The sequence below is a fragment of the Enterobacter cloacae complex sp. SHL001 genome, from assembly GCF_049236825.1.
Lineage (GTDB): Bacteria > Pseudomonadota > Gammaproteobacteria > Enterobacterales > Enterobacteriaceae > Enterobacter > Enterobacter hormaechei_C.
The window spans coordinates 224,359-337,799 of sequence record NZ_JBMKIP010000001.1; the positions used below are offsets into that span (position 1 = coordinate 224,359).

A 113,441-nucleotide genomic window follows, 5' to 3' on the forward strand; every position below is an offset into this window, starting at 1 on the left:
GCGACAGCGGCAATAAATACCTCTCGAAGATGTTCAACGACGACTGGATGCGCCAGCAGGGGCTGATTTCGCGTCCGCAGGCAGGCGATCTCTCGGACTATATTGCCCTGCGCCACGATGAAGGCGCGACGGTGACTGCCGCCCCGGACGACACGCTTTCCACCGTGCTGGCCCGCATGCGCCTGTACGACATCTCCCAGCTGCCGGTGCTCGATAACGACAAGGTCGTCGGCATCATTGACGAGTGGGACCTGCTGCGACACATCGGGGGAGATGCCGATCGCTTCTCACTCCCCGTGACGGCAGCCATGACGCGTCAGGTCGAATATCTGGATAAGCAGGCCCCGGAGAGCGCCCTGTACGCCATCTTTGACCGTGGCCTGGTGGCGATTATTTATGACGAAGATCGCTTTCTGGGTCTGATCACACGCAGTGACGTACTCACCGCCTGGCGTAACCGCCTGACAAAATAAAAGGAGCAAAAGATGAAAAACCTGGCCACCCTCAGCGTTCACAGCGGTGAGTATCACGACCCGCACGGCGCCGTGATGCCGCCAATTTACGCCACGTCGACGTTTGCGCAACCGGCACCGGGTGAACATACCGGCTACGAATACTCCCGGAGCGGCAATCCAACCCGCCACGCGCTGGAGACCGCCATCGCCGAACTGGAAGGCGGCACGCGAGGGTACGCTTTCGCGTCAGGGCTGGCGGCCATTTCCACCGTGCTCGAACTGCTGGATAAAGACAGCCATATCGTCGCCATTGACGACGTGTATGGCGGTACGTATCGCCTGATCGAAAACGTGCGCAAACGCAGCACCGGGTTACAGGTGAGCTGGGTTAAGCCGGACGATGTAGCCGGACTTGAGGCCGCCATTCGCCCGGACACCCGCATGATCTGGGTGGAAACGCCGACGAACCCGCTGCTGAAACTGGCCGACCTGGAGGCCATCGCGGACATTGCCCGGCGCCATAATGCGATCAGCGTGGCGGATAATACCTTCGCCTCCCCGGTCATTCACCGGCCGCTGGAGGCGGGGTTCGACATAGTGGTCCACTCCGCCACTAAATATCTCAATGGTCATTCAGACGTGGTTGCCGGGCTGGCTGTTGTCGGGGCAAATAAGGATCTCGCGGAGCGTCTGGGCTATCTGCAAAACGCGGTTGGCGGCGTTCTGGATCCGTTCAGCAGTTTCCTGACGCTGCGGGGGATTCGCACCCTCTCACTGCGCGTTGAGAAGCACAGCGCCAACGCACTGGCAATTGCGCAATGGCTGGAGCAGCATCCGCAGGTAGACCGCGTGTTCTATCCCGGGCTGGCGTCACATCCCCAGTATGCGCTGGCACGCAGACAAATGGCGCTGCCGGGCGGCATGATCTCCGTTGTGATTAAAGGCGATGCGCAACGCGCGACAGAGGTGATCCGTCATCTTACGCTCTTTACCCTGGCGGAAAGTCTGGGCGGTGTGGAGAGTCTGGTGAGCCAGCCCTACAGCATGACCCACGCCTCCATACCACTGGCGCAGCGTCTTGCAAACGGTATTGTGCCGCAGCTTATCCGCCTGTCGGTGGGGATTGAGGATGCGAAGGATCTGATCGCCGACCTTCAGCAGGCGCTGGAAAAGTGAGCAAAAAACGGCGGGCGTTGCGCCTGCCGTCATAAGATGACATTAGACCTTAACGCCTTGATAACAAACTTATGTGAATCTGCACAGATTGTTTTGAAACGCTGTTTCCATTTTCCTTTTTACTGTAAATCAGCGTATAATGCGCGCCAAATCCCTGGTGAATGGTTTCAGCGCTTGGAATACAAAAAACAACGTACAACTTCTCCTCTACTTCGTTGGGCTGGCACTCAGGCACACTTTCTTCTGCACGCTCATTTGATGTCACCTATTCTTAGTGCGTGTCATATACTCTTTCGCAACACAGGTTTGACTCCGCGGCGGTGCGCCCCCGGAGCGAGATTTCCATATCCTTCCCAACTTAAAGACTAAGACTGTCATGAAAAAGACGAAAATTGTTTGTACTATCGGCCCGAAAACCGAATCCGAAGAGATGCTGAGCAAAATGCTGGATGCCGGCATGAACGTGATGCGTCTGAACTTCTCCCACGGCGACTATGCTGAACACGGTCAGCGTATCCAGAACTTGCGCAACGTGATGAGCAAGACCGGGAAAAAAGCGGCAATCCTGCTCGACACCAAAGGTCCTGAAATCCGCACCATCAAACTGGAAGGCGGTAACGACGTTTCCCTGAAAGCGGGCCAGACCTTCACCTTCACCACCGACAAATCCGTTGTAGGTAATAACGAAATCGTTGCCGTGACCTACGAAGGCTTCACCAGCGATCTGTCCGTTGGCAACACCGTGCTGGTGGATGACGGCCTGATCGGCATGGAAGTGACCGCGATCGAAGGTAACAAGGTTATCTGTAAAGTGCTGAACAACGGCGATCTGGGCGAAAACAAAGGCGTTAACCTGCCGGGTGTGTCCATTGCTCTGCCAGCGCTGGCTGAAAAAGACAAACAAGACCTGATCTTCGGCTGCGAACAAGGCGTGGACTTCGTTGCTGCCTCCTTTATCCGTAAACGTTCTGACGTGGTTGAGATCCGTGAGCACCTGAAAGCGCACGGCGGCGAGAACATTCAGATCATCTCCAAGATCGAAAACCAGGAAGGCCTGAACAACTTCGACGAAATCCTCGAAGCGTCTGACGGTATCATGGTAGCGCGTGGCGACCTGGGCGTTGAAATCCCGGTTGAAGAAGTGATCTTCGCGCAGAAGATGATGATCGAGAAATGTGTTCGCGCGCGTAAAGTGGTTATCACCGCAACGCAGATGCTGGACTCCATGATCAAAAACCCACGCCCTACCCGCGCTGAAGCAGGCGACGTAGCAAACGCCATCCTTGACGGTACCGATGCCGTTATGCTGTCTGGCGAATCTGCAAAAGGGAAATACCCTCTGGAAGCGGTCGGCATCATGGCGACCATCTGTGAGCGTACCGACCGCGTGATGAAAAGCCGTCTGGATTACAACAATGACAGCCGTAAACTGCGCATCACCGAAGCCGTGTGCCGTGGTGCGGTAGAAACCGCTGAGAAACTGGAAGCCCCACTGATTGTCGTGGCGACCCAGGGTGGTAAATCTGCGCGTGCCGTGCGTAAATATTTCCCGGATGCGACCATTCTGGCGCTGACCACCAACGAAACTACCGCGCGTCAGCTGGTGCTGAGCAAAGGTGTGATCCCACACCTGGTGAAAGAGATTGCCTCTACCGATGATTTCTATCGTCTGGGTAAAGAAGTGGCTCTGGAACTGGTTGATTGTGGCCTGGCCCAGAAAGGCGACGTGGTGGTTATGGTTTCTGGCGCGCTGGTTCCAAGCGGCACCACCAACACTGCATCTGTCCACGTGCTGTAATATTTCACGAACAAATTATTGTTTTGTTAAAAAGCGTCCTTCGGGGCGCTTTTTTTATTCCCGCCTTTAACCAGAACTATTCAAAAAGCAAATCGGGTTTTTCTATTTAATCGCGATTTATCTAAGATGAATCCGATGAAAAATGCCTTTTTTAACATAGCTTTTTCGTCAAAATTGCCGATTTCGTTGCTTCTTTGAGCGAACGATCAAAAATAGGCGTAATCCCATCAAAAAAATATTCTCAACCCAAAAAACTTTGTGTAATACTTGTAACGCTACATGGAGATTAACTCAATCTAGAGGGTATTAATAATGAATCGTACTAAACTGGTACTGGGCGCGGTAATCCTGGGTTCTACTCTGCTGGCAGGTTGCTCCAGCAACGCTAAAATCGATCAGCTGTCTTCTGACGTTCAGACTCTGAACGCTAAAGTTGACCAGCTGAGCAACGACGTGAACGCAATGCGTTCCGACGTTCAGGCTGCTAAAGACGACGCAGCTCGCGCTAACCAGCGTCTGGACAACCAGGCTACTAAATACCGTAAGTAATAGTACCTGTTAATAAAATGGCGCACATTGTGCGCCATTTTTTTTGCCTTCGTCAAACCTCTACTGAAGCGCTTTCTCTCCCTCGCCTTCCGCCACCGCCGCTGAGACACGACTGTTCTGTACCGACAGGACAGAATTGCTGGCTGAAGAACCACTGCCTGCTGACACGGCAACCGGGATCCCCGCTCTGCGCGCCAGGGCCTTGTCGATTTGCGTTTTATCGCTACCTGACTCCGCTGCAAAGGCGGTGAACGCCGCCGAGTGCGTGAACGGCACCGTCTGTGGGTTTTCGCCCTCAGCCTGCGCCAGCGGCCTGTGCACCTCGATATAACGTTTGCCGTCCGGCTCGACGGAGAACTTCACCGGCTCATTGATGATCTGCACCCGCGTGCCGACGCGCACTTGCTCAAACAACGCTTTGATATCCGGCGCATTCATTCGCATACAACCCGAGCTGACCCGCAACCCTACGCTGTCCGGCGCGCTGGTGCCGTGAATAAGATATTCCCCATTCCCGATACCCAGACGAAGCGCAAAGCGCCCCAGCGGGTTATTTGGCCCTGCGGGTACCACAGGCGGCAGTTTAATGCCCTGGGCCAGTGAGCGCGCTCTGATGCCCGCAGTGGGGGTCCAGGTAGGGTTAGGGATTTTCTGACTCACACGGGTGGTGCTGACCGGTGTTTCCAGCCCAAGCTGACCAATGCCCAGCGGATAGACCTGCACGATATTTTCGCCAGGCGGATAGAAGTAAAGACGCAGCTCCGCCAGATTCACCACAATGCCCTCACGCTCGGTGTCCGGCAGTAGCATCTGGGAAGGGATGGTAATGACCGTTCCTGGCGCAGGGTTCACCGGAGCAATGGTATTATTGGTTTCAAGGATCAGCTGTGCGGCGGTATTAAAGCGACGAGCGATAGACTGAAGTTTATTGTCACCTTCCTGAATGGTGTATGTCTGGTTTTGCCCAATCAGGCGGCTGCCTGCGGGCGGTAAAGGATAATCAACCGCCCAGGCTGAATTAACAGCACTGAGCGAACCAAGGAGTAATAGAGTTATTAGAGATGCGCGCTTCATGCTGAGATTCCTTATTCACTGACCAAACGTCAGAAAGCTGAAAAACCAGCGAGGTGGAAACCACCTCGCGAAACAGAATGAATGCTGTTCTGTCAGTTTAGCTAAGGATTGCGGCTTTGGCGCGTATGGCGCGGATCATCGCTTCCAGCCCCTGGGATCGGGACGGGGTGAGGTGTTGGGTTAAGGCCATTTTTTCAAACCACGGGCGAACGTCAAAGGCGACAATATCCTGCGCCGACATCTGGTGATAAAGAATAAATACGACGGCAATAAGCCCCTTCACAATGGCGGCATCGCTGTCACCCTGTAATTCAATTACGCCTTCATCCGTCTGTTGCATCAGGATCCAGACCTGGCTCTGGCAGCCCTGAATGATGTTGTCCGGGTTATGCGCCTCTTCGCTGAGCGGCGGCAGGCGCTGGCCCAGCTCGATAATATAAAGGTATTTCTCTTCCCAGTTCGCGCAACGCCCAAAGTTGCGCAGCAATTTATCTCTGTCCGGCAAATCTGCCATCTCTCGCCTCTCCGTTAGCCAAGCAGCTGGTGAATACGTTTTAGTCCCGCCACCAGTCTGTCGACCTCTTCCGTTGTGTTGTACATCACCAGCGATGCGCGGCACATAGCCGGTACCTGATAATACGCCATCAGCGGCATCGCGCAGTGATGCCCGGTACGTACGGCGACGCCGTAATTATCAAGGAAACTGCCTACATCATAGGCGTGATGCTTGCCGAGGTTGAAGGCTATCACACCCAGACGGTCAGCAGGGCCATATAAGGTCAGTTCCGGGACGCTGGCCAGCTCCTGCAAGGCATAATGCATCAGCTGCTGTTCGTACTCCTGAATCGCCGCCAGCCCCGTTTCAGAGACGTAGCTAATGGCCGCGCCCAGCCCGATGATCCCGCCCGTGTTGGGCGTACCCGCCTCGAAGCGCCAGGGCGCACGGGCGTAGGTTGTGCCGTCCGTCAGGCTGACGGTGGCGATCATTGACCCGCCCCCTTCCCACGGCGGCATGGCCTGGAGAATGTCCTCTTTCACATACAACACGCCAATGCCCGTCGGGCCATACAGCTTGTGCCCGGAGAAGACGTAGAAATCGCAGTCCAGAGCCTGAACGTCAACCGCATGGTGCATCACCGCCTGGGCGCCATCAATCAACACTTTCGCACCAACCTGATGAGCTTTATCGACGATCAGCGACACCGGATTTTCCGTCCCCAGCACGTTTGAAACGTGGGTCACCGCCACCAGCCGCGTTCTGTCGTCCAGCAGGGCGTCCAGCTTTTCCAGCTGGAGCGTGCCGTCTTCATTCAGGGGGATCACCCGCAGTTGCGCCCTCACACGCTCACAGAGCATCTGCCAGGGCACGATGTTGGCGTGGTGCTCCATCTGGGTGATGATGATGTTATCCCCCGCGTGCACCTGCGCATTGCCCCAGCTGTTAGCCACCAGGTTGATCCCTTCGGTGGTGCCGCGCACGAATACCAGCTCTTCCGGCGAACGCGCGTTGAGGAAGGCCGCAACCTGCGTGCGCACGTTTTCCATGCGCTGGGTCGCCTCGGCGCTCAGGGTGTGGATCCCGCGATGTACCGCCGCATAAGCGTGGCGGTAAAACTCGGCTTCCGCATCCACCACCTGATTTGGTTTTTGCGCGCTGGCCGCACTGTCGAGATAGGCCAGCGGCAGACCGTTCACTTCACGGGTCAGTACCGGAAAATCTGCCCGGACTTTCTCTACGGGAAATGTCATGCTTCGCCTCCAGGCAGCCGCTGACCGATACGGGCCAGCACCTGCTGTTTAAGTCCGCCATCGGGCAGCGCTTCCGTCAGCTCAGCCGCAAAGGCGTAAATAATCATCTTTTGCGCGGCCTGCTGGTCTATCCCGCGCGAGCGCAGGTAGAACATCTGCTCATCGTCAATACGCCCGACCGTCGCGCCATGGCTGCATTTCACGTCGTCCGCATAAATTTCCAGCTGTGGTTTGGTGTCCACCTCTGCCAGACGCCCCAGCAAGAGGTTGTTGTTGGTCATCTGCCCGTCAGTTTTGATGGCGTGCTGTGCCACGTTGATCAGGCCGTTAAACACCGCACGTCCTTTATCGCTGACGATGGTTTTGTGCAGCTGACGGCTGTTGCAGTAGCCTTTGTTATGCTCAAGCCAGGTGCGCGTGTCGCACACTTCTGACTTCACCGGCATCGCCAGGCTGTTAATACGCAGTGTAGTGTTCTCACCGTTCAGCTGGGTGCTGGTATTATGGCGCAGCACCGCGCCGCCAAGCAGGAAGCTGTGGCTGTACGCCGCGGCATCCTGGCCCAGCAGAATATCGTTGTGGGCGAAGTGGTGACTGAGCGGATTCTCAAACGCCAGCTTGATGTGGTGCAGCTGGGCATTGGCCGCCACGTTCATCGTCAGACGCGAACCGGTAAAATGACGGGTGTCGTTAAGGCTGACGTAATGCTCGATCACCGTCGCCTCCGCCCCTTCTGCCAGCTCAAGATGGTGGCGATAGTGGGCGGTGTTAATCTCATCACCCTCAACGCCCTGGGTGATATGCATCAGCAGCAGCGGTTTCGCCGGGCGCTGGTTACGCTTAACGCGAATATGGGTGACAGATTGCGACAGGCTCTCTGTCAGGTGCAGGAAGACTTCAGGCTGAACGGGCGCGTTCAGCGACTGACGTTCATCGTTAATGACGATATCGAACCCGCTCTCCTGCACGCTGTCGCTCAGCTCCGCACGGAACAGACCGTCGACAAACACCAGACGCACGGCATCCACGCTCAGCGCCAGCATGTCGCGCTGATCGGGGCTGACCTGCGCCAGACGGGTGACAAACTCGCCGTTCAGCAGGCCATCCAGCGGGGTATATTTCCAGTTCTCATGTTTACGCGTCGGTAAACCGAGACGCAGCATCTGCTGGAGATGGTGCTGAGCCTGTTCAGAGCGCGCTCCACCCTGCGCTTCAAACAGCCGGTGCCACTGCTGAAGTGCATTACTGCTGTTCGGTAAGCCAGCCATAACCCTGCTCCTCCAGTTGTTTAACCAGCGTAAAGTCACCGGATTTCACAATGCGTCCCTGGTAAAGCACGTGGACATAGTCCGGTTTGATGTAATCCAGAATTCGCTGATAGTGAGTCACGATGATAAATGAGCGGTTGCCGTCACGCAGGGAGTTCACCCCGTCGGCAACGATCTTCAGGGCATCGATATCCAGCCCTGAATCGGTCTCATCGAGAATGCACAGCGCCGGTTCCAGAACCGCCATTTGCAGAATATCGTTACGTTTCTTCTCACCGCCGGAGAAACCCACGTTTACCGAGCGGGTCAACAGATCTTCCGGCATTTTCAGCAGCTTAATCTTTTCTTCCATCAGATCCTGGAAGTCAAAGCGATCCAGCGCCTCAAGGCCGCGATACTTGCGCACCGCGTTCAGCGCGGTTTGCAGGAAGAACTGGTTGCTGACGCCCGGAATTTCCACCGGATACTGGAAGGCCATAAAGATGCCCTCGCCGGCACGCTCTTCCGGCGACATCTCCAGCAGATCTTTGCCGTTAAACTCAACGGAGCCGCTGGTAACTTCATAATCTTCGCGTCCTGCCAGCGTCGCTGAAAGCGTACTTTTCCCGGAGCCGTTTGGCCCCATGATGGCGTGAACTTCACCCGGTTTGACGTCAAAATTGAGGCCACGCAGGATCTCTTTCTCTTCCACGCTAACCTGTAAATCTTTAATGCTTAACATGTGCTTTCCTTAACCGACGCTGTGTTCAAGACTAATGGCGAGGAGTTTCTGGGCTTCAACGGCAAATTCCAGCGGCAGTTCAGAGAACACGTCCTTACAGAAGCCGTTAACGATCATTGAAATCGCATCTTCTTCACTGATCCCGCGTTGCAGGCAGTAGAAAAGCTGATCTTCACCAATACGTGACGTAGTTGCCTCATGCTCAAGCTGGGCGCTGTTATTGCGGCATTCGACATACGGGAAGGTATGCGCCCCGCAGTCCGCGCCAATCAGCATGGAGTCACACTGGGTGAAGTTACGCGCGTTGGTTGCCGTCGGCATGATTTTCACCAGCCCGCGATAGCTGTTCTGGCTGTGACCGGCAGAGATCCCTTTGGAGATGATGGTCGATTTGGTGTTTTTACCGATGTGGATCATCTTGGTGCCGGTATCGGCCTGCTGATGACCGCTGGTCAGCGCCACGGAGTAAAACTCACCGATGGAGTTGTCGCCGCGCAGAATACAGCTCGGGTATTTCCAGGTAATGGCGGAGCCGGTTTCTGACTGCGTCCAGGACATTTTGCTGTTTTCGCCTTCGCACAGCGCGCGTTTGGTGACGAAGTTCAGAATACCACCGGTGTTGCCGTCGCCCGGGAACCAGTTCTGTACCGTAGAGTACTTCACTTCCGCATCTTTATGGATGATCACCTCCACCACCGCCGCGTGCAGCTGGTAGCTGTCACGCACAGGAGCGGAGCACCCTTCGATATAGCTGACGTAGCTGCCTTCATCGGCCACCAGGATGGTGCGTTCAAACTGGCCGGTTTTTTCCGCGTTGATGCGGAAATAGGTCGAGAGCTCCATCGGGCAGCGCACGCCTTTCGGCACGTAGATAAAAGTACCGTCTGACGCCACCGCCGCATTCAGTGCCGCGAAGAAGTTATCGTTACTCGGCACCACGGTACCAATATACTTTTTCACCAGCTCGGGGTGATCGTGAATGGCTTCACCAAAGGAACAGAAAATGATCCCCTGCTCCGCCAGTTTTTCACGGTAGGTGGTTGCCACCGAGACGGAGTCAAAAATGGCGTCTACCGCCACCTCTTTGCCTTCGCGCACGGGCACGCCGAGCTGATTAAACGCTTCTTCAACTTCTTTGCTCAGGAAACTGTTCTCCGCGCCGGTTTGCTGAACCGCGCCGGGTTGCGAGGCGCAGGTGTCATCACAGCTGCCGCAGGAGGGCGCAGAGTAGTAGCTATAATCCTGATAGTTCAGCTTATCGTAATGCGCTTTCAGCCAGTGGGGTTCTTCCATCTCCAGCCACGCGCGGAATGCGCTCAGACGAAACTCCAGCATCCACTCCGGCTCGTTACGTTTCGCCGAAATGGCGCGCACGACCTCTTCGTTGATGCCTTTCGCCAGCTCATCGGTTTGCAGCTGCGTAAAGAAACCCTCTTTATAGTTGAGGTGTCCGCCGCTCCAGGTGTTTACATCACTCGTTGCTTCAGTATTACGAGACATAGTACCGCCTATACCCCAAAGCTTTCGCCGCAGCCGCATTCGTTCTGGGCTTTCGGGTTATGAAATTTGAATAACTGGTTTAAACCTTCCCGAACGTAGTCGACTTCGGTTCCATCGATAAACGGCATCGCCTGTAGCGCGACGTATAACTTTGCACCGTCGGTTTCAAAGACCAGATCGTCCTTTTGAGGTTCGGTTACGGTGTCCAGCACGTAGCCAAATCCCGCGCAGCCAGTCTGCTTAACGCCTAAGCGTACGCCGAGGATGTCGGGATTTTTTGCCACCAGCTCATGAATATGCGCCGCCGCCGCGGGCGTCAGCGTTAAACCACGCCAGGCAAAATCGGCCGGATTGAAGGTTTCTGAATGCAGTTCCATAGGTCCACCTCATCTGATAAGCCACCAGGGCATAACACCATGTTAGTGATAACGATTATCACTTCAACCCCCTGCGAGCAGGGGCTTTGGGCTAAACCGCCCTTTTTGGCTACTTTCATTAAGCATAGACCCTGTGACGGGATGCGGATGGGATGGTTAGATTTGTTCAATGCATTGATAAATAATGCATTTCATAAGAAAGGCGGTAAGGTGACGGGCAATGATAAAAATTGTATTGGAAATACCTATTTTTAAGATAGCTAAAGTACGCGCAGGCACCATATACATTTTTTACGTATGCCTCCCCCTTAAGACAGGTTCTTTTTAATCCTTTTTTGCCTTACCTGGGCGCGCATAAAGACGTTTGATGGAAAAGTTAACCATTATTTATCAGTCTGATAGTGGTTAAATTCCGATCATGATTAATTACATAAACTCATCCCTTTTCGGCGTAATGTTTCCCTTGTTAACCATTTATTCAATAAGGGATTAAATTATGTGGAATGCCCATAAAGCCGCAGTTCATGCTCGCCAGCATGCAGGTCAGTATAGCCAGAAAAGATGTGCAGAATTTGTTTCGAAATCCATTCGCGCCGGCGGTGCTAATCTACAGAACACACATTATGCTAAGGATATGAAAAGCAATTTAATTCTGGCGGGTTTCCACCAGGTTTACGGTGAGCCTGTTGAGGGCGATGTGGCGGTGATCCAGCCCACTGCGCACCACCCATATGGCCACGCTTGCATCTATGGTGGGAACGGCGTCTGGTACTCTGATTTTGTTCAGCGAACTATGTATCCGGGAAAGGAATACCGGGAATTAAAGCCAGCATATGCAATTTACAGGCATGACTGACATGAAAAAAATAATTCTGGCGATCCTGCTTCTGCCCACTCTCGCATCCGCTGCACAGAAGTTCCCCCCTGAGGTATCCGCTGCCCTTCAGTTTAATAAGTGGTACATCTCGCAAATTATTATCGGGAAAGAGCCCCTGAAAAACTATGAAGCGCTGAGGCCATATGTAACCCGCGAAACTATCAGCAAACTCAAAGCCATGGATAAGCTGGATCCAGATGAATATGACGTGCCTGACGTCGATATGTTCATCAAGGCTCAGGGATATGAAGATGACTGGGGCATCGTCAGTGCGCGGGCGCTGGATTACGATGCCGCCTGTATGCAGGTTTATATCTCATTCGGCAAAAAGCGGGATCACACCGTGATTGACTGCATGGTCAAGGAAGATGGCGTGTGGAAAGTTGAATCCGTGGCCAGTATGAATATTTCAGACAACCTGATGATGGAATAAACCGACGATATGACAGGGGTACTGATGCTATGCATCTTCGCGGATATCCCTGTCGTATCGCCAGAAGGCAAAATCCCGCACTGGCGGTTTACCGTTGGCCCCCTTAACATCAGTGATGGAACGAAACGGCGAAACCCTGTTCACGCCAGTGGTCGAGCTGCTCCTGTTGACGAGGCGTAGGCGCTTTACCGGTCCAGACGAAGATTTTTTGCCCGGGGAAGAGTTCAGGACGTGGAGAGTCAATCGGCTCAGCCAGCACGTCGATATGCCAGCCTTTGTAGGCAAGACGGGCCGCTTCCAGCCACAAATGCGTACGGTCGTCGCACTCCCACCCAATCAGCAGCGCATCCTTACCTGCTTTTTTTCGCGACTCACCCAGGCTTGCAACAGCAAACTCAATCAGGACACCGTCCAGCAGGCTCGCCATGTGGCGCACCGTATTCTGGTCCTGGTTCATTCGCTGCCGCACAGGGGTGATGATGTTATCTATCAGAACATCCATCGCATGGTCCCGGCGGAATTCGCCGATTTTGGCACGCAGTTTTGCCGGGCTGGCATAGCGCAGAACGGTTAACATCTCTTCCTGAAACGATGCCCAGTTACCCTGAGTCATCACTTCTGTATTTTCAAGAAGCGCTTTTACTTTACCGACCGAAACACCCGTTTTCATCAGGCGCTTGATCTCTTCGATACGCAGGATATCTTCATCGTCAAACTGACGATGACCCCCTTCGCTTCGCTGCGGCTTCAACAATCCATAACGGCGCTGCCAGGCACGCAGCGTAACGGGGTTGATACCGCATCGTTCGGCCACTTCGCCGATACTGTAATAGGCCATTAACTCCCTCACGCACATTACTTCCATACCTAACCAAACCAACCTTATCAGATTGTACAAATCATTTGTATAACTAACTCCTCGTTCTGAGACAAGTGAATGGCTCAATGAACCACTCACTCGTTAATGTATTGTTGTATAAATTTCGCCGTACGTACAGGTTACTCTTAACAGTTACGTACAGGTTTTTATAAATCGTACTTTTTATCAGGCCAGGCAATCGCCGGAACGCCCCCCAGACGCGGGCTGGCGAAAAGGTGTCCCTGGAACTGAGAAACCCCGGCAGATTCCAGCCACATCCACTCTTCAGCCAGCTCTACGCCTACCGCACAGAACAGAATTTCCAGAGACGCACAGCATTTAATGATCGCCTGAATAATAGCCTGACGCGGGCCGCTCTTGTGTACGTTGGCAATCAAATCACGGCTGATCTTGATTCTGTCCGGCTGGAACTGGGCCAGCAGTTGCAGACCGGCGAATCCCGCGCCAAAGTGATCGATGGCCACGCTGATCCCGGCGCTTTTAAGCTGTCTGACCGCGCTGGTGAACTCTTCAAAGCGCGAGATCGCCTCGCTCTCGGTGAACTCGACCACAATTTGCTCCGGCACAAAACCGTTCGCCTCAATTGCCGTCAGTAAAAAATCGACGGCGCCAGGAACATTGACCAGCGTCATCGGCAGCAGATTGATGGACAACGTTTGAGTCTGTAGGCCCAGCGCGCTGGCCATCGACAAAGCCACCTGCTTACTCTTCAGATCCGATTCGTACAGTGCCTCACGCGACAGGTTGGCAAAATAGCTTTCCGGCGACTCTCCGGACGGCGTGCGGATCAGGGCTTCCCAGGAAACCACCTGCTGCATAAACGGATCGACAATAGGTTGAAACGCAAAACTACAGTCCGCGCCCTTTGCCACTACCGTCGGCTGGGTGGATAACGGCGTGTTTTCGGTGACAAATTCCCAGGCGTCAGCCGGAGGCAGCTCAAAGTAGTTGGCTTTTTCAGTAGACTCAACGAAGGTGCGGAAAAATTGCAGGGCGCGATCGTTATAGGTCAGCTGATAGCGGGTTGTGCCTTTATCAAGAACCTGTTGCAGCACTTCGTCGGTATCGTACTGACGAAGGTCAAAGAGCTCCATACCCACGTTGCCAAAACGTCTTGAAGGCCCGTGATCGCTTAATAATTCGACCACGTTGTGATGCCGTGGGTCACGGCAGATGAGCTCATAGATCTCCTTAACGTTATCAGCGGGCCCTTCAAGTAACTGAAAAAAGTGTGTGCCGTTAAACAGCAAAATCCCCGTAACATCGAACTGGCGATTTCTACAATTTGCAGCAGCGACCATGTCTTCCAGCGCTTTAACTGGAACGTCCTCGCAGATATGACTGCGGTAAATGATGGTTGTGAGCATGCTAATCCTGAAGATTGAGGGGGTGACCACGAAAACACGTGGGGAGAACTCTGTTATAGCACATTAATTGCCCAACAAATAATTTACATCTCAACGATTTACACGGCTTTTTTGCGTCATTTACGGGCTTGTACAACTCTGCAACGCCGCTTCGGATTGTACAATATATCTTGTGAATCCCGCAGTAAATCGTATAAGAATAAGCACTTGATAAATAATGATTTTATAAAATATATAATAAAATCTTTAAAAAATTGTACATTTTAAATGTACAGATTTGAAAATTATGTATACCTTAAATGTAACGTTACTGATTACGAAAATTTACAGGAGCGAAACATGCAGCAGAACGGACACCTCGCAGACTCGGCAACAGCGATTGCGCAGTATTTCGAAAAAGCCGCGCTTCCAACCCAACAGGAAACATTGGGTCAGGTTGTTGTTGAAATTCTTAGCGACGGGCGAAATCTGAATCGCAAATCGCTCTGCACAAAACTGTTGAGTCGCCTTGAAAAGGCCAATGGCCCGGAAGAGGAACATCATTATCACATGCTTCTTGGCCTGCTCTTCGAACGTTAATGTCATGAACAGCAGTGATGCGGACAGACTGATCGACCAGCTTATTGGAGAAGCCGCTCTTTCACTTTTGAAGGAGCGCGGTCCCGTGACGACCGAGGGATTGGTTCAGCGTCTGCGTAACATGCAAGCATATGAAACGGATCCCCAGCGGCGGGAGACATTAGCGCGAGTGATAGCTGAAATCAGCTCTGGTACGCTCGCTTTTAAAGGTCGCAGAACCGCACAAGGACGAATACAGAGAGAGGGATCTCTCAAAAATAACCGAGACAATGTAGTGCCGTTATTTGGAAATGGAAAACCGTCCGATCCTAAAAAGATACATTGACTACAACTTTACAGCTACGGTGAGAACAAATGAGACAAAATATTCAGCTTCAACCCGAATACCACTCGGCCTTTTTAGATAGCGCGTTGTCGGAGTATTTCCGTCACGCAGGCGATCGCTTTGCTGAAGAGTCTGCCATTTTTTCGACTGCGGTCCGTTGTGTTCTCGCTTCCGAAGGTCATTTGACCAACAAAGCGATCATTCTCTGGCTAATCCAGGCGCTGGAATCCACCGACGATGTCGTTAAGGCGGATGTGATCCGCAAGACGCTGGAAATTGTCGTCGGTTACACCATGGACGATCTTTAACGCCTCCCCCATCCCTACGGATAGCGTGTCATCGTCAATTCTGACGAACAGACTGACGATGACACACCCTCTCTCCTCTAACGCCCTGTTAATCAAGAACGCTGAATGTGGCATGGATCCTGCTTAGTCCGCTAAGGGACTGGGCTTTCCAGTAAACATTGCTTCATTTCTTAACAGGTCTGTTATTGATGAAAAAAATCGCCAGCGTCTGCCCCTACTGCGGTGCAGGCTGCAAACTAAACCTCGTCGTTAAAAATAACCGGATTATCCGTGCCGAAGCCGCTGATGGCGTAACCAATCAGGGCACGCTTTGCCTGAAAGGGTTCTACGGCTGGGACTTTCTTAACGACACACGGCTGCTTACCCCCCGTCTGACGCAGCCCATGATCCGCTACAGCAAAGGCGAGGCCTTTACCCCTGTTACCTGGGAAGAGGCCATTCGCTATACCGCTCACAGGCTTAAAAGCACCAAAGAACAGTATGGCCCTCGGTCCATTATGACTACGGGTTCCTCACGGGGAACGGGCAATGAGACCAACTATGTGATGCAAAAATTTGCCCGAGCGGTGCTGAATACTAACAACGTCGACTGCTGCGCCCGCGTCTGTCACGGTCCGTCCGTTGCCGGTTTACAGGAGACCCTCGGCAACGGCGCCATGAGCAATTCCATTAACGATATTGAAAACTCAAAATGCCTGCTGGTATTCGGCTATAACTGCGCCGACTCTCACCCCATCGTCGCCCGACGTGTGCTTAAAGCACGTGAAAATGGCGCTAAAATCATCGTCTGCGATCCGCGTCATATTGAAACGGCACGCATTGCCGATCTTCATCTTCAGCTAATAAATGGCAGTAACATGGCGCTGGTCAATGCCTTTGGCTATGTCCTGCTGGAAGAGGAACTGTACGACAAAAACTACGTTGCCCGCTTTACAGAAGGGCTTGAGGCGTACCGGCTGACGGTAAAAGATTACGCACCCGAGCAGGTTGAACATCTGACGGGGATCCGCGCGCGGGATGTTCGTCAGGCAATGCGCATGTTCGCAGCGGCGCCTTCAGCAACGGTGATGTGGGGGATGGGCGTCACGCAGTTTGGTCAGGCGGTCGATGTGGTGAAAGGTCTCTCCAGCCTGGCGCTGCTGACCGGCAACCTGGGCCGCCCTGCCGTCGGCGTGGGTCCGGTTCGCGGGCAAAATAACGTTCAGGGTGCCTGCGATATGGGCGTTCTGCCCAATATGTTCCCCGGCTACCAGGACGTCACTGACCCGGCGGTCAGACTGAAATTTGCCGATGCGTGGAAAATCAATGTCAACCGGATGGACGATCGCGTCGGGACGCGTATCACCGAAGTGCCGCATCTCGCGCTGGAAGGAAAGATCAAAGCGTATTACATCATGGGGGAAGATCCGCTTCAGACAGAAGCCGATCTGGGGCTGGTCCGCCGCGGCTTTGAGGCGCTCGATTTTGTGGTGGTTCAGGACATCTTTATGACCAAAACGGCAGAGGTGGCTGACGTGCTGCTCCCTGCCACCTCATGGGGAGAACACGCCGGCGTGTTCACCTGTGCCGATCGCGGCTTCCAGCGTTTCGGCAAAGCCATTGAGGCCAGCGGCAACGTGAAGCGCGACTGGGAGATCATCAGCCTGCTGGCCACGGAGATGGGCTATCCCATGCATTACGAGGATAACCAGCAGATCTGGGACGAAATGCGCGAGCTGTGCCCCCTCTTCTACGGCGTGACCTACGAAAAAATGGGCGAGATGGGCCATGTGCAGTGGCCTTGCCCATCCCTCGATCATCCCGGCACCCCCTACCTGTACAAGGATAATCAGTTCGACACCCCTACTGGCAAAGGACAGCTATTTGCCGCCCCCTGGCGCGCCCCGGCGGAGACACCGGATGCGGATTACCCGCTGGTACTGTGCACGGTGCGCGAAGTGGGTCACTACTCCTGTCGCTCAATGACCGGGAACTGCGCGGCGCTGCAAAGCCTGGCCGACGAGCCGGGCCGGGTGCAAATGAACCCGGCCGATGCGGATGAACGGGGGATTGCCGAGGGCCAGCTGGTCTGGGTACGTTCACGCCGGGGTAAAGTGATCACCCGCGCCAGCATCAGCGAGCGCATCAATGCGGGAGCAATCTATATGACCTACCAGTGGTGGATTGGCGCCTGTAATGAGCTGACGCAGGATAATCTCGACCCGATCTCCAGAACGCCGGAAACGAAATATTGCGCCGTGCAGCTGGAGGCGATCGAGGACCAGCGCTGGGCGGAGGATTTTGCGGCTTCCGCGTACCAGACCATGAAGACGCGTTTGATCGCTGCGGTTAACGTTTAAATGCATTGCCGGGTGGCGGCTATCGCTGCCCGGCCCGCTATCCGCTGCTGTTTTACGTTATCTGTTGTGCATAATTATTTTCCAGGTAATCGCGAAGCAGGTTCGGACGGCTCTTTTTCTCCATCAGCCTTCTCAACAGTACGATCAGCTCGTAATCGCTTCGCAGATTAAATTTCTGCATCATCATATATTTATGGGTAAAGACCGTTTTTTCGCTCATCTTCAACGCGTTCGCGGTCTGCACCACCGACAGCCCCCGGTAAAAATTGACCATAATACGAATCTGTTGCCGGGATAACCCTTTATGCTGGCAGTCGAAACAGGTCTTTTTATTCAACGTGTAACCTGGTAATTGCGTCCTGAACCACGCGATAAACAGAACGCCGCTAATACGATCAAGCGACGCCCGGCGCGGAAGAAAAATAATGTCCTGAAAGCAGGAAGGCAGCGCCGAAAAACGCAGCTCATCGTCGACGAGACCTATCACAATTCCTTTTTGCCGGGCCAGTAACTCCGGAAAACAGGTCAGCGTTTCCCCCTGACATAATGAAAGAACAATAATATCGGCCTGGCTGACGTTTTCATTGGTCAGCGCCAGGTGAAATGTGATGGAGCGATGAAAGTTATGCTTAAAAAAATCGTCGAAAAAGCTCTGTAGCCCAGCCTGAAAAAACAGATCCGTTTCCTGAATCAGAATATTTAACATAGTTCACACCAACGTCTTTAAAAAAGGCTTATCACCGGCATTTAGTTGTACTGCATCGTCATTACCACAACCGCGCTGATGCTTCCCGGCGTGGCGCCTCCCGGCATGGATTTTACCGAGGCCAGCATAGCCAATGTCGCGGTTCTGTCCGCGGCAATGGTCTGGGTCATACTGGTGCCTGTTCCTTTAAGCGCGCCGGTTTGGGCATCGCGCATGGCTATCGCCACGTGCGTGGCCGAACCGCTGTTCATGAAATAGTCCGCTCCCGCCTCGGGATCGGGGCTGCCGGTGAAAGCGACGGTCACACTCTGCGTTCCCGTTGGGCACTGGGTAAACAGCAGACTGAAAGGCACCGGATCCGATGTTGAGCCCGGCGTCGCCATATTGGTTGCCTGAATATTGCCCAGGTTGACATCGAGGCTGTTACTGCCGCCATTAAATATGCACGGCGACGCAACGATATTTCCCGTCACACCGATGTTGACGCTATCAGCGGAGCATACCTTCCCGCTGAGTAAGGCAAGTAAAAGCAGTGTCCTGCATCTTATTTTCATCTTCTTACCTGCTACTGGTAGGTCACATTAAGGGTGGCGGAGGCATTCGCTGAACCTGACTCCACGCGGGTTAACGTCTGGTAATACCGGGCCGTTAATGGCAACGTCTCTTGCCCCCCGGCAGACTGCCGCAAGAATAGTCGGCTGTTCATCACCAGCGGTGCACCGTTATAGATAAGCTGCACCCCCACCCCTTTCGCAGTGCCGGCATTTCCCTGCCCGGTTAAGGCCATCACGCTGGTATTGGCGCTGTCCGGATTCTGTATTCCACTGAGCGAGACCGTAATATTGGTTCCGGCGGCGCAGGTTAAGCCCAGGTTTTGCGTGTTCTGTGCCCCCATCGGCGTGGTGCCCACCGTGGAGCCGAACGCCGAGGCGGGAATATCCCCTATCGGAAACGTCAGCTGGGCCGTATTCACCGTGCACGCCAGCGCATTGATGGTGCCGGAGGTGAGCTGCGTGGTCAGACCGTCACGGTAGAGGCCATCGCTTCCCTGAAGCGCCACGACGCCGATCGTCCCGGGGGTTAATACCCCCGATGAGACCGGGCCCGTCACCACCAGCTCAATCCTCCCGCCGTACCAGTCCACATAGGAGGTCTGCGCATTGTAGGAAAATGTATTGCTCGGGTTTTCAAAAAAGCCGTTGGAAGAAAAGCGTATCCCTATCCCGCTGACGTTCGTGTTGTAAACATGGTTGCCGTAGCTGCTCAACGTGGCGCCGTTGTAGCGCAGGCTGAATCCCAGCATCAGCGGATTCGTACACCCGGTAAGATAGGAGCCTGTGGCTGACGCCGCGCCGGAAAATACCACCGTGCCGACAGGCGCATCGCGCTGCACGTTGATCGTCCCCACGGACAGGGTTGAAAGCTGTGGGGTGATGGTGGTGCAGGTACCGGCCCGAGCCATATTTGCCGCCGCGAGCAAACAGAGCAGCAACATCGCGTTAAGACATTTCATGTTAGCGTTCCTGACGGCAGGTGGCGCGCATATCAGCGATCCCACCGTACGTTGAGTGATTCGGCAGCGTGAAATCAGCGCGGCATTGCTGACTGGATTGACTTCCCCATGTAGCGACTAACGTTCCCTGCTCGCGCATCCCGGTTAAATAGACCTGACCGCGATCGCCGACAATAAAACTGCCGCTGTCATCACCCACAAGGGTGACCACCGCCCCAAACGGAACGGCGCGGTCGTTGTCGGTCAAGGTCATCAGCACCCGGCGACCTGACTTCGGCAGATAATCGGCTCTCACCACCGCTCCCCGCGTCGGCGTCACCGTGCGGGTGTTGATCTCCAGCTCGACATCGTCCGGCATCGTTTCCGGGTCGAGGGTGAGATCGTTTTTCCGGTAGACAGAAAGGTTGCTCACGACCGTATATCCGCGAAAATCTGTCCGTACACCGGGCTGATTGCGGATATCCACATCGTGGGCGCCAGGGGCTTTGATTAAGCCGCTGGTCTCCCCCAGCGGCTGGGAAAGCGTGATGCCATCAGCATGGGCGAGAATGCCGCCTTGCAGCCCGTAATTCATGCGTTCACTGTTTTTGTCATAACCATAACCTGCCGTGACTTCGCCATAGGCGCCTTTGTAGTCCGCGTTAACATTGCCGGTATAGCCCACGCCCTCTGTGCCGTATCCCTGCTGTACGTTCCAGCTCAGGGCACGGTTCTCGAGCGCTACCCCGTTCAGGCCGACGTTATGCGTCGTCCCGTTATTCCCGCTGGCGTTCATGCCATAGTTAGCCCATGTCTGCGGCAAAAATTTATCCAGCGGAATGCTGATGTTGAACGCCAGAAGCTGGTCGTGGTCAGCGTTTTTTTGGCTGTCGCGGGTTTCTGACGCTGAGCGGACATTTTTGCTGTAGGTCCATGTCAGGCCATAGCTGATGTTGTGCCAGTAGTTGCTATAGCCGACGCTCCACGAAGCCATCGACTTACCGTCATTCCAGTAATCTTCCCGCGCCGCACTGAGGGTAAGCGCGCCCAGGTTGTCCCCCAGCGTCTGGCTCATCGTCAGCTCGGCACGGTTACGTCGCCTGTCCTGAAGCGCGCTGCTGTCGCCGTACGAATCGAGGACGTCCTGCATCCCGTAATAGCCGCGGGTCGAGTAGCGATACCCGGCAATCGAAAAGTTCGTCCCGGTATTAATAAAATTCTTGCTGTATCGGGCCCGCCACGACTGACCGTTTGTTTTCACGGCATGCTCCGGCGTTGACCAGCCCTGAGTGACGTCTGCGGATACAGCCCCGAGATCGCCCATGTTCTTGCCCACCCCCAGAGCCGCCGACTGGTACTTATCTGCCCCCTGGACGCCGCCATATAGCGTAATACCGTGAGGGAGGCCGTAAATTCCGGTCAATTGCCCGAAGGGGGTTTTCTCCACGCTACGGTTATACGAGCGATACTGCCCGGCGGTAAGGGCATATTTCAGGCGCCCCTCCCGTTGCAGGACCGGCAGCGAAGCGTATGGCAGGGTGAAATGTTGCTCACTGCCATCAGCTTCGACGATCGTCACATCAAGATCGCCCGAGCCGCCGGTGGGATACATGTCCGCGATCTCAAACGCGCCCGGTGCCACATAGCTTTGGTAGATTTGATAGCCATTCTGACGCACCACGACCTGCGCGTTAGTCCGCGCAATACCGCGCACCACCGGCGCATAGCCTTTCAGGGAATCCGGCAGCATATCGTCGTCGGACGCCAGCTGGACGCCGCGAAACGGCATGCTGTCAAAGACATCGGCAGACGCGGAACTGTCTCCGAGCGTAAGCTGGGCTTGCAGGGGAATAATCGCGCGCTGCATCCAGGTATAGACGTTGTCCCACTTATCCTGGCCGGACGCATCGCGGGACCAGGTGGTGTAGTTGCGTAACCGCCAGGGACCGACGTTGATCCCCGGCCGCAGGTTTGCATACTGGCTGTCGCTGCGGGTGCCTGCCCCGCTTCTTGCCCGGCTGTTTGCCCCGCTCAGGCTGTAGTTGAGCATGACCGCGGTAATGCCTTCATCCCACATATCCGGCGGAACGTAACCTCTTGCTGGCAGGTCTATAGCCGCCTGTGGAATGCTAATCGCCAGACGCTGGGCGCCAAACTGAAAATCTGCGCTGGCCTGTGGAATCGCCCTGAGATCGGCGCATTCACTTTCCCCGGCGGCGAGCTGCGGGAAAAGCGCCGTTTTCACGCCCCACGCTTTTAACTGCCCGATACTCAGGCACGGCTGCAACGTTTCACTGCCGTTAGCATCCTTCACTGCCATAAAACGAATATCCCGCGTTTCCAGCAGCCGATCGTCAAGAATAATATCAACGTGGTATGTCCCGGGCGCCTGCGAGCCGGATTCAAAGGCAGATAAATCCGCTTTCCCCATTCCGGGATTATCCAGCTCTACCAGTTCCGTATTAAACGTCTCACTGGCATACAGTGTGGGAGAGACACCAGCAAGCGCGAGGGCAATAAATATTGCCAGGCGCGCAGGCTGCATTGTATTCAATGCCGTTGTCATGACGAACACCTGATTAACGCGTAAGGATCACAAACTGGCCCGGTGTAATTCGCCAGGGCTGCCATAATCGTTAATGACTTTAAACGTCAGCGTATTGCCACTGGTTCCGTTCGGTAACGGAAAACGGGCTGTGCCTGAAGGCATCACGTACGTGACATTGTCAAGTTTCTTATTACCCAACGTAATTTCATTGAAATTGATAACGTACGGCGTAGGGTTATTAACCTGAAGGGAATTCCCCGCACGATTCCAGGTTAATTTATTGGCTTGCTCCTCGGGGGTAGACGCACGAAGAGTCTCTGGTCGATAAATTAATTTGATGCGCGTTTTGACGGCAATTTGTAGCGAGTTCATCTGCTTTGAGGCTGACGGAATAGCTTTAATGTTCAGCCAGAATAAACTCTCCTGCCTCTGTGGCAGCGAGCCGGTCATGACAATACGCTCAAGGTTTTTTTGCCCGCCGTCCAGCCGATACAGTGGTGGCGTAATAATAAAAGGCGCTTTACCCGATTGTTCATCCTGAACATCTATCCACGACTGGATTAAATAAGGAACGTTATCAGGATTAGTAATACCTATTGACGCCTCTTTTTTAGCCCCATCGAAAATAATACGGGTGCCGCCAATAATTACTCCTGCACTGACGGATGTTAACGTCAGCGGTAACAGCGCCATAGCCAGGCCCATTGTCGTGATAAAACGCATTTTAATACCTCATAAAACAAGGGGCCGGGCGGGCCCCTGCTGATTACTGCAATGACTTAGTTGTATACCACAGAGAAGTTTGCGACCGAGTTAGCCGGGCCCGCGGTCACGGATGCCGCGGTGGCGATATACTGCGCGTAGAAGTTCAGCGTATTATCAGCCGTACTGCTGAGTGCATAGGTATAGCTGTTGCTGCCGTGCAGCGGCAGATCGGCTTTATCTGCCGTCATCAGGTTAATCGCCACCCCGGTGGCCGCCCCCGCCACGGACGTATCAATCGCCAGCAGGCTGGCGTTGGTTAGATCCGGCGTACCGTCAAAACGGACTTTTGCATTGGTGACCGTTACCGGACAGTTTTTCAAAATAATATTAAACTGCGTCGCAGCCGTTCTCGCCCCGGTTGTCGGGAATTCCGTTTTATAATAATCGCCTAATACCACCACCTGATTCTGGGATGCCACATCAACGTCGCAGGCAGAATCCAGAATATTCCCGTTAAAATTAACGGTACCGGCCGCTGCGAATGCATTGGTCATGGTGAGTACAGAACCTGCCGCTAACATTGCCATCATCAATTTTGTATTCATAATTTTATATCCCGTATTACTTTATTTATTACCGACATTCAGTTGCAGAAACAAAAGACCTTCCGACGAGTCAAAATTTATACAACTCTTTTTCCGCATACAATCAATTTTGAGGTCTAGCTGTAGACCCTCTTTTAACAATTACAAAACATATTCACTCGGAAACACCTTAAGAATAATGGCCAAAGTCTACTTTTAGACCTGAATAAAAAAGGTTTCAATTTCAATTAATTAAGACTCAAAAAAAAGCGAGTCTATAATTAGACTCGCCGCAAACATTCCCTGATCTGCTGGTTTTTAAGATAATTCTTTATGCCGATCAAAAAATGATCGCATCAGTCAGTGAGGTTTCACATGAATACCCGTTTCGCGCCTGAGTCAGATATTGATAAGTCAACAGTGCTCGGCGCTAAGCCTTTTAAGCACATTGAAAAAATAATCGATAATGTTTTGCCGCATGCGGAGAGAAGCATTATTGCCAGAGGAGAAATTATCCATTATTGCTCCGGCGATACCCGTCAATGCTTTTTACTGTTGCATGGCAGCGTGGCGTTACACCGTCGCGGGGACGGTATCGTCTTAAATTCTGAATCCGCGCCATTTATACTCGGCGTGAGCAGCCAGTTATCGTCTGAACACCTGTACGTCAGAGCGCTGGAAACTTCAGAGGTGGCCAGCGTTTCGCTGGCGTGTTTCAATCATGTTGTCGCACAACAGAATTTATGGGAGCACTTCTCAAACCTGCTGATCTATACCGCATCGCGCGTCTACGAACATTGTGCCCAGATATCGCAAATGTCGGCTTATGACATTATCCGCTTTCAACTGGTTGAGTTAATGCAGGAGCCGGAAGCCATAAGACAAAACATTACTGCCGCAGCCTATATCAAAAGCCGCACCTATCTTTCACGCAGCGGCATTATGCGGATCCTCGCGGAGTTGCGGACGGGGAAATACATCACCATGGAGCGTGGCGTACTAGTTGAGATCCATCACTTACCCCGTAAGTACTGAGGCTGTATTTATCTCTGGAGAAGGTGGAAAAGAAGAGCGACACTATAGAGAGTACAGTCTCTTTCCAGGTTAACGCTATGTCTTCTGACAAACCATCGCATCGCGGCTCTCCCTATGCTCAGGAACTGATTTCTCATTTACAGCCGCACTGCGCCACGCATAAAACCGATCCCGGCGAGCAACTAGATCTCCAGGTTGACGGGCAGAGCATGTGTTATTTAATTCTTGATGGCACGGTCGCCATATACAGAAGAAGCGACGACATGATGCTTTCAACGGCGCGCAGTCCCGCCCTGTTTGGCCTCGCTAACCTGACGGACATTTATTTTAATGACTACCTCCGAACGGTAACGCCTTGCCTGATTGGTGTGCTCACGACCGATCGGGTGGCTGAAATTATCAAAGAGAAGGCGCTGTGGGGGCTGCTTTCTAATCATCTGATGTTTGTCTATAACCGCCTCTATCACAACGTCATGCCGAAAGGCGCGCCAACCGCGTACGAGATGATTCGCCAGCAGCTCGTGCTGCTGATGCAGGAAGATGACAGCTACCGACGCAGCGTGACGGCGGAAAGGTATATCAGGGATAAAACCCATCTTTCCCGCAGTGGCGTAATGCGGATCCTGGCTGATCTGAAAACGGGTGGGTTCATCGAAATGGAAGAAGGCCGGCTGATTAAAATTAACAAACTGCCTGCCAGATACTGAATGTCAGACACAAAAAAGGCCGCGCTTGCGGCCTTTTCTTCACTGCTTAATGGACGTGAACGCCCAACCGCCAGGCAAAGTAGATCTCTTCTTTCAGTTCGTTTGAAGAGAGCGCCAGCAAATCCGTAAATTCCAGCTCAAGCTGTTTCAGCTTTTTCAGGTACTGGGCGGGAGACAGATTGCTTTTATCGCGACGTAAATATTCAATTGCCAGCTGTGTTGGGGTTATTTCAGTATCCATGATGTCCTCGTTTATGTTCAAAACGTGACCAGTATATCACAATCAGGCGGCTAATTTTTGACCAAAAACAAGACATCCGGAAACTTTACACAACGGCCGTCGTCAGCCTGGATGAACAACACAGGCGATCCTGCTCGTCCAGAATATCAATCTGCCACACCTGATGACGGCTTCCGGCATGCAGCGCCCGGCAGACGCCGCGCACGCGCCCGCTGCGAACGGAGCGGATGTGGTTGGCATTGACCTCCAGACCCACCACCTTCTGCTCTCCTTCCGTACACAGGTAGCCCGCCACCGACCCCAGCGTTTCGGCCAGCACGACGGACGCGCCGCCGTGCAACAGGCCAAACGGTTGATGAGTACGGCTGTCTACCGGCATCGTCGCTTCCAGTTCGTTGTCGCCAATGCGCGTGAACTGGATATCCAGCAAACCGACCATGTTCTCCGCGCCCATGGCATTTAAGGCCTCCAGCGTGACCGCACGTTTCCAGATCATCCGATAATCTCCAGTAAAGCCTGCAATGGATGGCGGACGCCGTTACCTTCCACCCGTTTCACCTGGCTGCGGCAGGAGTAGCCCGTCGCCAGACAGCGGTTGCGTGGCAGGCGCTGCATCGCCTGATGCCACGACAGCTCGTAAATGCCGAGCGAATTAGCGTGGTTTTTGACTTCATGGCCGTAGGTTCCGGCCATACCGCAGCAGCCCACGTTAACGCTTTCCAGCTTCGCGCCAAACCGGGCAAAGATAGAAGCCCACTGGGCAGGCGCCGTCGGCAGCGCCGTCACTTCGGTGCAGTGCCCAAACAGATACCAAGCTTCTCCACTCACCTCCTGAGTGGGCGTTTGCGTCAGCACCGCAGGCAGCCACTCGTGCACCAGTAAGACCTGAAAATCACCGCGCTTATCGCCGAGCGTCTGCTTATATTCATCCCGGTAACAGAGCACCAGCGCAGGATCGACGCCCACCATCGGCATGCCGAGCTGCGCCACGCGATTCAGGAAATCTGAAGTTTTCTGCGCGGTTTTCGCAAAGCGGGTGAGGAAACCTTTTATGTGCTGCGCCTTGCCGTTCGGGGAGAACGGCAGCACCACCGGCTGGTAGCCGATTTTCTCGGCCAGTCGGACAAAATCGGCCACCACCTGCGCATCGTAATAGCTGGTAAACGGATCCTGCACTACCAGCACCACCTTCGCTTTCTGCTCAGGGCTTAATGCTTCCAGTTGTTCCAGGGTCATGTTCGCCGAGCGGTGCCCCACCAGCCGACGCTGGAGCGATGGCACCGACAGCAGCGGCAGATCCACCATGCCGATATGTTTTTCTGACAGTTTGCGCACCAGCGGCTGGTTGATAAAGAAGTTAAAGGTTTTTGGCGCACGGGCCATCAGCGGCGCGTAACTCTCCACCGTCGCAACCAGATGATCGCGCATCGGGCGCAGATAACGCGTGTGGTACAGCTGGAGGAAGCGGGAACGGAATTCCGGTACGTCAATTTTAATCGGGCACTGGGTTGAACACGCCTTGCACGCCAGGCAGCCGGACATCGCCTCTTTCACCTCATGCGAGAAATCGTATTCACCTTTGTTCGCATGCCAGCTGTTGCGGGTGCGTTCGATAAGCCCGCGCAGGCTGGCGCGTTTTTCCGGCAGCTCCTGTTCCAGCTTGAGCGGGTCAACGCCGCGGTCGGCCAGCAGGCGCAGCCATTCGCGCACCAGCGTGGCACGCCCTTTCGGGGAATGAATGCGGTTGCTGGTGATTTTCATCGACGGACACATCGGGCTTTTCACATCGAAGTTGAAGCACAGCCCGTTGCCGTTGCACTCCATCGCGCCGCGCCAGGAAGCGCGTACCGCAATCGGAATTTGTCGGTCATAGGTGCCGCGCTTGACGGCGTCCACCTGCAACATCGGCGCATCAACGCCCTCCGGCGGGCAGATTTTTCCCGGGTTGAGGCGGTTATCGGGATCAAAAGCGGCTTTCACCTTACGCAGCTCGGCGTAAAGTTGTTCGCCAAAAAACGCCGGGCTGTACTCGGCGCGGAATCCTTTGCCGTGCTCGCCCCATAACAAGCCGCCGTATTTGGCCGTGAGGGCCACGACCTCGTCGGAGATCTCCTTCATCAGGATCTCCTGCTGCGGGTCGCACATGTCCAGCGCCGGGCGCACGTGCAGCACACCCGCGTCCACGTGCCCGAACATGCCATAGCTCAGACCATGGCTGTCGAGCAGCGCGCGAAACTCCACAATATAATCAGCAAGGTGTTCCGGCGGCACGCAGGTATCTTCCGCAAACGGAATCGGCTTCGCCGCCCCTTTCGCGTTGCCGAGCAGCCCCACCGCTTTTTTACGCATCGCGTAGATTCGCTCGATGCCGGAGAGATCGTTACACAGCTGCCAGCCAATGACGCCGCCTTCCCCCTGGGCAATCAGCTCGTCCAGACGCTGGCAGAGCGTGCTCACCTGGCTCTCAATCAGCTCTGCGTCATCCCCGGCGAACTCGACGATGTTCAGGCCGAGCATCTCTTTATCCGGCACGTCAGTAATCAGTTCGCTCACCGAATGCCAGACGATATCTTCCCGGGCCAGGTTCAGAACTTTTGAATCGACGGTTTCCACCGACAGCGCCCGCGCCTCCACCATAAACGGTGCATTACGCAGCGCGGAGTCAAAGGAGTTGTATTTGACGTTCACCAGACGGCGCACCTTTGGCAACCGGGTGATATCCAGACGCGCCTCGGTGATGAAGGCCAGCGTCCCTTCTGACCCGGTCAGTACGCGGGTAAGATCGAACTGGCTCAGATCGTCATTAAAGACATGGCGCAGATCGTAGCCCGTCAGGAAGCGGTTGAGCTTCGGGAATTTGTTGAGGATCAGTTCGCGATTTTCGCGGCAGCGCTCCAGCACGGTACGATAAATCCGTCCGCTGGTGGTGCTCTCTTTTGCCAGAGTTTCGGCCAGCTCGATCGGCATCGGTTGGGTATCGAGGATATCGCCCCCCAGCAGCACCGCCCGCACACCCATAACGTGATCGGAGGTTTTGCCGTAGACCAGCGAGCCCTGCCCCGAGGCATCGGTGTTGATCATCCCGCCAATGGTCGCGCGGTTACTGGTGGAAAGCTCTGGCGCAAAAAAATAGCCGTAAGGTTTCAAAAACTGATTCAGCTGATCTTTGATCACCCCCGCTTCCACTCGCACCCACCCCTCTTCCGGGTTGATCTCAATGATGCGGTTCATATAGCGGGACATATCAATGATGATGCCCTGGTTCAGCGCCTGCCCGTTGGTACCCGTCCCGCCGCCGCGTGGGGTAAAGACAAGGGTGCTGAAACGCTCCTGCGACGCCAGACGGGCGATGAGCGCCACATCGGCGGTAGAGCGCGGGAAAACGACGGCATCGGGAAGAAGCTGGTAAATACTGTTATCGGTCGCCATCGTCAGCCTGTCGGCATAATCGGTGGCGGTGTCACCTGTAAAACCCTGTTGCTCCAGTGCCTGCAAAAAATTAAGCACCAGCTGAACGACGCCCGGTGCCTGAGAAATCTGTGGGATCATTGCTGTCGACCCTAATGAGAATAGTGTGAAATCGTTTGCGTTGTGTCTGGAAAGTTTTATCACATTTTTTTCTTATGTGCTTCGTAGAATTACGGGCAAAATCCGCCTGTCAAAAATCGCTGAAATCACTAATGATTAGAGAGATGCGGTTTATATTCCCATCAGCCTTGCTGGTGTTCATTTAAGGAAAGTTTCGTTTATGGTCAATCTTCGTCAGCCCAGGGATGTCGCGCAGATACTGCTGTCGGTGCTGTTCTTAGCCATTATGATTATTGCGTGTCTGTGGATTGTTCGTCCTTTCGTGCTCGGATTTGCCTGGGCCGCGACCGTCGTCGTCGCGACCTGGCCTTTACTCTTACGCTTGCAGAAACTGCTGTTTGGTCGCCGCGGCCTGGCCGTGCTGGTGATGACGCTGCTGTTGTTCCTGCTGTTTATTATTCCCATTGCACTGCTGGTTAACAGCCTGGTTGACAGTAGCGGCCCGGTTATTCGCGCGGTCACCAGCGGTGATATGACGCTGCCGGATCTCGCGTGGCTGAACAGCATTCCTGTTGTGGGCTCAAAACTGTACAGCGGCTGGCACAGCCTGCTGGAGATGGGCGGTAGCGCGCTGATGGCCAAAGTACGTCCGTACATCGGCACAACCACCACCTGGTTTGTGGGGCAGGCTGCGCACATTGGTCGCTTCATGATGCACTGTACGTTGATGCTGGTCTTCAGCGCCCTGCTGTACTGGCGCGGCGAGCAGGTTGCGCTGGGGGTACGTCATTTCGCCACCCGACTGGCAGGTAAACGCGGCGATGCGGCCGTGCTGCTGGCAGCCCAGGCCGTCCGCGCGGTAGCGCTCGGCGTGGTGGTCACAGCGCTGGTGCAGGCTGTACTTGGCGGAATCGGGCTGGCAATTTCCGGCGTACCTTATGCCACCATTTTCACCGTCGTCATGCTGATGACCTGTCTGGCTCAGCTCGGTCCGCTGCTGGTGCTGGTTCCCTGCATTATCTGGCTTTACTGGACGGGGGACACGACCTGGGGCACGGTGCTACTGGTCTGGAGTTGCGTGGTGGGCACCATGGATAACGTGATCCGTCCCCTCCTCATCCGCATGGGCGCTGACCTGCCGCTGATTCTGATCCTGTCCGGGGTGATCGGGGGGTTAATTGCCTTCGGCATGATTGGCCTGTTCATCGGTCCGGTGCTGCTTGCGGTAACCTGGCGTCTCTTCTCCGCCTGGGTGCATGAAGTGCCGCCGCCGGGAACCGACCCTGACGTCATCTTAAGCGAACTTGAAGAACTGGAAGATAAGAACGCGCAGTAAGAACGTAGGCCGGGTGGCGCTAACGCTTACCCGGCTACACTCTCCACAGCAATACTTAAACGTTGCTAAACTATTTATTCTCTGCACACTGGTCAGACCCGCCTTTTTCTGCCTAAAACCGTCATTCTCTTCAAGAAATCTTTACCTGCCTTTAACTATTGAGACGAATCCGATCGACTCAAAATCCTGGCATGCCTACTATTAAGACACGGTTATAAATCAACACCTTGATTTATAAGCATGGAAATCCCCTGAGTGAAACAACGAATTGCTGTGTGTAGTCTTTGCCCATCTCCCACGATGGGCTTTTTTTTATCCTTTTTACGCCCGTGTAATGTCACAGCGGCTGAGCATGCGCCATTCCCCCGCCAGCTCCCGCGTCTCCCCGGTTACCAGCACGTTCACCACCTCGCGTATATCCGCCGAGGACGCGCCAACCTGTAGCTCAAATTCCCCTGGCTCGACAATCCGCTTTCCGTCCCGGCGGGTGAAATTAAACATCTCCACCGGCAGGGTAAAGGTCAGCGTGGCGGTTTCTCCCGGTGAAAGCGTAACGCGCTGGAACGCTTTCAGCTCCTGAAGCGGACGCACCTGCGTGGCGACCTTATCGCGTACGTACACCTGTACCACTTCGCTGCCGCTGCGCTCGCCGGTGTTGGTGATATCGACGCTTAACGCCACCTCTCCGTCGATCGGGACGCGGCTTTCCGTCAGGCGGGCCGCGCCCCAGCGAAACTGCGTCCAGCCGAGACCGTAACCGAACGGGTAAAGTGCGCCGAAATGGAACGCAAACGGCGTGCCGCCGCTTTTCAGCTTGTGGTTATAGTAGTACGGCATCGCCCCGGCGTTTTTCGGCACGCTCACTACCAGCCTGCCCTGCGGCTCCTCGCGGCCGGTTAAGACATCGGCAATCGCCCAGCCCCCTTCCTGCCCCGGCGCCCAGGCCATCATCAGCGCGGCCACCTTCTCTTCCAGCCCCTGAAGGTTATAAGGACGCCCACCCGTCATGACGACAATCACTGGCTTACCGGTTGCCACCAGCGCCTCCAGCAGTTGTTGCTGCACGCCCGGCAGATCCAGCGAATCGGTATCCGAACCTTCCCCCACGGTGCCGCTCTGGAATAGCCCGGCGAGGTCGCCCACGCAGGCCACCACCACGTCACTCTCTTTTGCCGCGCTCACGGCGTCGGGGATCAAATCCGTGCGTTGTGAAACCGGCGATTGCTGCATCGGCTTACCGCCGCTGTCGCCCGGGAACACCGGTGCGCCCGCCATCCGTTTTTCGATAATGTGACACCCTTTGGCGTAACGTATCTGTGATGCGCCAAGGTACTGTTCCAGCGCCGCGCGCGGGGTGGTCACCTGCGAAGTCTCTTCAACCATATCGCTGATAATCAGGTGAACCGGGAAGCTGTAGCCGCTCAGTAACGCCAGTGGATCGTCCGCCGTCGGCCCCACTACCGCTACACGGGGTTTTCCGCCGAGGGGCAAAATGCCGTTATTTTCCAGCAGCGTGATCGATTTTGTTGCCACCTCGCGCGCCACCTGCCGGGTCGCCTCATTCTGCAAATCGATACCGTCTTCGTCGGCGTACGGTTTTTCAAACAGCCCGAGACGGAATTTTTCACTTAGCACGCGCGCCACAATCTCATCCACTTTCGCCATTGAGATGAGCCCACGCTCTACTGCTTCAGCCAGATGACGCGCGCAGTCATCCTTCGGCAGTTCCACGTCCAGCCCGGCGTTAAACGCCAGCGCCGCCGATTGTGCTGGATCGTGAGAAATCCCGTGGTGCTGGTGCAGCAGGCTGACGCCGCCGTAATCCGCCACGATAATGCCGTCGAAGCCCCACTGTTCACGCAGCACGGTGGTGAGCAGAAAATGGTCGCTGTGCCCTGGCTGATTATCAATGTCGTGATAGGCTGGCATCACCGAACCGGCGTTGGCCAGCTTTACCGCCATCTCAAACGGCAGCAGGAAGGTATCGTTAAGCTCGCTGAAACCGAGATGGACCGGCGCATGATTGCGCGCCCCTTCGCTGAAGGAGTGGCCGACGTAATGTTTCAGGGTCGCCAGCAGATCGCGCTTATCGCCCTGCAACCCCTTCACGTACGCCGTCGCCATCACCCCTACCAGCCACGGATCTTCCCCAAAGGTCTCTTCCGTCCGTCCCCAGCGCACATCGCGCGAGACATCCAGCACCGGGGCCAGCCCGTGCTGGCACCCGACAGACCGGGCCTCTTTGCCAATCTGCTCCGCCGCGCGCTGCACCAGCGCCGGGTCCCAGGTAGAACCGTAGTTCAGCGACGACGGGAACAGCGTTGCATCTTTGCACAGCAGCCCCACCAGACACTCCTCATGAAACAGCGCCGGAATGCCGAGCCGGGTCTCCTCCATCATCATGCGTTGCAGGCGGTTGGCGGCACGCACGCCGGTTTTTGCATCAACAATGTGCGTGCCGAGCGGGCGGGTGATCTGCCCGACGCCCAGCTTCAGCCTTTCGCTGAGGGACGCCTGTTCACTCACGCCGGCGAATTCATCGCTCAGATCGCTGCGCTCGCGGTGGTTGCCGTGTTCATCGAGGATCAGCCAGTACGCGTGCATCTGGGCAAATTTCTCTTGCGGCGTCATACGCGCCAGTAAATCAGCGACACGCTCGTGTACGGAACGTCCCGCGTCCTTGTAGATCGCAGTCATGGTTTACTCCTGTAGTGCGGATTGGGTTGCCGGGCTGAGCTGCCCCGTATCGTTTCGACTATCGCGTTTGCTGGCCAGCTCGCGGGCGATGCTGTCCACCAGCCGGCTGTTAAGTTTGTAGATAGCAAGGAGCGCCACCATGCAGAGGAACAGCGCGCAGGGGATCAGGGTGAACAGGGCATTGATGGTTGCGAGAACGTGAGGCGCCTGGTTTGCCTGACCCGGCGCGTAATCCACCATGCCAAGCACCCAACCGACCACCGCCCCGCCCAGCGCCAGCCCAAACTTGATGGCAAACAGGGCGGTAGAAAAAACCAGCCCGTCAAGGCGGCGGCCGCTACGGTGTTCTTCGTAGTCCACCACATCGGAGAACATGGTCCATTGCAGCGGCGTGGTCAGGTTCTGAATAAAACTAAACACAATATTCAGACCGAATATCAGCCACACCTGCGAAGGCGGAATGAAGAAAATCAGCGCGCCAAAAATAACGAAAGAAATAATGGTCCACTGATAGGCACGCACCCGGTCAAATTTCCCCAGCAGACGTTCAGATAATAATGCGCCACTTAAGGAGGCCACCATGCCGGAAACAATAAAGGCAAAAACCAGTTCCGGACGTAACAGAACATAGTTAACGTAATACATGGTCGCAGAGCCACGCGTCACGACGGCGGTTAACAGTAAAATATTAAACAGAAAAACAATTCGCCACTGGCTATTGGCGGCCAGCAGTTTTAAATCCGTCAGCATCGAGCCGGAGGTGTCATTGCGCGGCGAGTAACGCTCCCGGGTCATAAAGAAGCAGCAGAAGAATAAAACAATACCCAGCAGCCCCATCAGGCTCATGGCATAGAAATAGCCTTTTTGCACATTCCCCTGTCCTAATAATGAGACCAGCGGCAGCGCGATGACGGTTACAATCAACCCGCCGATAAACGACAGGCCAAAGCGCCAGGATTGCAGCGAGTGGCGTTCGCGCGGGTCGAGCGTCAGCGCGCCAGGCATGGCACAGTAAGGGACGTTAATCGCGGAATAGATCAGACTCAGGATGGCATAGGTTACGCAGGCATAGACAATTTTTGCCGTCGCCCCGGCATCGGGTACGTAGAAGGTAATCAGGCAGCTCACGCCAAACGGAATGGCAAACCAGAGCAGCCAGGGACGAAAACGACCGTGGCGGGTCTGAGTGCGGTCCACCAGCGCGCCAATGCACGGGTCGACAAACGCATCGACCACGCGCACCACTAAAAACATGGTGCCCATAATGGCCGCAGGCAAACCGAATACGTCCGTATAGAAATAAGCGAGAAATAACGTTGCCGTTTGCCAGACCAGCGCGCTGGCCATATCGCCGAGGCCATAACCTATTTTATCTTTGGTACGTAATACAGAGGAGATTGTCATTGTTATTTGCCTTTTTATCAGGTTAAAACGTATTTCAACCAGTCGCGCATCATCCCGACGGATGTACGCGGTAAGGCTCAAGTATTAGCAACGCCCTGCCCGCTAACAATTGTCTAAATTAACAGATAAATTATGATATTTGGTTTTTTGCTTTATTTGTGATGGTGAGCATATTCGCAGGAAAATAAAAAAGGCGAGGACAGATATCCTCGCCTTTTTCAGGTTGTGCAGGTTTTACTTGTTCAGCTCTGCCAGGCTCAGCCAGGTCTGCACCACGGTGTCCGGGTTAAGGGAGAGGCTATCAATCCCCTCATCCATCAGCCAGGCCGCAAAGTCTTCATGGTCAGAAGGACCCTGGCCGCAAATCCCGACATATTTACCCTGTTTCTTCGCCGCGCGGATGGCCATGGAGAGCAGCGCTTTCACCGCCTCGTTACGCTCATCGAACAGCTCAGAGACGACGCCGGAGTCGCGGTCCAGGCCGAGCGCCAGCTGCGTCATGTCATTCGAGCCAATGGAGAAGCCGTCGAAGTGCTCCAGGAACTGCTCGGCCAGCAGGGCGTTGGACGGGATTTCGCACATCATGATGATCTTCAGCCCGTTCTCGCCGCGCTTCAGCCCCTGACGCGCCAGCTCATCCACCACCGCTTTCGCCTGATCCACGGTACGGACGAACGGGATCATGATTTCCACGTTGGTCAGCCCCATGTCATTGCGCACGCGTTTTACCGCCTCGCACTCCAGCGCGAAGCAGTCGCGGAAGCTTTCCGACACGTAGCGTCCGGCGCCGCGGAAGCCCAGCATCGGGTTCTCTTCTTCCGGCTCGTAGCGTTCGCCGCCCACCAGGTTGGCGTATTCGTTGGACTTAAAGTCCGACAGACGCACGATCACGCGTTTCGGGTAGAAGGCCGCGCCAAGCGTGGCGATCCCTTCTGTCAGACGCCCCACATAGAACTCTCTCGGCGAGTCGTAACCCTTCATCATCTCGCGGATTTCGTTTTGCAGTTTTGCATCCTGGTCGTCGAACTCCAGCAGCGCACGCGGGTGCACCCCGATCATACGGTTAATAATAAATTCCAGACGCGCCAGGCCCACGCCTTCGTTCGGCAGACAGGCGAAGTCAAACGCGCGGTCCGGGTTGCCGACGTTCATCATGATCTTCAGCGGCAGGTCCGGCATGGTATCCACGCTGGAGCTTTTCACGCTGAAGTCGAGGATATCGGCATACACGTAACCGGTATCGCCTTCAGCGCAGGAGACCGTCACCTTCTGGTCGTCCTTCATGCGTTCGGTCGCGTCACCGCAGCCGACTACCGCCGGGATCCCCAGCTCACGGGCGATAATAGCCGCGTGACAGGTACGGCCGCCGCGGTTGGTGACGATGGCAGCCGCTTTTTTCATGATCGGTTCCCAGTCCGGGTCGGTCATATCGGTTACCAGCACGTCGCCAGGCTGAATGCGGTTCATCTCGCTGATGTCGTGGATCACTTTCACCGGACCGGCACCGATGCGGTGACCAATTGCGCGGCCTTCCGCGACAATTTTGCCCTGCGCGTGCAGGGTGTAGCGCTCCATGACCTGACCGCGTGAACGTACGGTTTCCGGACGCGCCTGCACGATAAACAGCTTGCCGGTGTGTCCGTCTTTCGCCCACTCGATGTCCATTGGACGGCCATAGTGTTTTTCAATCTGCACCGCCTGCTTCGCCAGCTCTTCCACTTCGGCGTCGGTCAGTGAGAAGCGATCCCGCTGCTCCTGCGGCACATCTTCAATGGTGACCTGCTTGCCATGCTCTTGCGTCGGAGCATAGATCATGCGAATTTTTTTCGAACCCATGGTGCGACGTACCACTGCCGGACGGTTAGCCGCCAGCGTAGGCTTGTGCACGTAGAATTCGTCAGGGTTCACCGCCCCCTGCACCACCATCTCGCCCAGACCCCACGCGGAGGTGATAAACACCACCTGGTCGAAGCCGGATTCAGTGTCGATAGAGAACATCACGCCGGAAGAGCCTACGTCCGAGCGCACCATGCGCTGCACGCCTGCGGAGAGCGCGACGCCGCGGTGGTCATAGCCCTGATGGACGCGATAGGAGATGGCGCGGTCGTTGAAGAGGGAGGCGAAGACGTGCTTCACCGCCACCAGCACCGCGTCATAGCCCTGAACGTTCAGGAAGGTTTCCTGCTGCCCGGCGAAAGAGGCATCCGGCATATCTTCCGCGGTGGCGGAAGAGCGCACGGCAAAGGAGGCCTGCGCATCGTCAGCGGAGAGCTGGTTGTACGCGTCATGGATGGCTTTTTCCAGTTCCGGCTGGAAAGGTGTGTCGATAATCCACTGGCGGATTTGCGCGCCGGCTTTGGCAAGCTCGGTGACATCATCAATATCCGTTTTATCCAGCAGGTCGTAAATGCGCTGGTTTACACCGCTCTGGTCTAAAAACAGGTTAAACGCATCGGCGGTTGTGGCAAACCCGTTAGGTACGGAGACACCCATACCGGACAGATTTGTAATCATTTCACCCAGGGAGGCATTTTTGCCCCCAACTCTGTCTACATCATTCATGCCGAGTTGGTTATACCAAAGCACCAGCGGTGACGAGCCATTGTTGGACATCGAAACAATCCTTTTGTGATATTTGATCGGAGTAAGAAACACCTGACTACGTATTTATACTGGCATATTTATTTCCGCTAAAAAAACGGTGAATCGTGTAAGCAATTTAAATTTTCAACTTTTCGGACAGTTTCCCGGCACTCGCTAACCCGATGATTCCTATAGATTCCGGCAAAAACCATAGTAATAAAGCCGCTATTCGAAAAATGAAATCCACTTTTCAGGAAAATCAAAAACACCATTTCATTTTAAATTCAGATAAGTTCTTTGCTGTGAAATTAACTTTTTTAATTTATGCTTTCAGGCAATTACGTACGCTATTCAGGGTGGATAAAATGGATAATGCTGTCGATCGCCACGTTTTTTATATTTCTGATGGGACGGCGATTACCGCCGAGGTGCTGGGACACGCGGTGATGTCGCAGTTTCCGGTATCGATAAACAGCATCACGTTGCCGTTCGTGGAAAATGAGAGCCGGGCCAAAGCGGTCAAGGACCAGATCGACGCCATTTACCAGCAGACCGGCGTTCGTCCGCTGGTGTTCTATTCCATTGTGATCCCTGAGATCCGCAACATCATTTTGCAAAGCGAGGGCTTCTGTCAGGACATCGTGCAGGCGCTGGTTGCTCCCTTGCAAAGCGAGCTGAAGCTCGACCCAACGCCGATCGCCCACCGTACCCACGGTCTGAACCCCGGCAACCTGACCAAATACGATGCGCGTATTGCCGCCATTGACTACACCCTGGCGCACGACGACGGGATCTCCCTGCGCAATCTCGACCAGGCGCAGGTGATTTTGCTCGGCGTGTCGCGCTGCGGTAAAACCCCCACCAGCCTTTACCTGGCCATGCAGTTTGGCATTCGCGCCGCCAACTACCCCTTTATTGCCGATGATATGGATAACCTGGTGCTGCCCGCCGCGCTCAAGCCGCTCCAGCATAAGCTGTTTGGGCTGACCATCAACCCGGAACGACTGGCAGCGATCCGCGAAGAACGTCGCGAGAACAGCCGCTACGCCTCGATGCGCCAGTGCCGAATGGAAGTCTCCGAAGTCGAAGCGCTGTACCGGAAAAATCAAATTCCCTGGCTGAACAGTACCAACTATTCAGTAGAAGAAATTGCCACCAAAATCCTCGATATCATGGGGCTGAATCGCCGCATGTACTAATATGCTAGTACATTATTCCGGTTTCAGTTATTATTACGCCATCCTCGGGGCGACTTGCCCCGAACTTGAAATCAGCAGGGATTGGTTTAAGGTGATGCCCATCACTTCCCGGTAGTCTGCCGATGAAGCAAAAAATTTCTGAGACATTCCATGAATAAAACCGACGAACTGCGCACCGCGCGCATTGATAGCCTGGTCACACCGGCTGAACTGGCCCGGCTGCATCCCGTTTCCGCCGAGGTGGCGGACCATGTGACGGCCTCCCGTCGCCGCATCGAAAAAATTCTCAATGGTGAAGACAAACGTCTTCTGGTGGTGATTGGCCCCTGCTCCATTCACGATCTGGACGCGGCAATGGATTATGCACAACGCCTTCAGACGCTGCGCAGCACGTATCAGGATCGCCTGGAGATCGTGATGCGTACCTACTTTGAAAAGCCCCGTACCGTCGTGGGCTGGAAAGGATTGATTTCCGATCCCGATCTGAACGGTAGCTACCGGGTGAATCACGGTATTACGCTGGCGCGCAAGCTGCTGTTACAGGTTAACGAACTGGGCGTGCCAACTGCCACCGAATTTCTGGATATGGTGACCGGACAGTTTATTGCCGACCTCATTAGCTGGGGCGCGATTGGCGCACGTACCACCGAAAGCCAGATCCACCGTGAAATGGCGTCGGCGCTCTCCTGTCCGGTGGGCTTCAAAAACGGAACGGACGGCAATACCCGAATTGCCGTAGATGCCATCCGCGCGTCACGCGCCAGCCATATGTTCCTCTCCCCGGATAAAAACGGCCAGATGACCATCTACCAGACCAGCGGCAACCCGTTCGGACATATCATTATGCGTGGCGGTAAAAAACCGAATTACCATGCAGAAGATATTGCCGCCGCCTGCGAAACGCTGGCGGAATTTGACCTGCCGGAGCATCTGGTGGTGGATTTCAGCCACGGCAACTGTCAGAAACAGCACCGCCGCCAGCTGGATGTCTGCGAGGAAGTTTGCCAGCAGATCCGCAGCGGCTCGACCGCCATTGCAGGAATTATGGCGGAGAGTTTTATCAAAGAAGGCACGCAGAAAATCGTCGCCGGACAGCAAATGGTCTACGGCCAGTCAATCACCGACCCGTGCCTGAGCTGGGAAGACAGCGAGCTGCTGCTGGAGATGCTGGCTTCAGCCGTGGACACACGCTTTTAAAATCCTGCCGGGTGACGCTACGCTTACCCGGCCTACGGTACGTGCCCTTCTCCCTCTCCCCGTGGGAGAGGGTCGGGGTGAGGGCATCAGACCGCACCTCTCCCCCAAATTTGATCCCGTCACACAATTTTCACAAAAACGCTTGCCGTGAATTTGCAGTTTATTGATAATGATTATCATTGTTACATTGATTGTTATTTATAAACATTATGTCACCGACCGATAACAGCGCGGCAACGCCAACAAAAACACACACAGCGCCGTCCCCTGCTCCCACCGATCGCCGAATCGACAGCAAAAGCCTGTTGGGTGAGGAGGGACGGGTCATTATCGAGCATGACGGCCAGCACTACCTGCTGCGCCAGACCAATGCCGGAAAACTGATCCTGACTAAATAAACCAGACAACACATTCGCCAGCCACCCAGGTGATCCCCAGGCAGCCAGCGCTTTTCAATTCTTATGGAGAGTTGCTATGCCACACCTGCAATCCGCGTCTTTACGCCCGTCTCTTCTGGCGCTGGCGATTGTCAGCACCCTGCCGGGCGTTACGTTTGCCGCCGCAGACGAGATCACCGTCACCGCCACCGGCAATGCCCGCAGCGCCTTTGAAGCCCCCATGATGGTGAGCGTGATTGACGCCACCGCGCCGGAAAACCAGACCGCCAGCTCCGCCGCCGACCTGCTGCGCAAGGTGCCCGGTCTGACGCTGGACGGCACCGGGCGCACCAACGGTCAGGACGTTAACCTCCGGGGCTATGACCGCCGTGGCGTGCTGATACTGGTGGATGGCGTGCGCCAGGGCACTGATACCGGACACCTGAACAGCACGTTCCTCGATCCGGCGCTGATCAAACGTATTGAAGTAGTACGTGGTCCTTCCGCCTTGCTGTACGGCAGCGGCGCGCTGGGCGGCGTAATTTCGTATGACACCGTCGACGCCAGCGATCTGCTGGATGCAGGTAAAAACAGCGGCTATCGCGTATTTGCTACCGGTGCAACGGGCGATCACAGCATCGGGATGGGTGCCAGCGCCTATGGCCGCACCGATACCCTGGACGGTCTGGTCTCCTGGTCCAGCCGCGATCGCGGCGACATTCGCCAGAGTGACGGCGCGAGGGCGCCAAACGACGAATCCATCAACAATATGCTGGCGAAAGGCAGCTGGAAAATCGATCCGGCGCAGACGCTGAGTGGCTCCCTGCGCTACTACAACAACGACGCGCAGGAGCCGAAAAATCCGCAGACCACGGATGCCAGCAGCAGTAACCCGATGACCGATCGTTCCACCATTCAGCGCGATGCCCAGCTTGGCTACCGCATTGCGCCAGCCGGAAACGACTGGCTGAACGCCGATGCGAAAATTTACTGGTCCGAAGCGCGGATCAACGCCCAGAACATCGACGCCAGCGGCGAGTTCCGTAAGCAGACTACCAAAGGCGGCAAAGTGGAAAACCGCACCCGCCTGTTCAGCGACTCCTTCGCCTCGCACCTGCTGACCTACGGCGGGGAATACTATCGTCAGGAGCAACACCCTGGCGGCGCGACCACCGGCTTCCCGGACGCGAAAATCGACTTCAGCTCCGGCTGGTTGCAGGATGAGATCACCCTGCGCGACCTGCCGGTAACGCTTCTCGGCGGGACGCGTTACGACAACTACCGCGGCAGCAGCGACGGTTACGACGACGTGGATGCGGATAAGTGGTCATCACGCGCCGGGTTAACCGTGAGTCCAGCCGACTGGCTGATGCTGTTCGGCTCTTACGCCCAGGCCTTCCGCGCGCCAACGATGGGCGAGATGTATAACGACTCGAAGCACTTCTCTATCGGCAGCTTCTACACCAACTACTGGGTGCCGAACCCGAACCTGCGTCCGGAAACTAACGAAACCCAGGAGTTCGGTTTTGGGCTACGTTTTGACGATCTGCTGCTCGCCAACGACGCGCTGGAGTTCAAAGCCAGCTACTTCGACACCAAAGCGAAAGATTACATCTCCACTACCGTCGATTTTGCGGCGGCCACCACCATGTCCTATAACGTACCAAATGCCAAAATCTGGGGCTGGGACATGATGGCGACCTACGCGACCAGTCTGTTCAACCTGGACGTGGCCTACAACCGCACACGCGGGAAAGATACCGACACGGGCGAATACATCTCCAGCATCAACCCGGACACCGTCACCAGCAAGCTGGATATCCCCGTGGCGCAAAGCGGCTTCTCCGTGGGCTGGATCGGCACCTTCGTCGAACGTTCAACGCACATCAGCAGCAGCTACAGCGAGCAGCCTGGCTACGCAGTGAATGATTTCTACGTCAGCTATAAAGGTCAGCAGCAGTTCAAAGGCATCACCACCACCCTCGTGCTGGGGAACGCCTTCGACAAAGCCTACTGGTCACCACAAGGCATCCCGCAGGATGGCCGCAACGGCAAGATCTTCGTCAGTTATCAATGGTAATTCCCTTCGGGGCAACGATTCAGAAGGATAAGATTATGGGTCACTACACACGCTGGCTTGAGCTTAAAGAAGAACATCCGGGTAAGTACGCCCGTGATATCGCCGGATTAATGCACATCAGCGAAGCAGAGCTGGCATTTGCGCGCGTTGGACACGACGCCTGGCGGCTGCGCGGTGAAATCCGTGAGATTCTGGCAGCGCTGGAGTCGGTGGGGGAAACCAAATGCATCTGCCGTAACGAATACGCCGTTCACGAGCAGGTCGGGGCGTTTACTAACCAGCACCTCGGCGGCCACGCCGGGCTGGTGCTGAATCCGCGCGCGCTGGATCTGCGTTTGTTCCTCAACCAGTGGGCGAGCGCGTTTCACATAAGTGAAACGACCTCCCGCGGCGAACGTCAGAGCATTCAGTTCTTCGATCATCAGGGCGACGCTTTACTGAAGGTCTACACCACGGATCACACCGACGTTGCCGCCTGGGGCGACGTGCTGACCCGTTTTATCATTGCCGATAACCCCACTCTGGCACTGAAGGCTGTCGATGCCCCTGCGCATTCCGACGGTGCTGATGCAGGCTCGGTGGAGAAAGAGTGGCGCGCCATGACCGATGTGCATCAGTTCTTTAGCTTACTGAAGCGCCATAACCTGAGCCGCCAGCAGGCGTTTCGTCTGGTGAGTGACGATCTGGCCTGTAAAGTGGATAACAGCGCGCTGGCACAGCTGCTGGAGACGGCGCGACAGGACGGAAACGAAATCATGATCTTCGTCGGCAACCGCGGCTGCGTGCAGATCTTCACCGGTGTGGTGGAAAAACTGACGCCCATGAAGGGCTGGCTGAACATCTTCAACCCAACCTTTACCCTGCATCTGCTGGAGGAGACTATCGCCGAGACGTGGGTAACGCGCAAGCCTACGGCGGACGGACACGTTACCAGCCTGGAGCTGTTTGCTGCGGACGGCACTCAGATCGCCCAGCTCTACGGGCAGCGTACCGAAGGCGAGCCTGAGCAGAGCCAGTGGCGCCGCCAGATTGACGCCCTGACGCCAGAAGGGCTGGCCGCATGAAAAACTGGTTCGCCCTGCTCTGCGCCCTGCCGCTGGTCGCCGTCGCCGCGCCGGAGAGAATTGTCGCCCTCGGCGGCGACGTGACGGAGATCGTCTACGCCCTCGGCGCGGAGTCTTCTCTGGTTGCGCGCGACAGTACCAGCCAGTGGCCGCAGGCGACAAACGCGCTGCCTGACGTGGGGTATCTTCGCCAGCTGAATGCGGAGGGGATTTTGTCCGTACGCCCGACGCTGGTGCTGGCAAGCGACCAGGCGCAGCCCTCTCTGGCGCTGAAACAGGTTGAACAGAGCCACGTCCGGGTGGTTACCGTTCCCGGCACGCCTGACCTGCGCGCGATTGACGAAAAAGTACGGGTGATAGCTCAGGCGACGCATCATGAGGCGCAAGGGGAAACCCTGCGCAACTCGCTGCGTCAGACGCTGGCGGCACTGCCCTCAACACCGCTCAACAAGCGGGTGCTGTTTATCCTCAGCCACGGCGGAATGACCGCAATGGCGGCCGGGCAACAGACCGGCGCGGATGCGGCAATACGCGCCGCCGGGTTGCAGAACGCCATGCAGGGCTTTACCCGCTATCAGCCGCTTTCCCAGGAGGGGGTGATGGCCAGCCAGCCGGATCTGGTGGTGATTTCGCAGGACGGTCTTAACGCGCTGGGCGGCGAAGAAAATCTGTGGAAACTGCCCGGCCTGGCGCAAACGCCAGCGGGACGAAGCAAGCAGATGCTGGCTATTGATGATATGGCCCTGCTGGGCTTCAGCGTCCGCACGCCGAAAGCCATACAACAGCTGCGTGCCAGAGCGGAGCAACTGCCCTGATGTCCCGGCGCATCACGTTATCGTTATGGCTTCTGGCGGGGTTGCTTACCGTCATGACGTTCATGGCCACCGGTTTTGGGGCGTTACGCCTGCCGGTGAACGTGCTGTGGAGCGGCAGCGATGAGACGCTACGCCAGATCTGGCTTACCATCCGTCTGCCCCGCGTACTGCTGGCGCTGGTGATTGGCGGATCGCTGGCGCTCGCCGGCTGCGTCATGCAGGGGCTGTTCCGCAATCCACTGGCCGACCCGGGCCTGCTCGGGATCAGCAGCGGTGCGGCGCTGGCCGTCGCCCTGTGGGTGGTGCTCCCGCTCTCGCTGCCCGCGCTGGTGATGCTTTACGCCCCTATGCTGGCGGCATTTCTTGGGGCGCTGGCAGCCACTGGCGTGATCTTCCTGCTCAGCAAGCAGCGTGACCCCTCTCTGTCACGACTGTTGCTGGTGGGTATCGCCATCAATGCCCTGTGCGGTGCGGCAGTGGGTGTGCTTTCGTGGGTCAGCAATGACGCCCAGCTGCGTCAGCTTTCACTCTGGGGAATGGGAAGTCTTGGTCAGGCACAGTGGTCAACGCTGCTCGCCGTGACCTCGCTGATGGTGCCTGCCGTTCTGACGATCTGGCGTTGTGCCAGCGCATTAAATTTACTGCAACTGGGTGAAGAGGAAGCGCATTACCTTGGCGTGGACGTTGCCCTTGTACAGCGAATATTACTGTTATGCAGCGCCCTGCTGGTCGCTGCGGCTGTCGCCGTCAGCGGCGTGATTGGCTTTGTCGGACTCGTGGTGCCGCACCTGATGCGCATGTGGCTGGGCGCCGATCACCGGGCAACCCTCCCCGGCACAGTACTCGCGGGCGCATTACTGCTGCTGGTGGCGGATACGGTCGCGCGCACCCTGGTCGCTCCGGCAGAAATGCCGGTCGGCCTGCTCACCAGTATCCTTGGTGCACCCTGGTTCTTATGGCTCATTTTTCGTCGTGGAGAACAGCATGGCTGAACGTTATACGGCTGAAAATCTTACTTTTATCCGATCTGGCCGCACGCTGACAGATAACGTTTCGCTGTCACTGTCGCAGGGAGAGCTGGTTACATTGATCGGCCCCAACGGCGCGGGGAAATCCACGCTGCTGCGGCTGCTGACCGGCTACCTGAAACCCGACAGCGGCGGCTGTTCGCTGGCGGGAAAAGCGCTGGATGAATGGCATCCGCAGACGCTGTCCCGCTATCGGGCAGTGATGCGCCAGCAGTCTCAGCCTGGATTTGACTTGCAGGTGGAGGAGATCGTTGGCATGGGGCGTGCGCCCTGGACGCGTCACCCGGAACCGTCGATTGTGCGTGAGGTGTTGCAGCTGACCGGTTGCCTGCCGCTGGCCGGCAGGCGTTATCATGCCCTCTCCGGCGGCGAGCAGCAGCGCGTCCAGCTCGCCCGCGCGCTGGCGCAGCTGTGGCGTGACGGAACGCCGCGCGGCTGGCTGTTTCTCGACGAACCCACTTCAGCGCTGGATCTCTACCACCAGCAGCATCTGCTGCGCCTGTTGAAATCGCTGACCCGTCAGGGCCATCTTCACGCCTGCGTGGTGCTGCACGATCTCAATCTTGCCGCATTATGGTCGGACCGGATCCTGCTGTTACACAACGGCAGGATTGTTTCTCAGGGCATACCGGAGACGGTTTTGCAGGCCGACGCGCTGGCACACTGGTACGGTGCGCAGGTGCACGTCGGCAGACATCCGGCGCACGCCGCACCGCAGGTTTTTCTCGCTCCTTAGCTTGAGCAGCTCACTTCCAGCCGCTTGCCCCAGTCCGGCGGGCGGCTGACATAGTCATCCTCCCGGTCGGCAAACGGCGTGCGCAGGGCGATATGCAGCCGATGCAGCTCGGTATAATCCCCCTGCTCTGCCTGCTCAATGGCCCGCTGCGCCAGCCAGTTGCGCAACACCATCGCCGGGTTAACCGCCTTCATCCGCGTCTGGCGGGTATCGTCATCAATCTGTTCCTGCTGTAAACGCGTCCGGTAAACGGCAAACCAGTCATCAAACGCCTGACGATCGATGAACTCGTCGCGCAGCGGTGACGCGGCGCTCTGCTGCGCGGTCTGGCTCAGCATACGGAAGGTTCGGGTATAGTCGCTGCCTTCACGCGCCATGATGGCAAACAGCCCATTCAACAGCGCGTTATCGCCTTTTTCCTGCGTCATCAGCCCCAGCTTGTTGCGCATTAACACACCATATTCCCGCAGCAGGATCTCCTGATAGCTGTCCAGCGCATCGTTCAGGGCATCGACGTCGATAAACGGCGACAGGCTTTGCGCAAGCCGCTGAAGGTTCCACAGCCCCACCGCAGGCTGGTTGTCGAAACGGTAACGCCCCTGATAGTCCGAATGGTTACAGATGTAACCCGGCTGATAGTCATCAAGGAAGCCGTACGGACCGTAGTCAAACGTCAGCCCTAACAGGGACATGTTGTCGGTATTCATCACCCCGTGGGCAAAGCCGACGGCCTGCCAGCGGGCAATCATTGCGGCAGTGCGCGCGACAATATCCCGGAACCAGAGAACATAGCGGTCCGGCTCGTTTTGCAGGTGCGGCCAGTGACGGCGAAGGGCGTAATCGGCAAGCTGGCGGACCTTATCCGGCTCGCGGCGATAGTAGAAGTGTTCAAAATGACCGAAACGCAGATGGCTTTCCGCAACGCGGACCAGCATCGCTCCCTGCTCCATCGTTTCACGGGCCACCGGCGTGTCGCTGGTGACAATGGACAGCGCGCGTGAGGTAGGGATCCCCAGGGCATGCATCGCCTCGGAAGCCAGACCTTCACGGATGGTTGAACGCAGCACCGCGCGGCCATCCCCCATGCGTGAGTACGGGGTTAGCCCTGCCCCTTTCAGGTGCCAGTCGAGCGTTTCGCCATTCGGCAGAAGTTGTTCACCCAGCAGGATGCCGCGGCCATCGCCGAGCTGTCCGGCCCAGACGCCAAACTGATGTCCGCTGTAGACCTGAGCCAGCGGCTTCATGCCCGGGAGCAGCGTTTCGCCGCCCCAGACGCCGGCGCCTTTTTCTGGCTGAAAAAGCGTCGAAGGGATGCCAAGCGAATCCGCTAATGCATCGTTATGCCAGATAAGACGCGCGTTCTGTAATGGCGTTGGCTTAAGCGCGGTGTAAAAGCCGGGTAATTCATCGTGCCAGTGAGCAGTAAAAGACAGGGTCATAAGTCCTCCTGCTTTAAGTGTAGAGGGTTTCCCTGGACGTAAACACGGGCGAAGAAAGGGGTTATTGCTGAACGAGAGTCGTGACCTGCTCTGCCGGGACGGCAGGCCATAGGCTTCCCTGCATTGCACCGAAATTGAAGGGCAGCACGCGTTCTAAGATGCCGTGATCGTCAATTCCCGAGACCATGACCGACTGACAATGCGGCGCGATCTGCCAGAGAATGGCGCGCATAAAAGGCTCAAACGAGAGTGCCGACGCGCGCTGCTGGATAAAGTTTTTATCCAGAATCACCCGTTTGAACAGACCATCATAAACCGGTTTAAGGGAAGATGCCCCTGCACCAAAGTTAGCCAGTACTAAGGGGAAATGGATCGCCATTCTTGCCAGACAGGGATCGTCTTTCCCGTTATTTAAACCTGGATAGTTCTCATTAACAGTAAACTCAAGAAACGGATAACGCTCGAGGATTGAAACAGCGTTCTCATTAGTTAATAAAAACTCAACAATTGCAGGTGTAATATTGATCCATGCAATTAACTGATGCTGAATAAAAAATAGCTTACAGGTATCAAGTAATTGCAGTTTCTCCTGAAACAGCGCTAATTCATCTTCCTGAGAAAGATGTGGGATAACCAGTTCAGTCGGGATCCGTACGTCCGCACCCACGCCAGTAAAGTTAACCAAAATCTCTAAACCTTTAAGCAAACCTGCACTATCACGCGCCGGAAGGAGTAAAAGTTCAGACTGGTAAGCATTATCTAGCGTAATAATCATCGCGCTTGTCCTGCATTAAAGATGAGAGAGAACATCCTGGAGCAATTGCAGGCACAATTCCACTGTCTTGATTTTAATAAGATTAATTTCATTCTTTCCGTATTAATTTTCAGATTTTTCCCTGAATCTAAATTAATTTTATCCTGGTTATTGAATAATAGCCAGTTTTAGATAAAACAGGCACATGCGGACATAAATAATTGGGCAAAAATTTAACTTTAATCAACCCGCAAGAAAAGCCTGACGTCTATTTTCACCGCCAGGCCCTCCGCACTGCATTTTTATGCAGCGGTTAAATACGTCTGGCCTGCCAGAAATTTTTACGCCAGTAAACATTATCCAGAGAGGAGCGCATCACGCCACGGCTGGTCGAGGCATGAATGAACTGATTATCGGTATCATAGATGCCGACATGAAGGCCGCTTTCACCGGAGCCCGTTTTAAAAAAGACCAGATCGCCGGGCAGGAGCTCGTCTTTATCAATTTCAGTACCAATTTTCGCCTGCATACGCGTTTCACGCGGAAGCTGGAGGTCAAATTTATCGCGGAAGGTCATCAGCACGAATCCCGAGCAATCCACCCCGCCCCGGCTCATGCCGCCGTAGCGATAAGGTGTGCCGCGCCAGTTGCTGAGCTGATCGTTCAGGCTGGCAATGACCGTAATGGAATCGGAAAGCCGTGGGTTGGGCGGAGGTGCACGATGGCTGCTGCATCCTGCAAGAAAGAGCGCCGCAACAAGGAGAAACCAGAATCGCATTTCAGACGAATCCTCTGCTTTTTTTGTTCTTTCGGTAATTTAGCGTGCATCTATGCAGCTGTGCAAGAAAGGTTATTCCTGCGCCGTGGAAATGAGCATCTTGTGGCCTTCAATATCCAGCCTCCGGAACGACATGTGGTAAGCGCTCGCAAGATTGGCGGCCGTCAGCACGCTGTCGCGCGTTCCGCTGGCAATCAGCTTGCCACGCGCCAGCAACCACACCCGATGCGCGTGGCGCAACGTATGGTTCAAATCATGGCTGCTCATCACAATGGCGATCCCCTTGCGACACAGCGCGCTGAGCAGGGTATCCAGCGCTGCCTGCTGGGCAACGTCCAGCCCGCTCATCGGCTCGTCCAGCAGCAACAACCGCCCGTGAGGATTTCCCGCCGGATGGATCTGAAGGATGACGGCGGCCAGACGCACGCGCTGCCACTCGCCGCCGGAAAGCTGATTTGCCTGCCGGGTAAGCTTGTCGTCTAACCCGAGTGCCGCAGCAACCTCGTTGAGCAATCCCACCTGATTTTTGTCAGGCAGATGCAGCGTCAGGTAGTGCCAGACGGGCATCGCAAAGGGCGGAACCTGCTGCTGAACCAGATAGCTTCGACGGGAGGCAAGTGTAGCGGGTAGCCAGTCGACGAGCGATTGCCCGAGGAAGGTAATCTCCCCTTCCCCGCTGGTCAGCCCCGCCATACGCGCCAGCAGCGTGCTTTTTCCGGCGCCGTTTGGCCCAACCAGGTGAAGGATTTCACCTGCGTTGACTGCGGCAGTCACAGGCTCAAGACGTCCCTTCCCGGCAACGTCCGTGAGCTGCATCAGCAGCGTCATTATTTCGCCAGCGCCAGCTTGATTGATTCCATCACGATAGGATCTTCAGGCGTCATGTCAGGCGAAAAACGCTGCACGACCTCACCGTCACGGCCAATCAGGAATTTTTCGAAGTTCCACAGAATATCGTCCGGATAGAGCGGCGCGCGGCCTTTACTCGCCATACGCTCATAGAAACCACTCTCTTCAGGCGCAACGGCGGTCGGCGCCGCGGCCACCAGTTTGGCATACAGCGGATGACGATTTTCCCCGTTCACGTCAATTTTGCTGAACATCGGGAACGTCACGCCATAGGTTGTGCTGCAAAAGGTCTTAATCTCCTCTTCGCTACCCGGCTCCTGGCCCAGGAACTGGTTGCACGGGAAGCCGAGTACGGTAAAGCCGTCTTTTTCCCAGGCTTTATGAATGTTTTCCAGCTGTTCATACTGCGGCGTAAGGCCACATTTCGACGCCACGTTCACGATGAGCAGCACCTTGCCCTTGTAGCCTTCCAGCGTGGTTTTCTCGCCGTCAATGGTCGTCACTTCGGTATTCAGAATATCAGACTGCATAGCATTCCCTCAGGTTGACTTACAGGTTGTGTTTTAACGTCCAGCTTTTAATAGTAGCCAGATAAAGACCGGCGCGCCCAGCGTTGCGGTCACCACGCCTATGGGCAACTCAGCGGCCGTCAGGGCGAGCCGGGCGATGATATCGGCAACCAGCAGCGTTGCCGCCCCGGCAACCGCCGAGGCCGGGAGCAGGGTTCGGTGGTCCGTAATGCCGCACAGGCGCAGCATATGCGGGATCACCAGCCCAATAAAGCCAATCGCCCCCGCCAGCGCCACGCTTACGCCTACCATCCAGCCAATGGCGATAACCAGCACGTTGCGCCAAAATCCAATCGGCATCCCGAGCTGGCGAGCAGACGTTTCGCCCAGCGCGAGAATATTAAGAGGCTGCGCCTGGAACGCCGTCCACAGGATGACCGGGATCAGGAGCACCATCAGCCACCCCTGACGCCAGTCAACACCCCCAAATCCCCCCATCATCCAGTACATTAGCTGGCGCAGATCGAAGGAGGTGGAGAAGTAGACGGCCCAGGTCATCAGCGCACTACAGATGATCCCCAACGCTACCCCGGCAAGCAGCAGCCGACTGGTGGATAAGTGGCGGCGGGCAAAGCGCAGAAGGATAAGGGTTATCAACAGCGCGCCAAGGATGGCGCTGAGGCTAATCCCCCAGCCGGAGAGCTCGCCTCCCCCCAGCATCACGGCGGCGATAAGCCCGACGCCTGCGCCATTCGAGACCCCGAGAAGCCCGGGTTCCGCCAGAGGGTTTTCAAATAATGCCTGCATGATCGTGCCGCACAGCGCCAGCGCAGCGCCGACTAAAAGGACAGCCAACGTCCGCGGCAGGCGGATCTGCCAGACAAAGAGCTGTCCTTCAGGCGTAAACCAGCTTTCCGGCCCCAGCCACCGATCGCCCGCACACAGGCTGACGGTGGTGGCGACAATCAACAGCACCCCGAGCAGACACAGGCGGCGAAGATCGGAGCGGTGCTGGCGGCGGGCAAGATCAAGCATAGACGATAGGTTATCCGGTTGAGATATCATTGATTTTACGGCGGGTTTAGCAAATAGCGCAAAGAAAAAAGGCCGCGTGAGCGGCCTTTTTAGTTAGTTCATATTACTCTGCTTTGGGCGTTGCGTTTTCGACACGGCTTTTTAACTTCTGTCCGGGTCTGAAGGTCACCACGCGGCGGGCTGTAATGGGAATATCTTCCCCCGTCTTCGGGTTACGGCCCGGACGTTGGTTTTTGTCTCGCAAATCAAAATTGCCAAAACCGGAGAGTTTAACCTGCTCACCATTTTCCAGAGCACGACGGATCTCTTCGAAAAACAGCTCTACCAGCTCTTTGGCATCCCGTTTGCTAAGCCCAAGCTTATCAAACAGATATTCTGACATTTCAGCTTTTGTAAGCGCCATAGGTTCAATCCCTCAATGATGCCTGGAATCGCTCTTTTAATGCCTCTACACATTTGGCGACGGTAGCGGCAATCTCCTCTTCTTCGAGTGTACGGCTGGTATCCTGAAGGATAAGGCTAATAGCGAGGCTCTTGAAACCTTCTGCTACGCCCTTGCCGCGGTACACGTCAAATAAGTTTACGCCAACTACCTGATTTACGCCAACTTTCTTACATTCGGCCAAAATATCTGCTGCGGGCACATTTTCAGCGACCACAACCGCGATATCACGGCGGTTTGCCGGGAAGCGGGAGACGTCCTGCGCCTGAGGAATGACGCGGTCTGCAACCGGGTTCCACTCCAGTTCGAATACGATGGTACGGCCATTCAGATCCAGCTTACGTTCCAGTTCCGGGTGAACAACCCCAATGAAACCAACACGTTTGCCGTCTAAATAGATCGCCGCACTCTGACCCGGATGCAGGGCTGGAATCGCTTCTGCGCGGAATTCAATTTCGGATAATTTACCGGTCAGATCGAGAATCGCTTCCAGATCGCCCTTCATATCGTAGAAATCAACCGTCCCTTTTGCCAGGTCCCAGTGCTCTTCAAAGCGATTACCGCTGATGGCGCCGGCCAGCATGAGATCCTGACGGATGCCTAAATTCGCCTGAGTATCCGGTACAAAGCGCAAACCGCTTTCGAAAATACGCACGCGGTTTTGCTGACGGTTCTGGTTATAAACGATAGTACCCAGCAGTCCCGTCCACAGGGACAGACGCATCGCTGACATCTCGCTGGAAATCGGGCTTGGCAAAATCAGCGCTTCCTGACCCGGGTGGATCAGCTGTTGCAGCTTAGGATCAACGAAGCTGTAGGTGATCACTTCCTGGTAGCCTTTGTCGTTCAGCATGGTTTTCACACGCTTCAGAGACAGATCGGCCTCGCGATGGCTGCCCATCACCAGACCCGCCTGCACCGGCTCGTCAGGGATGTTGTTGTAGCCGTAAACGCGGGCCACTTCTTCCACCAGATCTTCCTCGATCTCCATGTCAAAACGCCAGGACGGCGCAACGGCTTTCCACTCGTCCTGACCCTCAGTAACTTCGCAGCCCAGACGCGTAAGAATGTCGGTCACCTGCGCATCGGCAACGTGGTGACCAATCAGACGATCCAGTTTGCTGCGGCGCAGGGTAATGGTCGCACGCTTCGGCAGCGTCGCTTCGTTGGTCACATCGATAACCGGACCCGCTTCGCCGCCGCAGATGTCGATCAGCAGGCGAGTCGCACGCTCCATCGCTTTGTATTGCAGCGCAGGATCCACGCCACGCTCGTAGCGGTGAGAAGCATCAGTGTGCAGACCGTGACGGCGTGCGCGGCCGGTGATGGAGAGCGGGCTGAAGAACGCGCATTCCAGCAGGACGTTTTGCGTCTCGTCGTTGACGCCAGAGTGCTCGCCGCCGAAGATCCCGCCCATCGCCAGCGCTTTGTTGTGATCGGCAATCACCAGGGTGTCAGCGTTCAGTTTCGCTTCGCTGCCGTCCAGCAGAACCAGGGTTTCGCCCTCTTTCGCCATGCGCACGACGATCCCACCTTCGATACGATCTTTATCAAAGGCGTGCATTGGCTGGCCCAGCTCCAGCAGAACATAGTTGGTGACGTCGACGACCGCATCGATAGAACGGATACCGCAGCGACGCAGTTTCTCTTTCATCCACAGCGGGGTTGGCGCTTTAACGTTAATACCTTTCACCACACGACCGAGGTAGCGTGGGCAGGCCTCAGGCGCGTCTACCTGTATCGGCAGCACGTCACTGATGGTTGCCTCAACCGGAGCGATCTCCGGCACGTTCAGTTCAGTCTGGTTGAGCACGGCCACGTCGCGGGCCACACCGATGATGCCTAAACAGTCAGCACGGTTTGGCGTTACGCTGATTTCGATGGTGTTGTCATCAAGCTTCAGGTATTCGCGGATATCGGTACCAACTGGCGCATCCTGCGGCAGTTCAATAATGCCGGAGTGATCGTCGGAAATACCCAGTTCGGAGAAGGAGCACAGCATGCCTTCAGACGGCTCACCGCGCAGCTTAGCCGCTTTGATTTTGAAATCGCCCGGCAGCACCGCACCGACGGTCGCCACGGCCACTTTCAGGCCCTGACGGCAGTTTGGCGCACCGCAGACGATATCCAGCAGACGGTCACCGCCCACATTGACTTTTGTTACGCGCAGTTTGTCAGCGTTAGGGTGCTGACCGCATTCAACCACTTCACCCACGACCACGCCGGTGAAGGCGCCAGAAACCGGCTCTACACCGTCAACTTCCAGACCCGCCATGGTGATCTGGCTGGAAAGCGCGTCGCTGTCCAGCGTGGTGTTCACCCATTCGCGTAACCACAGTTCACTGAATTTCATTGTTCTGTCCTGCCCTTATTTAAACTGTTTGAGGAAACGCAGATCGTTTTCGAAGAACGCACGTAAATCGGTTACGCCGTAGCGCAGCATGGTCAGACGCTCCATACCCATACCGAACGCAAAGCCGGAATACACTTCCGGATCGATACCCACGTTGCGCAGCACGTTTGGATGCACCATGCCGCAGCCCAGCACTTCCAGCCATTTGCCGTTTTTACCCATCACGTCAACTTCCGCAGACGGTTCGGTGAACGGGAAGTAGGACGGGCGGAAGCGAACCTGCAAATCTTCCTCAAAGAAGTTGTTCAGGAAATCGTGCAGCGTGCCTTTCAGGTTGGTAAAGCTGATGTTTTTATCAACAATCAGACCTTCCATCTGGTGGAACATTGGGGTGTGGGTCTGATCGTAGTCGTTACGGTATACGCGACCCGGCGCGATGATGCGGATTGGCGGCTCCTGCTCCTTCATGGTACGGATCTGAACGCCGGAAGTCTGAGTACGCAGCAGACGGGTAGCGTCAAACCAGAAAGTGTCGTGGTCAGCACGTGCCGGATGATGGCCAGGAATGTTCAGGGCATCGAAGTTGTGGTAATCATCTTCAATTTCCGGGCCAGTCGCCACGATAAAGCCGAGCTCACCGAAGAAACTTTCAATACGATCGATAGTACGAGTCACCGGATGCAGACCGCCGTTTTCAATACGACGACCCGGCAGAGAAACGTCAATCGTTTCTGCCGCCAGACGCGCATTCAGTACTGCGCTTTCCAGCTCGGCTTTACGCGCGTTCAGCGCCTGCTGTACCTGCTCTTTGGCTTCGTTAATCACTGCACCGGCTGCCGGGCGCTCCTCTGCTGGCAGTTCACGCAGGGTAGTCATCTGAAGGGTCAAATGCCCTTTCTTGCCCAGATATTCGACGCGGACATTGTCTAACGCGGCAACATCTGAGGCCTGGTTAATGGCGGCCGTTGCACTGGCAACCAGCTCTGCGAGATGTGACATGGTTTTCCTCATTATGTCGGTGCAGACACCGAATTGTTGGACGTATTCTCTTAACTTCAGGCACAAAAAAAGCCTCCATCGGGAGGCTTATCTGGCGCTGTTTTTCGTTTCATCTTTCACGCGCTAGCCTCCTGAAGTCAGGTGCTAAAGTAAAAGAAGAAGCGGAAAATAGCAGCATTCATGCTTGCGTTACCTTGTAGGGTAAAAACCGTTAGACCTTATTGAAAAGCCTGCACGGATAAATGTCAATCTTCTGATGGTGTTAAATGAAAAGAGGAGGCAAAGCCCCCTCTCTCAACTGGCTTATGCCAGTGCTGCTTTCGCTTTTTCGACCAGAGCGGTGAACGCTACTTTGTCGAATACTGCGATGTCAGCCAGGATCTTACGGTCGATTTCAACAGAGGCTTTTTTCAGGCCGTTGATGAATTTGCTGTAAGAAATACCGTTCTGACGTGCTGCTGCGTTGATACGCGCAATCCACAGTTGACGGAACTGACGCTTACGCTGACGACGGTCACGGTAAGCGTACTGACCTGCTTTGATAACAGCCTGGAAGGCAACGCGGTATACGCGTGAACGCGCACCGTAGTAGCCTTTAGCTTGTTTCAAAATTTTCTTGTGACGTGCACGTGCAATTACACCACGTTTTACGCGAGCCATGTGTGCTCTCCTGTATCTATTCTAAGTTAAAAAAGTTAAACGTTAACGACTTATGCGTACGGCAGGCACGCGATGACCAGGCCCAGATCGCCTTTAGAAACCATGGCTTTTGGACGCAGGTGACGTTTACGCTTGGTAGCTTTCTTAGTCAGAATGTGACGCAGGTTAGCGTGCTTGTGCTTAAAACCACCTTTACCGGTTTTTTTGAAGCGCTTAGCAGCACCGCGTACGGTCTTAATTTTTGGCATTTTAATAACTTCCACTTCGCATTGTTAAATAAACGAAACATAGGCGAACAAAACCTATGGGGCCCGAAGGCTCCACAGATTTTGCTGCTTGAAGGCCTTACTGTTTCTTCTTAGGAGCGAGCACCATGATCATCTGGCGGCCTTCGATCTTCGTAGGGAAGGATTCGACTACTGCCAGTTCACTCAGATCGTCACGGACGCGGTTAAGCACTTCCATACCAATCTGTTGGTGGGCCATCTCACGACCGCGGAAACGCAGCGTGATCTTGGCCTTATCGCCATCTTCCAGAAAGCGAATCAGGCTGCGGAGTTTTACCTGATAATCGCCATCGTCGGTACCAGGACGGAATTTAATTTCCTTAACCTGGATAACTTTTTGCTTCTTCTTCTGTTCCTTAGAAGACTTACTCTTTTCATAAAGGAACTTGCCGTAGTCCATGATACGACAAACTGGCGGTTCGGCGTTAGGGCTGATTTCAACTAAATCTACTCCAGCTTCTTCAGCCTTTTCGATCGCTTCTCTCAGACTCACAATCCCCAGCTGCTCGCCTTCCAGACCTGTTAAGCGAACTTCCTGGGCGCGAATCTCGCCATTGATACGATTCGGACGTGCCGTTTGAACTCGTTTTCCGCCTTTAATACCTTATTCCTCCAGTTGTTGAAGACTGCGGCTGCGAATCTCTTGTTGCAGCTTCTCAATCACTTCACTTACGTCCAGGCTCCCCAGGTCTTTACCACGGCGGGTGCGAACGGCAACTTTGCCTGCTTCCACCTCTTTATCACCACAGACCAACATATACGGGACACGACGTAAAGTGTGCTCGCGGATTTTAAAGCCAATCTTCTCATTTCTCAAGTCTGCTTTTACGCGAATGCCCGCATTTTGTAGTTTCTGCGTCAATTCTTTAACGTAATCCGCCTGAGAATCGGTAATGTTCATCACCACTACCTGCACTGGCGCAAGCCAGGTTGGGAAGAAGCCCGCGAACTCTTCGGTCAGGATGCCGATGAAGCGCTCCAGTGAACCGAGAATCGCACGGTGAATCATAACCGGCACCTGACGCTCGTTGTCTTCGCCAACATAAGAGGCGCTTAAACGCTGCGGCAGGGAGAAGTCCAGCTGTACCGTTCCGCACTGCCATGCGCGATCGAGGCAGTCATACAGGGTAAATTCAATTTTCGGACCGTAGAATGCGCCCTCGCCCAGCTGGTATTCGAACGGAATACCGTTCTCTTCCAGCGCTACGGCAAGATCCGCCTCTGCGCGATCCCATGTCTCATCGCTGCCGATACGTTTTTCCGGACGCGTTGAGAGTTTGACCACGATCTTCTCGAAGCCAAAGGTGCTGTACATATCGTAGACCATACGAATACAGGCGTTAACTTCTTCACGGACCTGATCTTCAGTACAGAAGATATGCGCATCATCCTGAGTAAAGCCACGAACACGCATCAGACCGTGCAGCGCACCTGATGGCTCGTTACGGTGGCAGCTACCGAATTCCGCCATACGCAGCGGCAGATCGCGGTAGGATTTCAGACCCTGGTTGAAGATCTGAACGTGGCCCGGGCAGTTCATTGGCTTGATGCAGTATTCACGGTTCTCAGACGAAGTGGTGAACATCGCATCTTTGTAGTTGTCCCAGTGGCCGGTTTTTTCCCACAGCACACGGTCCATCATGAACGGGCCTTTCACTTCCTGGTACTGGTACTCTTTCAGCTTGGAGCGCACGAACGTTTCCAGTTCACGGAAGATAGTCCAGCCGTCGTTATGCCAGAACACCATCCCCGGCGCTTCTTCCTGCATATGATACAGGTCAAGCTGCTTACCGATTTTACGGTGGTCACGCTTAGCCGCCTCTTCCAGGCGTTGCAGGTACGCGTTCAGGGCCTTCTTATCGGCCCACGCGGTACCATAAATACGCTGCAACATTTTGTTGTTGCTGTCGCCACGCCAGTAAGCGCCTGCGATTTTCATCAGTTTGAAGTGATGACAGAAGCGCATGTTCGGCACGTGCGGTCCACGGCACATGTCGACGTATTCCTGGTGATGGTACAAGCCAGGCTTGTCATCATGAGCGATGTTTTCATCAAGAATCGAGACTTTGTAGCTCTCGCCGCGCTTCACGAAGGTTTCACGCGCTTCGTGCCAGCTGACTTTCTTCTTAATGACGTCATAGTTGGTTTCGGCGAGCTCGTGCATTCGTTTCTCGAGCGCGTCGATATCTTCCTGAGTCAGGGTGTGGTCAAGGTCAACGTCGTAGTAGAAACCGTTGTCGATAACCGGGCCGATTGCCATTTTGGTGTTTGGCCACAGCTGCTTGATAGCATGGCCTAACAGGTGCGCACAGGAGTGACGAATGATCTCCAGACCTTCTTCGTCTTTCGCGGTGATGATCGCAAGCGTTGCATCGCTTTCAATCAGATCGGACGCGTCTACCAGCTCGCCGTTTACGCGACCTGCGATGGTTGCTTTTGCGAGTCCAGGACCGATATCCAGGGCAACATCCATTGGGCTAACAGCATGGTCGAAATGGCGTTGGCTGCCATCAGGAAGAGTAATTACAGGCATTTTATATCCTTATTTGCAGTGATGCCCCACACATAAGAGCATATACAAAGAAAATAATCGTGATTAAACAGTAGATTACGAAACCATCTGACCAACAATCGTCAAATTGGTTCGTCATCATGCACCTGCCGATTCAGATAAATGCGAATTTACGGCAAGCAGGGTAATGGTAACACTATTGAAAGGGCGAATGCACCTTCTGCGACCGTTTGAACCGTTCATCCTTTTGTCTGCGTTCATGAACTTTTGCTGACGGAGGCTCGCAATCCGAAAGTGCTGAGCTATTCTTGACTTGGTCCTTAAACATCGAAGGGGTATCACATGAATGTATCCAGCAGAACCGTTGTGATATTGAATCTACTTTCCGCTGCTTGCCTGGTATTGATTCTGGCTGACAGATTCCATTGGTTTTAAGCCGAACCGGTGTTCCGGCATAACCTGTTGTCCAGGGTTGAGCGCTTTCTGGCGCAGATTTTGGTAGACTAAGGGTATCAACTGACAAGGATTAGGTTATGCCAACAAAAAGATTTGCCGTGAAGCACTGGAAAATGGTCGTGGTGTTAATTGCTATTTGCGGCGCGATGTTGCTGCTGCGCTGGGCCGCAATGATCTGGGGCTAATATTTTGTCAGCGAAAACGTGCCGTGAATTTACTGAATAAATCTTAACTATCTTTACGATAATTTATGGTCCAAAACCGGTACGTCATAATCCGGTTTTCGACAGGCTGTGACAGCGTATATATTCCGTCACACGTGGCAGTTGAAATATCAGGACCACTCACCCGCCACCAGCTTGTGTACATCAAATGCATCATTCATTGACTGGCCGGTAGACTGAGAGCCAGGGGCAATGTTGGAGCCTGCTTCTACATCCGAGGCTTTAGCGATCCCGATTGGGCTGTTAACGTCACTGGCAGGTTGCGTCATATTATCAGCAGCAAATACGCCAAATGAAAGTGCGGAAAGCACCATCGCTGCTGTAGCGGTTTTGATTTTTTTCATAATTTTATTCTCATACTTATTTAATGCGATATGCCTGAGGCGAGTTTTTCGCCTGTGCCGTAAGTGTAGATCTGGATCACATTTTTGCCTAGTCAAATTATTTATCAATTCGTGTCAAATAAACTGAATAAACCCTGGTCGGCTAATTATGGAGAAAATATGAAGATGAAACCAGACCCATTATTTTAAAACGCCGTTTAATATAAATAAGCACAGTTTCAGAAAATAAAAAACGGGCCGAGAATAATCCCGGCCCGACGATATTACATTTTATAACCTAAAGAAATCGTGGTTCGGCGATCGGTATGTTCCGGCGCAGAATCAGGTGGGGATGAGTTCCAGGTTACGTTGTACGCCACCTTGAGTCCAAAGTGTTCGTTGATGGCCACATTCAACGCACTTTCTGAGTTCAGCGTTGTATCTTCAGCACCAAACACCGACACACCCTGGGTGAATTTTGCGTTGTCCGTCATCTGCCATGCATAGGTGCCCGATGCATAACCCAGCGGCTGGGTTTCATCTTCGCCGTTGGTGTACTCGTCGTAACGGACACCCGGACCGAATTCAAAACGCAGGCTGTGCACCGGCCCATTGAGGAACTGACGACCATAACCCGCAGTTACGACATCACGCTGGCGATAGCCGTTGTAGCGGTCAGTCAGCCAACTCGCCTGCCCGAACAGGTAGTCATAATCGGTCATGTTGTATCGGCTACGTCCGCCTACCGCGTATTTCTCCGATGAGCGTTGATCGTTAGCAGAGGTGTTGCTGGCATTTCCCCACAGCGACCAGGCCGTGGTGTTGCCGTACCAGGTCAGGGTGCTGTCTGCGGTCAGGGAGGAGCTTTTCGTATTACCGGATTGCGCCAGATACCCGGCATTCACGTTACCTTCAAAGGGTTTTTTGGCAGTGGAGGGATCGTCCATGACAGTAAAAACGGTATCATCGGCGATTGCATTCAGTGACGCAAATACGCCACCCGCCAGCATCAGTGCTGCGGGTACTGTCTTCAAAAGCTTCATTTTATTTAAGGAGTCCGTACAACATAAAAAGAGACCGTCACGGTCTCGGAAACTTTCTTGCGGATCAATGACAAGGCGACCATAGAAAGGTAACAAATTATAAAAAGCCGCAAATAACATAGCAATATTTTCTTCTTTCATTTTTTGAATAAGAACGATCCCAAAACGTGTTTTATTTTATATGCCCGGCGCAGGTTATTTGTCAGCATTCATATTTAAAATCATACTGTTATTTACGTTGCCTTCCTGCCAAACGGTGCCAGGCTTAAAAGAACCCATGATAAAAGGAGGTCATGATGGCTTCGATTTATACGCTGACACTCTCCCCTTCCCTCGACTCCGCGACCATGACGCCGCAAATCTACCCGGAAGGTAAGCTGCGCTGTAGCGCGCCGGTGTTTGAGCCGGGCGGCGGCGGCATCAACGTGGCGCGCGCTATTACCCATCTCGGCGGAAAAGCCACCGCCATCTTCCCCGCTGGCGGCGCCACGGGAGAACATCTGGTGGCGTTGCTCGCAGATGAACAGGTTGCCGTAGACACCGTCGACGCTAAAGACTGGACCCGGCAGAACCTGCATGTCCATGTTGAATCCAGCGGCGAGCAATATCGTTTTGTGATGCCGGGGGCGAAATTGACCGATGATGAGTTTCGTCAACTGGAAGAGAAAGTGCTAACCATTGAAAGCGGCGCATTACTGGTGATCAGCGGTAGCCTGCCGCCGGGCGTCGAAACAGAGAAACTGACGGCGCTGGTTCAGGCGGCGCTCCAGCGCGGCATCCGTTGCATTGTCGATAGCTCAGGCGAAGCCCTGAAGGCGGCGTTAGAACCCGGACAACTTGAACTCGTTAAACCTAACCAGAAAGAGCTCAGCGCCCTGGTTAATCGAGAACTCAGCCAGCCTGACGACGTGCGTACTGCCGCAGAAGAGCTGGTACGTACGGGCAAAGCGCATCGCGTTGTGGTTTCTCTCGGTCCTCAGGGTGCGCTGGCCGTCGACAAGACGGGCTTTGTGCAGGTTGTGCCACCGCCGATGAAAAGCCAGAGCACCGTGGGCGCCGGTGACAGTATGGTTGGCGCGATGGTGCTGAAGCTGGCGCAGGGCGCTTCGCTTCTGGAGATGGCACGCTATGGCGTCGCGGCAGGGAGTGCAGCCACCATAAACCAGGGAACGCGTCTGTGTTCGCTTGCGGATACCCAGAAAATTGTCGATTACCTGGCGAGAAGCTGAACCTGCTTCCCCTTCCCATGGAGGGGGAAGTCGCTAAACAGGGCATATCGACTATGCTAAGAAAACTTTCAGGATAACAACGAGGTGAATTATGAGCAGTGGTGATATCACCCGCTACGTCGTAACCGTGAATATTCATGAGGCGTCGCTGACCGAACTGAATGAACTCAACAACGCGTTCACGCGCGCCAATTTTCTGCTCACGCTGACGGACGATGAGGGCAATATTCACGATCTCGGCTCACTGGCATTTGGCCTGATAAGCCCGCTGAGTCAGGAAGAGGTGAAGGCGCTGGCCAGTAGTCTGGTGGAAAGCGTGACTGACAAAGCCACGGAAATTGATGTGGATAGCTGGGAAAACTGGCATAAAAAAGAACAATAAGTGCCCTGTACAAAATTAAACCGCTCAGTTGTGCGTTAGTTCCTGTTTTTTTATAGCCGTTTTGCGCTAACTTTATGATCTGGCAGACAACATGGGAGAGACATCATGTGGCAGGCTATCAGTCATCTTTTAAGTGAGCAGCTGGGTGAAGGTGAAATTGAACTGCGTAACGAACTGCCAGGCGGAGAGATCCATGCCGCATGGCATTTACGTTACGCCGGGCGCGATCTTTTCGTTAAGTGTGATGAGCGTGAATTGCTCCCCATTTTTACTGCCGAAGCCGATCAGCTTGAGCTGTTATCGCGCAGTAAAACAGTCACCGTTCCGCAGGTTTTAGCCGTCGGCAGCGATCGTGACTATAGCTTTCTGGTGATGAACTATCTTCCCGCGCGCCCTCTGGATGCGCACAACGCCTTTATTCTCGGGCAACAGATCGCCCGTTTGCACCAGTGGAGCGATCAACCTCAGTTCGGGCTCGATTTTGATAACGACCTCTCCACTACCCCACAGCCAAACGCATGGCAGCGCCGTTGGTCGACCTTTTTCGCCGAGCAGCGCATCGGCTGGCAGCTGGAGCTGGCCGCTGAAAAGGGATTAGCGTTCGGCAACATCGACGCGATTGTTGAACACATTCAGCAGCGTCTGGCTTCGCATCAGCCTCAGGCTTCCCTTCTGCACGGAGATTTATGGTCAAACAACTGTGCACTTGGGCCTGATGGTCCCTATATATTTGACCCGGCCTGCTACTGGGGCGACAGAGAATGTGACCTCGCAATGCTGCCGTTGCACCCTGAACAGCCGCCGCAAATTTATGATGGCTATCAGTCTGTCTCGCCGTTACCTGCGGGTTTCCTTGATCGTCAGCCGGTTTATCAGCTGTACACCTTGATAAACCGGGCTATTTTGTTTGGCGGGAGTCATCTGGTGAATGCCCAGCGGGCGCTGGACCGCATTCTGGCGGCATAGCGGGAGGGGGCGGCTTCACGCCCCTTCCCTTAGGATTTACAGGAAGCCAAGCAGCGTAAAGAAGAAATACCCGGCCACAATAATAATGACCGGCAGGATGTAGAGCGGGAAAAACTGCACAAAAATGGTATGACGCGGAACGACAATGCGCGATTCGATCTGCTCGCGGCTCATCCCGTCAGGGCCTTTCGCCTTCTCAAGGATCAGCTGGTCTTCCACCCCTTCGCGCAAAAAGCGGGTCTGGCGACTCATGCGCGCGCCGGAGGCCTGCAACGCCATCGCGATAAATATCAACGCATAGATTATCCAGAAACCGACATTCAGCTGGTGGTGAAAATCCGGCGTGGGCGAGTTGAACCAGAAGACGTTCAGGAACGGGGTGTTAAACCGCATCATCTCAATCATGACGTGGGCAAAATCAAGCATGACGGCATTGATGCCCGGCTGTTTTTCGCTGTGATCGTACATAAATTTGAGTACGGAGATCAGCGTTGAAATCAGGGCGGGAATGAAAATAACCCAACCAGCAATACGTTTTAAGACCGCGATGCGTCCAGCTTGTTGATACGTCATTAGTTCCTCTTCATAAAGACGCGTTATTTGTGCCTAAGTCTACCTGCTGTCGGTCATTTTCGCCCGCTCTTTGAATGCAATATGCTAAATTGCTTGTGCTTAGCACCGTTTGTCTTACCCCCAAGATAAGGAGATGTTGTAATGTCGACCCCGCGCCAGATACTTGCCGCTATTTTTGACATGGATGGATTGCTGATTGATTCCGAACCCCTGTGGGATCGGGCTGAACTGGACGTGATGGCCAGCCTCGGCGTCGATATCAGTCGTCGTAACGAGCTTCCCGATACCCTGGGGCTGCGCATCGATATGGTGGTTGACCTCTGGTATGCCCACCAGCCATGGGTTGGCCCGGATCGCGACGAAGTAACGGCGCGCATTATCAACTGCGCTATCTCCCTCGTAGAAGAGTATAAGCCGCTGTTGCCGGGCGTACGCGACGCTATCGCCCTGTGCAAGGTGCAAGGGCTGAAAGTGGGGCTGGCCTCCGCCTCACCGCTGCATATGCTGGAAAAAGTGCTGACGATGTTCGGGCTGCGCGACAGCTTCGACGCGCTGGCCTCGGCCGAAAAGCTTCCTTACAGCAAGCCACATCCGCAGGTATATATGGACTGCGCCGCGAAACTGGGGCTGGATCCACTTACCTGTGTGGCGCTGGAAGATTCGGTTAACGGCATGGTGGCGTCCAAAGCCGCACGTATGCGCTCCATCGTTGTGCCGGCTGAAGAAGGCCGACACGATCCCCGTTTTGCCCTCGCAGACGTCAGGCTGAGGTCTCTTGAAGAATTGACTGCCCGCCATCTGCGCGGGGAGTAACGCTCTTTCAGGCAGCTTCGGCTGCCTGCCTCGCCAAATCAAAACAACGTTTTACTTTATTTGCTTTTCTCATTCCAGACTCCTATTCTTACGTGCAGAATGACAATAACCTGACTTCTGAGGCGCGTATGATACTGGATGCTTTTACTCTGGCAGGAAAAGTGGCGATGGTGACCGGGTGCGATACCGGTCTGGGGCAAGGTATGGCCATTGCCCTCGCCCAGGCAGGATGCGATATCGTGGGGGTTAACCGCAAGGTTCCTGACGAAACGGCAGCGCGCGTTACGGCGCTGGGACGACGCTTTATCGCGATTCGCGCCGATCTTGGCAAGCAGGAGAGTATTCAGAGCGTGGTGGATACCGCAGTCGCTGAGATGGGCCGCATCGATATTCTGGTTAACAATGCCGGCACCATCCGCCGTGCCGATGCGCTGGAATTTAGCGAGAAGGACTGGGACGAGGTCATCGATCTCAATCTGAAATCGGTCTTTTTCCTCTCTCAGGCAGTGGCGAAACAGTTTATCGCGCAGGGTCAGGGCGGCAAGATTATTAACATTGCTTCCATGCTCTCCTTCCAGGGCGGCATCCGGGTGCCCTCCTATACGGCGTCCAAAAGCGGCGTGCTGGGCCTCACCCGCCTGCTGGCGAACGAATGGGCAACGCTGGGCATTAATGTGAATGCTATTGCGCCGGGTTATATGGCGACCAATAACACCCGGCAGCTTCGCGATGATGAGCAGCGCAGCCAGGCGATCCTCGACCGTATTCCGGCGGGTCGCTGGGGTCTGCCGGAGGATTTACAGGGTCCGGTGGTGTTCCTGGCCTCATCGGCCTCTGATTACGTTAACGGCCATACCCTCGCCGTAGACGGTGGCTGGCTGGCGCGCTAACCGTGCGTTTGTGACAAAGAGTTACACCGTCACCTCTTTCACACACTGTATAAAAACCCTATACTGTATGAATCGACAGTTTACCGGGTTTTATCATGACGGCGGAAGGCCACCTGCTTTTTTCACTTGCCTGTGCAGTGTTTGCCAAAAACGCTGAACTGACCCCTGTGCTGGCACAGGGGGACTGGTGGCATATTGTCCCTTCCGCCGTGCTGACCTGCCTGCTGCCGGACATAGATCATCCAAAGTCATTCCTTGGCCAGCGGCTGAAGTGGATTTCAAAACCCATCGCCAGAGCCTTTGGGCATCGCGGATTTACCCACAGCCTGCTGGCCGTATTTGGCCTGCTTACACTCTTCTATTTGAAGGTTCCGGAGAGCTGGATCGTCCCGGCGGATGCCATTCAGGGCATGGTGCTCGGCTACTTAAGCCATATCCTCGCCGATATGCTGACGCCAGCGGGTGTACCGCTGCTCTGGCCCTGCCGCTGGCGTTTCCGTCTGCCAATCCTCGTGCCGCAAAAAGGCAACCAGCTGGAGCGCGTTCTGTGTATGGCGCTGTTTGCGTATGCCGTGTGGATGCCGCAGACATTGCCCGAAAATGGTGCAGTGCGCTGGTCATCGCAAATGATCAACTCGCTACAATTTCAGTTCAATCGTTTTATTAATCACCAGATTGAACATTAAACCGACAATATAATCACTTTTGTCATAAACCATTCCATATGGATATAAGCGCGACATCACACTTCTGATAACCTTGCGCCAACAGGTTCGGTAAAAACCGACCGTATAATAAATCAGGAGAACGGGGATGAATTTTCCACTCATCGCGAACATTGTTATGTTCGTCGTATTGCTATTGCTTCTCGCCCAGGCTCGCCACAAACAGTGGAGCCTGGCGAAAAAGGTACTGGTCGGTCTGGTCATGGGCGTGGTGTTTGGCCTGGCCTTACACGCCATTTACGGCTCCGATAGCCCGGTACTGAAAGATTCTATTCAGTGGTTCAACATTGTCGGTAACGGCTATGTACAGCTGCTGCAAATGATCGTTATGCCGCTGGTATTCGCCTCTATTCTGAGCGCCGTAGCCCGCCTGCATAATGCCTCTCAACTGGGTAAAATCAGTTTCCTGACCATTGGTACCCTGCTCTTCACCACGCTGATTGCGGCGCTGGTGGGTGTGCTGGTAACCAATCTGTTTGGCCTGACTGCTGAAGGTCTGGTGCAGGGTAGCGCTGAAACCGCGCGTCTGACGGCGATTGAGACCAACTACGTGGGTAAAGTGGCCGATCTGACCGTTCCGCAGATGGTGCTTTCCTTCATTCCGAAGAACCCGTTCGCTGACCTGACCGGTGCAAGCCCAACCTCCATTATCAGCGTGGTGATCTTCGCGGCATTCCTGGGCGTGGCTGCGCTCAAGCTGCTGAAGGACGATGCGCCGAAAGGCGAGCGCGTTCTGACAGCCATCGATACCCTGCAAAGCTGGGTGATGAAGCTGGTGCGTCTGGTCATGCAGCTGACGCCGTACGGTGTCCTGGCGCTGATGACCAAAGTCGTGGCAGGCTCTAACCTGCAAGACATCATCAAGCTTGGCAGCTTTGTGATCGCCTCTTATCTGGGGCTGGGCATTATGTTTGTGGTGCACGGTATCCTGCTGGGCGTGAACGGCGTTAGCCCGCTGAAATATTTCCGCAAAGTCTGGCCGGTGCTGACCTTCGCCTTCACCAGCCGTTCCAGCGCGGCATCTATCCCGCTGAACGTGGAAGCACAGACCCGTCGTCTGGGCGTACCGGAGTCTATCGCCAGCTTCTCGGCCTCCTTTGGCGCCACCATCGGGCAGAACGGCTGTGCGGGTCTCTACCCGGCGATGCTGGCCGTGATGGTTGCCCCAACCGTGGGGATTAACCCGCTGGATCCGGTCTGGATTGCGACGCTGGTGGGTATCGTGACCATTAGCTCCGCCGGTGTTGCGGGCGTGGGCGGCGGCGCGACCTTCGCTGCGCTGATCGTTCTGCCTGCGCTGGGACTGCCGGTGACGCTGGTTGCCCTGCTGATCTCTGTTGAACCGCTGATCGATATGGGGCGAACCGCCCTGAACGTGAGTGGCTCAATGACCGCCGGTACCCTGACCAGCCAGTGGCTGAAGCAGACCGACAAAACGATTCTCGACAGTGAAGAAGATGCGGAACTGGCCCATCGTTAATCACGGCTGAAATAAAAAAACCGCCTGCGGGCGGTTTTTTTATGGCTGTTATTCTTCAACCTCTTCATCCTGGCGGGTCTGCACAGCCCATCGCTGCGCCGATTCCGGCACCGTAAACGCAGGGGAGCGACGGAAGTGCTCGCCAATCAGCACGAAGGCAACGTATTTACCCCGTAACATCCAGACATCGCGAAAACCATCCACTTTCAGGGCATGGTCAGGCGGCGCGGGTTCAACGCGGGGCACATAGCTAATAACCTGGCGGTTTTGTTGACGAAGAGGTTTCATAAGCGACGGGTTCACTAAAGCAAATTCTTAAAGCAGGAAATTTCTATCATAGCCGATTCCCCCCCCACCCGTCGCGCCTGACGTGAGGCAGATGGCTCCTTTCGCTAATCACTTATCTGAAAACGCTTAGTTCGCCTGCTAATTCATCACATTGTTCTATCCTTAATAGGGTTTTCAGGAACGAACAAAGGAGAATCGTGCAATGTCGAACAATGATAAACCACATCAAGCCCCTATTCATGGCACCGAAGAATCTCAACCGGGAATGGACTCACTCGCCCCTGCGGATGGCTCTCATAAACCGTCGCCGGGCCTGTCCGCGCCGGGCGAGCAACCTACTGCACCGGGAAGCGTGAAGTCGCCCGATGCGGATAACGAGAAGTTAAAATCTCTCGACCCGCACCGCAAAGGGGGTGAAGGCTATGCGCTGACCACCAATCAGGGCGTGCGTATCGCCGATGACCAGAACTCCCTGCGCGCCGGAACGCGCGGCCCGACGCTGCTGGAAGATTTCATCCTGCGGGAAAAAATCACCCATTTCGACCATGAGCGTATTCCTGAGCGTATCGTTCACGCTCGCGGCTCCGCGGCGCACGGCTATTTCCAGCCGTACAAGAGCCTGAAGGCGATCACGAAGGCGGATTTCCTTTCCGATCCGAACAAAATCACACCGGTATTTGTGCGCTTCTCTACCGTACAGGGCGGCGCGGGTTCGGCCGATACGGTGCGTGATATCCGCGGCTTCGCCACCAAATTCTATACCGAAGAGGGCATTTTCGACCTCGTCGGGAATAACACCCCGGTTTTCTTCATTCAGGATGCGCATAAGTTCCCTGACTTTGTCCATGCGGTAAAACCAGAGCCACACTGGGCCATACCGCAGGGACAAAGTGCGCATGACACCTTCTGGGACTACGTCTCCCTGCAACCGGAAACCCTTCACAACGTGATGTGGGCGATGTCTGACCGGGGGATCCCACGCAGCTATCGCACCATGGAAGGGTTTGGTATTCATACCTTCCGTCTGATTAACGCTGAAGGTAAAGCGACGTTTGTGCGTTTCCACTGGAAACCGGTCGCGGGGAAAGCATCCCTGGTGTGGGATGAAGCACAGAAGCTGACCGGGCGCGATCCGGACTTCCACCGTCGCGAACTGTGGGAATCCATTGAAGCCGGTGATTTCCCGGAATACGAGCTGGGGTTACAGCTGATCCCGGAAGAGGACGAGTTCAAATTCGACTTCGACCTGCTCGACCCGACCAAGCTTATTCCTGAGGAGCTGGTGCCGGTTCAGCTAGTGGGCAAAATGGTGCTTAACCGCAACCCGGATAACTTCTTCGCGGAGAATGAGCAGGCTGCGTTCCACCCGGGCCATATTGTGCCGGGGCTGGATTTCACCAACGATCCGCTGCTACAGGGCCGGCTGTTCTCTTACACCGATACGCAGATCAGCCGTCTCGGTGGACCGAACTTCCACGAAATTCCTATCAACCGTCCGACCTGCCCGTACCATAACTTCCAGCGTGACGGGATGCATCGCCAGGATATCGATACCAACCCGGCGAACTACGAGCCAAACTCCATTAACGATAACTGGCCGCGTGAAACCCCGCCGGGGCCAAAACGTGGCGGATTTGAGTCGTATCAGGAGCGCGTGGACGGAACAAAAATTCGCGAGCGCAGCCCGTCATTCGGCGAATATTACGCTCAGCCTCGCCTGTTCTGGAACAGCCAGACCCCGATTGAACAGCAGCACATTATCGGCGGTTTCAGCTTTGAGCTGAGCAAAGTGGTGCGTACCTACATTCGCGAGCGCGTGGTCGACCATCTGGCGCATATTGATATCCAGCTTGCTCAGGGCGTGGCGAATAATCTCGGCATCACGCTGACTGACGAGCAATGCCATGCCGCACCGCCAAAAGACGTGAACGGGCTGAAGAAGGATCCGTCCCTGAGCCTGTACGCGGTACCTGGCGGGTCAATTAAAGGCCGCGTAGTGGCTATCCTGCTGAATGATAAACCGCGCGCCAGCGACGTGCTGGGGATCATGAAGGCGCTCAAAACCCAGGGCGTACATGCCAAACTGCTTTACTCCCGCATGGGTGAAGTGACAGCCGACGATGGCTCTGTCCTGCCAATTGCCGCGACCTTCGCCGGGGCACCGTCGCTGACGGTTGACGCGGTGATTATGCCGTGCGGCGACGTTGAGAGCCTGCTCGGTAACGGTGATGCCGCCTATTATCTGCTGGAAGCCTATAAGCACCTGAAGCCAATCGCCCTGGCAGGCGATGCGCGGAAGTTTAAATCTCTGCTGAAGGTACCGGATCAAGGGGAAGAAGGCATTGTCGAAGGTGATAACATTGACGATGCGTTTATGACCCGGTTGTTTGACCTGCTTGCCGCGCACCGTGTGTGGTCGCGCAGCAGCAAGACCGACCAGATACCGGCGTAAAAAAAAGCCGGGTGGCGCTGCGCTTACCCGGCCTACATTTCGATTGCTTTTGTAGGCCCGGTAAGGCGAAGCCGCCACCGGGCTTTATCTCAAAGATCCCTGAACGTCCCCAGACGATACCCACGCTCGGCAATCGCGTACTTCAACGACGCCGACGTCAGCACATCCAGTTCCGCCAGACGCGGCCAGCAGTAGGCGCTCTTACGTACGATGTTATCGACAAACGCCGGGTGCGCCATTACCTCAAGCGAGCGCTCCCCTTTCGCGGCGGACTCATCCAGCACCTTCAGGAACAGCGCTTCGTCGATCTCGTCGCCATAAAATGCGCTGCTGAACGCCTCCGTTGACGTCACCGCGACGTCCGGCAGCCCGCGCACCTCACGATCCATGCGCATCGCCACGCCTCTACGTTGCGCAAACTCTGCCACAAGCGGGAAAATCGCCGGGATCATATGCACATGATGATGGCTGTCAATATGGGTAGGCTCGCGGCCAAACACATCCACAAAGCGGTTAAACTGGCAATCCAGCTCGCGGGCAATCTCATCGAGCGGCAGAGCGTCCTGCTCCGCCATTTCCCAAATCCATTTCCCCAGCTGGCCGTCGCGCGTCAGGCCCGGCATTGGCGAAAGGGGCAACCCAAGCGTCAGCACAAAGTGCATGCCCACGCCCAGCTCGGGCAGCTCACGGCTTAACTGCGCCGCATGTTCCACCGCCTCACCGTTGATGAGCGCTGTTGTAGAGGTCACGACGCCCCGGCGACAGGCTTCAATAATGCCGTAGTTCTGCCCTTTTGACAGACCAAAATCATCGGCATTGACGATCAGCAGGTTTTCCATCGCGCCTCCTCTTAACGGTGTGTGAGTTTCAGTTTCTCAACCGTTGCAGCAAAGTTTGGCAGCCATTTTTCATGCGCCAGGATCATCTCACCCGCGAGTTTTTCAGCGTCACGGTCAGAATGCACCAGCGGGCTGAGGTTCAGCGCCAGCAGCACGTCATTCAGCTCGCCGCTCAGGGCCGCATTGCTCGCCGCCACTTCAAAGCCTTTGATGGTGTGAATCAGGCCCATCACCTTATCGTCGAAGTGGTTAATGCGGGGATGCGGTTTTGCACCCTCGCGCCCAAGGATGCAGGTCATCTCAACGGCCCAGTCTGCCGGGATATTATCGATGTGCCCGTGATGGGGAACATTTACATAGTGCTCGGCCTGCTTGTCATTGTAAATGGCGTTAATCACTTCACACGCGGCATCCGAATAGTATGCCCCGCCGCGCTGCTCCAGCTCTTTCGGTTTGACGTTCAGGTTCGGATCTTTATACAAATCAAAAAGCTGCTTCTCTACTTTCTGTACAACCTGAGCGCGTGCGCCACCTTTGTAGTATTCGCCCATTTCAATGGCCAGCATCTCTTTCTGCTTGAAGTAGTAGAGCAGATACGAGCACGGCAGCAGATTCAGGGAGCGGATCAGCCCTTCGCTGAACGGCAGATCGAAAATGTTTTTCACCGAGGCCGCGGTCAGGCGACCAGAGGCGACGCCGTCGAGCAGTTCCGCAAAGCGCGATTGCCCGTTCACTATCACATCTTTGATAAAGACCATGTGATTCAGGCCGAACAGATCAATGGAGAGATCATCGTTATCGGTCAGTTCCAGTACATCGCGGATGAACATCTTCATGCCAATCGGAATATTGCAGACGCCGATAAAGCGTTTGAAACCGGTGTGGCGATAGACTGCCTCGGTGACCATCCCGGCCGGGTTGGTAAAGTTGATCACCCAGGCGTTCGGGCAGATCTCCTCCACGTCTTTAATGATGTCAAAAATGACCGGAATAGTACGCAGGCCTTTAAACAGGCCACCTGCCCCGTTGGTTTCCTGGCCCAGATAACCGTGGCTCAGCGGAATGCGCTCGTCCAGCTCACGCGCCTTCAGCTGGCCGACGCGCAGCTGCGTGGTCACGAAGTCAGCATCTTTCAGTGCCAGGCGGCGATCCAGCGTTTTATGCATGGTTAAGGGCACGCCCGCTTTTTCAACCATGCGTTTGCACAGTTCAAAAATAATATTCAGCTTCTCCTGACCTTCTTCAACATCCACCAGCCATAATTCGCTGACCGGTAATTCATGATACCGTTTCAGGAAACCTTCAAGTAATTCCGGGGTATAGCTGCTGCCGCCACCAATGGTTACGACTTTTAATTTCTGTTGCATAATATCTCCCTTAGCGTATCAGGTTAATCGCCTGCAAGGTATAGCGTACTCTTCCCGCTATTTGGGCAAGCCATTACGTCACTGTTCCTGGCGGATAAACCGCCGAAAGTTAATTAATTACCGTTAAATTTTTGCGGTAACTGTTCGGTGTGAATGAAGTCAATTTTTTAAAGGTTTTAATAAACAGGCTGGGGCTGCTGTAACCCGATTCGTAAGCGATATCGGTGACAGAGTAGTTAGTAATTTCCAGCTGTTTTTTGGCAAAGTTAATGCGGATTTCATTAATGATTTGTACAGGCGTTTTACGGTAATAACGCTGCGTGGCGCGCGTCAAATATTCCTGCGATTTACCCGACAGCGCCACCATATTCTCCAGGGCGTTATCGCTGAACTGTCCTTTATCGTGCATCAGCTCCACGGTACTGCGCAGCCACTGAGGAATATCATCCACCACCTGCTGTTCTTCACGGTGATGGCGGAGGCGATTCATGACGTAGAACGTCACGGTTTCAATAAATTCATCAAATTCATTGTCGCGGAAATTCAGCGATGCGATAACCGTTTCAATCCAGGTCATAAACTCATTTTTAACGCGATACACCTGTGACGCCACAAAGCAGAACGGCACCAGCGGCAGATAGTGCTTCTCGAAGAAACGCCTGCTCACCCCTACGTTCAGAATGCGCGTCGCACCAAACTCATAAAAGCTCTGGTGATAAGATCCCATTGGCAGGAAGACGAAATCGCCACGCTCAAGCAGGACGCGCTTACCGTTGATCTCCTGATAGTAGCGGCCGGTCAGAACAATCGTGAACTCGTAGTAGTCATGCTGGTGCAGACCGCTGGCGCTCTCCGTTTTGTTGTAAATCACCACGTGAAAATTTTTGCCATTAAACAGCTGTTGCTCATGTGCGGTTTTGATTTCCATCGTGCTGACCTCCTGCTACTTCAACTGACTTATTGCATCTTCTCGTGAAGCTCGATGAGCTCCGCGACCAGCTCGCGTGCCAGCATGGAGGTCATCAGATGATCCTGCGCATGTACCAGCACCAGACTCACTTTCATCTTCCCTTCGCCCTGGTCGCTTTCGATGAGCTTCGTCTGCACCAGATGCGCTTCGTTTAACGCTGTACGGGACTGCTCCATCATGGTTTTCGCGGCAACGAAGTCGCCCTGCTTAGCCTGCTTAAGCGCCGCATACGCCAGGCTGCGTGCCTGCCCGGAGTTGATGATGAGGCCCATCACCACCTCTTCCAGATCATTCTCTGCGGTTTCTTCGGCAACGATACTCTCTAAATCTAACATCTTTAAGCTCCTTTCCGCTGGCGCGGGTTGCCCCGCGCCGTGCAATTTTAGAATTTCAGTGCGAGGGCGATATCCTCTTCGCTCTCTTCTTCATCGATAACCGTTGCGGCCTTGTTCGCAATCGCCACGAACGGCATGTAGAGCAGGGTTGCAATCCCGAGGTTGAATATCGCCAGCAGGAAGGCCGCCACGCTACCGTTGGTGTTGAAGAACGCGCCCAGACCAGCCGGCATCGTCCACGGCGCAATGTTGGTCACCGGCGGGATAATGCCCAGGTAGTACGCCGTCAGCGTAATCGCGGCCAGCAGCGGCTGAACCAGGATGAAGGGAATGAACATCACCGGGTTCATGATAATTGGCAGACCAAACAGGATCGGCTCGTTAATCTGGAAGATGCCTGATGGCAGGGCCAGCTTCGCAACCTGACGATGGTCGGCGCGGCGAGAGACAATAAAGACCGCGATGATCAGACCCAACGTCGCCCCGGTACCGCCCAGGAAGATATAGGAGTCAAGCATCGGCTTCGCCCACACATGGAAGGTTTTACCGGCCGCCAGCGCCGCATCGACGGAGCCGTACTGCTGGTAAAACGCGACGTTTTCCAGTGCCCACGGGGTCATAATACCGCTGTCCAGCGCCGCCAGTGCCAGTGAACCATGCACGCCGAAGAACCACAGCAGGGAGGTAAAGATGACATACGCCCAACCGACCACGCTACCCATCGACGCCAGCGGCGTTGAGATAGAGTCCATAATGATCTGGTGGAAGTTTGTGCCCCAGTGAGAGAGCGCCCAGGCAATAATCCCCATGATGGAGAGAATAATGAAGCCCGGAATCAACGCGGAAAATGAACGAGAAACGGAGGCCGGAACGCTATCCGGCAAGCGGATAACCCAGTTACGGCGAATAATGAAGGTGAACATTTCGGCCACCACCAGCCCGATAATAATACCGGAAATGATGTTTGCCCCACCCAGCCAGTTGGCGCCAACGGCGTAAGCGTCACCCACGCTGTACGGTGTGACGGTCATGAACGCGGCAATGGACAGTAAGCCTGCCGCAAGCGGATCCACTTTACGCTCTTCCGCCAGCGCCATTCCGATAAAGAAAGGCGCCATTAGCGACATAATACCCAACGTACCATTGTATACGTTGCCGCCAATGGCTTTTAAACCATTAAGGGTTTCAATAGTTGAAGCATCTAACCTAATTCCTAATGAATAAAAAAAGGAACCTTCTCCAAAGCTCAGAAAAACGTTGTTAATTAAAACGAACATTGCCCCGGCTAATGTCAACGGCATTAATTTAATAAAGCCGTTCTTAATGGCATTAACGTGAGGCTGCTTTCCTATTTTAACAGCAAAAGGAAGGAGTACCTTTTCAAGTGAAGCGATGACTTTACTCATAGGAAAATACCCTTAAATGCCGCAACGACCGTTACGGCGTATTGTGTGTGAAATAACTCTTTGACGGGAAAAATAAAAAATTAATTAGCAGCTTTTTTAATCGCCGCAACGGCAGCTTTTAATACACCTAAACCATCAATCTTGCCGTATAAAACGGAATCGATCACTTCGACCGGCTTATTGGGTAGCAGACGCTGAATTTCTGGCAGCATATAAGCGATTTGCGGCCCGAGTAAAATAACGTCTGCTGTCTGGCCCTTCTCGCCCGCCAGCGTTTCCGGAAACGCCTCAATCACCACAGGGACTTCATATTTTTCGGCCTGCGCGCGCATTTTGGAAACCAGCAGCGAAGTGGACATGCCCGCAGAGCAAAACAGATAGATATGTTTCTTTTCCATGATAACTTCCCTCTTGTTTGGCTACCCGCCGTCTCGCTATCACTCGACTCGCTATCCTGGCTGACGGGCAGTGTGCTGAACATTGTTTGTCGTTGAAGTGAGTATACGCAATGGTACAGGGAGGGGATAATTCTGGATAGACTGAAATTGTCTCTCATTGACCTGGCTTGTTGACTACCTTCACATTTCAGGCAAATAATTCGCGCCAAGAAATAAGATTCACGTATGCATAAAAAAACCGGCCTTCCGGCCGGTTTGTTAACGCTCTCAGGCAAGCAGGCTTACTGTGCCTTAGGTGCCTGTGGGTCGGTGTCGTATTCGGCACAGGTCTGGTAACCAGAATTGATCACGTGACCCGTATCATCCAGGGCGACAAAATAGGTCTCTGCCTTACCATCACGTTGACCCAGAATATAGGTCTGGCAGGTACCACGCGCGTGGATCATAGTGACTTCTGAAGAAGGTTTACCGGCAATGGCTGCAACCTGGGAACGCGTCATGCCTTTTTTGACGTCTTTTACCACTGGCTGTGTGAACTGATCTTTAGTGCGATCGTAAGCTGTACACCCTGCCAGCATAGTCAGTACCGCCGCTGCGCTTAAAATTCCTGCTACGTTCTTGTTCATATTCCGTCCTCTTGTTTATCAGCGTGTTAACTAAGCATGGGATAAAAATTACTATTGTTCAACTTTGCGAGTTACGCCAGACGAATTTCGGAAAATTCTAATAAAACAACGGTAAGCTGCTAAATCGCTGTAAAACAGTACACTCAAAACTGTGATCCTTGTCGTTTCCCCGACAAAGGGTTAGTTTTAACAGATCACACTTTCTGTTTGGTTCTGCATAGGGAGGGCGTAATGGCTCTGCAACAAGAAATTATTCAGGCGCTGGGCGCGAAACCTGCGATTGATGCCAATGAAGAGATCCGTCGTAGCGTTGATTTTTTGAAAGCTTACCTGTCTGCACACCCTTTCCTGAAGACGCTGGTGCTGGGCATCAGCGGCGGTCAGGATTCCACTCTGGCCGGTAAGCTGAGCCAGATGGCCATCTCCGAGTTGCGTGACGAGACCGGTGACACCGCGCTGCAATTTATTGCCGTACGTCTGCCGTATGGCGTGCAGGCCGACGAGCAGGACTGTCAGGATGCGATTGCGTTTATTCAGCCGGACCGTGTTCTTACCGTAAACATCAAAGGTTCGGTACTGGCCAGCGAGCAGGCCCTGCGTGAAGCCGGTATTGAACTGAGCGATTTTGTCCGCGGCAACGAGAAAGCCCGTGAGCGCATGAAAGCGCAGTACAGTATCGCAGGGATGACCAAAGGGGTCGTCGTCGGCACTGACCACGCCGCGGAAGCCATCACCGGCTTCTTCACCAAATACGGCGATGGCGGCACGGATATCAACCCCCTCTTCCGCCTGAACAAGCGTCAGGGTAAGCAACTGCTGGCGGCGTTGGGCTGCCCGGAGCACCTGTATAAGAAGGCGCCAACGGCGGACCTGGAGGACGATCGCCCTTCCCTGCCGGATGAAGCGGCGCTGGGCGTTACGTATGACAACATCGATGATTATCTGGAAGGCAAAACGCTCGACGAAGGTACCGCTAAAATTATCGAAGGCTGGTATCTGAAAACCGAGCATAAGCGCCGTCCGCCCATTACGGTGTTTGATGATTTCTGGAAAAAGTAAAAGCAAAATGGTAACTCCGCTTTGCAGGCCGGGTAAGGCGTAGCCGCCACCCGGCTCTTTTTTAACCACCAAACACCTGCTACACTGTATGCCTGAACAGTATATGGAGCAGTATGTGAGCAGGCGTCAATCCGCCCCGCGTCTTGAGTTCGAAGCGGCGGCTATCTACGAATATCCCGAGCATCTTCGCCCCTGGCTTGAGGCACTGCCTAAACAGCCTGGCGTCTATTTCTTCCACGGCGACAGCGACACCATGCCGCTCTATATCGGCAAAAGCGTGAATATCCGCAGCCGGGTGATGTCGCACCTGCGTACGCCGGATGAAGCATCGATGCTCAGGCAGTCCCGGCGGATCACCTGGATCGAGACGGCAGGCGAACTGGGCGCGCTTCTGCTCGAAGCCCGGCTCATCAAGGAACAGCAGCCGCTGTTTAACAAACGCCTGCGCCGCAACCGCCAGCTGTGTTCCTTGCAGATTAACGCAGGAAAACCGCAGGTCGTTTATGCCCGGGAAGTGGATTTTTCGCATGAACCCAATCTTTACGGTCTGTTTGCCAACAAACGTGCCGCACTGCAAACCCTGCAATCCCTGGCTGATGAATTACAGCTTTGTTACGGCCTGTTAGGACTGGAAGCCACCACCCGTGGTCGCGCCTGTTTCCGCTCAGCGCTGAAACGCTGCGCCGGGGCGTGCTGTGGAAAAGAGAGCGTTGAAGAACATCATGCCCGGTTTATGGCTGGCCTGGCCTCTATCAGCGTTAACTGCTGGCCGTGGGAAGGCGCGGTGGCGCTGAAAGAAACCCGCGATGGGATGACGCACTATCACATCATCCGCAACTGGCTCTGGCTTGGCGCCGTTGAAAATCTGGATGACGCTACCGCTCTGCTGCGCACCCCTGCCGGTTTCGATCAGGATGGTTACAAAATTCTCTGCAAGCCACTGTTAACCGGAAAATATGAGATCATCGTCCTCAATGACCCGGCAGCCAGGTAATTTCACTGAACAGCAGCGACCCCTTCGTTTCCAGTAAACGGAGGGTATGACTGCCCGCTTCCCAGCTGGCGCCCTGATCGGCGGTCAGTAATTTGTCGCCCAGTTGCCAGGCGCCGCTTAATACGAACGCCACCCCACCGCGTGATGCGAAGGTAGTGAACGTCCGGGTAGCAACGCGCACCTTTGCCTGGCAGCAATCCCGTCGGGTCATGATGTTGAAGTCCATCGACATCTGCCCCTCTGTGAGCACGGCTTTCACCGCCAGATCGCCCGCAAATCGGTAAGGCTGATGATGCTTCAGGGTATGACAAAACGCCCTGCCTGCATCCAGGGTCACCTCGCCGCCCTCCAGCAGCGTAATCACCCGGTCAACGCCCGGGAACGCGGAAAATTCGCCGTTACTGGCGATGGAGGCAATACTGGCCCGCCAGAAAAAATCCCGCGTCGCGGGAGGAAAACAGCAAATCTCACGCGTCTCACCCGCACCATTACGCCAGAGACTGACCGGCATTTTACGGATATCAAAGAATTCCATGACCACTCCTGAAGGACGCACCGTGCGCCAGGGCATTTTCACAGACGTATTATCGGCAGCAGTCAGGCCAGACCTTAGGCATGGGATAAAAGAAAAACCGCCGGTCCTGTCCACAGCGTTTTCGCTTTTGTAGACAGGAGCCCGGCGGTCTTAAGAGAGTGAACCGATTATTCGGTTGGTGCAGGCATTTTACCTTCCGGCGCTGCACGTTCTGTCAGACGCTTCTCAAAATTGGCATTAAATTGCTTTTTCTGTTCCGGCGTCAGAATGTTGTAAATCTTGTTCTGAGTTTCCATGTGGGCCAGCATGCGCGCTTTATGCTGCTCGGCCATTTTGTCGATCTGCGCTTCCGCTTTTGCTTTATCGAAGCTGTCGCTGGCAATGATGTCATGCATTGCGCGGCGCTCTTCCAGCGGAGGACGTTTCATCTGGTCACGCTGGCTTTTCATGATGTCGCGGATCTGCTGCTTCTGCGCATCGGTGAGGTTCAGATCTTTAAACATCATCATCTCATGGTGCATACCCGGCTTGCCTTTATGATGCATCATCATTTTGCCTTCCGTCGGCGCGGCGGTAGTGGTCGCGGTATCGGCGGCGAACGCCATGCTGGTAGCGCCCAGAGCCAGGGTAGAGGCAACAAACAGTGCAGTTAATTTACGCATAATGTCTTTCCTTACTTTCAGTTATTCTTCGGCGCTATGCCGTGTTGACGAGATTAATTTTACGGGGTTTATCGTCAATTAGTCAGAGCAACGGTAAAACAATGAAAGTGTAAAAAACAACTTTTCGCCAATTGTGGAGAAATTAAGGAAAAAGCGTGGAGAGATGAAACAAAAACATTCAACAGCATGATTTTAAAGAGATTATGGAGAAGTATAGCGAAGTGCCGTTTAATAATAAAGCAATTCTCCAGGAATATTCCGCAAACAATACCAGAGCGCTTTTAACGCTAAGAAATTTATTCTTCATTTCCCCTCCGGTCTGCGCGAGGGGAGACGATCAGGGCATTTTTTCCAGCATCAGGCCAGCTCGCAAACCAAACGCGACCGACGGATTAGGAAATAAAACATATTCCGTGGATTTCTGTACCGCATAGCGCGTCTCACCATCTTCCGCCAGCAGGACGCCCTGGCGAAACGGCGTAAAGTTCAGCGTATGGGGCGCCATATGTAGCTGGAAAGCCTCGCTTTGACGCGTGATCTGCTGCACGACCCGATAGCGCACAACGGGTTCCCGGGAGGGTTCCGGCGCAACCCCGGCGAGCAACGCCCGAAGCGCCTGATGCGTAGGGGCAAAACGCGTCAGGTCGTTTTGCCCGAACGGCAGCGCTTTTCCCAGCTCCAGGGTGCAGGATAACGCGCCAACATTCTCGCAGGTGAAGTGGGTAAACGTGCCGCCTGGCGTCTGGTGGAAAACCAGCGCCTCCAGCCCCGCGTCGCCAAGCCAGGTCAGAAACGCCTCATCCCACGGCTGATGACGCTGCGGTAACACGCCAAAACGCACGTGGTACGAGGCGCGAATGGCCGTATGCAGATCGAGGTGCCAGCGTGTTTCCCCCGCCCCGGCAAAAAACGCCGTGACCACCTTCTCCAGCCATTGCGCGCGTGTCGTCTCAACACTCTGTGGAAACTGCGCCCAGCGACCACCAAACATGCGGTTGATGTCGCTCACGAGATACCGTTTATTTTGCGCCAGCGCAGGCGGATTTCCCAGCACCACCAGCAGACGGCAGTGCAGCGTGATCTCTGCGCGAAACAGCGCGCGCAGCAAAAGATCGACAATCTCCACGGGCGCGGTTTCGTTTCCGTGAATGCCGGTCGAAAGCAGCAGCGACAGGTCATATTCCCCCGTCGGCGTCAGTTCAAGCACGCCCCGCCCCAGCCATCGCCAGTGGAACGAGGGGCCTTCCCCCTCGTGCCGCTCCGGTGTCTCTTCGGCCAGCGTCAGCGCCAGTAAGTTTTCCATATCATCTCCTTAGCGCTGGAACGGATAAACCGATCCCAGTTGCAGGATGGTCGATAATGCATCCAGCGCCTCGCGGCCTTCGCGCAGCAGCTGCGGATCAACCAGATCGGCCTGAACCAGACGGTCGCGATAATAGCGGTCCACCCAGTCATTGAGGGTATTGAACAGCGTGTCGTTCATCATCACCGCCGGATTCACGGCCTGCATCTCCTCCGGCGTTAACACCACGCGCAGTCGCAGGCACGCCGGTCCCCCGCCGTTGGCCATACTTTCCCGCAGATCAAACACGCGCAGTTCATCAATCGGGTTATCCGCCTGCACCAGTTCGCTGAGATAGCGCCAGACGCCCTGATGGTTGCGGGACTCCTGCGGCAGCACCAGCATCATGCTGCCATCATCCCGGCTCAGCAGCTGGCTGTTGAACAGATACGTTTCGACCGCATCCTGCACGCTTACCGCCTGCGTGGGCACCTGAATCGGCATAAATCCCGGCACCCGTTCGCGCAGCGTGGCCAGCAACTTTTCCTGATGGGCAAACGCCTGCTCGTGGCAGAACAGCACCTGACGGTTGGAAACGGCAATGACGTCGTTATGAAACACGCCCTGGTCGATCACCTGCGGATTTTGCTGGGCAAAAATCACCTGAGAAGGATTAACCTGGTTCAGCCGCGCAACCGCCTGGCTTGCGGCTAAGGTTTGTCTCGCCGGATAACGAACCGGCGCGGCGTGGCCGCCCTCTTCCCGCCCATAGATAAACAGCTGCAAACCCGGTTCGCCATAGTCGCCGCCCAGACGGTTGTGGTTTGCCGCCCCTTCATCGCCAAACATCGCGACCTGCGGCAGCGCCGAATGCACCTCGAAATGCGCTTCATGATTAAAAATGGCGCGCAGCACGCGCCCGGTGGTCTCCGCTTCGCTGGCGCGGTGGAATTTGTTGTTCAGGTTAGCCACGGTCAGATGCACTTTGCCGTCCAGCGTATCCGCCGACGGCGCAACGGTGGCGGCATTCGCCACCCACATCGAGGAGGCTGAACTGGCCGCCGAAAGCAGGTGTGGCGTCTGCGTGCCTGCTTTTTCCACCACCTGTTCATCCGTACCGCTGAACCCCAGCTGGCGCAGCACGGCCACGTTTGGTCGCTCCTGAGGCGGGATCACCGCCTGCGGGAAACCGGCATCGGACAGCGCCTTCATTTTCAACAGACCCTGCTTCGCCGCCAGCTTCGGGTTCGAGACCTGGAAACGGTGCTTCGTCGAGGCTTCATTACCGAACGACAGCCCGGCATAGTGGTGCGTCAGCCCCACGAGGCCGTCAAAGTTAACCTCACGCGCTTTCATGGGCGTCACCCTCTGTAAAATCCAGCCCTGGATTCAGCGTCTCCGGCAGCGTCAGCGCCGGGGTTTCCAGGCTTGCCATCGGCCACGCGCAGTAATCGGCGGCATACCAGGCGCTGGCGCGATGGTTGCCCGACGCCCCTACGCCACCAAACGGCGCGGTGCTCGCCGCACCGGTCAGCGGTTTGTTCCAGTTCACGATCCCGGCGCGCGCTTCCAGCAGCAGCTGTTCGAATTTCTCGCGATGCGGCGATATCAGGCCGCTCGACAGGCCGTAGCGGGTGTTGTTGGCCATTTCGATCGCCGACTCAAAATCGTCATAGCGCCAGACGCACAGCAGCGGGCCAAAGACCTCTTCATCCGGCACGTTGCTCGTCGCACTCATCTCAATAATCCCCGGCGTCAGCAGCGACGTGCCCGGCTGAACCAGCTTCGGCTCCAGCAGGGTTTTCGCCCCGCGCGCCACGTGCTCCTGCCACGCTTTCAGCACGTTCAGCGCCGCCTGCGCGGAGATCAGCCCGCCGATAAACGGCTGCGGCTCGGCATCCCATTTCGCGGGAACCAGACGCGCGCTCACCTCCACCAGACGCTTCAGGAACGCATCCCCCTGCGCGCCGCGCTTAACCAGCAGGCGGCGGGCGCAGGTACAGCGCTGTCCGGCGGTAATGAACGCCGACTGAATGGTCAGATGGACCGCGGCATCGATATCATCCGGATCTTCCACAATCAGCGGGTTGTTGCCGCCCATCTCCAGCGCCAGAATTTTTTCCGGCTGCCCCGCCAGCTGACGATGCAGCTGATAGCCCGTTCCGGCACTGCCGGTGAACAGCAGACCGTCAATGTCGCTCAGCGCACTCAGCGCCTGACCTGTTTCACGCCCGCCCTGCACCAGATTCACCACCCCCGGCGGCAGCCCCGCCTGCTCCCAGAGTTTTATGACTGCTTCTCCGGTTAAGGGGGTTAACTCACTCGGCTTGAAGATGACGGTATTCCCCGCCAGCAGCGCAGGCACAATGTGCCCGTTCGGCAGATGTCCGGGGAAGTTATACGGGCCAAACACCGCCAGCACCCCGTGCGGACGGTGGCGCAGCGTGGCGGCACCGTCTGGCATCTCGGTATGCTGCTCGCCGGTGCGGGTATGGTACGCCTTCACCGATATCGCGATTTTGTTGATCATCGCCGTGACTTCGGTTGTTGCCTCCCAGCGCGGCTTGCTGGTTTCGCAGGCAATGATGCGGGTCAGCTCGGCTTTATTGGCCTCCAGCAGCGCAGCAAATTTCTCAACCAGCGCCTGGCGCTCGGAGAATGGCCGTTTCGCCCATGCCGGAAACGCGCGCCGTGCAGCCTGGCAGGCCTGCTCAACCTGCCCGGCGCTGGCGTCGTTCCCCGACCAGAGCACCTCCTGGCCGACCGGGTTAGTTTTTGTCCGCGCGTCACCTTCGCCCGTTACCCAGTCACCGTTAATCCATAGAGTCATGCTGTTTTCTCCTCAGGGCAGAGTCGCACCAGGCGAACCGTGTCGCCAGCGTTACATTTCAGGGCATCCAGTTGCGCAGCCGTCAGTACCAGACGCTCGCATGATGGGTTGGTTCGCACCAGCATGGCGCGGAAGTTGGTGTAATTCTCGTTAGAGACCAGGCAGGCTGGCCACTCGCCCGGCGCGGGCTGGCCTTCTGAAACCTCAACCAGGCGGCTTTTACGGATGGCGCGAACGCGGTCAATGTCGCATTCCAGCGTCGGGCCGCCGTCGAAGATGTCGACGTAGTTACGGTAGCGAAATCCCTCTTTCTCCAGCACTGCGCGGGCCGGGGCGGTTTGCGGGTGAACTTCGCCGATCACCGCCTGCGCTTCAGGGGTTAAGAAATGGGTATAAATAGGATGCTTCGGCATCAGCTCGGCGATAAACGCCTTCTGACCGGTACCGCACAGGTAATCCGCCCGGCTAAATTCCATGGAGAAGAAGCGTTCGCCCAGACTCTCCCAGAACGGCGAGTAGCCCGTCTCATCAATCACGCCGCGCATCTCCGCGACCACTTTTTCGTTGAAGCGGTCGCGAAAGGCGGCCATAAACATAAAGCGCGATTTGGAGAGCAGATAACCGTTGCCCTCTTTGCGCCAGTCCGGATCGAGAAACAGGGTGCAGAGTTCGCTGGCGCCGGTATGGTCATTACAGAGGAAGAGCGTCGGCAGCGCGTTGTAAACGTTCAGCTCTTTCGAGGCGTGGACCATCGTGCCGACGCGGTAGTTGTACCACGGATCGTTAAGCCCGACGGCCACCTCGATGGCGCAAATCCCCGCCACGGTTCCCGTGTCGGTATCTTCCAGCACGAACACATAGCCCTGTTCGCTTTTTGGCAACGTCCCCTGCCAGGTTTGCAGGGCGCGCTCAATGCGCGCCGACAGCGTTTTTTCATCGGCAGGCAGCGAGGTTAGCCCGCCCCCTGTCTTACCGGCAAGCTGCATAAGCCCGGCGAGATCGCCGTGCGCAACGGGACGGATGACCATCATGATGACACCCCGGACTTCACCTGTTCGCAGGCCAGCGCAAAACGATCTAACCCGGTTCTGACCTCTTCCTCGCTGACGATCAGCGCAGGGGCAAACCGCACCACGTTAGCACCGGCAATCAGCACCATTACGCCCTGCTTTGCCGCTTCCTGTGAAATCAGCTTCGCTTTGCCGGCAAACTCAGGGGCAAGCTCACAGCCTATTAACAGCCCCAGACCGCGGATCTCTTTGAACAAGCCGGTCTGGTTATTGATGGCAGTAAGGCGCTCAACAAACCACTGGTGACGCTGCTTCACGCCGTTCAGCACCTCAGGGGTATTGATGATATCCAGCACCTGTCCGGCGACAGCGGTTGCCAGCGGGTTGCCGCCGTATGTGGTGCCATGGGTGCCCACGGTCATCACGCTGGCGAATTTATCGGTGGTCAGCATCGCCCCCACCGGGAAACCGCCGCCGAGCGCTTTGGCTGTTGAGAGCACATCCGGGGTCACGCCATAGTGCATGTAGGCGTACAGCTCACCCGTGCGGCCCACGCCGGTCTGGACTTCGTCAAAAATCAGGACCGCGTTATGCCGATCGCACAGCTCGCGCAGCCCTTGCAGGAACGCTTTCTGGGCGGGCATGACGCCGCCTTCCCCCTGCATGGGCTCGACAATCACCGCACAGGTGGTGTCGTCAATCAGCTCGCTGGCAGAGTGTAAATCGTTATACGCCGCATGACGGATATCCGGCGGCAGCGGCGCAAAATCCTGAGAATATGAGGGCTGACCACCCGCACTGACGGTAAACAGCGTGCGGCCATGGAAGGCATTTTTAAAGGCTACGATGCCGCTCTTGTGCGCGCCGAATTTATCGTGCGCATATTTTCGCGCCAGCTTCAGCGCCGCTTCGTTCGCTTCCGCGCCGGAGTTACAGAAAAAGACTTTTTCTGCGAAGGTGGCGTCGATCAGCTTCTTCGCCAGACGCAATGCCGGTTCGTTGGTATAACCATTGCCGGTATGCCAGAATTTCGCCGCCTGGTCATTCAGCGCCTGCCGCAGCGCCGGGTTTGCATGCCCCAGCGCATTCACCGCAATCCCACCCGCAAAGTCGATATACTCTTTGCCCTGCTGATCCCACAGGCGAGAGCCTTCCCCACGTACCGGAATAAAAGCCGCCGGAGCGTATACCGGCATCATCCATTCATCGAAATTTTCACGCGTAACTGACAGAGACATAGCGACCTCACCCGGTAAATAAAAGGTTGTTTAAATGTTAAATAATTGAGTGTTTGCACTGTGAATGTAGATTGCAGCGTTCGTGCCAGCCAGCGATAAAAATGCATAAACGGGTTGGGGTAACAGAATATCAATGAGTTACAATATGGAGTTATTCACTGTTAATGCATAAATAGTGAATATTTTTACGACAAGCGGCGCTTTGCCGCATGAAAACAAGAAAGAGTATGCAGAGGCCAAATATAATTCTGGAATTGTGATCGCTCGCGAAATTTATCGGTCCTTTATGCCCTGTTCGAGGGCAAAACGCGCCGAAATGGTGCAAATATTGCACCGTCGACATTATCTGTCGCAGTAATTGGGCGAAGCGGATAACAGACGACGTAAATTCTGCTACCATCCTTGCACTATTCACCTTGCATTGGCAGCGACTATGAAATTTGTCTCTTTTAATATCAACGGCCTGCGTGCCCGCCCTCACCAGCTTGAAGCGATTGTTGAGCAACATCAGCCAGATGTGATCGGCTTGCAGGAGACAAAAGTTCACGACGATATGTTCCCGCTCGAAGAGGTAGCGAAGCTGGGCTATAACGTTTTTTACCACGGTCAGAAAGGCCACTACGGCGTTGCGCTGCTGACCAAAGATACGCCGGTGTCGGTGCGTCGTGGCTTCCCGGGTGACGATGAAGAGGCGCAACGCCGCATCATCATGGCGGAAATTCCTTCCGCGCTCGGCAATGTGACCGTCATCAACGGCTATTTCCCGCAGGGTGAAAGCCGCGATCATGAAACCAAATTCCCGGCCAAAGCGAAGTTTTATCAGGATCTGCAAAACTACCTGACAACCGAACTCAAAAAAGAAAACCCGGTGCTGATCATGGGCGACATGAATATCAGCCCGACGGATCTGGATATCGGTATTGGCGAAGAGAACCGTAAGCGCTGGCTGCGCACCGGCAAATGCTCTTTCCTGCCGGAGGAGCGCGAGTGGATGGAGCGCCTGCTGGGTTGGGGGCTGGTGGATACTTTCCGCACGGCTAACCCGGCGACGCAGGATCGCTTCTCGTGGTTTGACTATCGCTCTAAAGGCTTCGATGACAACCGGGGCCTGCGTATTGATCTGCTGCTGGCGAGCGCCCCCCTGGCCGAACGCTGCATCGAAACCGGTATCGACTATGACATCCGTAGTATGGAAAAGCCGTCCGACCATGCGCCGGTATGGGCAACGTTCAAGCTGTAAACTTCAGTGAATATTAAAAAAATCAGTCTCCTGTGCGCCCTTTTGGGCGCATTTGTTTTGACCGTTGTTTTGCTTCCTCCAGGCATACTCTCCCTCGACACGCTAAAAATGCACCAGCAAACGTTGCTCGATCGTGTGGAGCAGGCGCCTCTTCAGAGCGCGCTAGTCTATTTTGCGGTTTACGTTCTGCTCTCCGCGCTGTCGATCCCCGGAGCCGCGCTTCTGACGCTGCTCGGCGGGGCGCTTTTCAGCCTGTGGGAGGCGACGCTGTTGGTGTCATTTGCCTCGACGCTCGGCGCCACGCTTGCCATGCTCGTCAGCCGTTATCTGCTGCGCGACTGGGTGCAGCGGCGCTTTGCCGCACAGATGAGCACGATAGATGCGGGAATGGATCGCGACGGCGCGCGCTACCTTTTTGCCCTGCGCCTGATGCCGTTGTTCCCGTTCTTTCTGGTCAATTTGCTGATGGGGCTAACCCGTCTCAGGGTGCGTCACTACTGGTGGGTCAGCCAGCTTGCAATGCTACCTGCCACCGTCATTTATCTGAACGCCGGACGCGAGCTGGGGAAACTCACCGCGCTGCGCGATATTCTGTCGCCGGGACTGCTGTTCGCCTTTACACTATTAGGGTTATTACCGCTGGTCACTCGCTGGCTGTTTTCCCGTTACATCCCTTCGATTAAAAAGTGAGGCATTATGCGCCGGGTGCGTTTTTGCGCGTTTCTGACGAGTCTGCTGCTGGCAACCTCTGCCTTCGCCGCAGAGAGCTGGCAATCCATTCAGCAACAGGCCACCGGGCAGACCGTCTGGTTTAACGCCTGGGGCGATGACGAGGCCGTTAACCGCTACCTCGACTGGGTAAGCGGCGAGATGAAAACGCACTACGCCATCAACCTGAAGATCGTTCATCTGGCCGATGCCGCCGACGCGGTGAAGCGGATCCAGACGGAACATGCCGCAGGACGTAGCAGTAACGGGTCGGTGGATCTGCTCTGGGTAAACGGGGAAAACTTCCGCAACCTGAAAGCGGCAAACCTGCTGCTCACCGGCTGGGCGCAAACCCTGCCCAACTGGCGCTACGTCGATACCCGTAAACCGGTAACGGAAGATTTTGCCATCCCGACCGATGGGGCAGAATCCCCGTGGGGCGGCGCGCAATTAACCTTTATCGCCCGTAAAGCGAGTACGCCGACACCACCGGCAGATCCCCACGCGCTGCTGGTATACGCCCGGCAGCACCCTGGCAAGGTGAGCTATCCGCGACCGCCGGATTTTACCGGCACGGCGTTTCTTGAGCAGCTACTGCTGGCGCTGACCGCCCATCCGGAGGCGCTAAAAAACGCGCCAGACAGTACCTTTGCGCAGGTCACCGCACCGCTGTGGGATTACCTTGATACGCTGCACCCCCTGCTGTGGCGCGAAGGGAACGATTTTCCTCCGTCGCCTGCGCGCATGGATACGCTGCTGGCCAGCGGCAGCCTGAACCTGTCGCTCACCTTTAACCCCGCCCATGCGATGCAAAAGGTGGCGAGCGGTGAACTGCCTGCCGACAGCTACAGTTTCGGCTTTCTCAAAGGCATGATCGGCAACGTCCATTTTGTCGCCATCCCGGCAAACGCCAGCGCGAGCGCAGGTGCGAAAGTGGTGGCGAATTTCCTGCTGTCACCACAGGCGCAGATCCGCAAAGCTAATCCTGCCATCTGGGGTGACCCGAGCGTGCTGGATGGCGAAAAACTGCCTGCGAAAGCGGCAAAACAGCTTCGCGCCTTTACCCCCTCAGGCACGCCTGATGTACTTCCCGAACCGCACGCCGCCTGGGTTAACGCCCTGGAGCAGGAATGGCTTCGCCGCTACGGAACCCGCTAAGCGGGCTGGTCTGGGCGGCAATGGCGGTCATCTATCTGCCACTGCTTCCCGCCAGCGGCATGCTGCTGGCCCCGGCGTTTTCTCCCGGCAACTGGGCGACGCTGTTTGCCGACCCGCAGCTGCCGCAGGCGCTGGCCGCCACGCTGGTTTCCACGCTTATCGCGACGCTGGGCTCACTGTTTATCGCCCTGACCCTGCTTGCGCTTCTCTGGCCGGGTGAAGGCTGGCAGCGCCTGAGCACCCGTCTGCCGTGGCTGTTAGCCGTGCCGCACGTCGCCTTCGCCACCAGCGCGCTGCTGCTGTTTGCGGAAGGGGGGCAGTTTTACCGGATCTGTACGGTCTGTTCGCCGCAGCTTGACCGCTACGGTATCGGGCTTGGCCTGACGCTTGCGGTCAAAGAGAGCGCGTTCGTTCTGTGGGCAATCTACGCCGCGCTGCCTGAAAAGCGTCTCGCACAGCAGAAAATCGTCCTGCATACCTTCGGCTACGGACGAATGCAGGCGCTCAACTGGCTCGTCCTCCCGGCAATCGCCCCCGCGCTGGGCGCAGTCATGCTGGCGGTGCTGGCCTGGTCGCTTTCCGTGGTGGATGTGGCGATCGTGCTCGGGCCAGGCAACCCGCCTACGCTGGCGGTACTGGCCTGGCAGTGGCTCGCCCAGGGCGATGCACAACAGCAAACAAAGGGAACGCTGCTGTGTCTGGTGTTGCTCCTGCTGCTGGCGGCGCTTGCCGCGGTGGGATACGGCTTCTGGACGGCATGGCGGCGCGCCCAGCGTGACCCCTCCGGAGTTCGTCACGCTTCGCATACTGCGCTGCCCGCACGGACGCTGGGCGGGTTACTGCCGCTGTGCGGCGTGCTCTGTGCGCTGGTTCTGCTGATGCTGGCACGCCGGGACGACATCGGCCCCGTCAGCGACAGCCTTTCACTGGGGCTGCTGTCCAGCCTGACAGCGCTGGCCATCCTCATGCTCTGGCTTGAGTGGGGACCCCAGCGCGGCGCGGTGTGGGTCTGGCTGCCGCTCGCCCTCCCGGCGCTGCCCCTCGTGTCCGGGCAATATGCCGTGGCGCTGTGGCTGGGCATCGACGGCCAGTACGCTGCGGTGCTCTGGAGCCATATGCTCTGGGTTCTCCCGTGGATGCTCCTGGTGCTGCAACCGGCCTGGCGCAGGCTCGATCCCCGGCTTATCCTCACCGCCAGAACGCTGGGCTGGCGACAGGCGAAAATTTTCTGGTTGGTGAAATGCCCCCTGATGATTCGTCCGGCCCTGCTGGCCTTTGCCACCGGCTTTTCCGTGAGCATGGCCCAGTACATGCCGACCCTCTGGCTGGGAGCGGGACGTTTCACCACCCTGACGACGGAGGCGGTCGCCCTCAGCAGCGGCGGCAGCATTCCGATCCTCGCCAGCCGGGCGCTGGGTCTGTTGCTGTTGACCAGCAGCGTATTTGCCCTTGCCGCGCTGCTCTCCCGGCTCGTGGGCCGTCACAGACAAGGATTACGTTAATGCTGAACGTGAAAAATCTCACCATTGCGCCACTCTTCCGTGAGGTCAACTTCCGCGTCCCGGCGGGGGAGATTGTCACGCTGATGGGGCCCTCCGGGAGCGGGAAATCGACCCTTTTCGCCTGGATGGTGGGGGCGTTATCCGCTGATTTTAAGGCGCACGGCGAGATATGGCTGAACGATCGCCGCTGCGATATGCTCCCCGTGGAAACGCGCGGGATCGGCATTCTGTTTCAGGATGCCCTGCTGTTTGACGCCTTCAGCGTGGGGCAAAACCTGATGCTGGCGCTGCCGGCGCACATCGTCGGGCGCGCCCGCCGCAACGCGGTAGAACAGGCCCTGGACACTGCCGGGCTGGCAAACCACTACGCCAGCGATCCGGCGACCCTTTCCGGCGGCGAGCGCGCCCGGGTCAGCCTGTTGCGCGCTCTTCTCGCCCAGCCGCAGGCATTGCTGCTCGACGAGCCGTTCAGTCGACTGGATAAAACGCTGCGCGCCTCATTCCGGGCGTGGGTATTCGAGGTTACTCGCCAGCGCAGGATCCCGGTGGTGCTGGTCACGCATGATGAGGACGATATTCCGCCCGGCGGCGAGGTGATTGAGATTTCTCGCTGGCAATAATGTGCTAACGCAATGTTTTTGGCTTCAGGAGAGACGACAATGCCCCCCTCTTTTAATGACGTCAGGTTTTTCGATGAAACGTGTTTCTCAACTGACCGCGCTGGCCCTGATCTGCGGCCTCGCCTCACTCTCCTCCACGGCGGCTGATATGCCCCACTCCCTCACGCTGGACCAGCTCCAGGCGCAAAACGGCGCGGTAATTGATACGCGCGTCAGTGCGTTCTATAACGGCTGGCCGCAGACCCTGAGCGGAACGTCCGGGCATGAACCCGCCGCGCTTAATCTCTCTGCCAGCTGGCTTGGGGCAATGAGCGATGAACAGCTCAGCGGCTGGGCAAAACAACATCGGCTTACGCCAGACATGCCGGTTGCGCTCTATGGCAACGATGATGACAACCAGACCGTCAAAACGCGGCTGGAGAAAGCGGGCTTTACCCACGTCTCCACCCTGAGCGATGCCCTGCAACAATCCGACCGTCTGCAACGTCTGGCGCATTTCGAACAGCTGGTTTATCCGCAGTGGATCCGCCAGTTGCAGCAGGGCAAACCCGTTACCGCCGCACCAGCCGGAGAGTGGAAGGTGATCGAGGCTGGCTGGGGTGCGCCGAAGCTTTATCTCCTGAGCCACATTCCCGGTGCGGGCTATATCGACACCAATGAAGTGGAAAGCGAACCGCTGTGGAATAAGGTTTCTGACGAAAAGCTGAAAGCGATGCTGGCGAAGCACGGGATCCGTCACGATACCACCGTCATTCTGTACGGTCGCGACGTGTATGCCGCCGCGCGCGTGGCGCAGATCATGCTCTACGCGGGCGTGAAGGATGTGCGAATTCTGGATGGCGGCTGGAAGGCGTGGTCCGACGCCAGCCTGCCCGTTGAGCGCGGAACGCCTGCAAAGGTGAAGCCAGCCCCTGATTTTGGCGCGCCGATCCCGGGCCAGCCCCGGCTGATGGTGGATATGGAGCAGGCCCGGGGAATGCTGCACCGTCAGGACGCCTCGCTGGTGAGCATTCGTTCCTGGCCAGAGTTTATCGGTGAAACCAGCGGCTACAGCTATATCAAGCCAAAAGGTGAGATTGCCGGTGCGCGCTGGGGCCATGCGGGCAGCGACGCGACCCACATGGAAGATTTCCACAATCCGGATGGCACCATGCGCAGCGCCGATGATATTGCCGCCATGTGGAAAACGTGGAATATCCTGCCGGAGCAGCACGTTGCGTTTTACTGTGGTACCGGCTGGCGCGCGTCTGAAGCCTTTATGTACGCCCGCGCCATGGGCTGGCAGAACGTTGCCGTCTACGACGGCGGCTGGTACGAATGGAGCAGCCATCCGCAGAACCCGGTCTCCACCGGGGAGCGCGGACCGGAGAGCGCACGCTAGCGGGGAAGTGATTTCAGCGTGATGTAACCGCTCCAGATGCGCGTTGTGGTGGTCAGCCAGCACAACGCGCCAAATGTCCAGGCAAACAGCGCGAAATGCGCCGGAAACAGGCAGCACAGCACAAACAGCGCGATGGTCTCCGTTCCTTCCGTTAATCCTCCAATGTAATAAAGCGACTTGTGCGCATAGCCGGGATTGTCGATATCATGCTTCCCCGCCAGCGCGGCAAAGGCCAGGAAGCTGCTGCCCGTCCCCATAAACGCGAACAGCAGCCAGGCGGCGGCGATCGCGTTATCAGCCGGAGCGGCCAGCGCAAAGCCAAACGGCACCAGGGCGTAGAACAGGAAGTCGAGGGCGATATCAAGAAATCCTCCCGCGTCCGTCAGGCCACGGCGACGCGCCAGCGCGCCGTCCAGACCATCCAGCAGCCGGTTCAGCACAATGGCGATCAGCGCCGCCGGATACCAGCCCAGCGCCAGAAACGGTAACGCCAGCACGCCAATCGCAAACCCGGCGAGCGTTAAGCCATCAGGCGTGATAAACGGTTTATCCAGCGTGGCGGCCAGCTGATTTAACCCGGGTTTCAGTCGGGGGTGCAGATGTTTATCCAGCATGCGGTTTACCTTTAAACGTGGCGCACAGCCCCTGAGCCGGGATATCCAGCGCGGCGTTAAAGCGGGCGGAAAGATTCTGAAAGGCAATCAGAGCCGTCATTTCGGTGATGGTCTCTTCCGTAAAGTGGCGCTTCAGCAGACTTTTGATATTTTCATCCACCTGAGGTGGCGTGGCGGTGACCGCTTCCGCATAGGCCAGCGCCGCGCGCTCCTCTTCGCTGAACAGGGTGGAATTTTGCCAGTCGCTGACGGCCTGCACTTTATCCAGCGCCCCGCTCCGCTCGGCCAGACGCAGGCTGTTGGCATCAATACAAAATGCGCAGTGGCAGATCTGCGAGACCCGCGTCATTAGTAGCGATCGCAGAACCGGCGTCAAACGCGCCTTGCGCCGCTCCAGATAGCCGACAAACAGCGCCACCAGCCAGAAAAGACGCGGCATGCGCCCCCACCAGCGCGTGGGGTTCAGCACCGCGCCGAAGTGTTTTTTCTGCATGGCGGCGATGGGGCTGAGGCTGACGGGAAGGGTTTCCATGGGCGCAACCCAGGCGGATGTCTCTTTCACCTGATTCTCCTGATGACTGGACTCTTTGGAAGGGCACGATAATATGTCGTTTTTCGCTATTAATTATTGACGAACATGCTGAAAACACTCGATGTGGTTGCGGCCATCCTCGAAAAAGAGGGCAAGATTTTGCTGGCGCAGCGTCCCGAACATGCCGATCAGCCAGGAATGTGGGAATTTGCAGGCGGGAAGGTTGAAGCCGGTGAGACCCAGCCGGAAGCGCTGATCCGCGAACTGCGCGAAGAACTCGGCATTGAAGCCGTGCCCGCGCGGTATGTGGCAAGCCACCAGCGGGAGGTGTCGCAGCGGCTGATTCACCTCCACGCCTGGCATGTGCCTGAATTTAGCGGTCAGCTGAAGGCGCATTATCACTCGGCGCTGGTATGGTGCACGCCAGAAGACGCGTTCACGTATGCTTTAGCCCCGGCGGATATACCGCTGCTGGAAGCGTTTATTCTTTTACGCGACGCCAGACCAGCGGATTTGTACTGAGGGTGCGTTCATCACGCTGGCACTGCAACAGCACGCCATCTGCCCTGACTACTGCGCCTTCGGAATAGTTTTGATCCTGATAGATACAGCACTGATTACACGGCTGCGCACGCTGGCCGCCAGCGCTAAAAACCTCTGGCGGCACGTTGACCTCGACATCCGGGCGAATGCGGTCAGCCTGTGCCCCGGCGGACACCATCAAACATAACGCGGCCATTGCGTAACGGTTCATAGACTTTATTTCCTTTGCATCGTTTATATCTATAACGGTCGATCCGGACGGGATCTTTAATTTATCTCGTCATCGCTTTTGGTTATGACGCGCGCCCTGTCATTAATTTCCCTTGCGGCATAAATTTCTGCTTGCCTCTCAAAGCGGTGCGGGTGGTATAGTCAAAAAAACGACACAAAACATCTACGCCACACGCATAAATTATTATAAGAGGTTCTTATATCTATGGATCAGACACGCTCTCTGGAAAGCTTTCTTGCCCATGTTCAGCAGCGCGACCCGCACCAAAGCGAGTTTGCCCAGGCCGTTCGTGAAGTCATGACCACCCTGTGGCCCTTCCTTGAGGAAAATCCGCGTTACCGTCAGATGGCGCTGCTTGAACGTCTGGTAGAGCCGGAGCGCGTCATCCAGTTCCGCGTGGCGTGGGTGGACGACCGCAATCAGGTGCAGGTCAACCGCGCGTGGCGCGTGCAGTTTAACTCCGCCATTGGGCCGTTTAAGGGCGGGATGCGCTTCCACCCCTCGGTGAACCTGTCGATTCTGAAATTCCTCGGCTTCGAGCAGACCTTTAAAAATGCGCTCACTACCCTGCCGATGGGCGGCGGTAAAGGCGGGAGTGATTTCGATCCGAAAGGCAAGAGCGAAGGCGAAGTGATGCGCTTCTGCCAGGCGCTGGTCACTGAGCTCTATCGCCACCTTGGGCCGGACACCGACGTTCCTGCCGGGGATATCGGCGTGGGGGGGCGTGAAGTGGGCTTTATGGCCGGGATGATGAAAAAGCTCTCCAACAACAGCGCCTGCGTCTTTACCGGCAAAGGTCTGTCGTTTGGCGGTAGCCTGATTCGCCCGGAAGCGACGGGTTATGGTCTGGTCTATTTCACCGAAGCGATGCTTAAGCGTCACGGGCTGAGCTTCGAGGGGATGCGCGTGGCGGTCTCCGGCTCCGGCAACGTGGCGCAGTACGCTATCGAGAAAGCGATGGCGTTTGGCGCGCGCGTGGTGACCGCCTCCGATTCCAGCGGTACCGTGGTGGATGAAGCTGGCTTTACGGCAGAAAAACTGGCGCGTATGTGCGAAATCAAAGCCAGCCGTGACGGTCGGGTAGCGGATTATGCCCGTGAATTTGGCCTGACCTATCTGGAAGGTAAACAGCCGTGGGGCGTGCCGGTGGATATCGCCCTGCCGTGCGCGACGCAAAACGAACTGGACGTGGATGCCGCCCGGACGCTGATTAGCAATGGCGTGAAAGCGGTAGCGGAAGGGGCAAATATGCCCACCACCATTGAAGCGACCGACCTGTTCCTGGATGCGGGCGTACTGTTTGCGCCAGGCAAGGCGGCGAACGCTGGCGGCGTGGCAACATCCGGTCTGGAAATGGCGCAAAACGCCGCGAGAATGGGCTGGAAGGCAGAGAAAGTGGATGCCCGTCTGCACCACATCATGCTCGATATTCATCACGCCTGCGTGGAGTACGGCGGCGAGGCTTCGCAAACTAACTACGTGCGCGGGGCGAATATCGCCGGGTTCGTGAAGGTGGCCGATGCGATGATCGGACAGGGTGTGATTTAGTTTCGCTGCATTCTCGCCCTTGTAGGCCCGGTAAGCGTTAGCGCCACCGGGCTTTTCGCCGGGTGGCGGCTTCGCCTTACCCGGCCTACGGTTTAAGCGGTTGTATTTTTGGCTGCGCTTTTCTTCTTTTTGAACGGTTTCTTCGCCCCGCCGCCCGGGGCGACCATTCCCCGGAATCGCTTCACTGGCGTACTGCGCGCCTGGTCAATCAGCTGATAAAGCGTCCCTACCAGCGGCTGCATAAAGTCCTGATAACGGCACTGCTTTTCGCTGATCTGCGTCAGCACCGACTCCCAGTGCGCGGTCATGTCCGGCCTGGCGGCCAGCTCCGGCAGCGAATGAATTAGCGCCCGGCCCGGTTCTGTTGAATGGATGTAACGTCCCTTTTTCTCCAGGAAGCCGCGCTTAAAGAGCAGTTCGATGATCCCCGCGCGGGTCGCCTCCGTCCCCAGACCGTCGGTGGCGCGCAGGATCTTCTTCAGATCTTTATCCTGCACAAAACGGGCGATGCCGGTCATGGCCGACAGCAGCGTCGCGTCGGTGAAATGGCGCGGCGGCTGGGTTTGTCGTTCAACCACTTCGCCCTTCTCGCACAGCAGTTCGTCGCCTTTGGCCACGACCGGCAGCGGCGTGCCGTCGTTCTCTTCGTCACGCTCTTTGTTGCCGAGCAGCGTGCGCCAGCCCGCTTCCGCGAGGAAACGCGCTTTGGCGATAAATTTGCCTTTGGCAATCTCCAGTTCAATAACGCACTTGCGGAACACCGCGTCCGGGCAGAACTGCATCAGATACTGACGTGCGATCAGGTTATAGACCTTTGCTTCGTTGTCGGTCAGGTTGACGTTGCTGGTGCGCGCCGTCGGGATTATCGCGTGGTGAGCATCGACTTTTTTATCGTCCCAGCAGCGGTTATGGGTATCCGGGTTTACCGCCGGTTGCGGCAACAGATCCGGCGCATGGACGCCAATGGCATTCATCACCGAGTGGCGTCCGGCGAAGTGTTCTTCCGGCAGATAGCGGCTGTCCGAACGCGGATAGGTGATCAGCTTGTGGGTTTCGTAGAGCTTCTGGCAGATATCGAGCACGTTCTGTGCGCTAAGACCAAAGCGCTTAGCCGCCTCAATCTGCAACGCCGAAAGGGAGAACGGCAGCGGTGCGGGCTCCGTTTCCCGTTTGTCGTTATAGCTGGTGACGATTGCGGGCTGGCCGGTAATGCGGTTGACCACGTGCTCCGCCAGCGGGCGATGCAGCAGCCGTCCCTCTTCGTCCTGATATGACTCACAGGCATCACTTGGCTGCCAGACGGCGGTAAAGCGTTCGTCTTTCGGCGTGACGATATGCGCTTTGACTTCGAAGAAGTCTTTGGCGACGAAATTTTCGATCTCTTCGTCGCGACGCACCACCAGCCCCAGCACCGGTGTCTGGACACGACCGACGGAGAGTACGCCCTGATAACCCGCGTTGCGCCCGAGAATGGTGTAGGCGCGGGTCATGTTGATCCCGTATAGCCAGTCCGCACGGGCACGCGCCAGCGCTGAGACACACAGGGGAATAAATTCGCTGTTGGCGCGCAGGCGTGAAATGGCCCGCTCTACCGCCTGAGGGTTGAGGTCGTTGATCAGGCAGCGCTGCACCTGCTGGCGCTTTTCCGGCGCCAGCTCCAGGTAGTCCAGCACTTCATCGACCAGCAGTTGCCCTTCCCTGTCCGGGTCACCCGCGTGGACCACTTCCGTCGCCTCATGCAGGAAGCGCTTAATGACGTTGAGCTGTTTGGTGACGGAAGGACGCGGTTGGAGACGCCACTTTTCCGGCACAATCGGCAGATCGTTGAGATTCCAGCGGGCGTAGCGGCTGTCGTAGACATCCGGCTGCGCCTGTTCAAGCAGGTGACCGATACACCAGGTGACCACCTGCCCGTTACCGCATTCGATAAAGCCGTCTCCTTTGCGATGCGGCCTGGGCAGCACATCGGCGATGGCACGCGCCAGACTCGGCTTTTCGGCAATAAACAACCGCATCGAATTAACGGATCTCAATCATCGGGCGACCACCGCGGGCGGTCACCAGCTCACCAATGGCCGTCAGGGTGATGCCAAACTCGGCAGCCGTCGCCTGAACGTCAGCTTCAGCTTCCGGCGTCACCGCCAGCAGCAGGCCGCCGGAGGTTTGCGGATCGCACAGCAGGTTACGCCACGCTTCCGGCATTTCGCCCATTAAATGGCCGTAGCTGGCGAAGTTGCGCTGCGTCCCGCCCGGCACTGCGCCCTGAGCAATGTACTCTTCCACGCCCGGCAGCTTAGGCACATCCTGATACCAGACCTGCGCCTGCACGCCCGCGCCCTGACAGACTTCAGAGAGGTGCCCCAGCAGACCAAAACCGGTCACGTCGGTCATGGCCTTCACGCCGTCGATATTGGCGAATGCCGCACCGGCGAGGTTCATCTGGCACATCACTTCCGTTGCCAGACCGATATGCTCGGGCTTCAGCAGGGATTTCTTCTCGGCAGTGGTCAGTACGCCAATGCCCAGCGGCTTAGTGAGGAACAGCTTGCAGCCCGCCTGCGCGGTGCTGTTGCGCTTCACGCGCTCGGTAGGCACCACGCCGGTGACGGCCAGGCCGAAGATCGGCTCCGGCGCATCGATAGAGTGACCACCGGCCAGGGCAATACCCGCCTGCTGGCAGGCAAAGCGTCCGCCTTCGATCACGTCGCGGGCAATCTCCGGCGGGAGGGTGTTAATCGGCCAGCCCAGAATGGCGATCGCCATAATCGGTTTACCGCCCATCGCAAAGATATCGCTGATGGCGTTGGTGGCCGCAATGCGCCCGAAGTCGAACGGGTTGTCGACAATCGGCATAAAGAAGTCAGTGGTGCTGATAATGCTGGTGCCGTTACCCAGGTCATAAACCGCTGCATCGTCACGCGTTTCGTTACCGACAAGCAGGTTCGGGTCGACAAACTTCGCCTGCTCACTGTGCAGGATGGTCTCCAGCACTTTGGGGGAAATTTTACAACCGCAACCGGCTCCGTGGCTGTATTGCGTTAAACGAATGGTTTGCTCGCTCATGGACGTCTCCTGTCATCTCAATCGCGCTATGGTAGCGCTCATTCCATAAAGAGGTAAGTATGACTGTCTGAATTCTGCGGCGGATGCTCAGAATCCAGACAGTTTAGCGCGGGTGATTAAAAACGGCTGACGAAAGGCGTAGTGTCCGGCACGCTAATGGTGCTGGAAGCTTTAAGCTGCGGGGTGCCGAGATAGAGGAAGCCGACAATTTTATCATGTTCGCCGCAGGAGAAACCTTCCCGCACGGCGGCGCTCCCGGTCAGCGGCCCGGTACGCCAGATGCCGTTAAAGCCCTGCGCGACGGCGGCCATCTGCATTGCCATTACCGCGCAACCGGCAGACATCTCCTGCTCCCAGACCGGCACTTTATGATCGGCCTGACATTTTGCGACTACCGCGATGATCATCGGCGCACGGAACGGCGCGTTGCGGGCTTTATCAATCCCCTTCTCATCCTGGCCTGCGGCAACAGCCCCCTGCTCCAGCAGCTGGCTGAAGCGGTCGCGCCCTTCGCCTTCAATGATAAAGAAGTGCCACGGCTGCAATGTGCCATGGTCCGGCGCACGCATTCCGGCACGCAGAATGTTTTCCAGCTGCTCGCCGACGGGTGCCGGTTCGGCCAGGCGGGAAGCGCTACGACGGTTAACAAGCAGTTCAAGTGCGTCCATTGGTTAACTCCTTTCATGAAATTTACTCACAAAATTAACACGGCAGCAGAATTTGTTACAGCGTGGCAGGCGATTCCTGCTGACAAGTGGCGGTTGGGTCATTACGATAACCGCACATTACCGTCCCGTGGCGACGGAAACAGTCCTTTTCTGGTTAGGGAGAATACATGCGAACCCTTTGGCGAATCTTTGCCGGTTTCTTTAAATGGACGTGGCGACTGCTCAACTTCGTCCGCAACCTGGTGATGAACATCTTCTTCATCTTCCTGGTCCTGGTATGCGCAGGTATCTGGATGCATATCAGCAACGCAAACCAGTCGCAGCATTCGACGCGCGGCGCGCTGTTACTCGATATCACCGGGGTGATTGTTGATAAGCCATCGACCAGCAACCGTCTGGGCGTGATTGGTCGCCAGCTGTTCGGCGCAACGTCAGACCGTCTTCAGGAAAACTCCCTGTTTGATATCGTCGACACCATCCGTCAGGCTAAAGACGATCGTAACATTACCGGTATCGTGCTGGACCTGAAAGATTTTGCCGGCGCCGATCAGCCGTCAATGCAGTACATCGGTAAGGCGCTGCGCGAATTCCGCGACAGCGGTAAACCGGTTATTGCCATTGGCGACAGCTACACCCAGGGACAATATTATCTGGCGAGCTTTGCCAATAAGATCTGGCTTTCGCCACAGGGCACGGTCGATCTGCATGGCTTCGCCACTAACGGTCTGTACTACAAATCGCTGCTCGATAAGCTGAAGGTCACTACCCACGTCTTCCGCGTCGGGACCTATAAATCCGCCGTGGAGCCGTTTATCCGCGATGATATGTCCCCTGCCGCCCGTGAAGCGGACAGCCGCTGGATTGGCGAGCTGTGGCAGAACTACCTCGGCACCATTGCCGCTAACCGTCAGATTACCGCTGAGCAGGTCTTCCCGGGCGCGCGCGGCGTGCTGGACGGCCTGCGCAAGGTGGACGGCGATACAGCGAAATACGCGCTTGATAACAAACTGGTCGATCAGCTGGGTTCCAGCGCTGAAATTGAAAAAGCGCTGACCAAACAGTTCGGCTGGAGTAAAGAGGATAAAAACTACAGCGCCATCAGCATGTATGACTACGCCGCGAAAAAGCCGGACGACAGCGGTGACAGCATCGCCGTGGTGTTTGCTAACGGGGCCATTATGGATGGCGAAGAAACGCCGGGGAACGTCGGCGGGGACACCACCGCGTCGCAGATCCGCGATGCGCGCCTGGATCCGAAAGTGAAGGCGATTGTCCTGCGGGTGAACAGCCCTGGCGGCAGCGTCAGCGCCTCTGAAGTAATCCGTGCTGAACTGGCCGCCGCGCGCGCCGCAGGCAAGCCGGTAGTGGTCTCGATGGGCGGCATGGCGGCTTCCGGGGGCTACTGGATCTCGACGCCAGCCAACTACATTGTGGCTAACCCAAGCACGCTGACCGGCTCGATTGGCATCTTCGGCGTGATCAACACCGTAGAGAACAGCCTGGATTATCTCGGCGTCCACACCGACGGCGTCTCCACCTCGCCGCTGGCGGACGTGTCCGTTACCAAATCCCTGCCGCCTGAGGTGTCTGAGATGATGCAGCTCAGCATTGAGAGTGGCTATAAACGTTTCATCACGCTGGTTGCGGACTCGCGTAAAAAGACGCCCGATCAGATTGACCAGATCGCTCAGGGCCACGTCTGGACCGGCCAGGACGCGAAGAGCAACGGCCTGGTAGACAGTCTGGGTGACTTCGACGACGCCGTGAAGAAAGCGGCGGAGCTGGCGAAGCTCAAGCAGTGGCACGTGGACTATTATCAGGACGAACCAACGTTCTTCGATATGGTCATGGACAGCATGTCCGGCTCCGTTCGTGCCATGCTGCCGGACGCGCTTCAGGCTTATCTGCCGGCGCCGGTGGCGACCGCGGCGAAAGCCATGAGAGCAGAGAGCGACAAGCTCGCAGCCTTTAATGATCCACAGAGCCGTTACGCGTTTTGCCTGACCTGTGCGAACGTGCGTTAAAAAACCGTCCCCTCTTCCCGTGAAGAGGGGATTTTTTCTTTTGAAGAACAAGAACTCATTACCATGCAGAAGAAATCAATTTATGTCGCCTATACCGGCGGTACCATCGGTATGCAGCGCTCAGAAAATGGCTATATCCCGGTTTCCGGCCACTTGCAGCGCCAGCTGGCGCTGATGCCTGAATTCCACCGTCCGGAAATGCCGGACTTTACCATCCACGAATATGAGCCGCTGATGGACTCCTCCGACATGACGCCGGAAGACTGGCAGCATATTGCGGACGATATTAAAGCCCATTACGACCAGTACGACGGCTTCGTGATCCTGCACGGCACCGACACCATGGCGTTCACCGCCTCGGCGCTCTCCTTCATGCTGGAGAACCTGAGCAAGCCCGTCATCGTGACCGGCTCGCAGATCCCGCTGGCGGAACTGCGTTCAGACGGGCAGATCAACCTGCTTAACTCCCTGTACGTGGCCGCTAATTACCCGATCAACGAGGTAACGCTGTTCTTCAACAACCGGCTGTACCGCGGGAACCGTACCACTAAAGCGCACGCCGATGGCTTTGACGCTTTTGCCTCACCTAACCTGCAACCGCTGCTGGAAGCGGGGATCCATATCCGTCGTCTGGGCACGCCGCCCGCGCCAAATACCGCAGGCGAACTGATCGTTCACCCGATCACCCCGCAGCCGATCGGCGTGGTGACGATTTATCCGGGTATTTCCGCCGACGTGGTGCGCAACTTCCTGCGCCAGCCGGTGAAGGCGCTGATCCTGCGCTCCTATGGTGTGGGTAACGCCCCGCAGAACGGTGAATTCCTGAAAGAGCTTCAGGAGGCGAGCAATCGCGGGATTGTGGTGGTCAACCTCACCCAGTGTATGTCCGGCAAAGTCAATATGGGCGGCTACGCCACCGGTAATGCCCTGGCGCACGCTGGCGTGATCAGTGGTTTCGATATGACCGTTGAGGCAACGCTGACTAAACTTCACTATTTACTGAGTCAGGATCTGGATATTGATTCCATTCGCCGCGCCATGATGCAAAACCTGCGCGGCGAACTGACCCCTGACGAATAAGGAGGTCTCATGAAGCAACGCGCCCTGCTCCTGGTCGATTTGCAAAATGATTTCTGCGCGGGCGGTGCGCTGGCCGTCGCCGAAGGTGACAGCACCGTTGACGTGGCAAACACGCTGATTGAGTGGTGCAAAGCTCGCGGTGAAGCGGTTGTCGCAAGCCAGGACTGGCACCCGGCTAACCACGGCAGCTTTGCCAGCCAGCACCGCGTTGAGCCTTTCACTCAGGGTGAACTTGACGGATTGCCGCAAACCTTCTGGCCGGATCACTGCGTACAGCAGACGGAAGGCGCGGAACTGCATCCGCTCCTGAACCATAAAGTCATCGACGCGGTGTTCCATAAAGGTGAAAACCCGGCTATCGACAGCTATAGCGCGTTTTTTGATAACGGGCATCGCCAGAAAACGGCGCTGGACGCGTGGTTACGTCACCACGAAATCACGGAGCTGATTGTGCTGGGACTGGCAACGGATTACTGCGTGAAGTTTACCGTGCTGGACGCGCTCCAGCTCGGCTATACCGTCAGCGTCATCACCGACGGCTGCCGCGGGGTGAACATTCAGCCGCAGGACAGCGCCCAGGCGTTTATGGATATGGCCTCTGAAGGGGCGACGCTGTATACGCTGGAAGACTGGCTGGAGACGCAGGCGTAAGCCTTTTTAGCCGGGTGGCGCTGCGCTTACCCGGCCTACAAAGCCACAGAAAGTAGACCGGGTAAGGCGAAGCCGCCACCCGGCATTTCTTCCCCAATCCCCATAAAGTGAACTCCCTCGCATCCTCAGCGCAGCGGCAATGCTATTCTCGTCAGGCTGTTTTTTCGCCACGCCTTTTCCGTGGCGTGATTAATTTTATTATGTCAAAGAGGAACTTGTATGAAACGTATGCCTTTGCTGGCAGCATTGCCCCTGCTGTGCGCTTCCGTTGCTTCTGCCAGTACCCTGATGTCCGTGGGCTACTTTAATGGCGGGGGTGACGTCACCGCCGGACCGGGTGGCGATATCAATAAGCTGGACGTCCGCCAGATTACCCACCTGAACTACTCGTTTGGTCTGGTCTACAACGATGAAAAAGACGAAACCAACGCCGCGCTGAAAGATCCGGCAAAACTGCATCAAATCTGGTTATCACCTAAGGTGGCATCCGATCTGGCGTTACTTCCTCAGCTTCGTAAACAAAACCCGAACCTGAAAGTCCTGCTTTCCGTTGGCGGCTGGGGGGCGCGTGGTTTTTCTGGCGCAGCGGCAACCAAAGAGAGTCGCGCGGTATTTATTCGCTCCGCGCAGGAGATCGTCAGTAAATACGGCCTGGATGGGATCGACCTGGACTGGGAATATCCGGTCAACGGCGCGTGGGGACTGGTCGAGAGCACCCCTGCCGACCGGGATAATTTCACCGCGCTGTTAAAAGAGATGCGTGACGCGTTTGGTAAGAAAAAGCTGGTCACGATTGCGGTGGGCGCGAATGCGGAAAGTCCGAAAAGCTGGGTGGATGTGAAAGCCATTGCCCCCCTGCTCGATTACATCAACCTGATGACCTACGACATGGCGTACGGTACTCAGTATTTTAACGCGAATCTGTATGACTCCAGCGCCTGGCCAACGGTGGCTGCCGCAGACAAGTACAGCGTCGATTTTGTGGTGAATAACTATCTGGCCGCCGGGCTGAAGCCGCAGCAGATGAACCTCGGAATTGGTTTCTATGGGCGCGTGCCGAAGCGCGCCGTTGAACCGGGTATCGACTGGAGCAAATCGGACGCGCAGAACAATCCGGTGACGCAGCCCTACTTCGGGCCGCAGGAACTGGGCCTGTTCAAATCGCTTGGCTATGATCTGACCAAAGATACCTATGTGAAATACAACGATATCGTCCGCAAGCTGCTGAACGATCCGCAGAAACGCTTTACCGAGCACTGGGACGAACAGGCGAAGGTGCCGTGGCTGTCGGTGAAATCCGCCGACGGGAAGGCGCTGTTTGCGATTTCCTATGAGAACCCGCGATCCGTGGCGATCAAAGCGGATTACATTAAGGAGAAAGGTCTGGCTGGCGCCATGTTCTGGGAGTATGGGGCTGACGACGAAAACCAGCTCGCGAAACAGCTGGCGGAGTCGCTTGGGATCCCGCACTAAAGTGCAGTGTGCCGGGTGGCGCTAGCGCTTACCCGGCCTACATGGGATCTTTATTTGAAGGTCGCAATCGGCTTCGGCGCGATGCCGAACTCTTCTTTCAGCTCGCGCTTGCTTTTCATCACCATCTGACCGTTTGTGTCGATGGTCATGTGCTGGGCGTCGGTATTGTGACGCGCCTGCCACAGCATCACCAGTTGCAAACTGTTCTCTTTTTGCTCAGGTGTGAGCGCCACACCGTCCGGCCATTTTCCCAGCTCAACGGCCGTTACCAGACGCTGATAAACCTCCGGGGTCATACCTGCAATCATGTCATCAATATTCATGATCTCTCCCTTTCAAAGGAATAATTTGCTGAATCGTTTTTTCAACCCTTGGTCTGGTCGCCGTTTTCATCATCGGTAAAGCTCATGGAAGCCGAATTTACGCAGAAACGCTCCCCCGTCGGCTGCGGGCCATCCGGGAAGACATGCCCGAGATGGGCGTCACAGTTCCCGCAGCGAATTTCGGTGCGCACCATGCCGTGCGAGGTGTCCGTCAGGTAGCGGATCGCATCATCGCTGACAGGCTCGTAAAAGCTCGGCCAGCCGCAGCCAGAATCGTACTTCGTCTGGGAGTTAAACAGCGGTGCATCACACACCAGGCAGTGGTAGACGCCTTCCCGTTTATTGTGCAGCAAACGCCCGGAAAACGGCGGTTCTGTGCCGTGATTTTGCGTCACGTAAAACTGCATCTCTGTAAGGTTTTTTTTCAAATCGTCGGGGTTACGTTGGTTCGACATATGCTTACATCTCGCTGTTGAAACAGACATCTTTTAACCCAGATTCTAACAAAACATTAACACCCGCGCGTGCACTTTTGTTCTAAACTTATGTGTCGCGAAAAGGCGGTCAGGCAATTGTGATCAATTTCACATTTTAATCCTGCGAGGCCTTTAAAATTCCGGGCGCAGCCCCCATGTGGTTGCTAGCTCAAAGGGAAAGTGAGGCGAGTCAGTCGCACAAACGTTAGTCACAGGATTGATTTGTCGCAATGATTGACACGATTCCGCTTGACGCTGCGTAAGGTTTTTGTAATTTTACAGGCAACCTTTTATTCACTAACAAATAGCTGGTGGAATATATGACTATCAAAGTAGGTATCAACGGTTTTGGCCGTATCGGCCGTATTGTTTTCCGTGCTGCTCAGAAACGTTCTGACATCGAAATCGTTGGTATCAACGATCTCCTGGACGCTGAATACATGGCGTACATGCTGAAGTACGACTCAACTCACGGTCGTTTCGACGGCACCGTTGAAGTGAAAGACGGCCACCTGGTTGTTAATGGCAAAACCATCCGCGTTACTGCTGAGAAAGACCCAGCTAACCTGAAATGGAACGAAATCGGTGTTGACGTTGTAGCTGAAGCTACCGGTATCTTCCTGACCGACGAAACTGCACGTAAACACATCACTGCGGGTGCGAAGAAAGTTGTTCTGACTGGTCCTTCCAAAGACAACACCCCAATGTTCGTTCGCGGTGCAAACTTCGAAACTTACGCTGGCCAGGACATCGTTTCCAACGCATCCTGCACCACCAACTGCCTGGCACCGCTGGCTAAAGTTATCAACGACAACTTCGGCATCATCGAAGGTCTGATGACTACCGTTCACGCAACCACCGCTACTCAGAAAACCGTTGATGGCCCGTCTCACAAAGACTGGCGCGGCGGCCGTGGCGCGGCTCAGAACATCATCCCATCTTCTACCGGTGCTGCTAAAGCAGTAGGTAAAGTACTGCCAGAACTGAATGGCAAACTGACTGGTATGGCGTTCCGCGTTCCAACTCCTAACGTATCCGTTGTTGACCTGACCGTTCGTCTGGAAAAAGCTGCTTCTTATGAAGAAATTAAGAAAGCAATCAAAGCTGCTTCCGAAGGCCCAATGAAAGGCGTTCTGGGTTACACCGAAGACGACGTTGTATCTACCGATTTCAACGGCGAAGTGTGCACTTCCGTGTTCGATGCTAAAGCAGGTATCGCACTGAACGACAACTTCGTGAAACTGGTTTCCTGGTACGACAACGAAACTGGCTACTCTAACAAAGTACTGGACCTGATCGCTCACATCTCCAAATAAGTTGAGATGAGTGCTTGATCCTAAAAGGCGACTTCGGTCGCCTTTTTTATTGTTTTTAGACAGAGGATTGCTTAATGATTAATAAAATTTTTGCACTTCCGGTAGTCGAACAACTTACCCCTGTGCTCTCCCGCCGTCAGATCGACGGTGCTGATATCATCGTTGTTGATCATCCGCGCGTTAAAGCCTCCGTAGCACTCAATGGCGCCCATCTGCTCTCCTGGAAACCAGAAGGTGAAGAAGAAGGCCTGTGGCTGAGCGAGGCCACCTCGTTCAAAAAAGGGGCGGCGATCCGCGGCGGCGTACCGATCTGCTGGCCATGGTTTGGCCCGTCAGCGCAGCAGGGTTTACCCTCACACGGTTTCGCCCGTAACCAGCAGTGGACGCTGAAAGCCCACAACGAAGATGAAAACGGTGCGGTGTTGACCTTTGAACTCCAGGCGAATGATGAAACGCGTGCCCTGTGGCCACACGAGTTCACCCTGTATGCCCGCTTCAAGCTGGGTAAAACCTGCGAAATTGAACTGGAAGCGCACGGCGAATTCGAAACAACGTCCGCCCTGCACACCTATTTCAACGTAGGCGATATTCAGGCCGTTAAGGTGAGCGGACTTGGCGATACCTTTATCGACAAAGTGGATAACGCGAAAGAGGGCAAGCTGGACGACGGCGTGCAGACTTTCCCGGATCGTACCGACCGCGTGTATCTGCACCCGGAAGCCTGTAGCGTCATCCACGACAGCGCGCTGAACCGCGGTATTGATGTGGTTCATCACCACCACAGCAACGTGGTGGGCTGGAACCCGGGCCCTGCCCTTTCCGTCAGCATGGCGGATATCCCGGATGACGGTTACAAGACCTTCGTGTGCGTGGAAACCGCGTGCGTGACCGCGCCGCAGAAAACCAGCGAAGAAAAACCGTCCCGCTTAGGCCAGACGATCAAGATTGTGAAGCGCTAATATTGTTCAGGCATCATAAAAAACAAACGGGGCGCTAGCGCCCCGTTTTAATGCATCACGTTCTGGTCAGAACTTGTAAGTCACACCCACGGAGAAGATGCCAGACCAGGACTTGTCGACCATCGGGCTGTCTTTCACTTCATCGCTCAGACGAATGTAACGGCCAGTACCGTATACATTCCAGTCACCGAGGAAGTTATACGAGGCGGTGAGTTCCAGGTACGGGTCCCAGCCATCATCCGCGCTGTAGCTCTTCAGACCACTGCGGCGAGACTCCGCTTTAGACACGCCATAGTAGTAGTCGTTGTAATTCTCGCTGCTGTACTGCACACCGATACCCGGCGTCAGCGTCACTGCGCCGTTGGTATAGCGATAAAGCCACGCCAGATCCCAGATGAAGCCGTTGCTGTTGTCCAGGGTATCGCCCGCCAGCGCAGTGCGCAGGAAGCCATACTCGGTATTATGGACGTAAGAAAGCCCCGCCATCAGTGAGCTTCTGCGTTTGTCCAGCTGACGAAGCGCATTGCTGTCGCTGTCGCCTGGTTTAAAGTGCGTTGGATCGTAATAGGCCATGATGGAGAGCTTATCGGCCGTATCGTTCCACAGATAGTAGCCACCGCCCAACCCACGGAACCAGAAGTTATCGCCTTCATAGGTGACAACGGGGACAGGATAAACGTCGCGGTCATACTGCTTGTACGGGCTGTTAATCACGCCAGCACCCGCGCCAACAGTCCACTGGCTCTCAGCCTGTACGGTGCTCGCTGCGGTAGCGGCAAGGATGCCCAATGCCAGAAGTTTGAGTTTGGTCACAATCCATTCTTTCCTGTAGTCAAATAATCAGCGGGTGAAGTGTAACCGCCATTCCCGTACATCCCAAAATTTTTTGCGCGCTAATCCGTTTGATTAACCCGTTATTTTTCATTTTTCAGATGACATCCCGCTTTCATTTATGTGACCGATAAATGAAAAACCCGCTTTTCGCTTATAACCGCAGTGGAAATTTTTGGATGAGTTATTGATATGTCATTGAAAGTAGATTTTATCCGTATGCAAGTTTTGCAATTGCCATCTACGCTTTAATTTAAGAAGAGGTTTTGCTGAACACCCTGCGGTTCATAGCCTTCGACCTGGCACACAGGTTGCTGCTCTGGCAGTGAGGTGCGAAAAATTCTCTTCCGGGAGCCTCCACTACTCATACGAACGGCTCTTATCCTGTGCTAAAAAACGAAAGGACGGCATGCCATGAATATATTCGATCACTATCGCCAGCGCTACGAAGCTGCCAAGGACGAAGAGTTCACACTGCAGGAGTTTCTTACCATTTGTCGGCAAGATCGCAGTGCCTATGCCAATGCGGCAGAACGGCTATTGATGGCTATTGGTGAGCCAAACATGGTTGATACTGCCCTGGAGCCACGGCTTTCCCGTCTATTTTCGAATCGGGTGGTCGCCCGATACCCGGCGTTTGAAGAGTTCTATGGCATGGAAGACGCCATTGAGCAGATCGTCTCCTACCTGAAGCATGCCGCTCAGGGGCTGGAAGAGAAGAAACAGATCCTTTATCTGCTGGGTCCTGTCGGTGGGGGTAAATCCTCCCTGGCTGAACGGCTGAAAGCGCTGATGCAGCGCGTGCCGATCTATGTGCTGAGCGCCAACGGCGAACGCAGCCCGGTCAATGACCATCCGCTGTGCCTGTTTAATCCGCAAGAGGATGCGCAAATTCTGGAAAAAGAGTTTGGCATTCCGCATCGCTATCTCGGTACGATCATGTCGCCGTGGGCGGCAAAACGTCTGCACGAGTTTGGCGGGGACATTACCAAGTTCCGCGTCGTGAAAGTGTGGCCGTCTATCCTCGAGCAGATCGCCATCGCTAAAACTGAACCCGGTGACGAGAACAACCAGGATATCTCGGCGCTGGTGGGTAAAGTCGATATCCGTAAGCTGGAGCATCACGCGCAAAACGACCCGGATGCCTACGGTTATTCCGGTGCGCTGTGCCGCGCCAACCAGGGGATTATGGAATTTGTCGAGATGTTTAAAGCACCGATCAAAGTGCTGCATCCGCTACTGACCGCCACCCAGGAAGGGAACTACAACGGGACAGAAGGTATTTCCGCCCTGCCGTTTAACGGGATTATCCTTGCCCACTCTAACGAATCTGAATGGGTGACCTTCCGTAACAACAAAAACAATGAGGCGTTCCTTGACCGTGTGTATATCGTCAAAGTACCTTATTGCCTGCGGATCTCCGAGGAGATCAAGATTTACGAAAAACTGCTCAACCACAGTGAGCTGGTCCATGCCCCTTGCGCACCGGGAACGCTGGAAACGCTGTCGCGCTTCTCGATCCTGTCGCGCCTGAAAGAGCCGGAAAATTCCAGCATCTACTCAAAAATGCGCGTGTATGACGGTGAAAGCCTGAAGGATACCGACCCGAAAGCGAAATCGTACCAGGAATACCGCGATTACGCCGGGGTCGACGAAGGGATGAACGGTTTGTCGACGCGTTTCGCGTTTAAGATCCTCTCCCGCGTCTTTAACTTCGACCACGCGGAGGTGGCCGCCAACCCGGTACATCTGTTCTACGTGTTGGAACAGCAAATTGAACGTGAACAGTTCCCACAGGAGCAGGCTGAACGCTACCTGGAGTTCCTGAAAGGCTACCTGATCCCGAAATACGCCGAGTTTATCGGCAAAGAGATCCAGACCGCCTACCTGGAATCCTATTCCGAATACGGCCAGAACATCTTCGACCGGTACGTCACCTACGCTGACTTCTGGATCCAGGATCAGGAGTATCGCGACCCGGATACCGGCCAGCTGTTTGACCGTGAATCCCTGAACGCGGAACTTGAAAAAATCGAGAAACCAGCCGGGATCAGCAATCCGAAAGACTTCCGAAACGAGATTGTGAACTTCGTGCTGCGCGCCAGAGCGCATAACAACGGCCGCAATCCGAACTGGACCAGCTACGAAAAACTGCGCACGGTTATAGAGAAGAAAATGTTCTCTAACACGGAAGAGCTATTGCCGGTCATCTCGTTCAACGCCAAAACCTCAACCGACGAGCAGAAAAAGCACGACGATTTTGTCGACCGTATGATGGAGAAAGGCTATACCCGCAAACAGGTCCGCCTGCTCTGTGAATGGTATCTGCGCGTGCGTAAATCGTCTTAAAACAAGTGCCCGGTAACGCGCTTACCGGGCCAACAAAATGTCCGGCACTTACGGACGCTGCAAGTTGGCAAATGCAGTACGGGGGATATATGACCTGGTTTATTGACCGGCGTCTTAACGGCAAAAACAAGAGCACGGTGAATCGCCAGCGCTTCTTGCGCCGTTATAAAGCGCAAATTAAACAGTCGATCTCCGAGGCCATCAACAAACGCTCGGTGACCGACGTCGACAGCGGCGAATCCGTCTCCATCCCTAACGATGACATCAGCGAACCGATGTTTCATCAGGGGCGTGGCGGCCTTCGCCATCGCGTGCACCCAGGTAATGACCACTTCGTCCAGAATGACAGAATCGAGCGGCCCCAAGGCGGAGGCGGCGGTTCTGGCAGCGGTCAGGGGCAGGCCAGCCAGGACGGTGAAGGCCAGGACGAGTTCGTCTTTCAGATTTCAAAAGACGAATATCTCGACCTGCTGTTTGAGGATCTGGCCCTGCCGAATCTGAGAAAGAATCAGCACCGTCAGCTCAACGAATACAAAACCCATCGCGCGGGTTATACCGCAAACGGGGTGCCCGCCAACATCAGCGTGGTGCGCTCACTGCAAAACTCACTGGCGCGACGCACGGCGATGACGGCAGGCAAACGGCGCGAACTGCGCGAGCTGGAAACCAGCCTGAAAGTGGTGGAAAACACGGAGCCGGCACAACTGCTGGAAGAGGAGCGCCTGCGAAAAGAGATCGCCGAACTGCGGGCGAAGATCGACCGGGTGCCGTTTATCGACACGTTCGACCTGCGCTACAAGAACTACGAAAAACGGCCGGAGCCTTCCAGTCAGGCGGTGATGTTCTGCCTGATGGACGTATCAGGTTCAATGGATCAGGCCACCAAGGATATGGCTAAGCGTTTTTATATTCTGCTCTATCTGTTCCTGAGCAGAACGTATAAGAACGTGGAGGTGGTCTACATCCGCCATCACACTCAGGCGAAAGAGGTGGATGAACATGAGTTCTTTTACTCGCAGGAGACCGGCGGCACCATCGTGTCGAGCGCCCTGAAGCTGATGGACGAGGTGGTGAAGGAGCGCTACGATCCGGCGCAGTGGAATATCTACGCCGCGCAGGCATCGGATGGCGATAACTGGGCGGATGACTCGCCGCTGTGTCATGAAATTCTGGCGAAGAAGATCCTGCCGGTGGTGCGTTACTACAGCTACATTGAAATTACCCGTCGCGCCCACCAGACGCTGTGGCGTGAGTATGAGCATCTGCAAGCGATGTTCGATAACTTTGCGATGCAGCACATTCGTGACCAGGATGACATCTACCCGGTCTTCCGGGAACTGTTCCAGAAACAGTCGTCCACCAGCAACGCATGACCCAACAGCCAGCGCACCCGCTGGCTGTTTTCTTTCAGCCCTCTCCGTCCCGTGCTAATGTAGCAAGCTACGTATTGGCAAATCACAGGTGAAATCGTTATGTCTGATGACGTGATCGGGACGACGACCCATCAGCGGCTAATCAGCTTATTAACCGAGCAGGAGGCGCGCTTTCGCGTGGTGGCGCATGAGGCCGTTGGGAAATGCGAAGCGGTCAGTGAAATTCGCGGGACCGATCTCCGGCAGGGTGCAAAAGCACTGGTCTGCAAGGTAAAAGGCAACGGTGTTAAGAAACATATTCTGGCAATCCTCGCCGCCGATCGGCAGGCCGATCTGAGCCTTCTGGCCAGTCATTTCGGTGGGCTAAAGGCCTCTCTCGCCAGTCCGGCTGAAGTGGATGCGCTTACCGGCTGCGTCTTCGGCGCCATTCCCCCCTTCAGCTTTCATCCGGATCTGACGCTGGTCGCCGATCCGCTGCTGTTTGAGCGCTTCGAGGAGATCGCCTTTAACGCCGGCCTGCTGGAAAAGTCGGTGATTATGGACACCCAGGACTATCTGCGTATCGCCCGTCCTGAACTGGTGACGTTCCGTAAACAATAAATACAGCGGCTGGCTAACGGTCAGCCGTTTTCCAGCAGCAGCACGGAAGCAATCAAAATAATCGCGATAATAAAAAACGATGAGGAGATAATCAGCGTTTCGACAAACATAGGATCGTTCATGATGCCCTCTGCTTTGCCCATTTGCCTCTTTTTTACCCCCGCACAATGACAGTTAAATGACAATGACGCGTCCGTGAAATGACTATTTTTTCGCTGAAACGATTCGCTGTTACCTATCCTCCACCGTATAAAGTCACTGTTTAAATACTTTATTTGTTACCGGTATCACGAAAAGAAATTTACGTAACCCCGATGCCAGATCTCGC

114 protein-coding genes, 1 other RNA gene and 1 other annotated feature (1 of these 116 running past the window's edge) are annotated in these 113,441 nt (G+C 55.6%); of the genes, 52 read left to right on the plus strand and 63 right to left on the minus strand.

The window, feature by feature from the left end; translation table 11 throughout:
• The 5 genes from ACOTYH_RS01180 to lpp form a co-directional block, all read left to right on the plus strand.
• On the plus strand, positions 1–473 hold the final stretch of the coding sequence (locus ACOTYH_RS01180; RefSeq protein ID WP_047735033.1) for a pyridoxal-phosphate dependent enzyme. The gene continues 898 nt to the left of window position 1, outside the view; the window shows 473 of its 1,371 coding nt (coding positions 899–1,371); the start codon falls outside the window, past its left edge; the stop codon is at positions 471–473.
• A 12-nt stretch (positions 474–485) separates the two neighbouring features.
• The gene (locus ACOTYH_RS01185) at positions 486–1,631 is read left to right on the plus strand and encodes a trans-sulfuration enzyme family protein (RefSeq protein WP_032648094.1); all 1,146 of its coding nucleotides are present in this window, start codon (positions 486–488) and stop codon (positions 1,629–1,631) included.
• Between the two features lie 36 nt (positions 1,632–1,667).
• A complete protein-coding gene (locus ACOTYH_RS01190; protein ID WP_418235933.1) occupies positions 1,668–2,000 on the plus strand; it encodes a hypothetical protein in 333 nt (110 codons plus the stop codon).
• A 7-nt stretch (positions 2,001–2,007) separates the two neighbouring features.
• Positions 2,008–3,429 carry a pyruvate kinase PykF gene (gene pykF, locus ACOTYH_RS01195; RefSeq protein WP_015570703.1) on the plus strand — a complete coding sequence of 474 codons (1,422 nt, stop codon included), beginning with the start codon at positions 2,008–2,010 and terminating at the stop codon, positions 3,427–3,429.
• Between the two features lie 312 nt (positions 3,430–3,741).
• Entirely contained in the window at positions 3,742–3,978 is a 237-nt protein-coding gene (lpp, locus tag ACOTYH_RS01200) for a murein lipoprotein Lpp (RefSeq protein WP_001082307.1), read from the plus strand.
• 60 nt (positions 3,979–4,038) lie between these two features.
• Here the strand turns inward: lpp and ldtE are convergent, their stop codons facing one another.
• From ldtE to sufA, 7 genes are all read right to left on the minus strand, one after another.
• Positions 4,039–5,052, minus strand: a complete 1,014-nt coding sequence (gene ldtE, locus ACOTYH_RS01205) for a L,D-transpeptidase LdtE (RefSeq protein WP_032648093.1) — start codon at positions 5,050–5,052, stop codon at positions 4,039–4,041.
• A gap of 97 nt (positions 5,053–5,149) precedes the next feature.
• Entirely contained in the window at positions 5,150–5,566 is a 417-nt protein-coding gene (gene sufE, locus ACOTYH_RS01210) for a cysteine desulfuration protein SufE (protein WP_017693566.1), read from the minus strand.
• Between the two features lie 14 nt (positions 5,567–5,580).
• Entirely contained in the window at positions 5,581–6,801 is a 1,221-nt protein-coding gene (gene sufS / locus ACOTYH_RS01215) for a cysteine desulfurase SufS (protein WP_421637512.1), read from the minus strand.
• Positions 6,798–8,069, minus strand: coding sequence for a Fe-S cluster assembly protein SufD (gene sufD, locus ACOTYH_RS01220; RefSeq protein WP_015570707.1), 1,272 nt, complete (start codon positions 8,067–8,069; stop codon positions 6,798–6,800). Before sufD ends, sufS begins: the two co-directional genes overlap by 4 nt.
• On the minus strand, positions 8,044–8,790 hold the full coding sequence (gene sufC / locus ACOTYH_RS01225) for a Fe-S cluster assembly ATPase SufC (RefSeq protein WP_003857736.1): 747 nt from the start codon (positions 8,788–8,790) through the stop codon (positions 8,044–8,046). Before sufC ends, sufD begins: the two co-directional genes overlap by 26 nt.
• Positions 8,791–8,799: 9 nt before the next feature.
• A complete protein-coding gene (gene sufB, locus ACOTYH_RS01230; RefSeq protein ID WP_003857739.1) occupies positions 8,800–10,290 on the minus strand; it encodes a Fe-S cluster assembly protein SufB in 1,491 nt (496 codons plus the stop codon).
• Positions 10,291–10,298: 8 nt separating this feature from the next.
• A complete protein-coding gene (gene sufA, locus ACOTYH_RS01235) occupies positions 10,299–10,667 on the minus strand; it encodes a Fe-S cluster assembly scaffold SufA (RefSeq protein WP_017384628.1) in 369 nt (122 codons plus the stop codon).
• 496 nt (positions 10,668–11,163) lie between these two features.
• Here sufA and ACOTYH_RS01240 point away from each other — a divergent pair, with 496 nt between their 5' ends.
• The gene (locus ACOTYH_RS01240; protein ID WP_032653321.1) at positions 11,164–11,523 is read left to right on the plus strand and encodes a hypothetical protein; all 360 of its coding nucleotides are present in this window, start codon (positions 11,164–11,166) and stop codon (positions 11,521–11,523) included.
• A 1-nt stretch (position 11,524) separates the two neighbouring features.
• Complete coding sequence (locus ACOTYH_RS01245) at positions 11,525–11,977, plus strand: DUF3828 domain-containing protein (RefSeq protein ID WP_017384630.1); 453 nt, start codon at positions 11,525–11,527, stop codon at positions 11,975–11,977.
• A 109-nt stretch (positions 11,978–12,086) separates the two neighbouring features.
• On the opposite strand, the gene ACOTYH_RS01250 is transcribed toward ACOTYH_RS01245, so the two are convergent.
• Both ACOTYH_RS01250 and ACOTYH_RS01255 read right to left on the minus strand, forming a co-directional pair.
• A complete protein-coding gene (locus tag ACOTYH_RS01250) occupies positions 12,087–12,815 on the minus strand; it encodes a MerR family transcriptional regulator (RefSeq protein WP_015570709.1) in 729 nt (242 codons plus the stop codon).
• 188 nt (positions 12,816–13,003) lie between these two features.
• Positions 13,004–14,224 (minus strand): diguanylate phosphodiesterase, encoded by a 1,221-nt coding sequence (locus tag ACOTYH_RS01255; protein ID WP_032670065.1) that lies wholly within the window; start codon positions 14,222–14,224, stop codon positions 13,004–13,006.
• 339 nt (positions 14,225–14,563) lie between these two features.
• On the opposite strand from ACOTYH_RS01255, the gene ycgZ reads away from it, so the two are divergent.
• The 4 genes from ycgZ (at position 14,564) to fdhF (ending at position 17,775) form a co-directional block, all read left to right on the plus strand.
• On the plus strand, positions 14,564–14,803 hold the full coding sequence (gene ycgZ, locus ACOTYH_RS01260; protein ID WP_017384632.1) for a regulatory protein YcgZ: 240 nt from the start codon (positions 14,564–14,566) through the stop codon (positions 14,801–14,803).
• Positions 14,804–14,807: 4 nt separating this feature from the next.
• Positions 14,808–15,128: a hypothetical protein gene (locus tag ACOTYH_RS01265; RefSeq protein ID WP_045892962.1), complete on the plus strand. Its 321-nt coding sequence runs from the start codon at positions 14,808–14,810 to the stop codon at positions 15,126–15,128.
• A 29-nt stretch (positions 15,129–15,157) separates the two neighbouring features.
• A complete protein-coding gene (locus tag ACOTYH_RS01270; protein ID WP_032653318.1) occupies positions 15,158–15,436 on the plus strand; it encodes a biofilm/acid-resistance regulator YmgB/AriR in 279 nt (92 codons plus the stop codon).
• A 188-nt stretch (positions 15,437–15,624) separates the two neighbouring features.
• Complete coding sequence (gene fdhF / locus ACOTYH_RS01275; RefSeq protein WP_032653316.1) at positions 15,625–17,775, plus strand: formate dehydrogenase subunit alpha; 2,151 nt, start codon at positions 15,625–15,627, stop codon at positions 17,773–17,775.
• Between the two features lie 52 nt (positions 17,776–17,827).
• Here fdhF and ACOTYH_RS01280 read toward each other — a convergent pair whose 3' ends face one another.
• The 6 genes from ACOTYH_RS01280 to ACOTYH_RS01305 are packed head-to-tail and all read right to left on the minus strand — an operon-like array spanning position 17,828 to position 23,831.
• Positions 17,828–18,481, minus strand: coding sequence for a helix-turn-helix transcriptional regulator (locus tag ACOTYH_RS01280; RefSeq protein ID WP_015570713.1), 654 nt, complete (start codon positions 18,479–18,481; stop codon positions 17,828–17,830).
• 41 nt (positions 18,482–18,522) lie between these two features.
• Positions 18,523–19,035, minus strand: a complete 513-nt coding sequence (locus ACOTYH_RS01285) for a fimbrial protein (RefSeq protein WP_026094315.1) — start codon at positions 19,033–19,035, stop codon at positions 18,523–18,525.
• 11 nt (positions 19,036–19,046) lie between these two features.
• On the minus strand, positions 19,047–19,994 hold the full coding sequence (locus ACOTYH_RS01290) for a fimbrial protein (protein WP_032653314.1): 948 nt from the start codon (positions 19,992–19,994) through the stop codon (positions 19,047–19,049).
• Between the two features lies 1 nt (position 19,995).
• Entirely contained in the window at positions 19,996–22,539 is a 2,544-nt protein-coding gene (locus tag ACOTYH_RS01295) for a fimbria/pilus outer membrane usher protein (RefSeq protein ID WP_414105485.1), read from the minus strand.
• A 27-nt stretch (positions 22,540–22,566) separates the two neighbouring features.
• Positions 22,567–23,244, minus strand: a complete 678-nt coding sequence (locus ACOTYH_RS01300) for a fimbrial biogenesis chaperone (protein WP_033487131.1) — start codon at positions 23,242–23,244, stop codon at positions 22,567–22,569.
• A gap of 56 nt (positions 23,245–23,300) precedes the next feature.
• A complete protein-coding gene (locus ACOTYH_RS01305) occupies positions 23,301–23,831 on the minus strand; it encodes a fimbrial protein (protein WP_350364292.1) in 531 nt (176 codons plus the stop codon).
• 354 nt (positions 23,832–24,185) lie between these two features.
• On the opposite strand from ACOTYH_RS01305, the gene ACOTYH_RS01310 reads away from it, so the two are divergent.
• Together ACOTYH_RS01310 and ACOTYH_RS01315 are read left to right on the plus strand one after the other, a co-directional pair.
• Entirely contained in the window at positions 24,186–24,845 is a 660-nt protein-coding gene (locus ACOTYH_RS01310; RefSeq protein WP_015570718.1) for a winged helix-turn-helix transcriptional regulator, read from the plus strand.
• A 77-nt stretch (positions 24,846–24,922) separates the two neighbouring features.
• Complete coding sequence (locus ACOTYH_RS01315) at positions 24,923–25,552, plus strand: helix-turn-helix domain-containing protein (RefSeq protein WP_017693577.1); 630 nt, start codon at positions 24,923–24,925, stop codon at positions 25,550–25,552.
• Between the two features lie 46 nt (positions 25,553–25,598).
• Here ACOTYH_RS01315 and ACOTYH_RS01320 read toward each other — a convergent pair whose 3' ends face one another.
• The 3 genes from ACOTYH_RS01320 to ydiJ all read right to left on the minus strand — a co-directional run bounded on the left by ACOTYH_RS01320 (position 25,599) and on the right by ydiJ (position 29,342).
• Positions 25,599–25,793 (minus strand): YdiH family protein, encoded by a 195-nt coding sequence (locus ACOTYH_RS01320; protein ID WP_003857766.1) that lies wholly within the window; start codon positions 25,791–25,793, stop codon positions 25,599–25,601.
• Positions 25,794–25,878: 85 nt separating this feature from the next.
• The gene (gene menI, locus ACOTYH_RS01325) at positions 25,879–26,289 is read right to left on the minus strand and encodes a 1,4-dihydroxy-2-naphthoyl-CoA hydrolase (protein WP_015570720.1); all 411 of its coding nucleotides are present in this window, start codon (positions 26,287–26,289) and stop codon (positions 25,879–25,881) included.
• Entirely contained in the window at positions 26,286–29,342 is a 3,057-nt protein-coding gene (gene ydiJ / locus ACOTYH_RS01330) for a D-2-hydroxyglutarate dehydrogenase YdiJ (protein WP_032670067.1), read from the minus strand. The genes menI and ydiJ overlap by 4 nt, the downstream gene beginning before the upstream one ends.
• A 199-nt stretch (positions 29,343–29,541) precedes the next feature.
• On the opposite strand from ydiJ, the gene ydiK reads away from it, so the two are divergent.
• Positions 29,542–30,657 (plus strand): AI-2E family transporter YdiK, encoded by a 1,116-nt coding sequence (ydiK, locus tag ACOTYH_RS01335; protein ID WP_421637513.1) that lies wholly within the window; start codon positions 29,542–29,544, stop codon positions 30,655–30,657.
• Between the two features lie 208 nt (positions 30,658–30,865).
• Positions 30,866–30,973, plus strand: an RNA gene (gene rprA / locus ACOTYH_RS01340) — antisense sRNA RprA.
• A 5-nt stretch (positions 30,974–30,978) separates the two neighbouring features.
• On the opposite strand, the gene ACOTYH_RS01345 is transcribed toward rprA, so the two are convergent.
• The 3 genes from ACOTYH_RS01345 to ppsA form a co-directional block, all read right to left on the minus strand.
• The gene (locus ACOTYH_RS01345) at positions 30,979–33,354 is read right to left on the minus strand and encodes a glycoside hydrolase family 3 N-terminal domain-containing protein (RefSeq protein WP_421637514.1); all 2,376 of its coding nucleotides are present in this window, start codon (positions 33,352–33,354) and stop codon (positions 30,979–30,981) included.
• Between the two features lie 3 nt (positions 33,355–33,357).
• The gene (locus ACOTYH_RS01350; RefSeq protein ID WP_032648070.1) at positions 33,358–34,758 is read right to left on the minus strand and encodes an MFS transporter; all 1,401 of its coding nucleotides are present in this window, start codon (positions 34,756–34,758) and stop codon (positions 33,358–33,360) included.
• A gap of 234 nt (positions 34,759–34,992) precedes the next feature.
• On the minus strand, positions 34,993–37,371 hold the full coding sequence (ppsA, locus tag ACOTYH_RS01355; RefSeq protein WP_017384643.1) for a phosphoenolpyruvate synthase: 2,379 nt from the start codon (positions 37,369–37,371) through the stop codon (positions 34,993–34,995).
• A gap of 335 nt (positions 37,372–37,706) precedes the next feature.
• On the opposite strand from ppsA, the gene ppsR reads away from it, so the two are divergent.
• From ppsR to ACOTYH_RS01395, 8 genes are all read left to right on the plus strand, one after another.
• Positions 37,707–38,540 (plus strand): posphoenolpyruvate synthetase regulatory kinase/phosphorylase PpsR, encoded by an 834-nt coding sequence (gene ppsR / locus ACOTYH_RS01360; protein WP_017384644.1) that lies wholly within the window; start codon positions 37,707–37,709, stop codon positions 38,538–38,540.
• Between the two features lie 150 nt (positions 38,541–38,690).
• Positions 38,691–39,737 carry a 3-deoxy-7-phosphoheptulonate synthase AroH gene (gene aroH / locus ACOTYH_RS01365; protein ID WP_045141499.1) on the plus strand — a complete coding sequence of 349 codons (1,047 nt, stop codon included), beginning with the start codon at positions 38,691–38,693 and terminating at the stop codon, positions 39,735–39,737.
• A gap of 209 nt (positions 39,738–39,946) precedes the next feature.
• Positions 39,947–40,135, plus strand: coding sequence for a hemin uptake protein HemP (hemP, locus tag ACOTYH_RS01370; RefSeq protein ID WP_015570723.1), 189 nt, complete (start codon positions 39,947–39,949; stop codon positions 40,133–40,135).
• A 76-nt stretch (positions 40,136–40,211) separates the two neighbouring features.
• Positions 40,212–42,194 (plus strand): TonB-dependent hemoglobin/transferrin/lactoferrin family receptor, encoded by a 1,983-nt coding sequence (locus ACOTYH_RS01375; RefSeq protein WP_017693583.1) that lies wholly within the window; start codon positions 40,212–40,214, stop codon positions 42,192–42,194.
• Between the two features lie 35 nt (positions 42,195–42,229).
• Positions 42,230–43,258, plus strand: coding sequence for a hematinate-forming heme oxygenase ChuS (chuS, locus tag ACOTYH_RS01380; protein WP_023296351.1), 1,029 nt, complete (start codon positions 42,230–42,232; stop codon positions 43,256–43,258).
• Positions 43,255–44,073 (plus strand): heme/hemin ABC transporter substrate-binding protein, encoded by an 819-nt coding sequence (locus tag ACOTYH_RS01385; protein ID WP_144427773.1) that lies wholly within the window; start codon positions 43,255–43,257, stop codon positions 44,071–44,073. Before chuS ends, ACOTYH_RS01385 begins: the two co-directional genes overlap by 4 nt.
• Positions 44,073–45,065, plus strand: a complete 993-nt coding sequence (locus ACOTYH_RS01390; RefSeq protein ID WP_063138741.1) for a FecCD family ABC transporter permease — start codon at positions 44,073–44,075, stop codon at positions 45,063–45,065. Before ACOTYH_RS01385 ends, ACOTYH_RS01390 begins: the two co-directional genes overlap by 1 nt.
• Positions 45,058–45,837, plus strand: coding sequence for a heme ABC transporter ATP-binding protein (locus ACOTYH_RS01395; RefSeq protein WP_421637515.1), 780 nt, complete (start codon positions 45,058–45,060; stop codon positions 45,835–45,837). Before ACOTYH_RS01390 ends, ACOTYH_RS01395 begins: the two co-directional genes overlap by 8 nt.
• Here the strand turns inward: ACOTYH_RS01395 and selO are convergent.
• The 14 genes from selO to thrS all read right to left on the minus strand — a co-directional run bounded on the left by selO (position 45,834) and on the right by thrS (position 58,475).
• Positions 45,834–47,276 carry a protein adenylyltransferase SelO gene (gene selO / locus ACOTYH_RS01400; RefSeq protein ID WP_047741370.1) on the minus strand — a complete coding sequence of 481 codons (1,443 nt, stop codon included), beginning with the start codon at positions 47,274–47,276 and terminating at the stop codon, positions 45,834–45,836. The two genes, ACOTYH_RS01395 and selO, sit on opposite strands and share 4 nt — an antisense overlap.
• Before the next feature lie 61 nt (positions 47,277–47,337).
• A complete protein-coding gene (locus ACOTYH_RS01405) occupies positions 47,338–48,051 on the minus strand; it encodes an EAL domain-containing protein (protein WP_421637516.1) in 714 nt (237 codons plus the stop codon).
• A gap of 292 nt (positions 48,052–48,343) precedes the next feature.
• Positions 48,344–48,808: an NlpC/P60 family protein gene (locus ACOTYH_RS01410; RefSeq protein ID WP_015570730.1), complete on the minus strand. Its 465-nt coding sequence runs from the start codon at positions 48,806–48,808 to the stop codon at positions 48,344–48,346.
• Between the two features lie 72 nt (positions 48,809–48,880).
• A complete protein-coding gene (gene btuD, locus ACOTYH_RS01415) occupies positions 48,881–49,636 on the minus strand; it encodes a vitamin B12 ABC transporter ATP-binding protein BtuD (RefSeq protein ID WP_032653288.1) in 756 nt (251 codons plus the stop codon).
• Positions 49,636–50,187 carry a glutathione peroxidase gene (locus ACOTYH_RS01420; protein ID WP_017384653.1) on the minus strand — a complete coding sequence of 184 codons (552 nt, stop codon included), beginning with the start codon at positions 50,185–50,187 and terminating at the stop codon, positions 49,636–49,638. Before ACOTYH_RS01420 ends, btuD begins: the two co-directional genes overlap by 1 nt.
• A 33-nt stretch (positions 50,188–50,220) precedes the next feature.
• Complete coding sequence (gene btuC / locus ACOTYH_RS01425) at positions 50,221–51,201, minus strand: vitamin B12 ABC transporter permease BtuC (protein ID WP_017693588.1); 981 nt, start codon at positions 51,199–51,201, stop codon at positions 50,221–50,223.
• Positions 51,202–51,304: 103 nt separating this feature from the next.
• The gene (gene ihfA / locus ACOTYH_RS01430) at positions 51,305–51,604 is read right to left on the minus strand and encodes an integration host factor subunit alpha (RefSeq protein WP_003857805.1); all 300 of its coding nucleotides are present in this window, start codon (positions 51,602–51,604) and stop codon (positions 51,305–51,307) included.
• Between the two features lie 4 nt (positions 51,605–51,608).
• Entirely contained in the window at positions 51,609–53,996 is a 2,388-nt protein-coding gene (gene pheT, locus ACOTYH_RS01435; RefSeq protein WP_421637517.1) for a phenylalanine--tRNA ligase subunit beta, read from the minus strand.
• 15 nt (positions 53,997–54,011) lie between these two features.
• On the minus strand, positions 54,012–54,995 hold the full coding sequence (pheS, locus tag ACOTYH_RS01440) for a phenylalanine--tRNA ligase subunit alpha (protein WP_077579800.1): 984 nt from the start codon (positions 54,993–54,995) through the stop codon (positions 54,012–54,014).
• A gap of 62 nt (positions 54,996–55,057) precedes the next feature.
• Positions 55,058–55,182: a sequence feature (Phe leader region), on the minus strand.
• Positions 55,133–55,177 (minus strand): pheST operon leader peptide PheM, encoded by a 45-nt coding sequence (gene pheM, locus ACOTYH_RS01445; protein WP_001386830.1) that lies wholly within the window; start codon positions 55,175–55,177, stop codon positions 55,133–55,135. (Overlaps the previous feature by 45 nt.)
• A gap of 116 nt (positions 55,183–55,298) precedes the next feature.
• Positions 55,299–55,655, minus strand: a complete 357-nt coding sequence (gene rplT / locus ACOTYH_RS01450) for a 50S ribosomal protein L20 (protein ID WP_000124850.1) — start codon at positions 55,653–55,655, stop codon at positions 55,299–55,301.
• Between the two features lie 50 nt (positions 55,656–55,705).
• Complete coding sequence (gene rpmI / locus ACOTYH_RS01455) at positions 55,706–55,903, minus strand: 50S ribosomal protein L35 (protein WP_001124225.1); 198 nt, start codon at positions 55,901–55,903, stop codon at positions 55,706–55,708.
• A 97-nt stretch (positions 55,904–56,000) separates the two neighbouring features.
• Entirely contained in the window at positions 56,001–56,543 is a 543-nt protein-coding gene (gene infC / locus ACOTYH_RS01460) for a translation initiation factor IF-3 (protein ID WP_023616141.1), read from the minus strand.
• A gap of 3 nt (positions 56,544–56,546) precedes the next feature.
• Entirely contained in the window at positions 56,547–58,475 is a 1,929-nt protein-coding gene (gene thrS, locus ACOTYH_RS01465; RefSeq protein ID WP_003857814.1) for a threonine--tRNA ligase, read from the minus strand.
• A gap of 321 nt (positions 58,476–58,796) precedes the next feature.
• On the opposite strand from thrS, the gene yncL reads away from it, so the two are divergent.
• Both yncL and yniD read left to right on the plus strand, forming a co-directional pair.
• Positions 58,797–58,889 carry a stress response membrane protein YncL gene (gene yncL / locus ACOTYH_RS01470; protein ID WP_071842885.1) on the plus strand — a complete coding sequence of 31 codons (93 nt, stop codon included), beginning with the start codon at positions 58,797–58,799 and terminating at the stop codon, positions 58,887–58,889.
• Positions 58,890–58,987: 98 nt separating this feature from the next.
• Positions 58,988–59,095, plus strand: a complete 108-nt coding sequence (yniD, locus tag ACOTYH_RS01475) for a small membrane protein YniD (RefSeq protein WP_003857815.1) — start codon at positions 58,988–58,990, stop codon at positions 59,093–59,095.
• Between the two features lie 149 nt (positions 59,096–59,244).
• Here the strand turns inward: yniD and ACOTYH_RS01480 are convergent, their stop codons facing one another.
• Both ACOTYH_RS01480 and ACOTYH_RS01485 read right to left on the minus strand, forming a co-directional pair.
• Positions 59,245–59,478: a hypothetical protein gene (locus tag ACOTYH_RS01480; RefSeq protein WP_015570736.1), complete on the minus strand. Its 234-nt coding sequence runs from the start codon at positions 59,476–59,478 to the stop codon at positions 59,245–59,247.
• A 263-nt stretch (positions 59,479–59,741) separates the two neighbouring features.
• Positions 59,742–60,500: a DUF481 domain-containing protein gene (locus ACOTYH_RS01485; RefSeq protein ID WP_039272138.1), complete on the minus strand. Its 759-nt coding sequence runs from the start codon at positions 60,498–60,500 to the stop codon at positions 59,742–59,744.
• A 296-nt stretch (positions 60,501–60,796) separates the two neighbouring features.
• On the opposite strand from ACOTYH_RS01485, the gene pfkB reads away from it, so the two are divergent.
• The 3 genes from pfkB to ACOTYH_RS01500 all read left to right on the plus strand — a co-directional run bounded on the left by pfkB (position 60,797) and on the right by ACOTYH_RS01500 (position 63,077).
• A complete protein-coding gene (gene pfkB, locus ACOTYH_RS01490; RefSeq protein ID WP_033487169.1) occupies positions 60,797–61,729 on the plus strand; it encodes a 6-phosphofructokinase II in 933 nt (310 codons plus the stop codon).
• A 91-nt stretch (positions 61,730–61,820) separates the two neighbouring features.
• On the plus strand, positions 61,821–62,111 hold the full coding sequence (gene ghoS, locus ACOTYH_RS01495; protein ID WP_003857822.1) for a type V toxin-antitoxin system endoribonuclease antitoxin GhoS: 291 nt from the start codon (positions 61,821–61,823) through the stop codon (positions 62,109–62,111).
• 105 nt (positions 62,112–62,216) lie between these two features.
• Positions 62,217–63,077, plus strand: coding sequence for a fructosamine kinase family protein (locus tag ACOTYH_RS01500; protein ID WP_015570740.1), 861 nt, complete (start codon positions 62,217–62,219; stop codon positions 63,075–63,077).
• 36 nt (positions 63,078–63,113) lie between these two features.
• Here ACOTYH_RS01500 and ACOTYH_RS01505 read toward each other — a convergent pair whose 3' ends face one another.
• Entirely contained in the window at positions 63,114–63,650 is a 537-nt protein-coding gene (locus ACOTYH_RS01505; protein WP_015570741.1) for a YniB family protein, read from the minus strand.
• Between the two features lie 141 nt (positions 63,651–63,791).
• Between ACOTYH_RS01505 and hxpB the strand changes: the two genes are divergently transcribed.
• From hxpB to tcyP, 4 genes are all read left to right on the plus strand, one after another.
• Positions 63,792–64,463 (plus strand): hexitol phosphatase HxpB, encoded by a 672-nt coding sequence (hxpB, locus tag ACOTYH_RS01510; protein WP_252064696.1) that lies wholly within the window; start codon positions 63,792–63,794, stop codon positions 64,461–64,463.
• Positions 64,464–64,591: 128 nt separating this feature from the next.
• Positions 64,592–65,353: a 2-dehydro-3-deoxy-D-gluconate 5-dehydrogenase KduD gene (gene kduD, locus ACOTYH_RS01515; protein WP_017384658.1), complete on the plus strand. Its 762-nt coding sequence runs from the start codon at positions 64,592–64,594 to the stop codon at positions 65,351–65,353.
• Positions 65,354–65,448: 95 nt separating this feature from the next.
• Entirely contained in the window at positions 65,449–66,039 is a 591-nt protein-coding gene (locus ACOTYH_RS01520) for a metal-dependent hydrolase (RefSeq protein ID WP_015570742.1), read from the plus strand.
• Between the two features lie 127 nt (positions 66,040–66,166).
• The gene (gene tcyP / locus ACOTYH_RS01525) at positions 66,167–67,558 is read left to right on the plus strand and encodes a cystine/sulfocysteine:cation symporter (RefSeq protein ID WP_316374109.1); all 1,392 of its coding nucleotides are present in this window, start codon (positions 66,167–66,169) and stop codon (positions 67,556–67,558) included.
• A 48-nt stretch (positions 67,559–67,606) separates the two neighbouring features.
• On the opposite strand, the gene cedA is transcribed toward tcyP, so the two are convergent.
• On the minus strand, positions 67,607–67,861 hold the full coding sequence (cedA, locus tag ACOTYH_RS01530) for a cell division activator CedA (protein ID WP_071524159.1): 255 nt from the start codon (positions 67,859–67,861) through the stop codon (positions 67,607–67,609).
• Between the two features lie 187 nt (positions 67,862–68,048).
• On the opposite strand from cedA, the gene katE reads away from it, so the two are divergent.
• On the plus strand, positions 68,049–70,298 hold the full coding sequence (gene katE / locus ACOTYH_RS01535; protein WP_032653274.1) for a catalase HPII: 2,250 nt from the start codon (positions 68,049–68,051) through the stop codon (positions 70,296–70,298).
• An 89-nt stretch (positions 70,299–70,387) separates the two neighbouring features.
• Here the strand turns inward: katE and chbG are convergent, their stop codons facing one another.
• The 7 genes from chbG to osmE all read right to left on the minus strand — a co-directional run bounded on the left by chbG (position 70,388) and on the right by osmE (position 76,239).
• Complete coding sequence (gene chbG, locus ACOTYH_RS01540) at positions 70,388–71,137, minus strand: chitin disaccharide deacetylase (protein ID WP_032653272.1); 750 nt, start codon at positions 71,135–71,137, stop codon at positions 70,388–70,390.
• A gap of 11 nt (positions 71,138–71,148) precedes the next feature.
• Positions 71,149–72,504, minus strand: a complete 1,356-nt coding sequence (locus ACOTYH_RS01545; RefSeq protein WP_063135065.1) for a 6-phospho-beta-glucosidase — start codon at positions 72,502–72,504, stop codon at positions 71,149–71,151.
• 109 nt (positions 72,505–72,613) lie between these two features.
• On the minus strand, positions 72,614–73,432 hold the full coding sequence (chbR, locus tag ACOTYH_RS01550; RefSeq protein WP_017384663.1) for a transcriptional regulator ChbR: 819 nt from the start codon (positions 73,430–73,432) through the stop codon (positions 72,614–72,616).
• A gap of 29 nt (positions 73,433–73,461) precedes the next feature.
• Positions 73,462–73,809 carry a PTS N,N'-diacetylchitobiose transporter subunit IIA gene (gene chbA / locus ACOTYH_RS01555; protein WP_003857835.1) on the minus strand — a complete coding sequence of 116 codons (348 nt, stop codon included), beginning with the start codon at positions 73,807–73,809 and terminating at the stop codon, positions 73,462–73,464.
• 47 nt (positions 73,810–73,856) lie between these two features.
• On the minus strand, positions 73,857–75,215 hold the full coding sequence (chbC, locus tag ACOTYH_RS01560) for a PTS N,N'-diacetylchitobiose transporter subunit IIC (RefSeq protein WP_421637518.1): 1,359 nt from the start codon (positions 75,213–75,215) through the stop codon (positions 73,857–73,859).
• Positions 75,216–75,295: 80 nt separating this feature from the next.
• Positions 75,296–75,613: a PTS N,N'-diacetylchitobiose transporter subunit IIB gene (chbB, locus tag ACOTYH_RS01565; protein ID WP_015570750.1), complete on the minus strand. Its 318-nt coding sequence runs from the start codon at positions 75,611–75,613 to the stop codon at positions 75,296–75,298.
• Positions 75,614–75,894: 281 nt separating this feature from the next.
• Entirely contained in the window at positions 75,895–76,239 is a 345-nt protein-coding gene (osmE, locus tag ACOTYH_RS01570) for an osmotically-inducible lipoprotein OsmE (RefSeq protein WP_003857836.1), read from the minus strand.
• A gap of 231 nt (positions 76,240–76,470) precedes the next feature.
• Here osmE and nadE point away from each other — a divergent pair, with 231 nt between their 5' ends.
• The gene (gene nadE, locus ACOTYH_RS01575; protein WP_003857837.1) at positions 76,471–77,298 is read left to right on the plus strand and encodes an ammonia-dependent NAD(+) synthetase; all 828 of its coding nucleotides are present in this window, start codon (positions 76,471–76,473) and stop codon (positions 77,296–77,298) included.
• A 115-nt stretch (positions 77,299–77,413) separates the two neighbouring features.
• Positions 77,414–78,292: an excinuclease Cho gene (gene cho, locus ACOTYH_RS01580; protein WP_063136382.1), complete on the plus strand. Its 879-nt coding sequence runs from the start codon at positions 77,414–77,416 to the stop codon at positions 78,290–78,292.
• On the opposite strand, the gene ves is transcribed toward cho, so the two are convergent.
• The 7 genes from ves to astC form a co-directional block, all read right to left on the minus strand.
• Positions 78,270–78,827 carry an environmental stress-induced protein Ves gene (ves, locus tag ACOTYH_RS01585; RefSeq protein WP_017384666.1) on the minus strand — a complete coding sequence of 186 codons (558 nt, stop codon included), beginning with the start codon at positions 78,825–78,827 and terminating at the stop codon, positions 78,270–78,272. The two genes, cho and ves, sit on opposite strands and share 23 nt — an antisense overlap.
• Before the next feature lie 167 nt (positions 78,828–78,994).
• A complete protein-coding gene (spy, locus tag ACOTYH_RS01590) occupies positions 78,995–79,489 on the minus strand; it encodes an ATP-independent periplasmic protein-refolding chaperone Spy (protein ID WP_015570753.1) in 495 nt (164 codons plus the stop codon).
• A gap of 337 nt (positions 79,490–79,826) precedes the next feature.
• The gene (gene astE / locus ACOTYH_RS01595) at positions 79,827–80,792 is read right to left on the minus strand and encodes a succinylglutamate desuccinylase (protein ID WP_421637519.1); all 966 of its coding nucleotides are present in this window, start codon (positions 80,790–80,792) and stop codon (positions 79,827–79,829) included.
• Positions 80,793–80,801: 9 nt separating this feature from the next.
• Positions 80,802–82,127 carry an N-succinylarginine dihydrolase gene (gene astB / locus ACOTYH_RS01600; protein WP_023303517.1) on the minus strand — a complete coding sequence of 442 codons (1,326 nt, stop codon included), beginning with the start codon at positions 82,125–82,127 and terminating at the stop codon, positions 80,802–80,804.
• A complete protein-coding gene (gene astD / locus ACOTYH_RS01605) occupies positions 82,114–83,601 on the minus strand; it encodes a succinylglutamate-semialdehyde dehydrogenase (RefSeq protein WP_017384669.1) in 1,488 nt (495 codons plus the stop codon). The genes astB and astD overlap by 14 nt, the downstream gene beginning before the upstream one ends.
• Positions 83,598–84,632, minus strand: coding sequence for an arginine N-succinyltransferase (astA, locus tag ACOTYH_RS01610; RefSeq protein WP_022650887.1), 1,035 nt, complete (start codon positions 84,630–84,632; stop codon positions 83,598–83,600). The genes astD and astA overlap by 4 nt, the downstream gene beginning before the upstream one ends.
• Positions 84,629–85,849 carry a succinylornithine/acetylornithine transaminase gene (astC, locus tag ACOTYH_RS01615; RefSeq protein ID WP_032104258.1) on the minus strand — a complete coding sequence of 407 codons (1,221 nt, stop codon included), beginning with the start codon at positions 85,847–85,849 and terminating at the stop codon, positions 84,629–84,631. Before astC ends, astA begins: the two co-directional genes overlap by 4 nt.
• A gap of 433 nt (positions 85,850–86,282) precedes the next feature.
• On the opposite strand from astC, the gene xthA reads away from it, so the two are divergent.
• The 6 genes from xthA (at position 86,283) to ACOTYH_RS01645 (ending at position 92,458) form a co-directional block, all read left to right on the plus strand.
• Positions 86,283–87,089: an exodeoxyribonuclease III gene (xthA, locus tag ACOTYH_RS01620; protein ID WP_015570756.1), complete on the plus strand. Its 807-nt coding sequence runs from the start codon at positions 86,283–86,285 to the stop codon at positions 87,087–87,089.
• A gap of 6 nt (positions 87,090–87,095) precedes the next feature.
• The gene (locus ACOTYH_RS01625; protein ID WP_032670087.1) at positions 87,096–87,779 is read left to right on the plus strand and encodes a TVP38/TMEM64 family protein; all 684 of its coding nucleotides are present in this window, start codon (positions 87,096–87,098) and stop codon (positions 87,777–87,779) included.
• A 6-nt stretch (positions 87,780–87,785) separates the two neighbouring features.
• Positions 87,786–88,955: an ABC transporter substrate-binding protein gene (locus ACOTYH_RS01630; protein WP_421637520.1), complete on the plus strand. Its 1,170-nt coding sequence runs from the start codon at positions 87,786–87,788 to the stop codon at positions 88,953–88,955.
• On the plus strand, positions 88,928–90,457 hold the full coding sequence (locus ACOTYH_RS01635; RefSeq protein WP_032670088.1) for an ABC transporter permease subunit: 1,530 nt from the start codon (positions 88,928–88,930) through the stop codon (positions 90,455–90,457). The genes ACOTYH_RS01630 and ACOTYH_RS01635 overlap by 28 nt, the downstream gene beginning before the upstream one ends.
• Positions 90,457–91,077: an ATP-binding cassette domain-containing protein gene (locus tag ACOTYH_RS01640; protein ID WP_032670089.1), complete on the plus strand. Its 621-nt coding sequence runs from the start codon at positions 90,457–90,459 to the stop codon at positions 91,075–91,077. The genes ACOTYH_RS01635 and ACOTYH_RS01640 overlap by 1 nt, the downstream gene beginning before the upstream one ends.
• A gap of 73 nt (positions 91,078–91,150) precedes the next feature.
• A complete protein-coding gene (locus ACOTYH_RS01645; RefSeq protein WP_032670808.1) occupies positions 91,151–92,458 on the plus strand; it encodes a sulfurtransferase in 1,308 nt (435 codons plus the stop codon).
• On the opposite strand, the gene ACOTYH_RS01650 is transcribed toward ACOTYH_RS01645, so the two are convergent.
• Both ACOTYH_RS01650 and ACOTYH_RS01655 read right to left on the minus strand, forming a co-directional pair.
• Positions 92,455–93,072, minus strand: a complete 618-nt coding sequence (locus tag ACOTYH_RS01650; protein ID WP_017693605.1) for a CDP-alcohol phosphatidyltransferase family protein — start codon at positions 93,070–93,072, stop codon at positions 92,455–92,457. The two genes, ACOTYH_RS01645 and ACOTYH_RS01650, sit on opposite strands and share 4 nt — an antisense overlap.
• Positions 93,062–93,634 carry a carboxymuconolactone decarboxylase family protein gene (locus tag ACOTYH_RS01655; protein ID WP_017384678.1) on the minus strand — a complete coding sequence of 191 codons (573 nt, stop codon included), beginning with the start codon at positions 93,632–93,634 and terminating at the stop codon, positions 93,062–93,064. The genes ACOTYH_RS01650 and ACOTYH_RS01655 overlap by 11 nt, the downstream gene beginning before the upstream one ends.
• 75 nt (positions 93,635–93,709) lie before the next feature.
• Between ACOTYH_RS01655 and ACOTYH_RS01660 the strand changes: the two genes are divergently transcribed.
• Positions 93,710–94,126, plus strand: a complete 417-nt coding sequence (locus tag ACOTYH_RS01660) for a pyrimidine (deoxy)nucleoside triphosphate diphosphatase (protein ID WP_017384679.1) — start codon at positions 93,710–93,712, stop codon at positions 94,124–94,126.
• On the opposite strand, the gene ACOTYH_RS01665 is transcribed toward ACOTYH_RS01660, so the two are convergent.
• Complete coding sequence (locus ACOTYH_RS01665; RefSeq protein WP_003857857.1) at positions 94,086–94,358, minus strand: YnjH family protein; 273 nt, start codon at positions 94,356–94,358, stop codon at positions 94,086–94,088. The genes ACOTYH_RS01660 and ACOTYH_RS01665 overlap by 41 nt on opposite strands.
• 225 nt (positions 94,359–94,583) lie before the next feature.
• Here ACOTYH_RS01665 and gdhA point away from each other — a divergent pair, with 225 nt between their 5' ends.
• Positions 94,584–95,927, plus strand: coding sequence for an NADP-specific glutamate dehydrogenase (gene gdhA, locus ACOTYH_RS01670; protein ID WP_017384680.1), 1,344 nt, complete (start codon positions 94,584–94,586; stop codon positions 95,925–95,927).
• A 92-nt stretch (positions 95,928–96,019) separates the two neighbouring features.
• On the opposite strand, the gene ACOTYH_RS01675 is transcribed toward gdhA, so the two are convergent.
• The 3 genes from ACOTYH_RS01675 to ACOTYH_RS01685 all read right to left on the minus strand — a co-directional run bounded on the left by ACOTYH_RS01675 (position 96,020) and on the right by ACOTYH_RS01685 (position 99,658).
• Positions 96,020–97,942 carry a DNA topoisomerase III gene (locus tag ACOTYH_RS01675; RefSeq protein WP_017384681.1) on the minus strand — a complete coding sequence of 641 codons (1,923 nt, stop codon included), beginning with the start codon at positions 97,940–97,942 and terminating at the stop codon, positions 96,020–96,022.
• A 4-nt stretch (positions 97,943–97,946) separates the two neighbouring features.
• Entirely contained in the window at positions 97,947–98,990 is a 1,044-nt protein-coding gene (gene selD, locus ACOTYH_RS01680) for a selenide, water dikinase SelD (protein WP_017384682.1), read from the minus strand.
• Positions 98,991–99,106: 116 nt separating this feature from the next.
• Positions 99,107–99,658, minus strand: a complete 552-nt coding sequence (locus ACOTYH_RS01685; protein ID WP_023303509.1) for an NAD(P)H nitroreductase — start codon at positions 99,656–99,658, stop codon at positions 99,107–99,109.
• A gap of 167 nt (positions 99,659–99,825) precedes the next feature.
• Here ACOTYH_RS01685 and sppA point away from each other — a divergent pair, with 167 nt between their 5' ends.
• The 4 genes from sppA (at position 99,826) to ACOTYH_RS01705 (ending at position 104,886) form a co-directional block, all read left to right on the plus strand.
• Positions 99,826–101,682, plus strand: a complete 1,857-nt coding sequence (gene sppA, locus ACOTYH_RS01690; RefSeq protein WP_045141479.1) for a signal peptide peptidase SppA — start codon at positions 99,826–99,828, stop codon at positions 101,680–101,682.
• 63 nt (positions 101,683–101,745) lie between these two features.
• Entirely contained in the window at positions 101,746–102,762 is a 1,017-nt protein-coding gene (gene ansA, locus ACOTYH_RS01695; protein ID WP_421637521.1) for an asparaginase, read from the plus strand.
• 9 nt (positions 102,763–102,771) lie between these two features.
• A complete protein-coding gene (pncA, locus tag ACOTYH_RS01700; protein ID WP_045907483.1) occupies positions 102,772–103,413 on the plus strand; it encodes a bifunctional nicotinamidase/pyrazinamidase in 642 nt (213 codons plus the stop codon).
• Between the two features lie 219 nt (positions 103,414–103,632).
• A complete protein-coding gene (locus tag ACOTYH_RS01705) occupies positions 103,633–104,886 on the plus strand; it encodes a glycoside hydrolase family 18 protein (RefSeq protein WP_063660032.1) in 1,254 nt (417 codons plus the stop codon).
• A gap of 50 nt (positions 104,887–104,936) precedes the next feature.
• Here the strand turns inward: ACOTYH_RS01705 and ACOTYH_RS01710 are convergent, their stop codons facing one another.
• Together ACOTYH_RS01710 and msrB are read right to left on the minus strand one after the other, a co-directional pair.
• Complete coding sequence (locus ACOTYH_RS01710) at positions 104,937–105,209, minus strand: YeaC family protein (RefSeq protein ID WP_017384688.1); 273 nt, start codon at positions 105,207–105,209, stop codon at positions 104,937–104,939.
• Positions 105,210–105,250: 41 nt separating this feature from the next.
• Positions 105,251–105,664: a peptide-methionine (R)-S-oxide reductase MsrB gene (msrB, locus tag ACOTYH_RS01715; protein ID WP_003857865.1), complete on the minus strand. Its 414-nt coding sequence runs from the start codon at positions 105,662–105,664 to the stop codon at positions 105,251–105,253.
• Between the two features lie 341 nt (positions 105,665–106,005).
• Here msrB and gapA point away from each other — a divergent pair, with 341 nt between their 5' ends.
• Both gapA and ACOTYH_RS01725 read left to right on the plus strand, forming a co-directional pair.
• A complete protein-coding gene (gene gapA, locus ACOTYH_RS01720) occupies positions 106,006–107,001 on the plus strand; it encodes a glyceraldehyde-3-phosphate dehydrogenase (RefSeq protein WP_006809136.1) in 996 nt (331 codons plus the stop codon).
• A 74-nt stretch (positions 107,002–107,075) separates the two neighbouring features.
• Entirely contained in the window at positions 107,076–107,960 is an 885-nt protein-coding gene (locus ACOTYH_RS01725) for a D-hexose-6-phosphate mutarotase (protein WP_032104146.1), read from the plus strand.
• A gap of 66 nt (positions 107,961–108,026) precedes the next feature.
• Here the strand turns inward: ACOTYH_RS01725 and ACOTYH_RS01730 are convergent, their stop codons facing one another.
• A complete protein-coding gene (locus ACOTYH_RS01730; protein WP_017384691.1) occupies positions 108,027–108,773 on the minus strand; it encodes a MipA/OmpV family protein in 747 nt (248 codons plus the stop codon).
• A gap of 432 nt (positions 108,774–109,205) precedes the next feature.
• On the opposite strand from ACOTYH_RS01730, the gene yeaG reads away from it, so the two are divergent.
• The 3 genes from yeaG (at position 109,206) to ACOTYH_RS01745 (ending at position 113,113) form a co-directional block, all read left to right on the plus strand.
• The gene (yeaG, locus tag ACOTYH_RS01735) at positions 109,206–111,140 is read left to right on the plus strand and encodes a protein kinase YeaG (protein ID WP_006809140.1); all 1,935 of its coding nucleotides are present in this window, start codon (positions 109,206–109,208) and stop codon (positions 111,138–111,140) included.
• 89 nt (positions 111,141–111,229) lie between these two features.
• The gene (locus ACOTYH_RS01740; protein WP_017384692.1) at positions 111,230–112,513 is read left to right on the plus strand and encodes a YeaH/YhbH family protein; all 1,284 of its coding nucleotides are present in this window, start codon (positions 111,230–111,232) and stop codon (positions 112,511–112,513) included.
• Positions 112,514–112,612: 99 nt separating this feature from the next.
• A complete protein-coding gene (locus tag ACOTYH_RS01745; RefSeq protein WP_032670101.1) occupies positions 112,613–113,113 on the plus strand; it encodes a YbaK/prolyl-tRNA synthetase associated domain-containing protein in 501 nt (166 codons plus the stop codon).
• 20 nt (positions 113,114–113,133) lie between these two features.
• On the opposite strand, the gene yoaI is transcribed toward ACOTYH_RS01745, so the two are convergent.
• Complete coding sequence (yoaI, locus tag ACOTYH_RS01750) at positions 113,134–113,235, minus strand: small membrane protein YoaI (RefSeq protein WP_017384693.1); 102 nt, start codon at positions 113,233–113,235, stop codon at positions 113,134–113,136.
• Between the last annotated feature and the right edge of the window lie 206 nt (positions 113,236–113,441).

Bases quoted from the DNA above. Each gene is read 5' to 3' on its own strand.
- ACOTYH_RS01300 (WP_033487131.1), bottom strand. From the start codon at position 23,244: ATGCGTTTTATCACGACAATGGGCCTGGCTATGGCGCTGTTACCGCTG.
- sufB (WP_003857739.1), bottom strand. From the start codon at position 10,290: ATGTCTCGTAATACTGAAGCAACGAGTGATGTAAACACCTGGAGCGGC.
- btuC (WP_017693588.1), bottom strand. From the start codon at position 51,201: ATGCTTGATCTTGCCCGCCGCCAGCACCGCTCCGATCTTCGCCGCCTG.
- astA (WP_022650887.1), bottom strand. From the start codon at position 84,632: ATGATGGTCATCCGTCCCGTTGCGCACGGCGATCTCGCCGGGCTTATG.
- ihfA (WP_003857805.1), bottom strand. From the start codon at position 51,604: ATGGCGCTTACAAAAGCTGAAATGTCAGAATATCTGTTTGATAAGCTT.
- ACOTYH_RS01705 (WP_063660032.1), top strand. From the start codon at position 103,633: ATGAAACGTATGCCTTTGCTGGCAGCATTGCCCCTGCTGTGCGCTTCC.
- astD (WP_017384669.1), bottom strand. From the start codon at position 83,601: ATGACTCTATGGATTAACGGTGACTGGGTAACGGGCGAAGGTGACGCG.
- ACOTYH_RS01650 (WP_017693605.1), bottom strand. From the start codon at position 93,072: ATGCTGGATAAACATCTGCACCCCCGACTGAAACCCGGGTTAAATCAG.
- selO (WP_047741370.1), bottom strand. From the start codon at position 47,276: ATGACCCTGTCTTTTACTGCTCACTGGCACGATGAATTACCCGGCTTT.
- ACOTYH_RS01240 (WP_032653321.1), top strand. From the start codon at position 11,164: ATGTGGAATGCCCATAAAGCCGCAGTTCATGCTCGCCAGCATGCAGGT.
- yncL (WP_071842885.1), top strand. From the start codon at position 58,797: ATGAATGTATCCAGCAGAACCGTTGTGATATTGAATCTACTTTCCGCT.
- ACOTYH_RS01480 (WP_015570736.1), bottom strand. From the start codon at position 59,478: ATGAAAAAAATCAAAACCGCTACAGCAGCGATGGTGCTTTCCGCACTT.
- chbG (WP_032653272.1), bottom strand. From the start codon at position 71,137: ATGGAAAACCTGCTGATCGTCAATGCCGATGATTTTGGTCTGTCAAAA.
- astC (WP_032104258.1), bottom strand. From the start codon at position 85,849: ATGTCTCTGTCAGTTACGCGTGAAAATTTCGATGAATGGATGATGCCG.
- ACOTYH_RS01280 (WP_015570713.1), bottom strand. From the start codon at position 18,481: ATGTTAAATATTCTGATTCAGGAAACGGATCTGTTTTTTCAGGCTGGG.
- nadE (WP_003857837.1), top strand. From the start codon at position 76,471: ATGGCTCTGCAACAAGAAATTATTCAGGCGCTGGGCGCGAAACCTGCG.
- astE (WP_421637519.1), bottom strand. From the start codon at position 80,792: ATGGAAAACTTACTGGCGCTGACGCTGGCCGAAGAGACACCGGAGCGG.
- ACOTYH_RS01745 (WP_032670101.1), top strand. From the start codon at position 112,613: ATGTCTGATGACGTGATCGGGACGACGACCCATCAGCGGCTAATCAGC.
- ACOTYH_RS01270 (WP_032653318.1), top strand. From the start codon at position 15,158: ATGAGACAAAATATTCAGCTTCAACCCGAATACCACTCGGCCTTTTTA.
- gdhA (WP_017384680.1), top strand. From the start codon at position 94,584: ATGGATCAGACACGCTCTCTGGAAAGCTTTCTTGCCCATGTTCAGCAG.
- spy (WP_015570753.1), bottom strand. From the start codon at position 79,489: ATGCGTAAATTAACTGCACTGTTTGTTGCCTCTACCCTGGCTCTGGGC.
- menI (WP_015570720.1), bottom strand. From the start codon at position 26,289: ATGATCTGGAAACGTGCGGTCACGCTGGAGGCCTTAAATGCCATGGGC.
- ACOTYH_RS01685 (WP_023303509.1), bottom strand. From the start codon at position 99,658: ATGGACGCACTTGAACTGCTTGTTAACCGTCGTAGCGCTTCCCGCCTG.
- ACOTYH_RS01310 (WP_015570718.1), top strand. From the start codon at position 24,186: ATGAATACCCGTTTCGCGCCTGAGTCAGATATTGATAAGTCAACAGTG.
- msrB (WP_003857865.1), bottom strand. From the start codon at position 105,664: ATGTCGAACCAACGTAACCCCGACGATTTGAAAAAAAACCTTACAGAG.
- ACOTYH_RS01255 (WP_032670065.1), bottom strand. From the start codon at position 14,224: ATGCTCACAACCATCATTTACCGCAGTCATATCTGCGAGGACGTTCCA.
- ACOTYH_RS01390 (WP_063138741.1), top strand. From the start codon at position 44,073: ATGTCCCGGCGCATCACGTTATCGTTATGGCTTCTGGCGGGGTTGCTT.
- astB (WP_023303517.1), bottom strand. From the start codon at position 82,127: ATGAAAGCGCGTGAGGTTAACTTTGACGGCCTCGTGGGGCTGACGCAC.
- ppsA (WP_017384643.1), bottom strand. From the start codon at position 37,371: ATGTCCAACAATGGCTCGTCACCGCTGGTGCTTTGGTATAACCAACTC.
- sufC (WP_003857736.1), bottom strand. From the start codon at position 8,790: ATGTTAAGCATTAAAGATTTACAGGTTAGCGTGGAAGAGAAAGAGATC.
- yniD (WP_003857815.1), top strand. From the start codon at position 58,988: ATGCCAACAAAAAGATTTGCCGTGAAGCACTGGAAAATGGTCGTGGTG.
- aroH (WP_045141499.1), top strand. From the start codon at position 38,691: ATGAATAAAACCGACGAACTGCGCACCGCGCGCATTGATAGCCTGGTC.
- ACOTYH_RS01740 (WP_017384692.1), top strand. From the start codon at position 111,230: ATGACCTGGTTTATTGACCGGCGTCTTAACGGCAAAAACAAGAGCACG.
- osmE (WP_003857836.1), bottom strand. From the start codon at position 76,239: ATGAACAAGAACGTAGCAGGAATTTTAAGCGCAGCGGCGGTACTGACT.
- sufS (WP_421637512.1), bottom strand. From the start codon at position 6,801: ATGACATTTCCCGTAGAGAAAGTCCGGGCAGATTTTCCGGTACTGACC.
- ACOTYH_RS01505 (WP_015570741.1), bottom strand. From the start codon at position 63,650: ATGACGTATCAACAAGCTGGACGCATCGCGGTCTTAAAACGTATTGCT.
- ves (WP_017384666.1), bottom strand. From the start codon at position 78,827: ATGGAATTCTTTGATATCCGTAAAATGCCGGTCAGTCTCTGGCGTAAT.
- ACOTYH_RS01675 (WP_017384681.1), bottom strand. From the start codon at position 97,942: ATGCGGTTGTTTATTGCCGAAAAGCCGAGTCTGGCGCGTGCCATCGCC.
- ACOTYH_RS01520 (WP_015570742.1), top strand. From the start codon at position 65,449: ATGACGGCGGAAGGCCACCTGCTTTTTTCACTTGCCTGTGCAGTGTTT.
- ACOTYH_RS01665 (WP_003857857.1), bottom strand. From the start codon at position 94,358: ATGAACCGTTACGCAATGGCCGCGTTATGTTTGATGGTGTCCGCCGGG.
- ACOTYH_RS01285 (WP_026094315.1), bottom strand. From the start codon at position 19,035: ATGAAAATAAGATGCAGGACACTGCTTTTACTTGCCTTACTCAGCGGG.
- ACOTYH_RS01295 (WP_414105485.1), bottom strand. From the start codon at position 22,539: ATGACAACGGCATTGAATACAATGCAGCCTGCGCGCCTGGCAATATTT.
- ACOTYH_RS01420 (WP_017384653.1), bottom strand. From the start codon at position 50,187: ATGCAGTCTGATATTCTGAATACCGAAGTGACGACCATTGACGGCGAG.
- ACOTYH_RS01190 (WP_418235933.1), top strand. From the start codon at position 1,668: ATGACATTAGACCTTAACGCCTTGATAACAAACTTATGTGAATCTGCA.
- xthA (WP_015570756.1), top strand. From the start codon at position 86,283: ATGAAATTTGTCTCTTTTAATATCAACGGCCTGCGTGCCCGCCCTCAC.
- ACOTYH_RS01410 (WP_015570730.1), bottom strand. From the start codon at position 48,808: ATGCGATTCTGGTTTCTCCTTGTTGCGGCGCTCTTTCTTGCAGGATGC.
- btuD (WP_032653288.1), bottom strand. From the start codon at position 49,636: ATGACGCTGCTGATGCAGCTCACGGACGTTGCCGGGAAGGGACGTCTT.
- thrS (WP_003857814.1), bottom strand. From the start codon at position 58,475: ATGCCTGTAATTACTCTTCCTGATGGCAGCCAACGCCATTTCGACCAT.
- yeaG (WP_006809140.1), top strand. From the start codon at position 109,206: ATGAATATATTCGATCACTATCGCCAGCGCTACGAAGCTGCCAAGGAC.
- ACOTYH_RS01395 (WP_421637515.1), top strand. From the start codon at position 45,058: ATGGCTGAACGTTATACGGCTGAAAATCTTACTTTTATCCGATCTGGC.
- ACOTYH_RS01320 (WP_003857766.1), bottom strand. From the start codon at position 25,793: ATGGATACTGAAATAACCCCAACACAGCTGGCAATTGAATATTTACGT.
- ACOTYH_RS01660 (WP_017384679.1), top strand. From the start codon at position 93,710: ATGCTGAAAACACTCGATGTGGTTGCGGCCATCCTCGAAAAAGAGGGC.
- lpp (WP_001082307.1), top strand. From the start codon at position 3,742: ATGAATCGTACTAAACTGGTACTGGGCGCGGTAATCCTGGGTTCTACT.
- ACOTYH_RS01185 (WP_032648094.1), top strand. From the start codon at position 486: ATGAAAAACCTGGCCACCCTCAGCGTTCACAGCGGTGAGTATCACGAC.
- ACOTYH_RS01290 (WP_032653314.1), bottom strand. From the start codon at position 19,994: ATGAAATGTCTTAACGCGATGTTGCTGCTCTGTTTGCTCGCGGCGGCA.
- ACOTYH_RS01265 (WP_045892962.1), top strand. From the start codon at position 14,808: ATGAACAGCAGTGATGCGGACAGACTGATCGACCAGCTTATTGGAGAA.
- ACOTYH_RS01545 (WP_063135065.1), bottom strand. From the start codon at position 72,504: ATGCAACAGAAATTAAAAGTCGTAACCATTGGTGGCGGCAGCAGCTAT.
- ACOTYH_RS01305 (WP_350364292.1), bottom strand. From the start codon at position 23,831: ATGAATACAAAATTGATGATGGCAATGTTAGCGGCAGGTTCTGTACTC.
- ydiK (WP_421637513.1), top strand. From the start codon at position 29,542: ATGGTCAATCTTCGTCAGCCCAGGGATGTCGCGCAGATACTGCTGTCG.
- ACOTYH_RS01485 (WP_039272138.1), bottom strand. From the start codon at position 60,500: ATGAAGCTTTTGAAGACAGTACCCGCAGCACTGATGCTGGCGGGTGGC.
- ACOTYH_RS01345 (WP_421637514.1), bottom strand. From the start codon at position 33,354: ATGACTGCGATCTACAAGGACGCGGGACGTTCCGTACACGAGCGTGTC.
- rpmI (WP_001124225.1), bottom strand. From the start codon at position 55,903: ATGCCAAAAATTAAGACCGTACGCGGTGCTGCTAAGCGCTTCAAAAAA.
- ACOTYH_RS01645 (WP_032670808.1), top strand. From the start codon at position 91,151: ATGAAACGTGTTTCTCAACTGACCGCGCTGGCCCTGATCTGCGGCCTC.
- chuS (WP_023296351.1), top strand. From the start codon at position 42,230: ATGGGTCACTACACACGCTGGCTTGAGCTTAAAGAAGAACATCCGGGT.
- ppsR (WP_017384644.1), top strand. From the start codon at position 37,707: ATGGATAATGCTGTCGATCGCCACGTTTTTTATATTTCTGATGGGACG.
- katE (WP_032653274.1), top strand. From the start codon at position 68,049: ATGTCGAACAATGATAAACCACATCAAGCCCCTATTCATGGCACCGAA.
- pncA (WP_045907483.1), top strand. From the start codon at position 102,772: ATGAAGCAACGCGCCCTGCTCCTGGTCGATTTGCAAAATGATTTCTGC.
- sufA (WP_017384628.1), bottom strand. From the start codon at position 10,667: ATGGAACTGCATTCAGAAACCTTCAATCCGGCCGATTTTGCCTGGCGT.
- sufD (WP_015570707.1), bottom strand. From the start codon at position 8,069: ATGGCTGGCTTACCGAACAGCAGTAATGCACTTCAGCAGTGGCACCGG.
- ACOTYH_RS01405 (WP_421637516.1), bottom strand. From the start codon at position 48,051: ATGATTATTACGCTAGATAATGCTTACCAGTCTGAACTTTTACTCCTT.
- ACOTYH_RS01640 (WP_032670089.1), top strand. From the start codon at position 90,457: ATGCTGAACGTGAAAAATCTCACCATTGCGCCACTCTTCCGTGAGGTC.
- chbA (WP_003857835.1), bottom strand. From the start codon at position 73,809: ATGTTAGATTTAGAGAGTATCGTTGCCGAAGAAACCGCAGAGAATGAT.
- ACOTYH_RS01630 (WP_421637520.1), top strand. From the start codon at position 87,786: ATGCGCCGGGTGCGTTTTTGCGCGTTTCTGACGAGTCTGCTGCTGGCA.
- ycgZ (WP_017384632.1), top strand. From the start codon at position 14,564: ATGCAGCAGAACGGACACCTCGCAGACTCGGCAACAGCGATTGCGCAG.
- gapA (WP_006809136.1), top strand. From the start codon at position 106,006: ATGACTATCAAAGTAGGTATCAACGGTTTTGGCCGTATCGGCCGTATT.
- pykF (WP_015570703.1), top strand. From the start codon at position 2,008: ATGAAAAAGACGAAAATTGTTTGTACTATCGGCCCGAAAACCGAATCC.
- sppA (WP_045141479.1), top strand. From the start codon at position 99,826: ATGCGAACCCTTTGGCGAATCTTTGCCGGTTTCTTTAAATGGACGTGG.
- tcyP (WP_316374109.1), top strand. From the start codon at position 66,167: ATGAATTTTCCACTCATCGCGAACATTGTTATGTTCGTCGTATTGCTA.
- pheT (WP_421637517.1), bottom strand. From the start codon at position 53,996: ATGAAATTCAGTGAACTGTGGTTACGCGAATGGGTGAACACCACGCTG.
- rplT (WP_000124850.1), bottom strand. From the start codon at position 55,655: ATGGCTCGCGTAAAACGTGGTGTAATTGCACGTGCACGTCACAAGAAA.
- fdhF (WP_032653316.1), top strand. From the start codon at position 15,625: ATGAAAAAAATCGCCAGCGTCTGCCCCTACTGCGGTGCAGGCTGCAAA.
- selD (WP_017384682.1), bottom strand. From the start codon at position 98,990: ATGAGCGAGCAAACCATTCGTTTAACGCAATACAGCCACGGAGCCGGT.
- ansA (WP_421637521.1), top strand. From the start codon at position 101,746: ATGCAGAAGAAATCAATTTATGTCGCCTATACCGGCGGTACCATCGGT.
- ACOTYH_RS01315 (WP_017693577.1), top strand. From the start codon at position 24,923: ATGTCTTCTGACAAACCATCGCATCGCGGCTCTCCCTATGCTCAGGAA.
- ACOTYH_RS01350 (WP_032648070.1), bottom strand. From the start codon at position 34,758: ATGACAATCTCCTCTGTATTACGTACCAAAGATAAAATAGGTTATGGC.
- hemP (WP_015570723.1), top strand. From the start codon at position 39,947: ATGTCACCGACCGATAACAGCGCGGCAACGCCAACAAAAACACACACA.
- ACOTYH_RS01245 (WP_017384630.1), top strand. From the start codon at position 11,525: ATGAAAAAAATAATTCTGGCGATCCTGCTTCTGCCCACTCTCGCATCC.
- ACOTYH_RS01710 (WP_017384688.1), bottom strand. From the start codon at position 105,209: ATGAATATTGATGACATGATTGCAGGTATGACCCCGGAGGTTTATCAG.
- ghoS (WP_003857822.1), top strand. From the start codon at position 61,821: ATGAGCAGTGGTGATATCACCCGCTACGTCGTAACCGTGAATATTCAT.
- ACOTYH_RS01375 (WP_017693583.1), top strand. From the start codon at position 40,212: ATGCCACACCTGCAATCCGCGTCTTTACGCCCGTCTCTTCTGGCGCTG.
- ydiJ (WP_032670067.1), bottom strand. From the start codon at position 29,342: ATGATCCCACAGATTTCTCAGGCACCGGGCGTCGTTCAGCTGGTGCTT.
- ACOTYH_RS01725 (WP_032104146.1), top strand. From the start codon at position 107,076: ATGATTAATAAAATTTTTGCACTTCCGGTAGTCGAACAACTTACCCCT.
- pfkB (WP_033487169.1), top strand. From the start codon at position 60,797: ATGGCTTCGATTTATACGCTGACACTCTCCCCTTCCCTCGACTCCGCG.
- hxpB (WP_252064696.1), top strand. From the start codon at position 63,792: ATGTCGACCCCGCGCCAGATACTTGCCGCTATTTTTGACATGGATGGA.
- chbC (WP_421637518.1), bottom strand. From the start codon at position 75,215: ATGAGTAAAGTCATCGCTTCACTTGAAAAGGTACTCCTTCCTTTTGCT.
- kduD (WP_017384658.1), top strand. From the start codon at position 64,592: ATGATACTGGATGCTTTTACTCTGGCAGGAAAAGTGGCGATGGTGACC.
- yoaI (WP_017384693.1), bottom strand. From the start codon at position 113,235: ATGAACGATCCTATGTTTGTCGAAACGCTGATTATCTCCTCATCGTTT.
- chbR (WP_017384663.1), bottom strand. From the start codon at position 73,432: ATGGAAATCAAAACCGCACATGAGCAACAGCTGTTTAATGGCAAAAAT.
- sufE (WP_017693566.1), bottom strand. From the start codon at position 5,566: ATGGCAGATTTGCCGGACAGAGATAAATTGCTGCGCAACTTTGGGCGT.
- ldtE (WP_032648093.1), bottom strand. From the start codon at position 5,052: ATGAAGCGCGCATCTCTAATAACTCTATTACTCCTTGGTTCGCTCAGT.
- chbB (WP_015570750.1), bottom strand. From the start codon at position 75,613: ATGGAAAAGAAACATATCTATCTGTTTTGCTCTGCGGGCATGTCCACT.
- ACOTYH_RS01250 (WP_015570709.1), bottom strand. From the start codon at position 12,815: ATGGCCTATTACAGTATCGGCGAAGTGGCCGAACGATGCGGTATCAAC.
- ACOTYH_RS01500 (WP_015570740.1), top strand. From the start codon at position 62,217: ATGTGGCAGGCTATCAGTCATCTTTTAAGTGAGCAGCTGGGTGAAGGT.
- ACOTYH_RS01635 (WP_032670088.1), top strand. From the start codon at position 88,928: ATGGCTTCGCCGCTACGGAACCCGCTAAGCGGGCTGGTCTGGGCGGCA.
- pheS (WP_077579800.1), bottom strand. From the start codon at position 54,995: ATGTCACATCTCGCAGAGCTGGTTGCCAGTGCAACGGCCGCCATTAAC.
- ACOTYH_RS01385 (WP_144427773.1), top strand. From the start codon at position 43,255: ATGAAAAACTGGTTCGCCCTGCTCTGCGCCCTGCCGCTGGTCGCCGTC.